The sequence below is a fragment of the Lysinibacillus sp. FSL M8-0134 genome, from assembly GCF_038069745.1.
In the GTDB taxonomy this organism is placed as follows: Bacteria; Bacillota; Bacilli; order Bacillales_A; family Planococcaceae; genus Lysinibacillus; species Lysinibacillus irui.
Window position 1 is genome coordinate 1,557,129 of record NZ_JBBPAJ010000001.1, and the last position, 115,343, is coordinate 1,672,471.

The 115,343-nt window shown below is 38.8% G+C and carries 118 protein-coding genes, 2 pseudogenes and 1 riboswitch (1 of these 121 only partly in view); of the genes and pseudogenes, 78 read left to right on the forward strand and 42 right to left on the reverse strand.

What is annotated here, in order from left to right:
* From MKY49_RS07605 to MKY49_RS07615, 3 genes are all read right to left on the reverse strand, one after another.
* Nucleotides 1–103: the 5' end (the start) of a cytochrome b5 gene (locus MKY49_RS07605; RefSeq protein WP_036118325.1), read on the reverse strand. Its footprint begins 389 nt before the window's first position; 103 of the gene's 492 nt are visible here — the first part of the coding sequence; the start codon lies at nucleotides 101–103; the stop codon falls past the left edge of the window.
* A gap of 24 nt (nucleotides 104–127) precedes the next feature.
* On the reverse strand, nucleotides 128–250 hold the full coding sequence (locus MKY49_RS07610; protein ID WP_009370491.1) for a hypothetical protein: 123 nt from the start codon (nucleotides 248–250) through the stop codon (nucleotides 128–130).
* A 326-nt stretch (nucleotides 251–576) separates the two neighbouring features.
* A complete protein-coding gene (locus tag MKY49_RS07615; RefSeq protein WP_274797293.1) occupies nucleotides 577–1,035 on the reverse strand; it encodes a chemotaxis protein CheX in 459 nt (152 codons plus the stop codon).
* 424 nt (nucleotides 1,036–1,459) lie between these two features.
* Here MKY49_RS07615 and MKY49_RS07620 point away from each other — a divergent pair, with 424 nt between their 5' ends.
* From MKY49_RS07620 to MKY49_RS07635, 4 genes are read left to right on the forward strand one after another with little or no spacing between them, the layout of a single operon-like run.
* A complete protein-coding gene (locus tag MKY49_RS07620; protein ID WP_341385891.1) occupies nucleotides 1,460–2,074 on the forward strand; it encodes a pyroglutamyl-peptidase I in 615 nt (204 codons plus the stop codon).
* Entirely contained in the window at nucleotides 2,058–2,753 is a 696-nt protein-coding gene (gene pxpB / locus MKY49_RS07625; protein ID WP_274796505.1) for a 5-oxoprolinase subunit PxpB, read from the forward strand. The genes MKY49_RS07620 and pxpB overlap by 17 nt, the downstream gene beginning before the upstream one ends.
* A 3-nt stretch (nucleotides 2,754–2,756) precedes the next feature.
* Nucleotides 2,757–3,617: a 5-oxoprolinase subunit C family protein gene (locus MKY49_RS07630; protein WP_322606302.1), complete on the forward strand. Its 861-nt coding sequence runs from the start codon at nucleotides 2,757–2,759 to the stop codon at nucleotides 3,615–3,617.
* Entirely contained in the window at nucleotides 3,614–4,357 is a 744-nt protein-coding gene (locus tag MKY49_RS07635) for a 5-oxoprolinase subunit PxpA (protein ID WP_274796507.1), read from the forward strand. The genes MKY49_RS07630 and MKY49_RS07635 overlap by 4 nt, the downstream gene beginning before the upstream one ends.
* Nucleotides 4,358–4,397: 40 nt before the next feature.
* Here MKY49_RS07635 and MKY49_RS07640 read toward each other — a convergent pair whose 3' ends face one another.
* Nucleotides 4,398–4,718, reverse strand: a complete 321-nt coding sequence (locus tag MKY49_RS07640) for a DUF4183 domain-containing protein (RefSeq protein ID WP_322610485.1) — start codon at nucleotides 4,716–4,718, stop codon at nucleotides 4,398–4,400.
* A gap of 24 nt (nucleotides 4,719–4,742) precedes the next feature.
* The gene (locus MKY49_RS07645) at nucleotides 4,743–5,168 is read right to left on the reverse strand and encodes a DUF4183 domain-containing protein (RefSeq protein ID WP_341385892.1); all 426 of its coding nucleotides are present in this window, start codon (nucleotides 5,166–5,168) and stop codon (nucleotides 4,743–4,745) included.
* Nucleotides 5,169–5,419: 251 nt separating this feature from the next.
* Here MKY49_RS07645 and MKY49_RS07650 point away from each other — a divergent pair, with 251 nt between their 5' ends.
* The 12 genes from MKY49_RS07650 (at nucleotide 5,420) to MKY49_RS07705 (ending at nucleotide 17,319) form a co-directional block, all read left to right on the forward strand.
* Nucleotides 5,420–9,031, forward strand: coding sequence for a dynamin family protein (locus MKY49_RS07650; protein ID WP_341385893.1), 3,612 nt, complete (start codon nucleotides 5,420–5,422; stop codon nucleotides 9,029–9,031).
* Between the two features lie 10 nt (nucleotides 9,032–9,041).
* The gene (locus tag MKY49_RS07655; RefSeq protein ID WP_322606300.1) at nucleotides 9,042–9,851 is read left to right on the forward strand and encodes a sulfurtransferase; all 810 of its coding nucleotides are present in this window, start codon (nucleotides 9,042–9,044) and stop codon (nucleotides 9,849–9,851) included.
* 155 nt (nucleotides 9,852–10,006) lie between these two features.
* Complete coding sequence (locus MKY49_RS07660) at nucleotides 10,007–10,201, forward strand: hypothetical protein (RefSeq protein ID WP_341385894.1); 195 nt, start codon at nucleotides 10,007–10,009, stop codon at nucleotides 10,199–10,201.
* 10 nt (nucleotides 10,202–10,211) lie between these two features.
* Nucleotides 10,212–10,448: a hypothetical protein gene (locus MKY49_RS07665; RefSeq protein WP_341385895.1), complete on the forward strand. Its 237-nt coding sequence runs from the start codon at nucleotides 10,212–10,214 to the stop codon at nucleotides 10,446–10,448.
* The gene (locus MKY49_RS07670; protein WP_341385896.1) at nucleotides 10,441–10,569 is read left to right on the forward strand and encodes a hypothetical protein; all 129 of its coding nucleotides are present in this window, start codon (nucleotides 10,441–10,443) and stop codon (nucleotides 10,567–10,569) included. Before MKY49_RS07665 ends, MKY49_RS07670 begins: the two co-directional genes overlap by 8 nt.
* Nucleotides 10,570–10,604: 35 nt before the next feature.
* Nucleotides 10,605–10,778: a hypothetical protein gene (locus MKY49_RS07675; RefSeq protein WP_341385897.1), complete on the forward strand. Its 174-nt coding sequence runs from the start codon at nucleotides 10,605–10,607 to the stop codon at nucleotides 10,776–10,778.
* Between the two features lie 134 nt (nucleotides 10,779–10,912).
* Nucleotides 10,913–11,272 (forward strand): hypothetical protein, encoded by a 360-nt coding sequence (locus MKY49_RS07680; RefSeq protein WP_341385898.1) that lies wholly within the window; start codon nucleotides 10,913–10,915, stop codon nucleotides 11,270–11,272.
* Nucleotides 11,273–11,424: 152 nt separating this feature from the next.
* Nucleotides 11,425–12,312, forward strand: coding sequence for a hypothetical protein (locus MKY49_RS07685; protein WP_341385899.1), 888 nt, complete (start codon nucleotides 11,425–11,427; stop codon nucleotides 12,310–12,312).
* The gene (locus MKY49_RS07690; protein WP_341385900.1) at nucleotides 12,296–12,856 is read left to right on the forward strand and encodes a hypothetical protein; all 561 of its coding nucleotides are present in this window, start codon (nucleotides 12,296–12,298) and stop codon (nucleotides 12,854–12,856) included. Before MKY49_RS07685 ends, MKY49_RS07690 begins: the two co-directional genes overlap by 17 nt.
* A gap of 45 nt (nucleotides 12,857–12,901) precedes the next feature.
* Entirely contained in the window at nucleotides 12,902–13,732 is an 831-nt protein-coding gene (locus tag MKY49_RS07695; RefSeq protein WP_341385902.1) for an MBL fold metallo-hydrolase, read from the forward strand.
* Nucleotides 13,733–14,130: 398 nt separating this feature from the next.
* Nucleotides 14,131–15,333 carry an NAD(P)-dependent malic enzyme gene (locus MKY49_RS07700; RefSeq protein WP_274796520.1) on the forward strand — a complete coding sequence of 401 codons (1,203 nt, stop codon included), beginning with the start codon at nucleotides 14,131–14,133 and terminating at the stop codon, nucleotides 15,331–15,333.
* A 237-nt stretch (nucleotides 15,334–15,570) separates the two neighbouring features.
* The gene (locus MKY49_RS07705) at nucleotides 15,571–17,319 is read left to right on the forward strand and encodes a methyl-accepting chemotaxis protein (protein WP_312507122.1); all 1,749 of its coding nucleotides are present in this window, start codon (nucleotides 15,571–15,573) and stop codon (nucleotides 17,317–17,319) included.
* Between the two features lie 40 nt (nucleotides 17,320–17,359).
* Here MKY49_RS07705 and MKY49_RS07710 read toward each other — a convergent pair whose 3' ends face one another.
* The 3 genes from MKY49_RS07710 to gdhA form a co-directional block, all read right to left on the reverse strand.
* Nucleotides 17,360–18,013 (reverse strand): Yip1 family protein, encoded by a 654-nt coding sequence (locus MKY49_RS07710; protein WP_274796522.1) that lies wholly within the window; start codon nucleotides 18,011–18,013, stop codon nucleotides 17,360–17,362.
* Nucleotides 18,014–18,156: 143 nt separating this feature from the next.
* On the reverse strand, nucleotides 18,157–18,843 hold the full coding sequence (locus MKY49_RS07715; RefSeq protein ID WP_274796523.1) for a phosphoribosylaminoimidazolesuccinocarboxamide synthase: 687 nt from the start codon (nucleotides 18,841–18,843) through the stop codon (nucleotides 18,157–18,159).
* Between the two features lie 216 nt (nucleotides 18,844–19,059).
* Nucleotides 19,060–20,433, reverse strand: a complete 1,374-nt coding sequence (gdhA, locus tag MKY49_RS07720; protein ID WP_274796524.1) for an NADP-specific glutamate dehydrogenase — start codon at nucleotides 20,431–20,433, stop codon at nucleotides 19,060–19,062.
* Between the two features lie 175 nt (nucleotides 20,434–20,608).
* On the opposite strand from gdhA, the gene MKY49_RS07725 reads away from it, so the two are divergent.
* Nucleotides 20,609–21,082, forward strand: a complete 474-nt coding sequence (locus MKY49_RS07725) for a YaiI/YqxD family protein (RefSeq protein WP_274796525.1) — start codon at nucleotides 20,609–20,611, stop codon at nucleotides 21,080–21,082.
* A complete protein-coding gene (locus tag MKY49_RS07730) occupies nucleotides 21,072–22,394 on the forward strand; it encodes a D-serine ammonia-lyase (RefSeq protein ID WP_341385903.1) in 1,323 nt (440 codons plus the stop codon). The genes MKY49_RS07725 and MKY49_RS07730 overlap by 11 nt, the downstream gene beginning before the upstream one ends.
* A gap of 292 nt (nucleotides 22,395–22,686) precedes the next feature.
* Here MKY49_RS07730 and MKY49_RS07735 read toward each other — a convergent pair whose 3' ends face one another.
* The gene (locus MKY49_RS07735) at nucleotides 22,687–23,856 is read right to left on the reverse strand and encodes a pyridoxal-phosphate-dependent aminotransferase family protein (RefSeq protein ID WP_312507119.1); all 1,170 of its coding nucleotides are present in this window, start codon (nucleotides 23,854–23,856) and stop codon (nucleotides 22,687–22,689) included.
* A gap of 140 nt (nucleotides 23,857–23,996) precedes the next feature.
* Between MKY49_RS07735 and MKY49_RS07740 the strand changes: the two genes are divergently transcribed.
* Nucleotides 23,997–25,058, forward strand: coding sequence for a DUF1835 domain-containing protein (locus MKY49_RS07740; protein WP_322606290.1), 1,062 nt, complete (start codon nucleotides 23,997–23,999; stop codon nucleotides 25,056–25,058).
* 27 nt (nucleotides 25,059–25,085) lie between these two features.
* Here MKY49_RS07740 and MKY49_RS07745 read toward each other — a convergent pair whose 3' ends face one another.
* A complete protein-coding gene (locus MKY49_RS07745; protein ID WP_322606289.1) occupies nucleotides 25,086–25,577 on the reverse strand; it encodes a hypothetical protein in 492 nt (163 codons plus the stop codon).
* A 340-nt stretch (nucleotides 25,578–25,917) separates the two neighbouring features.
* Nucleotides 25,918–26,544, reverse strand: coding sequence for a nitroreductase family protein (locus MKY49_RS07750; protein WP_322606288.1), 627 nt, complete (start codon nucleotides 26,542–26,544; stop codon nucleotides 25,918–25,920).
* Nucleotides 26,545–26,789: 245 nt separating this feature from the next.
* Between MKY49_RS07750 and MKY49_RS07755 the strand changes: the two genes are divergently transcribed.
* On the forward strand, nucleotides 26,790–27,278 hold the full coding sequence (locus MKY49_RS07755) for a metal-dependent hydrolase (protein WP_322610495.1): 489 nt from the start codon (nucleotides 26,790–26,792) through the stop codon (nucleotides 27,276–27,278).
* A 42-nt stretch (nucleotides 27,279–27,320) separates the two neighbouring features.
* Here the strand turns inward: MKY49_RS07755 and MKY49_RS07760 are convergent, their stop codons facing one another.
* Nucleotides 27,321–28,142: a squalene/phytoene synthase family protein gene (locus tag MKY49_RS07760; protein WP_274796536.1), complete on the reverse strand. Its 822-nt coding sequence runs from the start codon at nucleotides 28,140–28,142 to the stop codon at nucleotides 27,321–27,323.
* Between the two features lie 225 nt (nucleotides 28,143–28,367).
* On the opposite strand from MKY49_RS07760, the gene MKY49_RS07765 reads away from it, so the two are divergent.
* The 5 genes from MKY49_RS07765 (at nucleotide 28,368) to MKY49_RS07785 (ending at nucleotide 31,244) form a co-directional block, all read left to right on the forward strand.
* Nucleotides 28,368–29,102, forward strand: a complete 735-nt coding sequence (locus MKY49_RS07765; RefSeq protein WP_274796537.1) for an SDR family NAD(P)-dependent oxidoreductase — start codon at nucleotides 28,368–28,370, stop codon at nucleotides 29,100–29,102.
* Between the two features lie 405 nt (nucleotides 29,103–29,507).
* On the forward strand, nucleotides 29,508–30,344 hold the full coding sequence (coaW, locus tag MKY49_RS07770; RefSeq protein WP_341385905.1) for a type II pantothenate kinase: 837 nt from the start codon (nucleotides 29,508–29,510) through the stop codon (nucleotides 30,342–30,344).
* Between the two features lie 126 nt (nucleotides 30,345–30,470).
* Complete coding sequence (locus tag MKY49_RS07775) at nucleotides 30,471–30,695, forward strand: hypothetical protein (RefSeq protein ID WP_274796539.1); 225 nt, start codon at nucleotides 30,471–30,473, stop codon at nucleotides 30,693–30,695.
* Nucleotides 30,696–30,709: 14 nt separating this feature from the next.
* Nucleotides 30,710–30,841, forward strand: coding sequence for a hypothetical protein (locus MKY49_RS07780; RefSeq protein WP_274796540.1), 132 nt, complete (start codon nucleotides 30,710–30,712; stop codon nucleotides 30,839–30,841).
* A gap of 76 nt (nucleotides 30,842–30,917) precedes the next feature.
* On the forward strand, nucleotides 30,918–31,244 hold the full coding sequence (locus tag MKY49_RS07785; protein WP_312507114.1) for a DUF3889 domain-containing protein: 327 nt from the start codon (nucleotides 30,918–30,920) through the stop codon (nucleotides 31,242–31,244).
* A 34-nt stretch (nucleotides 31,245–31,278) separates the two neighbouring features.
* Here the strand turns inward: MKY49_RS07785 and MKY49_RS07790 are convergent, their stop codons facing one another.
* Entirely contained in the window at nucleotides 31,279–31,833 is a 555-nt protein-coding gene (locus MKY49_RS07790; RefSeq protein ID WP_274796542.1) for a DJ-1/PfpI family protein, read from the reverse strand.
* Between the two features lie 155 nt (nucleotides 31,834–31,988).
* On the opposite strand from MKY49_RS07790, the gene MKY49_RS07795 reads away from it, so the two are divergent.
* Nucleotides 31,989–32,387, forward strand: a complete 399-nt coding sequence (locus tag MKY49_RS07795) for a MarR family winged helix-turn-helix transcriptional regulator (protein ID WP_274796544.1) — start codon at nucleotides 31,989–31,991, stop codon at nucleotides 32,385–32,387.
* Between the two features lie 5 nt (nucleotides 32,388–32,392).
* Nucleotides 32,393–33,583: an MFS transporter gene (locus MKY49_RS07800; RefSeq protein ID WP_313471437.1), complete on the forward strand. Its 1,191-nt coding sequence runs from the start codon at nucleotides 32,393–32,395 to the stop codon at nucleotides 33,581–33,583.
* A gap of 304 nt (nucleotides 33,584–33,887) precedes the next feature.
* Here the strand turns inward: MKY49_RS07800 and MKY49_RS07805 are convergent, their stop codons facing one another.
* The 6 genes from MKY49_RS07805 to MKY49_RS07830 form a co-directional block, all read right to left on the reverse strand.
* On the reverse strand, nucleotides 33,888–34,505 hold the full coding sequence (locus tag MKY49_RS07805) for a C40 family peptidase (RefSeq protein WP_341385906.1): 618 nt from the start codon (nucleotides 34,503–34,505) through the stop codon (nucleotides 33,888–33,890).
* A gap of 306 nt (nucleotides 34,506–34,811) precedes the next feature.
* A complete protein-coding gene (locus MKY49_RS07810) occupies nucleotides 34,812–35,000 on the reverse strand; it encodes a hypothetical protein (protein ID WP_274796548.1) in 189 nt (62 codons plus the stop codon).
* Nucleotides 35,001–35,251: 251 nt separating this feature from the next.
* Nucleotides 35,252–35,998: an amino acid ABC transporter ATP-binding protein gene (locus tag MKY49_RS07815; protein ID WP_341385907.1), complete on the reverse strand. Its 747-nt coding sequence runs from the start codon at nucleotides 35,996–35,998 to the stop codon at nucleotides 35,252–35,254.
* Between the two features lie 11 nt (nucleotides 35,999–36,009).
* Nucleotides 36,010–36,666 carry an amino acid ABC transporter permease gene (locus MKY49_RS07820; RefSeq protein WP_274796551.1) on the reverse strand — a complete coding sequence of 219 codons (657 nt, stop codon included), beginning with the start codon at nucleotides 36,664–36,666 and terminating at the stop codon, nucleotides 36,010–36,012.
* A 67-nt stretch (nucleotides 36,667–36,733) separates the two neighbouring features.
* On the reverse strand, nucleotides 36,734–37,531 hold the full coding sequence (locus MKY49_RS07825) for an amino acid ABC transporter substrate-binding protein (protein ID WP_341385908.1): 798 nt from the start codon (nucleotides 37,529–37,531) through the stop codon (nucleotides 36,734–36,736).
* Nucleotides 37,532–37,774: 243 nt separating this feature from the next.
* Nucleotides 37,775–38,167, reverse strand: a complete 393-nt coding sequence (locus tag MKY49_RS07830) for a ribonuclease HI family protein (RefSeq protein ID WP_274796553.1) — start codon at nucleotides 38,165–38,167, stop codon at nucleotides 37,775–37,777.
* A gap of 160 nt (nucleotides 38,168–38,327) precedes the next feature.
* Between MKY49_RS07830 and MKY49_RS07835 the strand changes: the two genes are divergently transcribed.
* Entirely contained in the window at nucleotides 38,328–38,519 is a 192-nt protein-coding gene (locus MKY49_RS07835) for a zinc-finger domain-containing protein (RefSeq protein WP_274796554.1), read from the forward strand.
* A 72-nt stretch (nucleotides 38,520–38,591) separates the two neighbouring features.
* On the opposite strand, the gene MKY49_RS07840 is transcribed toward MKY49_RS07835, so the two are convergent.
* Together MKY49_RS07840 and pepF are read right to left on the reverse strand one after the other, a co-directional pair.
* Nucleotides 38,592–39,575, reverse strand: coding sequence for an SEC-C domain-containing protein (locus tag MKY49_RS07840; RefSeq protein ID WP_322605701.1), 984 nt, complete (start codon nucleotides 39,573–39,575; stop codon nucleotides 38,592–38,594).
* A 226-nt stretch (nucleotides 39,576–39,801) separates the two neighbouring features.
* Nucleotides 39,802–41,619, reverse strand: a complete 1,818-nt coding sequence (gene pepF, locus MKY49_RS07845) for an oligoendopeptidase F (RefSeq protein ID WP_274796556.1) — start codon at nucleotides 41,617–41,619, stop codon at nucleotides 39,802–39,804.
* A gap of 219 nt (nucleotides 41,620–41,838) precedes the next feature.
* On the opposite strand from pepF, the gene MKY49_RS07850 reads away from it, so the two are divergent.
* Both MKY49_RS07850 and MKY49_RS07855 read left to right on the forward strand, forming a co-directional pair.
* Nucleotides 41,839–42,279, forward strand: coding sequence for a Dps family protein (locus tag MKY49_RS07850; protein WP_274796558.1), 441 nt, complete (start codon nucleotides 41,839–41,841; stop codon nucleotides 42,277–42,279).
* Nucleotides 42,280–42,470: 191 nt separating this feature from the next.
* Nucleotides 42,471–42,908 carry a general stress protein gene (locus MKY49_RS07855; RefSeq protein WP_274796559.1) on the forward strand — a complete coding sequence of 146 codons (438 nt, stop codon included), beginning with the start codon at nucleotides 42,471–42,473 and terminating at the stop codon, nucleotides 42,906–42,908.
* Nucleotides 42,909–43,113: 205 nt separating this feature from the next.
* On the opposite strand, the gene MKY49_RS07860 is transcribed toward MKY49_RS07855, so the two are convergent.
* Nucleotides 43,114–44,013, reverse strand: a complete 900-nt coding sequence (locus MKY49_RS07860; protein WP_274796560.1) for a DMT family transporter — start codon at nucleotides 44,011–44,013, stop codon at nucleotides 43,114–43,116.
* Between the two features lie 134 nt (nucleotides 44,014–44,147).
* Between MKY49_RS07860 and MKY49_RS07865 the strand changes: the two genes are divergently transcribed.
* From MKY49_RS07865 to MKY49_RS07885, 5 genes are all read left to right on the forward strand, one after another.
* The gene (locus tag MKY49_RS07865) at nucleotides 44,148–45,032 is read left to right on the forward strand and encodes a LysR family transcriptional regulator (protein WP_274796561.1); all 885 of its coding nucleotides are present in this window, start codon (nucleotides 44,148–44,150) and stop codon (nucleotides 45,030–45,032) included.
* A gap of 68 nt (nucleotides 45,033–45,100) precedes the next feature.
* On the forward strand, nucleotides 45,101–45,775 hold the full coding sequence (locus tag MKY49_RS07870) for a phosphopantothenoylcysteine decarboxylase domain-containing protein (RefSeq protein WP_274796562.1): 675 nt from the start codon (nucleotides 45,101–45,103) through the stop codon (nucleotides 45,773–45,775).
* Between the two features lie 105 nt (nucleotides 45,776–45,880).
* The gene (locus tag MKY49_RS07875; protein ID WP_313470645.1) at nucleotides 45,881–46,474 is read left to right on the forward strand and encodes a TetR/AcrR family transcriptional regulator; all 594 of its coding nucleotides are present in this window, start codon (nucleotides 45,881–45,883) and stop codon (nucleotides 46,472–46,474) included.
* Nucleotides 46,467–47,561: a DUF418 domain-containing protein gene (locus MKY49_RS07880; protein WP_341385909.1), complete on the forward strand. Its 1,095-nt coding sequence runs from the start codon at nucleotides 46,467–46,469 to the stop codon at nucleotides 47,559–47,561. The genes MKY49_RS07875 and MKY49_RS07880 overlap by 8 nt, the downstream gene beginning before the upstream one ends.
* Nucleotides 47,562–47,731: 170 nt before the next feature.
* A riboswitch (SAM riboswitch) is annotated at nucleotides 47,732–47,828 on the forward strand.
* Nucleotides 47,829–47,897: 69 nt separating this feature from the next.
* Nucleotides 47,898–48,053, forward strand: coding sequence for a YezD family protein (locus MKY49_RS07885; protein WP_004269393.1), 156 nt, complete (start codon nucleotides 47,898–47,900; stop codon nucleotides 48,051–48,053).
* 90 nt (nucleotides 48,054–48,143) lie between these two features.
* On the opposite strand, the gene MKY49_RS07890 is transcribed toward MKY49_RS07885, so the two are convergent.
* Nucleotides 48,144–48,629, reverse strand: coding sequence for a flavin reductase family protein (locus MKY49_RS07890; protein WP_274796565.1), 486 nt, complete (start codon nucleotides 48,627–48,629; stop codon nucleotides 48,144–48,146).
* Between the two features lie 157 nt (nucleotides 48,630–48,786).
* Between MKY49_RS07890 and MKY49_RS07895 the strand changes: the two genes are divergently transcribed.
* A complete protein-coding gene (locus MKY49_RS07895) occupies nucleotides 48,787–49,572 on the forward strand; it encodes a VOC family protein (protein ID WP_341385910.1) in 786 nt (261 codons plus the stop codon).
* Between the two features lie 411 nt (nucleotides 49,573–49,983).
* Here MKY49_RS07895 and MKY49_RS07900 read toward each other — a convergent pair whose 3' ends face one another.
* Nucleotides 49,984–50,184 (reverse strand): cold-shock protein, encoded by a 201-nt coding sequence (locus MKY49_RS07900; RefSeq protein ID WP_004269397.1) that lies wholly within the window; start codon nucleotides 50,182–50,184, stop codon nucleotides 49,984–49,986.
* Nucleotides 50,185–50,397: 213 nt separating this feature from the next.
* Here MKY49_RS07900 and MKY49_RS07905 point away from each other — a divergent pair, with 213 nt between their 5' ends.
* From MKY49_RS07905 to MKY49_RS08000, 20 genes are all read left to right on the forward strand, one after another.
* Nucleotides 50,398–52,077 (forward strand): formate--tetrahydrofolate ligase, encoded by a 1,680-nt coding sequence (locus MKY49_RS07905; protein ID WP_341385911.1) that lies wholly within the window; start codon nucleotides 50,398–50,400, stop codon nucleotides 52,075–52,077.
* A gap of 495 nt (nucleotides 52,078–52,572) precedes the next feature.
* On the forward strand, nucleotides 52,573–54,609 hold the full coding sequence (locus tag MKY49_RS07910; RefSeq protein ID WP_341385912.1) for a hydantoinase/oxoprolinase family protein: 2,037 nt from the start codon (nucleotides 52,573–52,575) through the stop codon (nucleotides 54,607–54,609).
* A 3-nt stretch (nucleotides 54,610–54,612) separates the two neighbouring features.
* Nucleotides 54,613–56,292, forward strand: coding sequence for a hydantoinase B/oxoprolinase family protein (locus tag MKY49_RS07915; protein ID WP_274796569.1), 1,680 nt, complete (start codon nucleotides 54,613–54,615; stop codon nucleotides 56,290–56,292).
* 12 nt (nucleotides 56,293–56,304) lie between these two features.
* Entirely contained in the window at nucleotides 56,305–57,057 is a 753-nt protein-coding gene (locus MKY49_RS07920; protein WP_274796570.1) for an IclR family transcriptional regulator, read from the forward strand.
* Between the two features lie 22 nt (nucleotides 57,058–57,079).
* The gene (locus tag MKY49_RS07925) at nucleotides 57,080–58,654 is read left to right on the forward strand and encodes an OPT/YSL family transporter (RefSeq protein WP_274796571.1); all 1,575 of its coding nucleotides are present in this window, start codon (nucleotides 57,080–57,082) and stop codon (nucleotides 58,652–58,654) included.
* Nucleotides 58,655–58,670: 16 nt separating this feature from the next.
* Nucleotides 58,671–59,714: an S-methyl thiohydantoin desulfurase domain-containing protein gene (locus tag MKY49_RS07930; protein ID WP_341385913.1), complete on the forward strand. Its 1,044-nt coding sequence runs from the start codon at nucleotides 58,671–58,673 to the stop codon at nucleotides 59,712–59,714.
* Nucleotides 59,715–60,396: 682 nt separating this feature from the next.
* The gene (locus tag MKY49_RS07935) at nucleotides 60,397–61,011 is read left to right on the forward strand and encodes an HD domain-containing protein (RefSeq protein WP_312507126.1); all 615 of its coding nucleotides are present in this window, start codon (nucleotides 60,397–60,399) and stop codon (nucleotides 61,009–61,011) included.
* 928 nt (nucleotides 61,012–61,939) lie between these two features.
* Nucleotides 61,940–63,826, forward strand: a complete 1,887-nt coding sequence (locus tag MKY49_RS07940; RefSeq protein ID WP_274796573.1) for an ABC-F family ATP-binding cassette domain-containing protein — start codon at nucleotides 61,940–61,942, stop codon at nucleotides 63,824–63,826.
* Nucleotides 63,827–63,838: 12 nt separating this feature from the next.
* The gene (locus MKY49_RS07945; protein ID WP_312507102.1) at nucleotides 63,839–64,966 is read left to right on the forward strand and encodes a conserved virulence factor C family protein; all 1,128 of its coding nucleotides are present in this window, start codon (nucleotides 63,839–63,841) and stop codon (nucleotides 64,964–64,966) included.
* A gap of 166 nt (nucleotides 64,967–65,132) precedes the next feature.
* The gene (locus MKY49_RS07950) at nucleotides 65,133–65,864 is read left to right on the forward strand and encodes a hypothetical protein (protein ID WP_341385914.1); all 732 of its coding nucleotides are present in this window, start codon (nucleotides 65,133–65,135) and stop codon (nucleotides 65,862–65,864) included.
* A gap of 241 nt (nucleotides 65,865–66,105) precedes the next feature.
* The gene (locus MKY49_RS07955) at nucleotides 66,106–67,338 is read left to right on the forward strand and encodes a M20 family metallopeptidase (protein ID WP_274796576.1); all 1,233 of its coding nucleotides are present in this window, start codon (nucleotides 66,106–66,108) and stop codon (nucleotides 67,336–67,338) included.
* Complete coding sequence (locus MKY49_RS07960) at nucleotides 67,335–68,423, forward strand: tartrate dehydrogenase (RefSeq protein ID WP_341385915.1); 1,089 nt, start codon at nucleotides 67,335–67,337, stop codon at nucleotides 68,421–68,423. The genes MKY49_RS07955 and MKY49_RS07960 overlap by 4 nt, the downstream gene beginning before the upstream one ends.
* 1 nt (nucleotide 68,424) lies before the next feature.
* Nucleotides 68,425–69,171 carry an SDR family NAD(P)-dependent oxidoreductase gene (locus tag MKY49_RS07965; RefSeq protein WP_313471239.1) on the forward strand — a complete coding sequence of 249 codons (747 nt, stop codon included), beginning with the start codon at nucleotides 68,425–68,427 and terminating at the stop codon, nucleotides 69,169–69,171.
* 10 nt (nucleotides 69,172–69,181) lie between these two features.
* Nucleotides 69,182–70,630 (forward strand): aldehyde dehydrogenase family protein, encoded by a 1,449-nt coding sequence (locus MKY49_RS07970; RefSeq protein ID WP_274796579.1) that lies wholly within the window; start codon nucleotides 69,182–69,184, stop codon nucleotides 70,628–70,630.
* 15 nt (nucleotides 70,631–70,645) lie between these two features.
* A complete protein-coding gene (locus MKY49_RS07975; RefSeq protein ID WP_274796580.1) occupies nucleotides 70,646–71,680 on the forward strand; it encodes an ABC transporter ATP-binding protein in 1,035 nt (344 codons plus the stop codon).
* Nucleotides 71,649–72,626, forward strand: coding sequence for an ABC transporter ATP-binding protein (locus MKY49_RS07980; RefSeq protein WP_341385916.1), 978 nt, complete (start codon nucleotides 71,649–71,651; stop codon nucleotides 72,624–72,626). Before MKY49_RS07975 ends, MKY49_RS07980 begins: the two co-directional genes overlap by 32 nt.
* 38 nt (nucleotides 72,627–72,664) lie before the next feature.
* Entirely contained in the window at nucleotides 72,665–73,636 is a 972-nt protein-coding gene (locus MKY49_RS07985; RefSeq protein ID WP_341385917.1) for a P1 family peptidase, read from the forward strand.
* Between the two features lie 17 nt (nucleotides 73,637–73,653).
* Nucleotides 73,654–75,210: an ABC transporter substrate-binding protein gene (locus MKY49_RS07990; RefSeq protein WP_322605715.1), complete on the forward strand. Its 1,557-nt coding sequence runs from the start codon at nucleotides 73,654–73,656 to the stop codon at nucleotides 75,208–75,210.
* A gap of 16 nt (nucleotides 75,211–75,226) precedes the next feature.
* Nucleotides 75,227–76,168, forward strand: a complete 942-nt coding sequence (locus MKY49_RS07995) for an ABC transporter permease (RefSeq protein WP_312507094.1) — start codon at nucleotides 75,227–75,229, stop codon at nucleotides 76,166–76,168.
* A gap of 12 nt (nucleotides 76,169–76,180) precedes the next feature.
* Entirely contained in the window at nucleotides 76,181–77,008 is an 828-nt protein-coding gene (locus MKY49_RS08000) for an ABC transporter permease (RefSeq protein WP_341385918.1), read from the forward strand.
* On the opposite strand, the gene MKY49_RS08005 is transcribed toward MKY49_RS08000, so the two are convergent.
* Nucleotides 76,997–78,634 (reverse strand): PucR family transcriptional regulator, encoded by a 1,638-nt coding sequence (locus MKY49_RS08005; protein ID WP_341385919.1) that lies wholly within the window; start codon nucleotides 78,632–78,634, stop codon nucleotides 76,997–76,999. The genes MKY49_RS08000 and MKY49_RS08005 overlap by 12 nt on opposite strands.
* 140 nt (nucleotides 78,635–78,774) lie before the next feature.
* Between MKY49_RS08005 and MKY49_RS08010 the strand changes: the two genes are divergently transcribed.
* Entirely contained in the window at nucleotides 78,775–80,130 is a 1,356-nt protein-coding gene (locus tag MKY49_RS08010; RefSeq protein WP_341385920.1) for an aspartate aminotransferase family protein, read from the forward strand.
* 42 nt (nucleotides 80,131–80,172) lie between these two features.
* Here the strand turns inward: MKY49_RS08010 and MKY49_RS08015 are convergent, their stop codons facing one another.
* Nucleotides 80,173–80,625, reverse strand: a complete 453-nt coding sequence (locus MKY49_RS08015) for a MarR family winged helix-turn-helix transcriptional regulator (protein WP_274796588.1) — start codon at nucleotides 80,623–80,625, stop codon at nucleotides 80,173–80,175.
* Nucleotides 80,626–80,751: 126 nt separating this feature from the next.
* On the opposite strand from MKY49_RS08015, the gene MKY49_RS08020 reads away from it, so the two are divergent.
* The 3 genes and pseudogenes from MKY49_RS08020 to MKY49_RS23000 all read left to right on the forward strand — a co-directional run.
* Complete coding sequence (locus MKY49_RS08020) at nucleotides 80,752–81,183, forward strand: GNAT family N-acetyltransferase (protein ID WP_341385921.1); 432 nt, start codon at nucleotides 80,752–80,754, stop codon at nucleotides 81,181–81,183.
* A 374-nt stretch (nucleotides 81,184–81,557) separates the two neighbouring features.
* A pseudogene (locus MKY49_RS08025) lies at nucleotides 81,558–81,788 on the forward strand (IS5/IS1182 family transposase); the annotation flags it as partial.
* Nucleotides 81,776–81,901 (forward strand): annotated as a pseudogene (locus MKY49_RS23000) (transposase); the annotation flags it as partial. The pseudogenes MKY49_RS08025 and MKY49_RS23000, both read left to right, overlap by 13 nt.
* Before the next feature lie 143 nt (nucleotides 81,902–82,044).
* On the opposite strand, the gene MKY49_RS08030 reads toward MKY49_RS23000, so the two are convergent.
* The 6 genes from MKY49_RS08030 to MKY49_RS08055 form a co-directional block, all read right to left on the reverse strand.
* Complete coding sequence (locus MKY49_RS08030) at nucleotides 82,045–82,434, reverse strand: RDD family protein (protein ID WP_312507092.1); 390 nt, start codon at nucleotides 82,432–82,434, stop codon at nucleotides 82,045–82,047.
* Between the two features lie 63 nt (nucleotides 82,435–82,497).
* Nucleotides 82,498–83,460: a carbohydrate kinase family protein gene (locus MKY49_RS08035; RefSeq protein ID WP_341385922.1), complete on the reverse strand. Its 963-nt coding sequence runs from the start codon at nucleotides 83,458–83,460 to the stop codon at nucleotides 82,498–82,500.
* Nucleotides 83,460–84,344, reverse strand: a complete 885-nt coding sequence (locus MKY49_RS08040; protein WP_274796592.1) for a DMT family transporter — start codon at nucleotides 84,342–84,344, stop codon at nucleotides 83,460–83,462. Before MKY49_RS08040 ends, MKY49_RS08035 begins: the two co-directional genes overlap by 1 nt.
* 54 nt (nucleotides 84,345–84,398) lie before the next feature.
* Nucleotides 84,399–85,649: a glutamate-5-semialdehyde dehydrogenase gene (locus MKY49_RS08045; RefSeq protein ID WP_341385923.1), complete on the reverse strand. Its 1,251-nt coding sequence runs from the start codon at nucleotides 85,647–85,649 to the stop codon at nucleotides 84,399–84,401.
* 13 nt (nucleotides 85,650–85,662) lie between these two features.
* Nucleotides 85,663–86,757 (reverse strand): glutamate 5-kinase, encoded by a 1,095-nt coding sequence (gene proB, locus MKY49_RS08050; protein WP_341385924.1) that lies wholly within the window; start codon nucleotides 86,755–86,757, stop codon nucleotides 85,663–85,665.
* 421 nt (nucleotides 86,758–87,178) lie between these two features.
* On the reverse strand, nucleotides 87,179–87,562 hold the full coding sequence (locus MKY49_RS08055; RefSeq protein ID WP_274796595.1) for a sodium:proton antiporter: 384 nt from the start codon (nucleotides 87,560–87,562) through the stop codon (nucleotides 87,179–87,181).
* Between the two features lie 212 nt (nucleotides 87,563–87,774).
* On the opposite strand from MKY49_RS08055, the gene MKY49_RS08060 reads away from it, so the two are divergent.
* The gene (locus tag MKY49_RS08060) at nucleotides 87,775–88,398 is read left to right on the forward strand and encodes a LysE family translocator (RefSeq protein ID WP_274796596.1); all 624 of its coding nucleotides are present in this window, start codon (nucleotides 87,775–87,777) and stop codon (nucleotides 88,396–88,398) included.
* 12 nt (nucleotides 88,399–88,410) lie between these two features.
* The gene (locus MKY49_RS08065) at nucleotides 88,411–89,199 is read left to right on the forward strand and encodes a DUF1835 domain-containing protein (RefSeq protein WP_341385925.1); all 789 of its coding nucleotides are present in this window, start codon (nucleotides 88,411–88,413) and stop codon (nucleotides 89,197–89,199) included.
* A gap of 34 nt (nucleotides 89,200–89,233) precedes the next feature.
* Here MKY49_RS08065 and MKY49_RS08070 read toward each other — a convergent pair whose 3' ends face one another.
* The gene (locus MKY49_RS08070) at nucleotides 89,234–90,115 is read right to left on the reverse strand and encodes a LysR family transcriptional regulator (protein ID WP_274796598.1); all 882 of its coding nucleotides are present in this window, start codon (nucleotides 90,113–90,115) and stop codon (nucleotides 89,234–89,236) included.
* Nucleotides 90,116–90,400: 285 nt separating this feature from the next.
* Between MKY49_RS08070 and MKY49_RS08075 the strand changes: the two genes are divergently transcribed.
* Nucleotides 90,401–91,153 (forward strand): alpha/beta hydrolase, encoded by a 753-nt coding sequence (locus MKY49_RS08075; protein ID WP_274796599.1) that lies wholly within the window; start codon nucleotides 90,401–90,403, stop codon nucleotides 91,151–91,153.
* A gap of 186 nt (nucleotides 91,154–91,339) precedes the next feature.
* The gene (gene brnQ, locus MKY49_RS08080; protein ID WP_274796600.1) at nucleotides 91,340–92,680 is read left to right on the forward strand and encodes a branched-chain amino acid transport system II carrier protein; all 1,341 of its coding nucleotides are present in this window, start codon (nucleotides 91,340–91,342) and stop codon (nucleotides 92,678–92,680) included.
* 53 nt (nucleotides 92,681–92,733) lie between these two features.
* Here the strand turns inward: brnQ and MKY49_RS08085 are convergent, their stop codons facing one another.
* Complete coding sequence (locus MKY49_RS08085) at nucleotides 92,734–93,492, reverse strand: SDR family oxidoreductase (protein ID WP_274796601.1); 759 nt, start codon at nucleotides 93,490–93,492, stop codon at nucleotides 92,734–92,736.
* A 152-nt stretch (nucleotides 93,493–93,644) separates the two neighbouring features.
* On the opposite strand from MKY49_RS08085, the gene MKY49_RS08090 reads away from it, so the two are divergent.
* Both MKY49_RS08090 and MKY49_RS08095 read left to right on the forward strand, forming a co-directional pair.
* Nucleotides 93,645–94,226: a TetR/AcrR family transcriptional regulator gene (locus tag MKY49_RS08090; RefSeq protein ID WP_274796602.1), complete on the forward strand. Its 582-nt coding sequence runs from the start codon at nucleotides 93,645–93,647 to the stop codon at nucleotides 94,224–94,226.
* Between the two features lie 73 nt (nucleotides 94,227–94,299).
* Entirely contained in the window at nucleotides 94,300–94,431 is a 132-nt protein-coding gene (locus tag MKY49_RS08095; protein ID WP_274796603.1) for a hypothetical protein, read from the forward strand.
* Nucleotides 94,432–95,061: 630 nt separating this feature from the next.
* On the opposite strand, the gene MKY49_RS08100 is transcribed toward MKY49_RS08095, so the two are convergent.
* Together MKY49_RS08100 and MKY49_RS08105 are read right to left on the reverse strand one after the other, a co-directional pair.
* Nucleotides 95,062–96,237 carry a YhgE/Pip domain-containing protein gene (locus tag MKY49_RS08100; protein ID WP_312507085.1) on the reverse strand — a complete coding sequence of 392 codons (1,176 nt, stop codon included), beginning with the start codon at nucleotides 96,235–96,237 and terminating at the stop codon, nucleotides 95,062–95,064.
* A 56-nt stretch (nucleotides 96,238–96,293) separates the two neighbouring features.
* Complete coding sequence (locus MKY49_RS08105) at nucleotides 96,294–96,881, reverse strand: TetR/AcrR family transcriptional regulator (RefSeq protein ID WP_274797295.1); 588 nt, start codon at nucleotides 96,879–96,881, stop codon at nucleotides 96,294–96,296.
* Between the two features lie 177 nt (nucleotides 96,882–97,058).
* On the opposite strand from MKY49_RS08105, the gene MKY49_RS08110 reads away from it, so the two are divergent.
* From MKY49_RS08110 to rarD, 8 genes are all read left to right on the forward strand, one after another.
* Complete coding sequence (locus MKY49_RS08110) at nucleotides 97,059–97,373, forward strand: PadR family transcriptional regulator (RefSeq protein WP_274796606.1); 315 nt, start codon at nucleotides 97,059–97,061, stop codon at nucleotides 97,371–97,373.
* Between the two features lies 1 nt (nucleotide 97,374).
* A complete protein-coding gene (locus MKY49_RS08115) occupies nucleotides 97,375–97,911 on the forward strand; it encodes a DUF2812 domain-containing protein (RefSeq protein WP_341385926.1) in 537 nt (178 codons plus the stop codon).
* A 72-nt stretch (nucleotides 97,912–97,983) separates the two neighbouring features.
* Nucleotides 97,984–98,496, forward strand: coding sequence for a DUF2812 domain-containing protein (locus MKY49_RS08120; protein WP_312507084.1), 513 nt, complete (start codon nucleotides 97,984–97,986; stop codon nucleotides 98,494–98,496).
* A 14-nt stretch (nucleotides 98,497–98,510) separates the two neighbouring features.
* Entirely contained in the window at nucleotides 98,511–99,416 is a 906-nt protein-coding gene (locus MKY49_RS08125; RefSeq protein WP_341385927.1) for an ABC transporter ATP-binding protein, read from the forward strand.
* Entirely contained in the window at nucleotides 99,394–100,644 is a 1,251-nt protein-coding gene (locus MKY49_RS08130) for an ABC transporter permease (protein WP_322610511.1), read from the forward strand. The genes MKY49_RS08125 and MKY49_RS08130 overlap by 23 nt, the downstream gene beginning before the upstream one ends.
* Nucleotides 100,645–100,867: 223 nt before the next feature.
* On the forward strand, nucleotides 100,868–102,037 hold the full coding sequence (locus tag MKY49_RS08135; protein ID WP_274796611.1) for a toxic anion resistance protein: 1,170 nt from the start codon (nucleotides 100,868–100,870) through the stop codon (nucleotides 102,035–102,037).
* A gap of 203 nt (nucleotides 102,038–102,240) precedes the next feature.
* The gene (locus MKY49_RS08140; RefSeq protein ID WP_274796612.1) at nucleotides 102,241–102,783 is read left to right on the forward strand and encodes a hypothetical protein; all 543 of its coding nucleotides are present in this window, start codon (nucleotides 102,241–102,243) and stop codon (nucleotides 102,781–102,783) included.
* A 129-nt stretch (nucleotides 102,784–102,912) separates the two neighbouring features.
* Nucleotides 102,913–103,824 (forward strand): EamA family transporter RarD, encoded by a 912-nt coding sequence (gene rarD / locus MKY49_RS08145; RefSeq protein WP_274796613.1) that lies wholly within the window; start codon nucleotides 102,913–102,915, stop codon nucleotides 103,822–103,824.
* Between the two features lie 65 nt (nucleotides 103,825–103,889).
* On the opposite strand, the gene MKY49_RS08150 is transcribed toward rarD, so the two are convergent.
* Nucleotides 103,890–104,360 (reverse strand): hypothetical protein, encoded by a 471-nt coding sequence (locus MKY49_RS08150; RefSeq protein WP_274796614.1) that lies wholly within the window; start codon nucleotides 104,358–104,360, stop codon nucleotides 103,890–103,892.
* 469 nt (nucleotides 104,361–104,829) lie between these two features.
* On the opposite strand from MKY49_RS08150, the gene MKY49_RS08155 reads away from it, so the two are divergent.
* A complete protein-coding gene (locus MKY49_RS08155) occupies nucleotides 104,830–106,734 on the forward strand; it encodes an endonuclease MutS2 (protein ID WP_341385929.1) in 1,905 nt (634 codons plus the stop codon).
* A gap of 100 nt (nucleotides 106,735–106,834) precedes the next feature.
* Nucleotides 106,835–107,575, forward strand: a complete 741-nt coding sequence (locus MKY49_RS08160; protein ID WP_341385930.1) for a hypothetical protein — start codon at nucleotides 106,835–106,837, stop codon at nucleotides 107,573–107,575.
* A gap of 68 nt (nucleotides 107,576–107,643) precedes the next feature.
* On the opposite strand, the gene MKY49_RS08165 is transcribed toward MKY49_RS08160, so the two are convergent.
* Nucleotides 107,644–108,894: a helix-turn-helix domain-containing protein gene (locus tag MKY49_RS08165; protein ID WP_341385931.1), complete on the reverse strand. Its 1,251-nt coding sequence runs from the start codon at nucleotides 108,892–108,894 to the stop codon at nucleotides 107,644–107,646.
* Between the two features lie 123 nt (nucleotides 108,895–109,017).
* Between MKY49_RS08165 and MKY49_RS08170 the strand changes: the two genes are divergently transcribed.
* On the forward strand, nucleotides 109,018–110,313 hold the full coding sequence (locus tag MKY49_RS08170) for an MFS transporter (RefSeq protein WP_312507077.1): 1,296 nt from the start codon (nucleotides 109,018–109,020) through the stop codon (nucleotides 110,311–110,313).
* A gap of 37 nt (nucleotides 110,314–110,350) precedes the next feature.
* Here the strand turns inward: MKY49_RS08170 and MKY49_RS08175 are convergent, their stop codons facing one another.
* The 4 genes from MKY49_RS08175 to MKY49_RS08190 all read right to left on the reverse strand — a co-directional run bounded on the left by MKY49_RS08175 (nucleotide 110,351) and on the right by MKY49_RS08190 (nucleotide 114,100).
* Nucleotides 110,351–111,067 (reverse strand): LutC/YkgG family protein, encoded by a 717-nt coding sequence (locus MKY49_RS08175; protein ID WP_274796621.1) that lies wholly within the window; start codon nucleotides 111,065–111,067, stop codon nucleotides 110,351–110,353.
* Nucleotides 111,064–112,494, reverse strand: a complete 1,431-nt coding sequence (locus MKY49_RS08180; RefSeq protein ID WP_341385932.1) for a LutB/LldF family L-lactate oxidation iron-sulfur protein — start codon at nucleotides 112,492–112,494, stop codon at nucleotides 111,064–111,066. Before MKY49_RS08180 ends, MKY49_RS08175 begins: the two co-directional genes overlap by 4 nt.
* A gap of 16 nt (nucleotides 112,495–112,510) precedes the next feature.
* The gene (locus MKY49_RS08185) at nucleotides 112,511–113,227 is read right to left on the reverse strand and encodes a (Fe-S)-binding protein (protein WP_274796626.1); all 717 of its coding nucleotides are present in this window, start codon (nucleotides 113,225–113,227) and stop codon (nucleotides 112,511–112,513) included.
* A 141-nt stretch (nucleotides 113,228–113,368) separates the two neighbouring features.
* The gene (locus MKY49_RS08190) at nucleotides 113,369–114,100 is read right to left on the reverse strand and encodes a FadR/GntR family transcriptional regulator (protein ID WP_322605728.1); all 732 of its coding nucleotides are present in this window, start codon (nucleotides 114,098–114,100) and stop codon (nucleotides 113,369–113,371) included.
* 509 nt (nucleotides 114,101–114,609) lie between these two features.
* On the opposite strand from MKY49_RS08190, the gene MKY49_RS08195 reads away from it, so the two are divergent.
* Nucleotides 114,610–115,320, forward strand: a complete 711-nt coding sequence (locus MKY49_RS08195; RefSeq protein WP_274796629.1) for a cytochrome c biogenesis CcdA family protein — start codon at nucleotides 114,610–114,612, stop codon at nucleotides 115,318–115,320.
* Nucleotides 115,321–115,343: the final 23 nt, after the last annotated feature.

Genomic DNA, 115,343 nt, shown 5'->3' on the forward strand with positions numbered 1-115,343 from the left:
GGGAGCCTTGGTGAAATGCCCCGATACCGAGAATGATGAGGAATGCTACTAAAGTAGCAACTCCGAACACAAGCCAATACTTCTCATACTTATGTATGTGCATATGTTTCTGTCCCTTCTTCGTAAATTAAAACCGTCCAATGAATAAATCGAAGCAGTACACCCAAAGTAAAATGATGATAATGCCTACTCCAAAAACTGCATAGAGTGAACCTTTTAAATTCTCATCTGACTTCTTTTTGTTTGCCATTTTTGCTCCTCCTACGCTTTTTATTGTGGTGTTTCTTACTGACATCATATAAAAATCCATTTGATTTTGATGTGAAAAAAATCACACATCTAGAGGGTTTATGTGAAGAAAGTGTGAAGAATTGGGAAGAGAAAAAGACAAGCCATCTCAAAAGTCATTGAGATGGCTTGTCCGTTTATTGTATTTTGCTTAATTTTAGTAAAAACTATAGATTGGAAGGAGAGTGGGGGATTCCACAGACAAAAAACTAACTTGCAAATAACGAATATACATAAATGCAATAGGCTTCTGCATACAATGTCTTATTTGAAATAGATTCTAAGTTTCTATTCTTCTTCCTCAATCGTTAGTAGAACTGTTAGTGCACCAACACTTGGAACCGAGACTGGGAGAGCAAATGCTTTTTCAAAGCCGTATAATTTTGTGTTGCCCACCATCACCGTTGGCGGAGTGATATCAATTTCTAAGCTTTCTTGCCCAACAGCTGTACATAAATTTCCTGCAATCATGTTACCAAATTCCCCAGTAAAGGATTCTAGCATTTCTCCCTCCAAAGGCATACCGAACATAGTACTACCAATACCGCTAAAGACTTCAGGAGAGGAATCAATAATCACACGCCCCTTTACATCCCCAATTAAGCCAATTAAAACGCCCATTTGTTGCTGTTGAAAGGGTTCAGAAATAATACTAGGCGACTTTACTTCTATGTCCATAGGAAGAATGGATTTTAAAGCGTGAATTGTCCCATTTAAAATAGTTTGAAAGTACTTCGAATTACTCATCATTACCGCATCCTTTTTCCGACTTTTCTACATCTTACCATGTAGAAAGGGTAAGATGAAAGTATGTCTTGACGAATTAACAGGAAATTTATAATATATTATTGAGAATGATTTTCAAATTCAGTGTAATGGTCTGAAAGCCTAATGAAAAAGATATTATTTAATATGAAAAGGAGCGGTCAGCAATGACATTCGTATTGATAGGAGCAGCTGTAGTGATTTATATTGGAGTTGGAAAATACGTCATGAAACAGGCGACTGCGCATTTAAAATAAGATTACTTTTAAAAGAGTATGGAGCAAAAGCGCTTCATACTCTTTTTGCTTTTTTATGGAAGAGAAGAATTTGTTTTTTCTGAATTTTATTGTAAAATGAAGCCAATCCTTTTAGGTTATACATACATAAAGAAATCAGGTGACGAAACATGACAAAACTATTAGTAACAGGGTTTGAGCCATTTCTTGATTATAAGATCAACCCAACAATGCAAATTGTAGAAAATTTAGATGGAGAGAAGATAGGTGACTATACGATTGTTGGACGTATTTTGTCAGTAGATTTTCAGCAATCGGCACAACAATTCAAGCAATATATAGACGAGGTAAAGCCTCAAATTATTATTTCATTAGGTTTAGCGGGGGGCAGGTTTAAAATCACGCCAGAGCGCATTGCTATTAATGTGAAAGATGGGGAGCCTGATAATAACGGCTACACACCCGTTGACGAGAGTATTCAGGAAGAGGGCGCTGATGCTTTTTTAACAAATTTACCGATTCGTAATATGGTAAATCGATTACAAGCAGATGGATATCCAGCCGAAATCTCCAATACAGCAGGTACATATTTATGCAATAACATAATGTATGAAGGGCTTGTTTATGCAAAGTATCATCAAGGTGTTCGCGCTGGCTTTATTCATATTCCTGCCTCCTTTGATTTGGCTATACAACATGGTAAAATTCCGGGGTGGAATAGCCAGGATTTACTTGATGCTGTGAAGCTTTGTATAGAGGAGACTGTACGTGCAGACGATCATTGATTTTCCACATTCGATGTGGATTAGTCAGCAGACCATACGTTTTGCATTCCATGAGGAAATATCACACGCCAACTTTCATGCTGTACAAGCATTCAATCGTTTTCTAACTAAACAATTACGGCACAATCTAATAGAAAGCGTAGCAAGTTATCATACAGTTACAGCCTATGTCAAACAGCAAGTAGATGTGGACCTTTTAAGAAGGCAATGGCTTGAGATGCAAGTGTCCACAGCTATTGCTGATGGGACGAATAGGCTTTTAAAAATACCCGTTTGCTATGATGAGGAATTTGCCTTAGATAGACAGCGCGTTATGGATTATACAGGCTTATCATTTGAGGACATTAAACGGCTACACATGTCCAAAAGCTATTATGTTTATTTAATTGGTTTTTTGCCTGGTTTTCCTTACCTAGGAGAGCTTGATGCAAAACTGTTTGTGCCACGCTTAAAGAATCCAAGGGCATCTGTTTCTGCGAGTTCCGTTGGCGTGGGAGGTGGACAAACAGGAATCTATCCCGTTGATTCACCGGGTGGCTGGAATATTATCGGTAAAACGCCGTTCGATCTATTTGATGCGAATGGGAAGGAACCGTTTCTATTCGAACTAGGTGATGAAGTTCAATTTTATGAAATTACCAAACAACAATTTTGGGAAATGAAAAGCAAAGGAGTGTAGCGATTGAAGCCACTTCTGCTCGTAACAAAACAAGGTGTTTATGGTAGCTTACAAGACAAGGGACGGTATGGCTATCGGGCATTTGGTATTCCGTTATCTGGACCGATGGATAACGTTTCATTTCATGCAGCCCAGTTAATCTTACATCATTTTCATGACCAAACATCTTTTGAAATGTTTGTAGGTGGATTTGAATTTGAGGCACTGGCAGATAGCATCTATGTTTTAACTGGTGGATGTTGCACATGTTTGGTCAATAGTGCGCCAATCGAAATGTGGAAGACATTCCATTTAACAAAGGGTGATCGACTTGCGATTAAGAATGTGAGTCAAGGTTCCATTGTTTACCTGACACCACTCGGAGGATTTCATTCAGAATATGAGCTTGGTAGTAGCTCATACCTACCACTTGGCAACCTAGGTACAGCGATTTCGAAAGGGAGTATTTTGTATGGGCAAGTCGCATCTCCATTAAAAATGAATAGAGGCCTTTATGCCCCATATCGTCCGACTTTTGCCAGCTCCATTACAGTGAGAATGTTTAAAGGACCCCATTTCGAGTTATTTACCGAGGAGAGTCAACGCCTTTTTCTTCAAAATCCTTTTCAATTTATCGGTGGTAATCGTATGGGCTATTACATAAAGGGGCCTACCCTGCAACTTCAAAATATGCAAGATATCCTTTCAGAAGCCACCCAGTTTGGCACCATCCAAGTGCCCCAAAGTGGTAATCCCATTATTTTAATGGCAGATGCTCAAACGGTAGGAGGCTATCCTATTATTGCGACGATCCATGAAGATGATTTACATAAAGTGGCTCAAATGCGTATGTTTAACACAATCAAGTTTGTACTGGAGGAATGATGCCAATGGATTTTAATTGCGATATAGGCGAAAGTTTCGAAGCTTTTATATCAGGAAAAGATGAAGAAATAATTGACTATGTAACCTCTATCAATATTGCATGTGGCTATCATGCAGGAGATCATACAATTATGCATCAAATGATTCGCAGTGCTCTTCGTAAAAATGTCCATATTGGTGCACATCCGGGCTACCCTGATCGTGAGGGATTTGGACGCCGAAATATGGATTTAAGTCCAGCTGAAATATACGATTTGACGGTCTATCAAATTGGCGCATTGCAAGCATTTGTGCAAATTGAAAAAGGGATACTTCATCATGTGAAGCCGCATGGAGCACTTTATAATCAATGTGCAAATGATCGGGAAAAAGCAATAGCCGTTATCGATGCCGTGTACGATTTCAATCCACAACTTATTTTATATTGTTTATCTGGTAGCCAAATGGCGAAAATCGCAAGGGAAAAGGGACTATCAGTATATGAGGAAGTCTTTTCTGATCGTCGTTATAATGATGATGGTACATTAGTAAACAGACAAGAACCAAATGCCTTAATTCAAACAGAAGAAGAAATGCTGGTACATGTAAAAGGTATTTTGACGGCAAATGAAGTTTTATCAGTACAATCAAAAAAAATACAAGTGGCTGCGAATACCTTATGTATTCATGGAGATGGCCCACATGCCCTGAGCTATGCTAAAAAAATTGCTGCGCTCAGAAGGCAATTAGAACAAATGTGAAAAAAGGATGCCTTAATGTTGTTTAAGGCATCCTTTTTATTTAAATCGTTGTTACTAATTCGACTGCTTCAAGCACAATTGGTGTTCCAGCAGAAAGCGAAGCCGTAACAGTATTGAATGTTATTTCAGTTGCAGAAACTGTATACGCATCACCTTCCTGTAGAACGCCATTGATATATAAATTATAGTAACCATTCGCGACTACAGGAAATGCAGTTGCAGCTGTGCCGCTATCATCTAAAAATGTTGTAGCAGCGACTGTTGTGCCGTCTGTAATAGCTAGAGGTGCAGCTAAGACGTTAAAAAATCTTGTAGAAGTACCAGTTACATTGACATGAATATTAATGATGGAAAGTGCCACCTGATTCACCTCCTTTCGTGTTGCTTATTTTGTTGTGAAGCCTAGTGATTCAATGATGATGGGCGTTCCTCTATACAATGTAGTATTGTAGGGATCAATCGTGAGTGAGGCTGGAGTTACCGTATAAATGCCGCCTTCTTGCATAACGGCATTAATATAAAGATTGATATAACCGTTGGGCGAAAAAATTGTAAATTCAGTAATGGGGTCGGCATTGTCATTCCAAAAGAGGGTCGCTGGAAGTGTAGCCCCATTTGTTAAATCAAGATCCGCTGTGACAATATAAAAATATCGATGGATGGTCGGAATAATGGCTCCTTCTGGGACTACTTCAGAAGGAGGAACAACGGGCACTCCGTTTGTTGCTTTTATACGGGGCCAGATAAATCGATTCTCGCAGTTACAAGGACAATCTTTTTCAACGTGCTGATGATTCTTAGGATTCACCATGTGCTATCACACTCTTTTCTAAAAAATAGTCTTGCCCCGAATAGGTTCACTATAAAATATGAAGAAAATATCATTCTATCTAGTTGAGCATCTTTCATTTAACGAGAATTATTTCATACAATCGAAGCGTACTAGCTAGGAGGAAGCGTTGGCATTCATGCCTTTTACCGTAAATTAGTGTTATACTTTGCTAGTTGAATAAGGTAGAATACTAATTATGAATAATTAACGAAAAAGGGGTTACTGGTTTCATGAAAGATTTTGAACAACAATTGGAGGGGCTTTTAAAGCAAGCTTCTTTGCAATACATAATCTATCAGCATAATGGTGATACGGAGCGTATGGATAAAACGTCACTTTTTGCTCGGAAGATTCAACAAAAAGAGTATGTGATTGGCTTTGCAGGCCATTTCTCTGCAGGGAAGTCAAGTATGATTAATGCGCTGTCTGGCGAAAATTTACTAGCTTCTAGTCCGATTCCTACAAGTGCTAACATCGTAAAAGTGCATAAATCTGAGGAAGACTATGCAATCGTCTATATGCGCAATGAAAAGCCTGTTAAATTTGAGGCTGGCTATGATTTTAAAACGGTAAAAGAGCTAAGTAAAAATGGAGACTTAGTGTCACAAATTGAAATTGGCCACAGTACTTCTACACTCCCTGAAGGTGTAACCGTGATGGATACGCCAGGGGTAGACTCAACAGATGATGCACACCGTATGTCAACTGAATCAGCACTCCATATTGCCGATATCGTATTTTATACAATGGACTATAACCATGTGCAGTCAGAGCTGAATTTCCAATTTACAAAGCAGTTAATGAAATATAATCCAAACGTTTATTTAATTGTCAATATGATTGATAAGCATAAAGACAATGAATTAAGCTTTGAGGACTTTAAAGCTACTGTTCATAATTCCTTTGCTGCATGGGGAGTTGTACCGAAAGGTGTATTCTTCACTTCTTTAAGAGAGCCAGAACATCCACATAATGATTTTGAGGCGGTCAAGAAAATTGTTATGGATAGTATGAATGATTGGCAGGAGCAGCTTGTACAAACAGCAACGAATACATTGCGTTTATTGCAAAGTGAGCATGACAATTATTTAATGGAAGAAAAAGAGGATCGTTTAGCTATTGATGAAGACATCTTAAGTGCAGATGACTGGGCACACCATCAAGATATTTTAGAGCAATACAATAAATTAAATCGTCAGGTTGAATTATTCTCAGTAGAAGCTTGGAATGAAACGTTTGAAGAGCAGCGTAAGGAATTACTTGCGAATGCTGCTATTATGCCAGCTGATTTACGTGACCGTTTACGTCTGTATCTAGAAAGTATGCAGGAGGGCTTTAAAGTAGGGGGACTCTTTACTGCCAAGAAAAAAACAGAGGAAGAGCGTAATCGTCGTAAAGAGGATGCATATAGTGCCTATCAAAATGTTGTTCATGCCCAAATCACAGGGCATCTAAAAGGGCTTATGAAAAAGGCCTTGAAGGATGTTGGCGCTTTAAATGAAGAACGGGCTTCAGCGATCGATGGCTATGAATTTGACTTACCTTTCTCATTGATCGAGCAGCAAGTTCAAACAGGCGCACTATTAACAGGTGATGCTGTATTAAACTTTGCTAACCGTGTCGCAGAGGCAACGAAGCGCTATTTCATCCAAGAAACAGATAGCTGGAAAAATGCCCAAGCGACAACGCTTGAAGCAGTGGCAACAGAAACGGCAGCACCTTCAAAACTAAAAATGGCTGCTATGCAGGATAAAGTGGATGCGATTAATGCTGTACTTGAAATCGAAGGCTATCAGCAATATAGTGCAAGCATTATGCATCAAGCAAGCAATGAAATCCGTAAAATTGCGAATCAACAGCTAACAAATTGGGAACATTCATTTAAGCAAGATTTAGCCGATATTCGCTTGTTTGATGAGTCTATGCTGAAGCCGAAAGAAGTAGTGATCCAACAAGAAGAAGTTCAGCAGGCTGTTAGTGCAACGACTTTACCAATTGATGGTGTTATACATCGTGCCCTTCATACGGCCAATGCTGTCAAAGAGGTACAAGGCTTTGCAGAAGTTGCGCACTATCTTGAAAATAAAGTGGAACGATTACAGAAAAAAGATTTTACCATTGCTTTGTTTGGGGCATTTAGTGCGGGGAAATCTTCCTTCTCGAATGCATTAATGGGCGCGAAGGTCTTACCAGTATCACCAAACCCTACAACAGCAGCTATTAATAAAATTCGCCCTGTAACGCCTGAGCATCCACACGAAACGGCAGACGTACAGCTTAAAACAGCCGAGCAAATGTTAGAGGATATTCAAGGCTCTTATAAAGCAATCGGCTTGGCAGTATCTTCATTGGAAGAAGCATTTAACCGTGCGGATGAAGGTCTTGCCGTACAGTTATCGGATGAGCGTTTAAATGTTCATAAATCATTTATTCGTGCTTACAAGGAAGGCTATCCAACTTTTAAATCTGAACTGGGAACAATTATCCGTGTGGACCGTGAAGAATTTGAAAAGTTTGTTGCGCAAGAAAATAAATCTTGCTTTGTTGACAATATTGATTTCTATTATGATAGCCCACTAACACGTATGGGTGTGACGCTAGTAGACACACCAGGGGCAGACTCTATTAACGCGCGTCATACAGGGGTAGCCTTTGAATATATTCGTAATGCAGATGCCATCCTATTTATTACGTATTATAACCATGCCTTTGCCAAAGCTGATCGTGAGTTTTTAATTCAGCTTGGTCGTGTAAAGGATGCATTTGAGCTTGATAAAATGTTCTTTATTGTCAATGCGATTGATTTAGCAACAACTGAAGAAGAGCAAGAAGATGTAAAAGGCTATGTTCGTTCAGAGTTACAACGCTTTGGTATTCGTTTCCCTCGCTTGTACGGGGTTTCCAGCCTATTAGCGTTAAAAGAAAAAGTAGAAGATGCTGATTTAGCATCAGGGATGCCACCGTTTGAAAACGACTTCCATACATTCTTAAATGATGAGTTGAGTGCGCTAGCCGTACAGGCACTTGCAGAAGAAGTTGATAAAACAGAGCAGCGCCTGGCAGATTTAATTGCCCAAACGGAGGAAAACTTAAAACGTAAAGATGAGCGTTTAGAGGAACTAACAACACTTGAACAACATATTCAAACGAAGTTCAGTGCGCTTAATACAAGTATGTTAGAAAGTGAAACGAAGCAAGAGCTTGATGAGCTTTTGTATTATGTTCTACAACGTGTCTATTATCGTTATCCAGAATTCTTTAAGGAAGGATACAATCCGTCGACATTTGCAGCGATGCCAGCACAGCAAGCATTGGAGCATGCATTGAAGGAAGTCATGCAAAGTTTACGTTTTGATTTCACACAGGAAATGCGTGTTACTAATTTCCGTTTATCACAGTTTATTAGTAAAAAAATGCAACAACGCTTTAAAGATGAAGTACGCGAGCTCAAAGAATTAAATCGAAGCTTCTCGTTCTTATCATTCGAATCTTCAGAGCCGAATTTATTGGATTTTGAAGGACCATTCTCGGATATCTCAAAATATGCGAGCGTAAAATCTCACTTCCGCAATCAAAAAGCATTCTTTGAAAAGAATGAAAAAATGAAGTTAAGTGAAGCGCTTGAAACATTAACAAAGCCAGATGCACAAGATTATTTAGATGCACAGAAAGTTTCCCTCATGACATGGGCGATTACGTTTATTGCAGAGGAAGCAGAAAAATTACGTTTATATATTTATCATCAAGCGCTTGAACAAATTGAAACAGAAAGATTGGCACTACAGGAAGAGAGCCGTTTAGCTTCCTGGAAAGCAATTTACGCACAATTACAATACGCATGAGGTGATTGATATGGGAAAAGTATTCAAATCAGTGGATGAAATTCAGTTTGATGGGGTTCGCTTTATAGATGCTCGTTTCGATCTTCAGAATAAAGAGGCAGGGAAAAAAGCATTTGAAGAAGGCCATGCAACAGGGGCGGTTCATATTGATTTAGAACAACAGCTATCAGATATGGACAGTATTGAAGGCCGACACCCAATGCCGAGCAAGGAAAAATTAGCGTCCGTCTTTCAAGAATTAGGCTTAAGCTATGATGATCAAATTGTTGTCTATGATCAAGGAGCAGCTCCATTTGCTCCACGTGCATGGTGGATGCTAACTTATGCAGGTTTCCCAAATGTTGTGATTGTAAACGGCGGTGCACCTGCACTCGAGTCGAAAATTCCGTTCACCAAGGATATTATTAAATACCCACCAACGATCATCGATTTTGTTTGGAAGGATGAGCTTTATGCACCACGCCAAGCCGTAAAGGCTATAGTTGATGGTGAAGTGCAGGCTACTTTGCTCGATGCACGTGCAGCGGAGCGCTACCGAGGAGAAATAGAGCCATTAGATCAAGTAGCAGGACATATTCCCACAGCCAAAAACTTCGATTGGGAGCAGCTGAAGGTAGATGGACAATTAAAAGCGAACGACGCATTACGTCAAAAAGTTGCGCGTGACGAACAAGTGGTTGTCTACTGTGGCAGCGGTGTAACAGCATCCCCACTCTATGCTGTTTTGGCAGATGAAGGTTATGAAAACATCCAATTATACGTAGGCAGCTTTAGTGACTGGATTACACAATACGATGTGGAAAAAGGTACGAATGAATAAAAGGAAACGCTCACCTCGGTGGGCGTTTTTTTTTTATGGATAGAGAAGCTTTTGGTGAATAGCACACTCCAATTGAAGGATAAAACAGAAAAAGTGGAGGAAAGGGCGTCTGGATTAATGGGGGAAGAATAACGGAAGTGGATAGCCAGCACAAATTGAAGGATAAAAAAGAAAAAGTAGTAGATAGGATGCCGGAAGTGGTGGATAGAGCAGAAAAAGTGGAGGATAAGGTACCTGGAGTAATAGGAAAGAATAGAGAAATGGATAGAACATTCAAATTGAAGGATAGAAAAGAAAAAGTGGAGGATAGGGCCCTTGGATTAATAGGAAAAAATAGCGGAAGTGGATAGAACACTCAAATTGAAAGATAGAAAAGAAAAAGTAGTGGATAGGATGCCCGAAGTGGTGGATAGAACAGAAAAAGTGGAGGATAGGGCACCAGGAGTAATAGGAAAGAATAGAGAAATGGATAGAACATTCAAATTGAAGGATAGAAAAGAAAAAGTAGTGGATAGGATTCCGGAAGTGGTGGATAGAGCAGAAAAAGTGGAGGATAAGGCGTCTGGATTAATGGGGAAGAATAACGGAAGTGGATAAAACATTCAAATTGAAGGATAGAAAAGAAAAAGTAGTGGATAGGATGCCCGAAGTGGTGGATAGAGAAGAAAAAGTGGAGGATAAGGCACCCGAATTGATGGATAGAGAAGAAATTGATTGAAAATGAGCCTGGAGTAAGGGGAAAGAATAACGGAAGTGGATAGAACGCTCAAATTGAAGGATAGAAAAGAAAAAGTAGTGGATAGCCAGCACAAATTGAAGGATAAAAAAGAAAAAGTAGTGGATAGGATGCCCGAAGTGGTGGATAGAACAGAAAAAGTGGAGGATAGGGCACCTGGAGTAATAGGAAAGAATAGAGGAAGTGGATAGCCAGCTCAAATTGAAGGATAAAAAAGAAAAAGTAGTGGATAGGATGCCTAAAGTGATGGATAGAACAGAAAAAGTGGAGGATAGGGCACCTGGAGTAATAGGAAAGAATAGAGGAAGTGGATAGCACACTCAAATTGAAGGATAGAAAAGAAAAAGTAGTGGATAGGATGCCCGAAGTGGTGGATAGAAAAGAAAAAGTGGAGGATAAGGCACCTGGAGTAATAGGAAAGAATAGAGAAATGGATAGAACATTCAAATTGAAGGATAGAAAAGAAAAAGTAGTGGATAGGATGCCCGAAGTGGTGGATAGAGAAGAAAAAGTGGAGGATAGGGCACCAGGAGTAATAGGAAAGAATAGAGGAATGGATAGAACATTCAAATTGAAGGATAGAAAAGAAAAAGTAGTGGATAGGATGCCCGAAGTGGTGGATAGAGAAGAAAAAGTGGAGGATAGGGCACCAGGAGTAATAGGAAAGAATAGAGGAAGTGGATAGAAAGCACAAATTGAAGGATAGAATAGAAAAGTAGTGAATCACACCGCACTGAAATGAAGAATAGCAGAGAATATTTTATTACTAAATAAAGTAATTTTTACTATTTTAGGGTTTGATGGTATTATATAGAGTATTTCAGAGGGGGGAATGAATTGGGCTTAAATAGTATGTATTATTGCATTGCTATGCTACTTATAGCCATCACGATTTCAATGATGATAATAGCAATTCGTAAAGGTGTCAGTAAGCTAAGTGTAATAATGTTTGGCTTGATTATGGTTCTGCTGCTTAGTAATAGTGCGGTATATGTGCATAAGCAGTTGGCTAACCCTATGATTGTTCCGCTTGTTTACGATTTTTATAGTGATAATGACACGCATGATTTTGCAATACATTATATAACAAATAAAAGCGATTATCGTAAAGTTGAATATTTACAGGCTGGCGATGTTACATTATGGACAACGAGTACTGGAGACCAGAGAAAGGGTGGCTACTTTTATTATTCTAGTGATGTGGTGAATGAAACTGCCCATCAATTTATGCGTGCCGCTTATTTTAGTGCCAATACAACGGAAATCCAAAAGCTACTTCAAACGAAGAAGGTATACTTAGTCCTAAACGATGGTGAAAAATTAGCTACTTCCTTATCTTTAAAATGGGATGATTCTAATCAAAGAACGGTTCGTTCAATTCGTGTATCTGGTAGTAGCAATGGGGAACATTCGGCATCATTTGAATCTCCGCAGGATACGCAAATTGATGCAGTCAATATACCTGCATGCCTAAAGAGGCATACTAAATTGCTAGAATTGAGAGTGAATGAAGTGGCCTATACAGATAAGGATTTCCCTATTTCCGTGAAGAAAGGGCAAATTGTCTATGTTTCCTTTCAAACCGATGATTCTGGATTAGATATTCATGCCAAAGTAAGTGTAAGTGGATCGGATGCGATATGGCCAGTATGGATCGATAAAAAAGCTGTATTAGATATTCAAAAAATAAAAGAGGAGCGCCAGCGTTATGATTGCGATGGATGAAAAGTACCGACATTTAGAGTTCTTAAAATGGCTTTCGATTGCCCTTTGCTTGAAACTGGTGCTATTGAATATCGTTCCCTTTGCTTTTTACATTCAACAATTTTTGTTTTATAGTGCGTTATTTAAAAGTTTATCTTATTTTAAAGGAAAAACATTGGCGAAAAATTTGATCTTCTTCGATATCGGATTACTCTTTGTTAATCTCTTGCCAATAAATATCGTTTTAAGTACCTGGCAGTTAGTGATAACAGTAATCGTTGAATTATTTATTATTTTAGAGTTTGGTAAGATAGTAGCGGAAATTGAACGACAATATAAAGCACTTCAAACTACATCTCGTATTTTGACGATGTATCAGTGGCTTGTTTTAGGGGTAGCTGCAGGATGGACTTTTATCATGAATGTGGATTACTTCTCCATGATTATATTTGTAAGTATTGGTGCGATCTTGTTATTTATTGCCAATGTACGTTTACTGTTTCATCTTCAACGAATCAGAAAATCCATTAAATTTACCATGAAATCTAGAATTCCCTTAAAATGACTCACCATTCATTTTATGCTACACTCTTGAAAAGGGGGAAAATGGATGTTTACACGTGAGACGAGCATTGAGATTCATCACAATGGTCATGTGCAAAGTGCGCAGGGGAAAGTAGCTATACAAGGGTTCGGGATGAGTGTTTACAGTTTTTTTGTGGATGGATTACTCATTGATACAGGCTCTAATTCATTGGCACAGGAGTTTCAATCTTTTTTTAGTCTTCTATCAATCGAGCAAATCGCATTGACACATTCTCATGAAGATCATGCGGGAAATGTTGCTTGGCTTCAGCAGCAAAAAGATGTACCAATCTATCTTCACCGTGATTCTCTTACTCGTTGTGAAACAGTGGGAGATTATCCTATGTATCGTCAAGCATTATGGGGGGAGCGTCCAGCATTTGTTGCTCAGCCGCTTGGTGCTACATTGCAAACAAAGACAACAGTTTGGGATGTCATTGAAACACCTGGTCACACAACGGATCATGTAGCCTTTTATAATCGTGAAACGGGTGCAATGTTTACGGGTGATTTATATGTTCAAAGCAAAACAAAGGTTGTACTTGACGAGGAAAATATTGTACATACCTTAGCGTCCTTAAAAAAATTATTAAACTATGATTTTAAAGAGGTATTTTGCTGTCATGCAGGGTATCTGCCGAATGGTCGAGAAAAAATAATGGAGAAAATTGCGTATATTGAACAACTAGAAGATAAAGTACGACAACTTTATAAGCAAGGATATTCCGTAGAAGACATGACGAGAAGTATCTTCCCACGAGATTATCCAATTACCAAAGTATCTGGTGAGCAATGGTCGTCCAAGCATATAATCACAGCTTTTATCAATCAATTCATGCATGAGTCCTTACTATAGGGGCTCTTTTTTTGTTGCTTTATATAAAAGAATTGAAGTTATAATAAATAACATTGTGAAAAAATGTGAATAAATTGTGACAAAACCAATTGTAATGATGGATACGCTTACATAAGTTTGTGAAAAATTTCTCTTTTACACAAGAAAAATACTATGTGAAAAGTTGAACAGGCAAAAAGGCTACAGTTGTACATTCTTCAGCGATTACTCTCTAGCTATTATTATTTAAAAATAATTGATTGTGAAATGTGTAATTTGACATAAAAATGTATTCTAAGTAGATAAAACAGCATTTATTAAAGATGAAATTAAATTGACAGAAAATTCGTTGACTATATTTTCACAAAGTATTATGATACTGAAATACAATAAAAACAAAGGGAAAAGGATGGGATGGAATGGACGTAATGAAAAAGGCATTAGAAATGCATGCACATTATAGTGGGAAATTAGAGGTGACTTCAAAGGTTCCAGTACAAGATTCGTATGATCTGAGTTTGGCCTATTCACCTGGGGTGGCAGCGCCTTGTGTGGAAATTGAGAAAAATCCATCACTCGTGTATGACTATACAATGAAAGGGAATATGGTGGCAGTCGTGTCGGACGGTACGGCAGTTTTAGGGTTGGGGGATATCGGACCAAAAGCGGCATTACCAGTTATGGAAGGGAAGGCGATTTTACTAAAGCGTTTTGCCAATGTTGATGCTTTTCCAATATGTTTAGATACGAAGAATACGGATGAAATCGTCAGCATTGTGAAGGCGCTTGCTCCGACATTTGGTGCCGTGAACTTAGAGGATATCTCGGCTCCAAGATGCTTTGAAATTGAAGATCGCCTACGTCAGGAATGCGATATTCCCGTATTTCATGATGATCAGCATGGAACAGCAATCGTGGTAGGCGCAGCGATGATAAATGCGAATCGCATTGTGCAAAAGGATGTAGAAACGATGAAGGTTGTTATTAATGGAGCGGGTGCAGCAGGAATTGCTATTTTACGTATCCTTGTGCAAATGGGCTATAAAAATATTTATATGTGTGACACAAAAGGTATTATTTATGAGGGACGTACGGAAGGCATGAATCCGATAAAAGAAGCGGTTGCACATTTAACGAATCCAGATAAGCTTCATGGTACATTGGATGATGCGCTAATTGGTGCGGATGTCTTTATTGGTGTCTCTGTTGCGAATCTATTAACAGAGGCACATATTGCGTCCATGAATGCAAATCCAGTTGTTTTTGCCTTAGCTAATCCAAATCCTGAAATTACCTATGAAAATGCCAAAGCATGGGGTGTACGTGTTATGGGGACGGGACGTTCGGATTATCCGAATCAAATTAACAATGTGCTTGCATTCCCAGGTATATTCCGTGGTGCCTTAGATGTGCGAGCAACGGATATTAATGAAGCCATGAAGCTTGCGGCTGTGGAAGCAATCGCATCTCTTGTCAGTGACGAGGAGTTAACAGAGGAATACATTGTACCAAAGTCACTAGATGAACGTGTTGTGGCAATCGTCTCGAGGGCTGTGAGCGGTGCAGCTGTAGAATCTGGCGTTTCGGAGCTATTCCAACAAAGTGCAGCATTATCTGTTTAATAAAATAGAATAGGGAAATAGAGCAGATAGGGAAAAGTGAAGTGCTTTTCTCTATCTGTTTTTTATCAAATATGCTCGAAATTTGTTGTTATTTGGTGTTTTATGTAATAAAATGATTAAGTAAAATGGAATGTTTTACATAGTTGATTGAAGAAGAAGAAATACTTATTGATGACAGATTTAGATTGAAAAATAAGTCTTAAGTCCATTTAAAATTGAAAGAAGTGATGAGGGAAAATGAAATCAATCGTACAATTTCGATCTATTAAAACGAAGCTAATCGCTTTTTCATTGCTACTTTTAATGATTCCGTTACTTATCTTAGGTTTTATAAGCTATCAGCAAAGTAAATCAAACCTAGAGACGGTAGGGAAAGAAAATCTAAAAAATAGTGTGGAAATGACGATAGCCATGATTGAGCAATTCAATCAAGAGGTAGAAGAAGGCAATTTATCATTAGAGGAAGCTCAGGAAAAAGTAAAGATTGCTATTTTAGGAGAAAAGGATAGTGAAGGAAAGCGACCGATTAATAAGGACATTAAACTTGGCGACAATGGTTATATTTTTGTCGTTGACCAAAAAGGGATGTCTGTTGCCCATCCAAATATAGAGGGTACGAATGTCTGGGATGAAGAGGATGATAATGGCGTTAAGTACATACAAGGAATCATTGCCAAAGGGAATGAAGGTGGTGGATTTGTTTCTTATTCGTGGCCATTACCTAATTCAGGTCAGTTAGAGGACAAAGGGGTTTATGCGGAAACGGATCCATATTGGGGTTGGGTCATTGGTGCGAGCACTTATTTAATGGACTTCAATAAACCAGCACAAAGTATTCTTAAAATAACACTTATAGTAATTGGCTTGGCCATTATTGTTGGGATATTGATCATTTGGCAATATGCGAGTAGTATGACGAAGCCTATAAACCAAGCGGCTCAAGCGATGGAGCGTTTTGCAGAGGGAGATTTATCTCAAGAAAGTATGGCTATACGTTCAAAAGATGAAATTGGTAAACTGGCAAGCGCCATGAATCAAATGCAAATAAGGTTGAAAGATATGATTCATAATATTGCTCAAGCATCTGACTTAATTAACACTTCTAGTAAAGAGCTAACGCATTCAGCAAATGAAGTTAATATGGGAGCGGAGCAAGTCGCGATTACGATGCATGAATTAGCATCAGGTGCTGAGGGACAAGCCCACCATTCTAGTGAATTAACTTCATTAATGGAGCGCTTTACAGCAGATTTACAGGAAACGAATCAGCATGGTGCACATATTCATCAATCTTCAGTAGAAGTTTTAGCATTAACGAATGAAGGAAGTCAGCTTATGACATCCTCTAATTCTCAAATGGAAAAGATTGATAGCATCGTGCAAAATGCCGTTGAGAAAGTGAAAAAATTAGATGCTCAAGCACAGGAAATTTCTAAATTGGTCGTGGTCATTAAGGATATCGCAGATCAAACGAACCTGTTAGCTTTAAATGCTGCGATTGAAGCGGCAAGAGCAGGAGAGCATGGCAAAGGATTTGCTGTTGTTGCAGATGAAGTACGTAAGCTTGCAGAACAAGTAGCCTTTTCAGTAAACGATATTACATCCATCGTCACGAATATTCAGCAAGATTTTGATGTGGTCACGAACTCTTTAGAGGATGGTTACCAAGAAGTAAAAGAAGGAACGAATCAAATAAAAGCTACTACTGAAACATTTAACACGATTAGCCACTCCATTAATGATGTAGTGGAGAGTGTCCAATTAATTTCAACGAATTTATCGAAAGTTACAGAAGATGGTCATAAAATGAACAACTCTATTCAAGAAATTGCTGCGGTAGCAGAGGAATCTGCTGCAGGTGTCGAGCAAACAACAGCTACGACAGAAGAGACAAGTAGCTCAATGGAGGATATGGCTGGAAAGTCTGCTCAACTATCGGAATTAGCATTACAATTGAAAGCACTCATTGCTCAATTCAAACTATAAAAAAAATCTCCCACTCTCTGAAATGAGAGGGGAGATTTTTTTACATCATGCCAACACCAATAATACCGATGAGGATGATAAAGAAAAGAACAAAGAACACGATGAATAAAATAACAGCTGGAATAAAGATAGTGAAGAAGGCCATCCAGTTAGAAATTTCATGTGCTTCTGCAACGGCGCCAACAGAAATAACAAAAGACCATACACTAACAACAATAGTTGCTAAAACAGTTGGCCAAAAGATCCATGGCACATCTCCGATAAAGTTCGGATCTAATAATGAATCTGGTGATGTAACTAACCAAATAATATAAAGCGGAATGAGGACAATATAAGGTACTGCTGTTAAACTTAATCCTTTAAATAAGTCAGAGTAAGTACCGGTACCTTTAAATAACTTACCAAATAACCAAGTGACCAATGCAGAAATAGCTGTCCCGATAATACCAGCGATTGGAGCGAAAATGATACATAATAATGCTAAAATCCATGGTGATAAATCGGGAAATAACTCCGAATCAATTAGTCCAGACATAAGAGAGCCGATATAGCCAATAGACAAAATCAAAATTGCAAAGCCAATAGATTTTTCATTAATCATATAACGAGTCGTTTGCTTTGGATGTAGCCAAGCTGATAAAAATGGATTTAGTCTTGGCCTTTCTTCTTGCGATGTCTCATTATAGTTTTCCATCAAACTACCTCCAAAATAATAGTATAATTGCTTATTCCATATGTTAATATACGAGTGAAGTGAAGAAAAGTTTCGTAGAAAATTAAAATAACGCCCTAAATAAAAAAGAGTCGTAATGATCGACTCTTTTTTGCAATGGATTTTTATTCAGCTAACATCAATTTTTCTAGCTCAAGCGGTTCGATGTATTGCTCACCTTTGTAAGCACGCATATTACCACCAGAGATTTCATCGATTAATAAAATCTCATTTGTATTTGCATCGCGGCCAAACTCTAGTTTAATGTCATAAAGTGTTAAACCTTTTTTAGCAAGCTCGGCTGCAACAAATTTAGAAATTTCAATTGTACGTTGTTTTAAAATAGCATATTCTTCGTGAGTTAACAGGTTTAACATAGCTAAAGCATCTTCTGAAATAGGAGGATCTAGTCGATCATCATCTTTAATGGTTACTTCTACGAAGGAGTCTAAATCTTGTCCTTCTTTAACATAGGCACCGTAGCGACGTAGGAATGAACCAACAGCTTTGAAGCGGCAAATAACTTCCAAACCGTTCCCGAAAACTGTTGCAGGTTTTACTGTCATCGTTGCATCTTCAAAGTTTGCGTCTACATAATGCGTAGGAACACCTTGTTCATTTAATTTGGAATAGAAATAGGAAGTTAGGCGTAAACCTGCTAAACCAGCGCCATCAATCGTTAATCCAACAGTATTAGCACCTGGGTCAAAAACACCGTTTTCTCCTGTCACATCGTCTTTAAATTTTAATAAATAATGACCATCTTCTAGTTTGAACACATTTTTTGTTTTCCCTGTATACAATAATTCCACAAAAATACCCTCCAATATTTCATAGTACTCTAAAATTATAACACGAATGTTTTAAATATTTAATAATAAAAATGTTCGTTTTAAATGTTTACTTACATGTTTTGTAACAGAATACCTAATAAAAAATAAGGTGATAACGAATATTCGTTATCACCTTATATGAAATTAAGAATATTTTGAATTTGGATTATAGGAAACTATGACAAAGAAATACTATTAATAAACACCTTCCATAAGCATTCCATCAGCTACTTTGATAAAGCCCGCGATGTTTGCGCCCATTACTAAATTACCTGGGAAGCCATATTTTTCAGCTGCTGCTTTGCTGTCCATATAAATATTTTTCATAATTTGATGAAGTTTCGCATCTACTTCTTCAAATGACCAAAATACGCGGCTTGAATCTTGTGCCATTTCAAGAGCAGATACAGCAACACCGCCAGCATTCGCTGCTTTAGCAGGACCGAATAATACACCTGCATTTAGGAATTCATTGATTGCTTCCAGGTCTGATGGCATATTGGCACCTTCACCGATAGCTTTCACACCATTTGAAATTAATGTACGAGCCGATTCACCATTAATTTCGTTTTGAGTAGCACATGGTAGGGCAATATCACAAGGAATTGTCCAGATACCTGTACAACCTTCTGTAAAAGTAGCATTTGGTCGGTAATTAACGTAAGTTGAAATACGGTCACCTTTTACTTCTTTAATTTCTTTAATAGCTGCTAAATCTAAGCCTTCTGGGTCATAAATATAGCCTGAAGAGTCAGAGCAAGCAACCACTTTTGCACCATATTGTTGAGCTTTTTCAATGGCATAAGTAGAAACGTTACCAGAACCAGAAACAACTACTGTTTTTCCTTCGAATGAATCATTTGCATCTTTTAACATTTCGTTGACAAAATAAACTGTACCGTAGCCAGTTGCCTCTTTACGTGCTAAAGAGCCACCATAACCAGGAGTCTTACCAGTTAGTACACCTGATTCATTTGCCTTTGTTAAACGTTTGTATTGGCCCCATAAATAGCCAACTTCACGAGCACCTACACCAATATCACCAGCAGGAACATCGACATCTGGACCAATATGACGGTATAATTCAGTCATGAATGCTTGGCAGAATCGCATGATTTCTGAGTCTGACTTACCTTTCGGATCGAAGTTCGAACCACCTTTACCACCACCGATTGGTTGCCCAGTCAACGCATTTTTAAAGATTTGCTCAAAGCCTAGGAACTTAATGATGGATTCGTTCACGGAAGGGTGGAAGCGAAGGCCGCCTTTATAAGGCCCCATCACATTGCTGTATTGAACACGATAACCGCGATTTACTTGCACTTGATTGTTATCATCTTGCCAAGCTACACGGAAGGAAATAATACGATCAGGCTCAACGATTCGAGATAAAATATTGGCCTGAATATATTCAGGATGTTGTGCGAATACAGGCACTAATGAGATGAAAATTTCTTCAGCCGCTTGTAAAAATTCCGCTTGATGACAGTTCTGTTGTTTTAGCTGCTCAAATACGCCATCAACGTATTCTTTTGCTAATTGTTCATTGCTAACAGTTGTAATTGTCATAATTAAAACCCCCATTTAGTTGATAGGTGTATCGTATATCTATTTTTCAAACTATTCAATAAAATACTTTGTAAGTTTGTGAAGAAATGAGCAAGAGAGGTCTGAAAAACATTATATTAAAATAATTATTTACTAAGTAATTAATCTAATTTCGAGAAAGGAATGATGCTTTATTGTGAAGGTTCTAATAGACGCTGATGCCTGTCCAGTAGTGGATTTGGCGCTATCTATATCATCTGAATATGAGATAGAAACTATCTTATTTTGCGATACATCTCACCGTGTTGAACGTGATAATGTAATAACAATTACTGTTCCAAAAGGTCCGGATTCGGTTGATTTTACGCTTGTGAACGCGCTTTCAAAACATGATATTGTCATTACACAGGATTACGGGTTAGCAGCAATGGTTTTAGCAAGAGGTGGATATCCGATCGATCAAAATGGACGAGAAATGTCTGATGAAAATATCGAACGTTTGCTCGATATGCGTCATGTTGGTCAAAAAATTAGGAGGGCAGGAGGGCGAACAAAGGGACCTAAAAAAAGAACACAAGAAAACAATATTTCGTTTGAAAGGAAATTTCGACAAATTTGTGAACGAGCAATTTTAGCTCATAAAATGGAGGAATCTACAGGTGAAAAATGAACGTAATCACGAACTATTGGAGCAATATCCACAGCTGAAGGAACTAGCAAAGAAGGATACTGTTTTCTGGGAAAATACAAATCGGATGAAAAAACCAAAGACAATGCACTTTACTATGTCTGAAGTAGAGGATGCGGAAGAAACATTGCAGCGTTTTTCATCATATTTAAAAGTAGTCTTTCCTGAGCTTGTAAAAAGTGATGGTCTGATTGAATCCACTATTGAGGAAATGGCAGAGATGAAAAATGCCCTTGAACAACGGTATGAAGTCTCAATACCTGGCCAATTACTGTTAAAATGTGATCATAATTTACCGATTTCTGGATCAATCAAAGCACGTGGAGGAATTTATGAAGTATTAAAACACGCAGAAAGGCTTGCTTTGGCAAGTGGAAAGCTTAAAGTAGAGGATGATTATGCAGTCTTAGCTACAGAGGCATTTCAATCATTTTTCCGACACTATACAATTGCAGTAGGCTCTACAGGAAATTTAGGTTTAAGTATCGGCATTATGGGCAAGAAGCTCGGCTTTAATGTCGTAGTACATATGTCGAGCGACTCCAAGAAATGGAAAAAAGACTTGCTACGAGAAAAGGGAGCGACAGTGATTGAATATGAGGCTGATTACAGTGTGGCGGTAGAACAGGGCCGACAAGAAGCTATACAAGATCCAATGTGCCATTTCATTGATGATGAAAACTCAAAGGATTTATTCGCAGGCTATGCAGTAGCCGCAAAGCGTTTAATAGGTCAATTAGAAAAGGCTAATATAACAGTCAATTCAGCGCATCCTTTGTTTGTTTATTTACCATGTGGTGTAGGTGGAGGGCCAGGTGGGGTTGCCTATGGACTGCGAGAACTATTCGGCGAGCATGTGCATATTTTCTTTGCAGAACCCGTCGCATCTCCTTGTATGACGCTAGGCTTAATGACAGGTTTACATGATGAAATTAGTGTAGAGGATATTGGCTTAGACAATAAGACGGAAGCAGACGGTCTAGCAGTCGGCCGTGCCTCTAAATTCGTTGGAAAAGTAATGGACACGTATATTAGCGGATGTTATACGGTAAAAGATGAGGAATTATTTACTTCACTAGCATTAGCAATGGAGTCTGAGGAGCTATTTTTAGAGCCATCCGCACATGCAGGAATGTTTGGACCGATCCAGTTAATGAAAAACGGGCAAAAATATTTAGAAAAGCATCATTTAACCGACAAAATGGAGCAAGCTACTCATATTGTATGGGCGACAGGTGGAAGTATGGTGCCGAAGGAAATGCGTGAGGACTATTTAAAACAGACAACATTATAACCATTAACTATTTATAGACATTAAAAAGCCTAGAAATTTCTTTCTAGGCTTGATTCTCACTTACTTTAAATGCTCCATGACACACTGCCTCGCTTTCGCATTGTATCTTAAAAATAAGACAACCGTGCTTTAGCTACATTCAGTTTTGTTGGACCTTCAGAGTTTGCAATCCATCCCACTCATCGGGTTAACCCTCCTAGTCATTGGATTTGAAGTGAAATCTTTAATAGTATGGGTCAATACTTATTTTTTATACACATTTTTTTAACTTATGTGTAGAAACCTTTAATAATTATTGCTGTAGCTGTTTTCGCTGAGCACTTAAAAATACTTCATGAGCTGCTCGCACACCAGCACCTGGCTCAAAATCATAGGAAAAGTCTTGAAGTGCTGCTTCCATTAATGAAACTGCCTGTAATACATCGCTAGGGAAACAATAGCCCATATGACCAAATCTGAAAATTTTCCCTTGTAAATGACCAAGCCCTCCAGCGAAATCTAAATGATAATGCTGTTTTAAATGTGTTAAGAAATCATTGAGATCAATCCCTTTTGGAGCCATGATCGCTGTAATTGTCGGGGATGCATACTCATCGTCAGTTAAAAGGTCAATGTTCAGTGCTTTCATCGCATTACGGACCATGTTTTTCATTAATTCATGTCGGGCAACAGTTGTATCAAAGCCACCTTCCTGCTCGATTAGCTTACAAACCTCATGAAGTCCATAGATAAGTGTGATAGTAGGCGTATTTGGCGTCATCCCTTTTTCTGCCCAGCTCCGATAGCTCAATAAATTTAAATAATAGGATGGGGTTTTATTTTCTTCTATGATTTGCCAAGCTCTTTCACTTATGCTAACAAGAGAAAGCCCTGGTGGCAACATCATCGCCTTTTGAGAGCCTGTAACAAGAATATCGACTCCCCAAGCATCCATCTCAGCAGTAGCACCACCAATGCAACTTACACCATCGACGATACATAATGCAGCTGTTTCTTCACGAACGACCTGTGCTAATTCAGCGATCGGGTTTAAAATACCAGTGGAAGTTTCATTGTATGTGATAAAAACAGCCTTAATATCCTTTAATGGCTGTAAGAAATCCCGTAACTCATTAGCCGTGCAAGCTTGACCCCATTCTTTTTCAAGCTTATGTACGTTGAAGCCGTATTTTTCACAAATCGAAACAAAATAGTCACCAAAAGCTCCAACTGTAACAACGACCACATGTTCACCAGCTGAAACCGTATTCACCGCAGCTGCCTCTAGAGCAGCTGTGCCACCTGATGGGAGTAGTAAAATATCTTGCTTTGTCCCAAAAATAGGTTTTACTAATTCGACTGTTTCTCGATATAATTCCACAAATTCAGCGCTTCGATGACTAAAAATATCACGATTCATCGCAAGCTGAACCTTTTTTGGAATAGGTGTTGGCCCAGGATGTCTTAAAATATTTTCATACACAAATATCAGTCCCCTTTGAAAGAAATTCTAAATTTTCTAACTATAATCATAACATAATTATTATATCTGCTAGCTATATTTTTGAAAAATGATGGAAGAGATTGTCATTATGATACAATTTCCTAAAAGGAGTCAAAGCTATGGAGACAATGAGGCATTATCCATTTATCTACTTTTTGTACGAAGCAAATCAGGTCTTGGTTTATAAAATTCAAACATTAAATTATATCACGATAGATGATGTGGTGGAGAGAGGGAAATGGGAGGCATATGAACTTCAACCATTTGAATCATTTGCTGCTTTTCGACATGAACGAAGCAGTCCAAAGGAGGGATGGACTTTGATGGTAGAGCAAGATCATCTAAATCTTTTTGTAGACATCATTAATGATACCATTCAACAACAGAAAGTTTTGACAACAACGACAGCCCCAATGGTACATATTGTCTGTTCCGAATCCGTAGCAGGCTCACTACGAGTAGCACTTGCACCGCCGAAATATGTAATAGGGTTTCCAGATGATTTGTCTATAGGTCCTTTATGGAAGCTTGATGAAAAAAGAGGACAGGCATTTCGCCATGAATGGTTAATGGAAAATATAAATGATGGTATGGATGATTTTGTGAATTATCATCATTTCATGAATACGATAAGAGAAATACAGGATATTCCGCGTCATTTACCAATTTACATATGGTATGGAGACAATATAGAAGAACAATGTGGACTTAGATTTTTCCTTTATTTATTACGTGAAAAAACGAATGAAATCTATCTTATCAATACTGGGGAAGAGCGTGTTAGCAATCGGCATTGGAATGTAGAACAGTATGACAAAATAAGCTTGTCTGCTAATGCACATCTATTATTTCAGCAGCAATGGGAACGTTTAGCGAGGACAAAAGAGGTGTTACGCCTCTGGTTGCATCAACAAATTCAGGCGGTTCCAGTGAACGCCTATGATTCATTGATAATAACAAGGCTAGAACAACTTCATCAGCAGCAAGGAACCATCGATTATATTCAAACAGGGGCACTCATTTCAGAGCTTTTAACTAAAATGGAGGCTCCTCCAAATATCTTCTTTCTTGAATATAGAATTCGTTATTTAGTGTACAGTGGTGTATTTGAATTAAAAGGCATCCCTAAATCTATGCACCATTATCAAGTAAAAATGCGCCAAAAACCTCTTCAGCATTAAGGCATGAAGAGGTTTTTGAACGGTTTATTAGGCAACAAATGGTCTGTTCATACGCATTAAACCATAAATAGCAAAGAATAAGCCGCCTGTTATAATCATTAGAATTGTATAAAGCACGGCTTTCCCTGATTCTCCACACCAACGATAAAATAATCGGTAGGAGAAGTATAATGTAAAGCCTGCTGCACCTAAAGAAGCAAGTATGCCAATAATAGGTATAAACGAAACGATGATCAAGCCCGCATAAATGAGCGTATTTTTTAAAGCTGTGGCACGTACTGTTTCTCGGCTATCGCCACTAGCTGTCAGCAGGAAAAGACTGTATACATTAATAATAGGAATCCAAGCGATATAGGCTACATCTGCAAAACCATTTGTTTTAGACGTCATAAAATAAATTAGTGCACTAATAATATAGGCGATTAAACCTAAAGCAAGAGCTGCTAAAATAAATATAATAAATAAACCACCCATGGCTGCATCAAAATCATTGTAATAATACGAATCATTATAGTTCATCAGTAAAACCTCCTTTCATAAAAAAATACCTCCTAATAATAACAATCCTAAAGTGGTAAATCTACAACAATTTTTATAAGATACTTAGTGAAAATCGCACAAATGTACTAGGACATTCGCTTTTTCTAAAATGTTGATGATGATTTTTTGAGTAGTAAATGCAAAAATGCAAAAAATATCCTTTATGGAAAGAGTATGCTAGTTTTGGAGAATTATTTTTAGCGAATTGTGTTTTTCAATGTTTCCCCTATAGAAAACATTACTATCCTATGATGGAGGGGGTTCATAAAATGCAAAAAAAATCACCTTACGTTAAAGTGAGGTGATTTTTTCGACTGAATTAAATAAATTTAGCAATATGCTCTAGCTCGATACGAGAAGAATTGTAAGCAGGAGCGGAAGCCTTGCCAATGGCGATTAAAATAATAGGTACAATATGATCGGCTAATTCAAAGCGTTTTGCGAAGGCTTCTTTATTAAATCCACCCATCGGAACGGTATCATAACCCATATCTTTTGCTAATAGCATGATTTGCATGGAAATCAGACCTGCATCGAATGTCACGATATTTTTTAAAACTTCTTGTGGAAGCTGAGAATACAAGTTTATAGAGTTATTGATCATTAAATCCCTTGTTGCTTCATTGATATAGCCTAGATCAAAATTTTTTGTATAGATAGCCTCTGCATTCTCGTACATTTTTGTATCACCTAAAACGGCAATAATAGCGGAGGAAGTTTCAACCTGTTCTTGATTGTTGGCAATAGCACGTAGCTCTTTTTTTGTTGCCTCGTCTTGAATGACTAAAAAGCGCCAAGGCTGCATGTTACTAGAGGATGGAGCAGACGTTGCTTCTGTAAGCAATTGTTCTAATTGTTCTTGAGGAATTTTATAATTTTCATCGTATTTGCGAACAGATTTACGGTCATGCATAATTTTATTTAGATAACTTTTAGTCACTGTCATAATTCCTATCTCCTTCGTTTGTGTAATGCATTTTTTACTATACGATAAAGGGATTGATTTTCCAAGTGAATTGCTTGAATTTGAGAATCTTGAATTCAATAACTCTGTGATTTCTTCCCATTGCTATAATTAGCGCTAAAGTTTAAAGTCCTCGATCGTATGTTCGGAATATATGTTCCCTTTTACGAGATAATGTGTTACATTAATAAGGAAAAATAGAGAGAGAGAAGGAGTGGAAGTAATTTATGCAAGGGAATACCCATATTGTTGGGGGCATCACTGCAAGTCTTGCCTTTGCACAGTTTTCAAATGATAACCCACTTGTCTTAGTAGGTGCAGGTGTTATCGGAGCATTACTTCCAGATATATGTCATAGAGGTAGTAAAATTGGTCGAACTTTTCCTATCATAGCGAAACTTGTCAATACTGTGTTTGGGCATCGTTCCTTTACACATAGTTTACTTTTTCTATTGTTAGTGATGTTGGTATTACATACGTTGATTCCTTATAGAGCCATTTCTATTGGAGTTATTGTTGGGATGGCAAGTCATATTGTGCTTGATATGTGCACTAAGAAGGGAGTTAAACTATTTTTCCCCGCGTCTGTATCCATTCGTTTTCCACTGACGACGAAAACTGGTAGTAAGGTGGAGGGGATCGTGCTTATGTTATTGTCAATGCTGTCCATCTATTTGAGCTATGAATTGATTGCAAGATTTATTTATTCTATATAAATAAGGAGAGCCCCAGTATAAATTTACTGGGGCTTCATCATATTAGTCAGCTTGAACCTCTTCCACTGTTTGCTCTACCTCGGCACGTGTCATTTTTTCACGACCTTCTTGCATAGCCTTTAAAGTTTTATGAGCTAGGGCAAGTGGTAAACGACAGAACAATAGAATTGTACGTTTATTAATATCTTTCATATATAGATCTGCTTTAGCTAAATTTTCTTCAGCATAGGCAAATAAATCCTCACGTGTCCAACCTTCGGGAACAAAGCTAACCCCACGTTCATCTAAATCCTCATGTTGATTTCGTAAGATGTTGACGGCCTGAAGCCCTCGACCATAGCCAATCGCTAACTCACGATCCGTTTTAACGTCTGCACCCCACGCCCAAAGCTCAGACAACATCGTCCCTACAAGCCCTGCCACGTAGTATGTATAGTCATCTAAATCCTCACGTGTACGTACTTGCCAATTGGCCTTAGCCCATTTCGCCATACCAAAAGCCATTTCACTTGTAGAAGCTTGGACAATTTTGCGTGATTCTTCCGGGCAAAACGTTAGCCAATCTGCTAAACGCAGTGTTACTTCAGGCAGCTGATCAGCATATGGAGCTAATAATGCTTGATAAGCCTCTTCATTAAATGATTCTTTTAATAATTCACTCGTTGTTGTTAGTAAATCAAATTTCACATCATTTGAAAGCTCTTCATGATCTTCAATTTCATCAATGGCACGCATAGCTAAATAGGCAGCAGCTACTGATACTTTTAAATCATTTTTTAAAAAAGTAATCGGTATATAAAACGTGCGGCTTGTATCTTTTAAAACCTGCATCGCTTCTTTGTAAAGTCTTTTTTGATCTTTCACTCGTATTCCTCCGTTCAAATGGTTCCACATCTATAGTATATCGTATCGTAAAAATAGGGAAAGATAAAACAGATTGTTCATTTTTAAAGCGATATTCTTTGAAAACGTTTACTAAAAATGATATAGTTTAATAGTAAACTATTTAAATCTATACCTTTTATGTGGTCAGAAAGTATAGATTTATGTTAGTACAACATACATGTCAAAGAGAGGAAGTTGAAAGAAATGGGACGTTTAAATAATAAAATTGCTATGATTACTGGTGGAGCTTCTGGTATGGGCGCAGCGATGGCTAAATTGTTTGCACAAGAGGGCGCTACAGTAATTGCAGCTGATATTAATGAAGAAAACCTAGCAAAAATTTCTGAGGTAGACAATGTAGAGGGAATGAAATTAGATGTTTCTTCTGACGAAAACTGGGCAGAAGTAACAAAAGCGATTGTCGACAAATATGGTCGTATTGATATTTTAATTAACAATGCTGGTATTTCATCTGAAAAGGGACCCGATCAAATTACACAATCCGATTGGTCACTTATGCATAATATCAACGCTTTTGGTCCATTCCTCGGTATTAAACATGCTTCTAATTATATGAAGGAAGCGGGAAAAGGCTCCATTGTAAATACATCGTCTTACACAGCGATTATAGGCGCAGGATTCAATGCTTACACAGCTTCTAAAGGATCTTTACGTGCTATTGCTCGTGCAGCTGCGTCAGAACTAGGTGCGTTCAATGTTCGTGTCAATACTGTTTTCCCAGGCGTTATTGAGACACCAATGACGGCTAAATTATCAGAAGCAAAAGAAGCGATGGACATGCTAGTAAGAGCAACACCAATGGGTCGTTTAGGTCAACCTGAAGAAGTGGCGAATGCTATCTTATTTTTAGCATCAGATGAGGCTTCTTATATCACAGGTGCGGAGCTTGTTATTGATGGTGGTTATTCAGCTCGTTAATAAAACATGTATGATGAAAGTGGAAATGCCTGCTCAAGCAGTGCATTTTCACTTTTTTTGTTTTTCTAGTAGAATGATGATAAAGCTATAGAAATTCGTCAAAAAACAGCTGTCCATTAGAAATATTTTGATATTTTTCGTGATTTTTTCATGAAAGTTTACGAAGTTATTGCACAATCATTTCAACAGCGTTAAAGTTTAGAAAGGGCGAAAATGTCATAACACGATTTTGGGGGATTGTACTAAGCATTTAGCTTTTGAATGAACGAATGTATTGGTCAGGATTTTGGCACAAAAAACTCCTTGCAAAATCCATGACACCAAAGAGGCATTATGGTCGTAATTGCCTGAATCATCGCGTAAACCGTCATAGGAAGTTACGTAATAAACACAAAGGAGAATTGTATGCCAAAGGCTATAGGTATTGATGCAGGTGGCACATTAACGAAGGTTGCCTATTTAGATCAAAACAATGAACTTGTTTTAACAACCTTTCCGTCTAATGATTTGCAATCTGTGAAATCTTGGATTATTGATCATCCAGATATTGAGGATATTGGTGTTACGGGGGGACGTACAGAACAATTACTTGATGTCATTAAAACAATGAAATCGATTCATTATATAGTGGAATTTGAAGCAACATTAAAGGGTGTCCGATTTTTATTAAATAAAGAAGGGTACTTTTTTGAGCGTAGTATGATTACGAATATTGGAACAGGTACCTCCATTCATTACATGGAAGACAATACCCATATTCGCGTTGGAGGGACAGGCGTTGGTGGTGGGACATTAATAGGTTTGTCAGCGCTTACAACAGGCATTACAGATTATAATGAAATACGAGAAATGGCTGACAATGGCAATCGTGAAAGTATTGATTTATTGGTGAAGGATATATATCAAGGGATGGATACACCAATTGATGGTCATTTAACTGCTAGTAATTTTGGAAAAGTGGGTATAACTCAGTCAATGAAGCATCCCGCTGAAGATATTATTGCGACCGTACAGGGACTTGTTGGTGAAGTCATCACAACACTCAGTATTCAATATGCAGAAGAGAAAAATGTTCAGCATATTGTTTATATTGGTTCAACACTTAGTAATAATGATCATCTTGCCCGAGTAATTGCCAATTATACACGCACAAAGAAACATACACCTGTCTTTATTAACGATCATGGCTTTTCAGGAGCAGTCGGAGCATTGCTTAATATAACGGAATATACAATTGTCTAGAGACAGATGAGAATGAACATGACTAACGTAGATTAGTCATGTTCATTTTTTTTACAATTAGCGAAGAAACTTACCTACATTAAAACGTCTCTAGCTGAACAAATTACATGTAGGAGGTGAAGTTACGTGGGCAAGCGTAATAATCGAAACAACAGTAAAACAATGAATATGAGAACGCATAATCCATTTGGTACCTACAAAAGCAAAGACCTCGATCGCAGTAATAGCAATAATAACAATCCGAATGACAACTTGAACGAAGAGTTTGCAGCAGAATTTGATGCGAAGGCCAAAAATAAAGATAATAAAACGAATCATGATAAAAACCAACAGTCTAATAAAACAAAATAGCGGGGGTATGGAACATGGCAAAAAAGAGTAAAACAAGCTTTAAAAAGAAAAAGAAGGAAGATACACATAAAAAGAATGATCGTGAGGAATATTCAGCAGAATTTAACCAAGTCATTCATAATAATCCTCAACAGCCAAAACAATAAATCAAGTTGCTCCAAATCATTTGGAGCACTTATTTTTTGCATTATTAGCCTCTTCATACAGTAAGGAGAGATGGAAGTGAAAAAATTTATTGTCATGCTTGGACTTCTTTTTGTAAGTCATTCTCTACCGCTTCCTATGTCGACTGCACATGCACAACAAGAAGTGCCTGCCTATGCAAAATGGGGACAACTAGCCATCAAAGAAGTAAAGTCGAAATATCCTACTGCCCAAATTGTAGATTATTTGCATGAAGGCAAAGAAGTACATGGATTGTCAACAATTGAGAAATTTAAGCTTTGGCTCAAGCAACCTGACAAGGAATTTGGTGTCCATGTAAAAATTAGCTATTTAACCGCAACGCAAGAAGTGGAGAAAATTGAATTTCAAGAAAGTTCTTCATAAAAAGAGGATGCCTAATTTTAGGCATCCTTGTACTTTATCCTTCTAGCTTATGAATAAACTCACGCATTAATCCTGGTAAATCTGGCCATGCATGCCCACTTACTAAATTGCCATCTGTATGGAGGTTGGCATCAATATAAGTTGCTCCTGCTACTTGCACCTCTGGCTTGCAGGCAATATAGGCAGTAAGCTCTCGTCCTTTTAACACTTCAGGAATGGTCGCGAAAATTTGTGCTGCGTGACAAACTGCTGCAATCGGTTTGTTCGTTTCAAAGAAGTGGCTCACTAATGCTGGCACATGCTCATTTAAGCGAATATATTCTGGCGCACGCCCACCTGGAAGTATGAGTCCATCAAATTGTGTTGGATCAACATCTGCAAAAGAAGTATGTGCCTCTAAACCATAGGCAGGACGCTCGATGTATGTATCGACGCCTTCGACGAAATCGTGTAATACAGTTTGTAATTTTTTTGCTGAAGGTGCTGCAATTGTGACATCATAGCCTGCTTCTAGACAACGATAATAAGGATAAAAAACCTCTAAAGCCTCTACTGCATCTCCTGCTAATATTAAAACTTTTTTCCCCATCATTCCATCTCCTTTACATAGTGAATCTACTAGCTTTATTCGACACATGCAAAAAATTTCCTGCTAACCTTTCGAAATGACAGACTTTACAAAGAAAAAAAGGAAGCGTATAGTATTTATTTAGCTAGGTAAATAATTTTTTAGGAGGTAGAATCATGAATCCCATATTCCATGCTTTATTCCAAAAAAGCCGGTATTTAACCAACTGCTTAAATGAAGTGTTGAAGCAGCATCAATTATATAGCTCACAATGGACTATTTTATATTGCCTACATAAAAACGGCCCTATGACGTTAACGCAAATTTGGAAATATTTAAATGTAGAAGCGCCAAGTATCACAAGAGCTATTACACGACTTGAGGCGTTAGGCTGGGTCCAACGATTAGATGGAGTGGATAAGCGAGAAAAAATTGTAACCTTAACTGCACAAGCTGTGGAACGTTTACCAGCAATCACAGCAACCATTTTAGCATTTGAGGAAGAAATGGTGGGCTCACTAACTGCCGAGGAACAGCAACAATTTATTAAGTTACTGGAAAAAATGAAAGGTTGATTAACATGCAGCAAGAAGAAAATACACAAATATGGACGAAGCGCTTCATCAGTCTCTTTTTAACAAATATCTCGGTATTTTTTGTTTTTTATGGACTGGTAACGACTTTGCCACTTTATGCCATAGGTGAGCTCCATCAGACAGATAAGGAAGCGGGACTATTATTGTCAGGCTTTTTATTATCAGCCATTATTGTACGTCCGTTTTCAGGGAAACTACTAGATGTATTTGGTAAGAAGAAATTGCTAGTCCTATCGATCGTGGGCTATTTTATTTGTACTGTCTTATATTTATTCGTACATCCATTTGGACTTTTACTAGGTCTTCGCTTTATTCAAGGGATTTTCTTTAGTATTATTACTACAGCTGCAGGGTCATTAGCAGCAGATATTGTTCCCGCTAAACGAAAAGGTGCAGGCTTAGGCTATTTTACAATGTCTACAAATCTAGCTGTCGTAATAGGGCCATTTATTGGCTTACTATTAATACAATACAGCACGTTTAATGTATTATTCATTGTCATGAGTATTTGTATTTTAGCAGGAGGTATTTTAGCATTAACGGTCAATACCGATGATTTACCGAAACCTGACCATGAAGGGAAATTAACCTTTAAATTTAATGATCTATTTGAACGGAAGGCACTCCCGGTAGCAGCAATTGCTAGCTTAGTGGCATTTTCTTATGCAAGTGTCTTATCTTTTTTATCGGTCTATGCACAGCAAAAGGATTTAATGGCTGTAGCTAGTCTCTTTTATGCTGTGTTTGCGGCAGCCATGCTTATTACACGACCATTTACAGGAAAACTCTATGATACAAAGGGACCGCAATTTGTGATTATTCCAGGTATCATTTCTTTTGCCATCGGACTGGTCATGCTCGCATTTGTAGAAGGTCCCGTGTTATTTTTATGTGCAGCCATTTTTGTAGGCTTTGGCTACGGCTCTGTGACGACAAGCTTGCAGGCATTAGCCGTGCAATCAACAGCTATTCAGCGTAGTGGATACGCAACCGCTACTTACTTTACAATGTTTGACCTTGGTATTGCCCTAGGCTCGTATATTTTAGGAATGGTAGCCGTACAAGCAGGCTATGCATCTGTCTATTTATCAGGCGCATGCTTACTTGGCGTTGTCTTTATTATTTATTTAATCCGTTTAGCTAAAATAAAACCAAAAAAAGTGATCAATCTATAAAAAAACAGTTGGGGGAGTCCCAACTGTTTTTTCATGTTGTTGCAATAAGAAATGTTACTAGCAGTAAAAGAACGTTTAGCGAGGCGAGGGGTTGATTTCCGTTCCGCCAGCGTCCTTTCCAGGGCGCGTCCGATGAGCCGCTTCACTCACTTGCGTTCGCTCCAGGGTCTCATCTGTGACGCTATTCCCCTAGGAGTGGCGCTGGCTCCACTCCAATCAACATGCAGCACAAATGTCAATTATTCTAGAAGAGTGGGCACATTTATTTTAACTGTACAACCTTTGCTAAAATTTTGACTTTTTATTATTTCAAACGTCCATATCCTACGAAATGCTTCTTCCAATACGTGCTATTAATGTTGGCTACACTCACACCACTATTACTCGCATTAATCATTTGATTATTACCAATATAAATACCTGCGTGTGAGATGCCTGCCTTATATGTATTTGCAAAAAACACGATATCTCCGATTTGAGGGGTACTTACTTTTTTAGCTGTCTGATAAAAACCGGCAGCGGTTTTGCGTGGAGTTGAAATACCAGCCTGATTAAAGACATAGGTAATATATCCAGAACAGTCAAAGCCTGTACTTGGCTTTGCTCCACCGAAAGTATATTTAACACCGAGTTGCTGTTTAGCTACCTGTAGTAGCTTGGATGTCGTGTTCGATACTGAGGATAGTTGTTTATTGATTGTCAACTTTTGTCCAACATAAATCGTGGAAGACGATAAATGGTTGGCGTTCATTAATGTTTGATAGGAAATACCGTGTTGCGTGGCAATCTTCCATAAAGAATCGCCGGACTGAACGGTATAGGTTGCAGCTGATGCTGATTCTACTGTTGAAAAAAGTACGGATGAGCTTAATGCCAATGCCGCTAACTTCATGCCCCATCTATACTTTTTATTGCTCTTCATGCTTTAATTCCTCCTATAAAGTTACAATTTGATACGAATTTGATTATAACATTGTAGTATTACAGGTGGATGTCAATTAAATAACAATGTGGAGTCGTTTTTAGAGTGAGGTACTGTTTTTTTCTAATTCTCTAGGGCATTCGTAGGGTAGAATTACCAATTGCATGTATGTTCTATCTTGGCAATTTGAAAAATATGCTATCATCAGATGGAACATTTTTGTTGGTATGAAAAGGGAATTGGTGGTCAAATATGGTATAATAGAGAGGTAACTAGATAGAGGTTTCATGGGCGGTTGGCACAATTTTAACCTATCTCATTCAACTTATTGAAGAGAAAGGAGTTGATGCCAATGACTATTTTTGAAGCAATAATGGTTTCTATAAGTTTCTCAACACTTATAGTTTCGGTCATTGCATTGTCATTTACTTTTACACAAAAAAAGTAAACCGCCCCGGCCTCGCAAGCTGTGAGTAGGTTTACTTCTTTTCTCATTGCAAATCGCCTTTGAAGCGATTCATCTTGTTACAAAGGCCATTTGGTGCTGACACACCGAATGGTCTTATTAAATTTATATACTTCTTCACTAAGAATTATAACATGGGTATATGGTGTTTTTCAAATAGTGTAAAATTTAATTCGTTTGGACTTACATAACAAAATGTATTCTTAGACCAATAACCTAGATAGCGGAATGTTAATAGTGAGAGAAAAGGAGAGCTGCATATACAAGCTCTCCATTCAATTTAATGAAGATTCTTCTGTAAAAACGCTTTTGTGCGGTCGTTTTGTGGGTTGGTAAAGAAGTTGTCTGGGTGACCGGTTTCGATAATGTCTCCACCATCCATAAAGACAACCTTGTTGGCTACTTCTTTGGCAAAGCCCATTTCATGAGTGACGACAATCATTGTCATTTGGTCTTCTGCCAAGCTTTTCATGACTTTTAAGACTTCGCCCGTTAGTTCAGGATCTAAGGCAGAAGTTGGTTCATCAAATAATAGTAATTCAGGATTCAACATCAAGGCACGGGCAATTGCAACACGTTGTTTTTGACCACCGGAAAGATTGGCAGGGTAGGCGTTTGCTTTGTCGGAAAGCCCAATTTTTTTCAGCAAATCTAGACAACGGCTCGTAATGGCTTCAGACGACTCAGTTTTTAATAAGCGCGGGGCCATTTCGAGATTTTGCTGAACTGTTAGATGGGGGAATAGGTTAAAGTGTTGAAAGACCATGCCCATTTTAGCTGTTATCGTTTTAATGTCCTGTGGTTTAGCATATTTTCCATTTCGCACAAGATAATCACCATCAACTAAAATACTCCCTCCCTCAATTTCTTCCAAATAAATTAAGCTCCGAAGCATTGTGCTTTTCCCAGATCCCGATGGACCAATGACAGCAATGACATCGTTTTTCTCAACTGTAAATGTAATTTGTTTTAAAACCTCCACCTGATCGAAGGATTTTTTCAAGTTTGTTACTTCCATCAATGCCATTTGTGTCACCTCTATTCAAATTTAAAGCGTTTTTCTAGCCCTTTAAAGAACATTGTTAAGACAAGAGTCATAACTAAGTAAATAGCGCCAGCGATAAAGAAAGGCATAATTGTGAAATCACGATTCACGGCGGTTTGTGCAAAATGCAGTAATTCTGGAACTGCTACTGCATAGAGCAGGGCTGTATCCTTTATGAGTGTAACTGATTCGTTGGATAAAGCTGGTAAAGCAACGCGGAACATTTGTGGCAAAATGACACGTGTTGTTGTGTGCCATTTAGATAAGCCGAGTACCTGTGCTGCCTCATATTGTCCTTTATCAATAGCTAGTAGACCACCACGGAATATTTCTGCGAAGTAGGCAGCATAATTTAAAATAAAGCCGAGACAAGCGGCTACAAATCGATCGAGCACTAAATATTCACCGATTACTGGTAGCATAGGTAAACCGAAACAAATTAATAATAATTGTAGTAAAAGTGGTGTACCACGCATGATATATATATACGTATGTGCAAGCCATGCGAGTGGTTTAATGCGACTTTTTACCGCAAGAGTTAGTAAAAAGCCTAATGGAATCGATACCACAATAGCGATAATAAACAGTAAAACCGTCATTTTCGCACCTTCTAGCATCGGCCATATCATAGTTTGCCAGTAATCCGCCATAACGATGTCCCTCCAAAAAGAGTAAGAGTTTCACTAAGGAAACTCTTACAGATGTTGTATCATGTCCTTACTTTAATACTTTATCTTCACCAAACCATTTTGTTGAAATGTCAGCTGACGTACCGTCCTCATTCATTTTGTCTAATGCGGCCTGTAGTTTTTCCAACAATGCTTCATTGCCTGGCTTCACACCAATTCCGTATTGTTCAGGTGCCAGTGATTCCTCTAATAATTTGAATGTATCAGGCTCCTGTGTCATGTAATATTCTGCAACAACAGCATCAATGACAACGGCATCAATACGGCCTGTTTTTAAATCGGATAAAGCTAAAACGTTATCTGCAAACTCTGTAATTTGTTTTACTTCTTTGTGAATTGGGTGACCGTTTAATGCATCGGATGCAGAAGAAAGGGATTGAATTCCGACTTCTTGTCCAGCTAGATCACTTAGTTTAGAAATCTTTAAATCTGCTTTTGTCATAACAACTTGAGCGTTTTCGAGATAAGGCTTTGTAAATAATACTTTTTCTTTGCGCTCATCTGTAATGGTATAACCGTTCCAAATTAAATCAATACGTCCACTGAGTAATTCAGCCTCTTTTGTTTTCCAATCGATTGGTTGGAATTCTGCTTCGACACCCATATGATCAGCCGCTGCTCGTGCTAAATCAATATCGAACCCAACGATGTCATTTTTATCATCTCGGAAGCCCATAGGTGCAAATTTATCGTCAATACCAATAATAATCTTTTCTTGATCAGCAGTTGTTTCGTCTTTTCCTGCTTTGTTATCTTTCGATGAACCACATGCTGCTAAAACAATGACTGCTGTTAGCATCATGAATAAAGTTATTATACGTTTCATTCGTGTTTCCCCCTATAATCTATCACTTTCACTTGCTAAACTACTAATGTGTTAAAGGATATCACCGTGTTTAATCAATGTCAATATCGTTTTGGATTAATCAGAAAATTAGCTGCATGTTCTAGCATTTTTTATAAAAAAGTTGACATTCATAAAAAACGTGAATTGGGGGATAGTAATTATTTGAGTAAACGGGAAAAAGAAAAGGGGACTGATCATGAAGGACAGTCCCCTGAAATGGTGTTAGCTATTTTTGCTTTGGATCGCTTTTCGTGCTAATGCATCAGCTGCTTTGTTTTGTGAATCAGGCACCCATTTGATAAAGAATAAATCAAAGTTTGTGGAGAGTGCTAAAGCTTTTTCTAAATAAGGTTTAAATTCCTCATTTTTGACATATTCTTTTTCCATAGAAGCAACTACAATTTTGGAATCGGAGCGTACGGATACAAGGGAAGAGCCTAGTTTTTGCGCTTCTTCAAGTCCGCGTACTAATGCTGTAAATTCGGCGATATGGTTGTTCGTTTCACCGATATATTCACTAATTTGGATATGATGGCCTTCCCCTTTAATAAAAAGTCCAATACCACTTGGACCAGGATTTCCTGCACTGGCAGCATCGATATAAACTTCTAACATAACATCCCTACTTTGCAATGTGTCTTCCCTCTAATTGTACAACAAGGAGGGGAATCATTGCCCGTAAAAAATGGAACAAACAAAATAGTTGCTTGTTCAAATCGAACGCTTCATAATAGTAGGAAGTGAATTTTGGACGTGGAAGGAGCGAGAGTTCAACATGGATAAAGTGACGGTTATGAAGGATATTGACGAACTGCATGATACGTATTGTGCGGATTGCTTAGTCATCAAGCAATTGCGTAAAGAACGTGGTAAACCAGGGGCTCATCGTTTCTGTATTGAGGCCTGTTCAGTTGGAGAAAAGCTACAGTTTTTAGGAGAAGAGCTTCTGAAAGTTTATAGTAAATAAGATTACATGCACATTAGAAAAAGCTACATGTTTTAGCAATACGCTAAACATGTAGCTTCTTTAATTGTACGTTTATTTCGTTTCAGCATAGCTGCTTAAATCTTGGTAATACTTTGTCAGAGAAGAAGCAGAAATATCAAATGTCGCGGCGATTTCTTTAACTGTCATCGAAAGGGACTCGAACAGCTCCTTTTCCTGACCATAGCGAATGGCACCAGCTGCAATAGCTGCTTCTTTGCGTGCAGTTGGTTGACCTTCAATTAGATAGTCCTCTAATAGCTCAAGTATCGGTGCTGTTTCACGATCATTTTGCTCTAAGAAGTCCTTCACTTGTGTTAGGACATTGCTCTCAAAGTTTGTGAATTCCTCACCTTTATAGCCATTGGATACAAGTAACTCCCAGAAGGCAAGATGCTCTTCTTTTAAGAATGTACCAACCTTCTTGTCTGATGCTTCAAATTTTTTCTTGAATTCTTCAAATACTTTCGCATGATCTTCAGGGAAGAAAATCAATGTAGACACAGCTAAATAATGTGTCGATTTATTTGTTCCGTCTGGTAAGATAAAGGCAAATACATGCATACCTTCAGGAATTGGTTTGTCATTTTCACGACGAATATATAGCTCTTCATTTGTAAGGGAATGATTAGCTTTGAAATATTTTTCTTCAACAACAGATACTGTACCGATAAATAAAGTCGGCTGAGACCAGTTTTCAAGTACTTTAACTGTAGAAGGTCTTACAGCCTTTTTCTTTGTTTTCTTTAAGTAGCTTTTCCAAATAGATGGCTCTTGATGGAAGAAAAAGTCGTCTAACGCGATAGCTTCAATCAGCTCACGCTGTAAAACGCTCTCTAATTTAGGCTGCCATGTGCCCACATGCTCGATATAAGCACGAACATCTTTACGATCAGGATATTCTAAGTAAAATGTTTGTAGCACACGCTCTAGTTCTTCGATTTGTACTGTTTCCACTGTTACTTGCTGTTTGCCTTCACAACATTTTTTATATTTTTTGCCGCTACCGCATGGGCATGGATCATTACGTTTTACCATAATTAGAACACTTCCTTTAATCATTGTTAATCGTATATTGCTAAATAATTTGCGTACTATTAATAATAACGGTACTTTTGTATGAAGAAAAATGATTGTCTATTTTGAAATATCTAAAAAATGTAGAGGGACGCCCTGATTCTAGTATATGTATGGATTTTTCTACTTAGAACTAAAAAAGAAAACGATCTGCACTTTTAAAGCGCAGTATCGTTTTCTATTGAATCTATTGCTGTTGTACCGCTTCTATTTCTAGTGTGAGGCGTTCAAGCTCATCAATTAAATGACCAATATAGGCAATGGTATCACGAAGCGGTTGGTCTGTTGTGATATCAACACCTGCCATTTGTGCCAACTCTACGGGAGATTTTGTTCCACCGGCCTGTAACACAGCTAGCCATTCTTGGACTGCTGTATCTCCCTCTTTTAAAATACGTTGAGATACTTGTGTAGATATCGTTAAACCAGCACTATATGTGTATGGGTAAAGGCCCATATAATAGTGAGGCTGACGCATCCATGTAAGTTCAGCACCTTCAGTAATATCGACTGTGTCACCCCAGAAGTCTTCTAAAACTGAGCGTTTTAAGTTATTTAAAATGGTTGCATTGACAGCTTCACCAGCATCCACTAATTCATACACTTTACGTTGATATGCGGCTTCTAGTAAATGTGTAACAAAGTTATGATAATACGTTTTTGAAACAATGTTTGAAATCACCCAGCGCTTAAAGCGTAGATCATCATTATGTGTGAGTAAATAATTGGCTAACAGCATTTCATTCATAGTCGACGGTGCTTCAATAAAATAAAGGGAAGGTCGGCTGTTAAGATAAGATTGGTGTTCATACGTATTTGCGAAATGGCCAGCATGCCCTAGCTCATGAACAAGCGTAAAGACTTCGTTCATGCGTTCATTCCATGACATTAAAATATAGGGGTGGCTACCATACGGACTTGAACAGAATGCTCCTGTTGATTTTCCTTTGTTGGGCGCATAGTCAATCCAGCGCTCATTAAAGGCTCTATCCATTAATTGATTATAATCATCACCCATCACTGCTAATGCTTTATCAACATATTCTTTGGCCTCAGCCATTGATAATTTTGGGTCATAATCTGGATCAAGCGCAATTTTTAAATCCGCAAAGGTCATATGGTCGATGCCACTGGCTTTTTGAATTAATGTGGCATAACGACGCATATGCGGAGCAAGCTCTTTCGTAATCAAATCGATTTGACGATTATAAAGTGAACGGTCCACATCTTGGTCAAATAGTAAATAATCAATGACAGAGTCAAAGCCTCGCAGGTCAGCCATTGTTTTTTCTTGTTGAATATGCGTGTTATACACTTGTGCTGTTGTATGCTGGTAATCACGGAGCTTACTTGAAAAGGCCTTAAAGGCAGCACGGCGTAAATCTGTATTGGCTTCAAATTCCCAGTCATTTTCGTATAAGACAAAACTTAGTGGATGTTTTTCGCCATTTGCTTCAAATTCGCCAAAGTTCATATCCACTAATTTTGTCGTATTGTATGTTTCGTATGGAGCATCAAATGTGGCACTAAATGCTGCAAGTGCTTTTTCGACCTCTGGATGAAGCTGGTGAGGTTTATGCTTTAACAGTTCCTCTAGATAACGTTTGTAAAGAGGGCTTGATGCAGCTGCTTCCTGTAAAATTGCTTCATCCAACGCCAGTAATTCTGAGCGTACGAACGATAGGGCACTGCTGACTTTCCCGATAGCAGTACTAAATTTCGCAGCACGCATTTGTGCTACATCATTTGTACGATCTGTTTCGAGGCTTAAGCTTGCATATGTGCCAATCGGAACAAACCTCTTTTGTAGCTCTTCAAAAGCAGATAACACGTCAATTACTTTTTGTGCATCTGTAATGGTACCTTTATACTGCTGCTCAAAGTGAAGTGCATCGTCAACCAGTTGCGCTAAAGTAGGTTCAAAATCAGCATCATTTTTTAGTAAATCTGTTAAATCCCATGTTTCTTCTACTGCAACATCTTTTCTTAATGGTAAAACTTCCATTTATGAACACCCCTTTACATGTAAGTGATTTCATTATAACGAAACTATTTCGGAAAGTGAAATAATTTAATAGAATAGTTGAAATATTCTTGCGGAAGGTCAATTCTTATGAAGAATGTTTGAAATATTGTCGGGCGGGAACAATGTGTGTATAGCCAACATAAGTTGTAACGCATACTAAGGGCTAGAACAATTGACACATTGGAGGAGAAATACATTATGACACAAAACTTAAACAAACAATTAAATAAGCTAGTGGCTACATGGTCTGTCCTTTATACGAAGCTGCACAATTATCATTGGTATGTTAAAGGGCACGCGTTCTTTACACTGCATGCAAAATTTGAAGAATTGTATAATGAAACAACGCTGAATTTAGATGAAATAGCAGAACGTATTCTTTCAAAGGATGGCAAGCCTGTGGCAACATTAAAAGAACATCTAGAGCTATCCTATGTGGAGGAAGCGACAGGAAATGAGACAACAGAGGAAATGGTAGCAACGACAATTTCGGATTTCCAAAAGCTAATGAAAGCATTAAATTCCGCTATGGAGCTAGCCGCTGAAGAAGGGGACGATCGTACAGAGGATTTACTTAATGCGATGTATCAATCCCTTGAAAAGCATACTTGGATGTTAAAAGCCTTCCTAGACAAATAAATAACGTAGTAAGAAAGAGCATGTTGGAGAATTACTCTCCAGCATGCTTTTTTTGTTTTGAGCCACCACATGACAAATAAATAACAGGGTTTAAAGCATCATAACAATTATTACAGTTTGGTAAAACGTGTTTGTTTGTGTTCTGTACGGGTATTTACCTAGTAAGCCATATAAATTAGGAGGAATTGAACATGATGAATGAACAAAACCCAAAAATTGAGGTGGCCCATACGAGAAATGAAATGCTTCACATTTTAGAAAGTATGCGGTTAGAAGGTTACCAACAAGAGGATATCCATATTATTGCGAAAGATCCGCAACAGTTTGAGGACGTAAAATGGGACGCTGATGTCCAAACGCATGAAGCGGGTAATTGGGTAGACCAATTCAAATCTTGGTTTACAGGTGACTCAGCTGTTACAGAGGGCTTAAAACGATTTAATCTATCCGAGGGACAAATCGCTTATTATTCGCATCTTGTTGAGCAAGGGAGTATTGTCTTGTATGCGGAACATGATGATGATCTGGATACACTACAAACACATCCAGAGACAGCTGCTGAACAAGAGGAGCGCTTAAGAAATCAAGAGCGTATGATCGAGGCCGAGCAATATAGAAGATTTTTATAAAGTGAAAAACAGAGTGATTTCAATTGATCACTCTGTTTTTTTGTTGTAGAAAAAAGAACGAAAAGAGGCGTTGATTTCCATTCGCCTGCTTTCTTTCAAGGGAGCTGATGAGCTACTATCCACTTTCCTTACATACTAGCGGTTGTGAGCAAAAATAGCTGAATGTTCTCCAAAGAAAAAAGAGTGATCACGGGGACCACTCTTTCTATTGTATAACTTTTTCTTGTGCATCCTTTTTGATATAACGCAATACGTGAAAATGCTCTAATTGGGCAACTAAATTACCGATTAGAATAAAGCTACCACCAATGACTAATTTCATCGTTAGGCCCTCACCAATAAACATCATGGCGAACATGGCTGCAAAAATAGGCTCTAAAGAAAAAATGAGACCTGTATGTGTAGCAGATGTGTACTGTTGTGCAACAGTTTGGCCGACAAAACAGAACGCACTACAAATGATTCCAAGACCTAAAATCGCAATCCAAGATGTCGTTGAATCTGGCAACGTTGGTGTTTCTAATATGAATGTTAAAATTAGTGCATAAAGTCCAGCGAAACCTAGTTGGTAAATACCATATGAAATCGATTCGACATTTCGTGTAAAGGAGCTATTTAAAAGTAAATAAATTGAATAACATAATGCTGCAATTGCTACTAATAGGTCACCCTTTTGAAAGGTGAACGAGCCATGTGCTGTTAATACTGTAATACCAATCATCGTGCAAATAACGGCAAAGCTAACCGCTCTCGATGGTAATTTTTTTTCAATGAAACTACTGAAAATCGGCACTAATACAACAGTTAGGCTTAAAATAAAGCCAGCATTTGAAGCGGAGGTAGACTGTAGACCAAATAAACTTAACGCGAACACAATGAATAATAAAAATCCTTGAATAGCCGCATATTTTAATGTTTTACCATTTACCTTGATCATCCGTTTATAAAAAATAAGTCCTGCTACGAAGAATGCGATGATACAACGTAATGCCACCACATTATAAACTGCCAATGTTTCAAGCCCCATGACCATAAAGGTATAAGATAGTCCCCAAAACATTGTGACAATAACCATCAATACATTTGCTTTTCCTTGGATACTCATTATGTTCACCTACCATCTGTGTACTAAAACAGTTTTTATACTAAAAATTACTATATATCTTGTATTGTGATTAGTAAAACGAATGTTTATAATGAATAGGATTAAAAAATTTCATGTACATAGAGGGATGGCGAATGAGCTTAGTAAAATATGAGATTTTAACAAAGGTAGCAGAAGTAGCAAGTTTTACAAAAGCAGCGGATGCACTAGGGTTAACACAGTCTGCAGTGAGTCATGCCGTATCGAGTTTAGAAAAAGAATTTGGCTTTGCCCTTATTCACCGTAGTCGTGTAGGTGTCACACTAACAAGTGAAGGACAGACAATGCTTAGGGCGATGCGACAGGTCTTGGACGCACAGGAGTTATTGCAGCAGGAAGCAGCGCATATTCTCGGCGTTACACGAGGTAAGGTACGTATTGGTGTTATTTCAAGTATTTCTTCGAATTGGATGCCTGAAATTATTCAGATTATGGATCATCAATTTCCTGGGATACAAGTGGAGTTACGTGAAGGGGATTATTACGAAATTGAACAATGGCTTCTAAGTGGTGAAGTCGAGGCAGGATTCCTGAATGGGCAAAAGTCGGAACAGTATCAATTTATGGAATTACAGCAAGACCCTTTATTATGTATTGTTTCTCATAAAAGTCCATTATTTCATAAGACAGAAATTGATATTGTGGACCTAGAGGATATGCCTTTTATCATGACTTCTTACAAAGGGACAAATGATGTAAAAGTGCTGTTAGAACAATATCATGTAAAGCCCAATATACGCTTTGAGCTTTCTGAGGAAGTAGGAATTCTATCTATGATTTCACACCATTTAGGGATTAGTATTTTACCCCAGTTGGTCATTCAAAATTTACCGCCAACATTGAAAGCGATTCCATTAAAGCAAGGTGGCTACCGAACGATTGGTATTGCCATGAAACACCATGCTTCACCCGTGACAAAGAAATTTGCTGAAATATTAAGTGCATGGTTAAAAGAGCAAAACAGCTCCCTTCCATCGTAGCTATTGAAGCAAATCGTACCATTACGTTAAAATAGTATTTGTATATATTTTAGAAACTAGGTGAGTGTATGGGGACATTACTAGGCAAAACCGTACTCATTACAAGTGGGGGAACACTTGAAAAATGGGATCGTGTACGAGGGCACACGAATTTATCGAAGGGGACAATGGGCTGTTATTTAGCAGAGGCAGCACTGGCTGCTGGTGCGACTGTCATATACATGCATGGTTACTTTGCCCAGCTCCCAGAAAACGAAGATAAAATGACATTGGTTAAATTTGAAGGCATTGAGGATTTAGGAGAAAAAGTTCGTCATGCTGTCCAACAACAACAAGTCGATATCGTCATTATGGCTGCTGCTGGCTCCGATTGGGTCATAGACAAAGTGTATGATCAATCAGGGAATTTAATGGAGGAAGCGGGCAAAATGCCTTCTGACGAACCACCGATTATTCATTTTAAAAAGGCACCAAAAGTTTTAGGTCAAATCAAAGGCTGGCAACCAAATGTAACGTTAGTAGGCTTTAAGCTGGAAGCGACGAATGATGAGGAATTTTTGCTTGCTCGTGCAAAACTACGCATGGAAACAGCCAATGCACAATTTATGGTAGCTAACAGCTCACAATCTTTATATGGTGGGGACGAGCCTCATTGGATTGTGCCTGCTGAAGGGCAGCCGATCAAGGTGATGGGTAAGCAACAGACAGCTCAAGCTCTAATGGACTGTTTACAGGGGGATTAAAAGGAGAACTGTGGAGAGGGTTTACTTCTGCACAGTTTTTTTGTTGTGAAAAATTGGATCTTCGTATATTATTTACTTAACGGTCGGTAAAAAAAGGAGGCCCTTATGGGAAATAGAGAACAAACCTTTCAAAAAATTTTAGAAGTTGCCTATGTGATGTTTGCAGAAAAAGGATTTGAGAAAACGAGCTTAGCTATGATTGCAGCAGAGGTCGGCATATCAAAACCAGCTATTTATTACTATTTTCAATCAAAGGATCAATTAATTTCTTTTTTGTTTGAGGAACTTTATAAAGAAATTCAATATGATATCGTTGTTGATTACAAGGAGCTATCTCCAAGCAATTTCATTGAGAAATTACTGAAGATTGGCTATAAGTCAATTGATGAACAGGACAAAGATCCTTATTTTAATAAAATATTTAGTCAGTATTTGTTATTAGCCGCTCGCGACGACCACTACATGCAACAGTTATTAGAGCTTCAATCAGATTATTTAGCAAGATTTTATGATATTTTACAATACGCAGTGCAACTAGAGGTGCTAGATGAAAATGCCAACATAGAAGCGAAAGCCCACATGTTAGCCATGCTCTATGATAATATTGGCAATTTTATGTTAACTGGTAGTCAATTGAACTATAAGGCTATTTGGAGGGAGGCAGTACATAGCGTCATTCAAGGGGGAAAAGATGAATAAGCAACTTGGTCATCGTCGTATTGAGGGCTTAGATTTTGCAAGAGCATTAGCAATGTTAGGTATGTTTATTGTAAACTTTGGCGTTATTTCAGGTTCAACTGCCAATGGTTCACAATGGCTCATTCAATTGCAAAGTCTTTTTGAGGGGCGCGCCTCTGCACTATTTGTCATTCTAGCAGGAATAGGGACTGCGCTGATGACGCGGAAAGCAAGGGAAGCAAAGGACCCAATTCTTATTCGCCAAAGTAAGTTAACTTTATGGAAGCGAGCTCTTTTTTTGTTTGTTGTTGGGATGGTTTTATATGTGGTCGGATGGACGGGAGATATTTTACATTATTACGGTGTTTATATGTTTCTTGCAGCTTTGTTGATAGCAACTTCAAAGAAAACCATGCTTTTTACAATTAGTGCGGTGATAATCGTTTCCCAATGGCTACAAATCCAATTCAATTATCTAGTTGGGTGGCATCCAAAATATATTTTATTAGAGTATATAGATTTTTGGACGGTAGAAGGTTTTATGAGAAATTTACTGTTTAATGGCTACCATCCCGTTTTTCCATGGATATCTTTTTTTCTCATTGGGATGATTGTAGGTACCTTAGATTTAACCAATAGGGCATTAAGAAAGAAATTAGTTACGGTAGGTATCTTGTTAGGAGTGATTATAGAAATTTTTTCAAAGGTGATTATTCACTTCTCGACAAAATATTTCTTAGATCATGATAGTGCGTTGTATTTATTTGATACAGGACCGATTCCACCAAATATAATGTATGTTCTATCAAATTCGGCTTCGGCTATTGTGATAATAGTAGGTTGTATGTATTTTGTAGAAACTTTCAAAAATAAAGTAATAGAAGCAATCATTAAAACGGGTCAATTGTCCTTAACACACTATGTTGGCCATGTCTTTATTGGCATCACTGTGTTAGAAGTTTTCGATTTATCGAATAATCTAACAGTCGTTTTTTCAATGCTCTATGCATGTTGTTATTTTTTAGGCTGTGTGTTTTTTTCGATATGGTGGAGGACTATCCATCAACGAGGTCCACTTGAACTCATTTTGAGAAAATGGTCCAATTAAAAAGTTTGAGAGTAGTCATCTATTTACTACTGATTTGGCATAAAATACATTTATATCGACTCATACAAATGTAGAAGATTGATATTACAAAGTATTCAGCTAGGTTTTCTAATATTTTATATTGACATTCGTATAGTAGAATTATAGAATTATTGTCAAGAAACGCAGTACTCTTATCAAGAGAGGTGGAGGGACTTGGCCCAACGAAGCCTCGGCAACCGAAAAGTTAGGTGCCAAATCCAACAGATGGTATCTGAGAGATAGGAGGGGCTATCAATCAGTTTGATGCGTTGGCCTCTTTTGTACAACAAGAATGAAAAAGAAGGGGTGTATCGTATGGCTCAATCAGTAAAGGTAGATGATAAAAAATTAGAGGCAATTGCCAAGGCAATTCAAAATCTTGAATTTGGTGAAGTGCATATTACGATCCAAGATGGTGTTATTGTGCAAATTAATAGGCTTGAAAAACAGAGATTTCCGCAGAAAAAATAACATTGATTTCAGTTGAACGATGTCAAAAGGCCACCAATAAGCATGAAGGATTTCCTTTGCTTACAAGTGGCCCTTTTTTTGTCTAAAAAATTAACTATAAAAGCTTTTTGGTATTTGCCCAATATGACGGCGATGGTATAGTAACGGTTCTTTTTGCCCGTTTGTAATGTCTTGCACATGCCCAATAAAAATGGTATGGTCGCCAGCATCTATTTGCTGAAACGTTTTACATTGTAAAATAGCTGCTGTATCATGTAAAATCGGTAGACCTAAAGATGAAGTGGACCACTGTGCCTGTGCAAAACGATCAGGGATTTTACTGGCAAATAGTGTACATAAATGTTCTTGGTCGCTTGCTAAAATATTGACCGCGAAATGAGAAGCATTCGTAAAATAAGAATGAAGCTGAGAATTTTTATCGAGTGACCACAAAATAAGGAGCGGGTCGATTGAAACAGATGCAAAGGAATTGACGGTTAAGCCTATAGGTTTTGTTTCATGACTTGTTGTGACAACTGTAACGCCTGTAGGGTAATTACCTAATGCCAATTTAAAAGCAGCTACTTGATCTGTCATTCAAATATCACCTCTTTATTAATATAAATTAGTTCACGGAGTAAGTAGGTAAAATGAACTTTTTTTTCATATCCTACTAGTAACTCCTTTTCTTGAGTAAATTTTAAACCAATTAAACATACAGGTAAAGGTAATGGGGAAAGAAAGGGGAATTGCCATGACTTTATATTTTGATCACCTGGTTCACCAAGTGGAATCACCAGAAAATATAAAGGTTTTCTTCAATAAACGAAATGTCCACACAGTGAATGGTGGGCAGCACACGATGTGGGGGACTTATAATACGTTAAGCTACTTTGGCTTAAGCTATATTGAACAAATTGCTATCTATGATCGTGATTTATTTGAGCAGGCAGCACAATACCCATATTCCTTACATTATACGTTTAAACGTGATCAAGAGCGCCAAGGATTTTCACGAATTGCCTTGCGTACCCAAAAAATTGAGGAAGAGGGTCAACGCTTACGAGCATTAGGTTATGATGTATATGGGCCGGATGCTTGCAGTCGAACAAGACCTGATGGCACTATTGTGAAGTGGAAGCTTCTCCATTTTGGCAAACCAGATCTTCTCATTGATTTTCCATTTTTAATTGAATGGGCAGAGGAAGATGAGGAACGTCTGTCACAATTAGTGACAAGCGGTGCTATTGATACAAAACAAGCGATTACAATGGAATCAATCCAATTGTATGTCAAGGATTTACAGAGAACAGTTCGTTTATGGCAGGAGGTATTGCAGCTACCAGAGCCTGTGCAACATGAGCAGTTCATCTCGTTACAGCTCCCGAATATGCGATTGGATTTTTATGAGGAAGAGGTTGCAGTAGCTATGACACTTGGTCATATAAAAGAAGGGCCATTTGGTGTGACATTAAAAGATCCTCATCGAACAAAGGAAACATTAGTATGTCCTGGCGCTTTTTATTGGATTAATCGATAATTACAAGATCCACTTCATATGCTGAAGTGGATTCAGACTGTAGACAAACTCGATGAATTTTGAGTTTGCCTACAGTCTTTTTTCTTTTACAATGAAATAAAGCTAAGCTATTGATTTCCACAATGGACGGACGCTTTCCGCGGGTGAGGTCGAGCTGCTTCCCTCGCTTCGCTCAGTCCAGGATCTCGACTTTTCCGCTTTTCCCGCAGGAGTGCCGCCCTTCGTTCCGCAGTTTTCTTAGAGCTTTTTTGAAATTATTTCAAGTGTAATTCCCTTTTGTCATGCTATATGCTTCACATACTTAGTATCAAATTTGCAAAGGGCCACCATTGGTAATAAAAAAAGCGGATGAAGGAATATTTCATTCCTGCTCCGCTGTCCATTTGGAACTAAGCTAATAGTCCATTACCGTTATAATTTCACAACATTTGATGCTTGAGGTCCACGATTACCCTCTACCACATCAAATGATACCTTTTGACCTTCTTCAAGTGTACGGAAGCCTTCCTCCTGGATGCCCGTAAAATGTACAAATACATCTTCTCCATCATCACATTCAATAAAGCCATAACCCTTTTCATTATTGAACCACTTTACGATCCCCTGTTGCATAAGCATTCGCCTCCAATGCGCTTGAATGTAAAATAAAGTTAAATAAGTTGTGCTCTCATTGAGAAAATGTGAAAAAATTGCATTTTCTCTTAGAACATACATGAATTGAACAAAGATGTCAATTGATTGTCGAAATGCTTGCATATCTGGCTTTCTTTTTTTTCACAATTAAGACTATAATGGAAATGAACAACATAGAAAGTAGGATGCCAAATGACAACGAAAAATCAACCATTATCAGATTTAGAAATCGCTAGTCAAGCAGTGATCAAACCTATTACGGAAATTGCCAAAGCTGCGGGTATTCCAGAGGATGCTCTTGAGCAGTATGGACGCTACAAAGCAAAGATTGACCCATTAAAAATTACAGCTCAGGGCGAGGATGCAAAAGTAGTATTAGTGTCTGCTATTAGTCCGACCCCAGCAGGTGAAGGAAAGTCGACAGTGACTGTAGGACTAGCAGATGCCCTTCATCAATTAGATAAGAAGGTGATGGTCGCTTTACGAGAACCATCATTAGGTCCAGTAATGGGCGTAAAAGGTGGCGCAACTGGCGGAGGTTACGCACAAGTAATACCAATGGAGGATATTAATTTACATTTCACTGGTGACCTTCATGCGATTACAACAGCCAACAATGCTTTATCCGCATTTATTGATAATCATATCCATCAAGGAAATGCATTAAACATTGATCCACGACGCATTATTTGGAAACGTGTAATGGACTTAAATGATCGTGCTCTACGTAAAGTAGTCGTTGGTTTAGGGGGACCAGTTCAAGGCATGCCTCGTGAGGACGGCTTTGATATTACGGTAGCCTCTGAAATCATGGCAGTGTTCTGTTTAGCAACAAGTATTGAGGATCTACGTGAACGCATCGCTAGTATCGTGATTGGCTACACATTCGAGCGTGAGCCAGTCTTTGTACGAGATTTACAGGTAGAAGGTGCTCTTACTTTATTATTAAAGGATGCCTTCAAGCCAAACTTAGTACAAACATTAGAAGGAACACCTGCCATTATTCATGGTGGTCCATTTGCCAATATCGCTCACGGCTGTAATTCCATTATGGCGACACAAACAGCTCGTAAGCTAGCGGATATCGTGGTGACAGAGGCAGGCTTCGGCTCTGATTTAGGTGCTGAAAAATTCATGAATATTAAAGCACGGAAAGCTGGCTTTAAGCCAAGTGCCGTTGTTATCGTAGCTACGATTCGTGCCTTAAAAATGCATGGTGGGGTTCCGAAAACAGCGCTTGTTGGCGAAAATGTCGAAGCCCTTTTACAAGGTATTGAAAACTTAGCTAAACATGTGGAGACAGTTCGCACATTTGGCGTTGAACCAATTATTGCATTAAATCGTTTTATTACGGACACAGAGGCTGAATTAGAAGCCGTTCTTAACTGGTGTCAAGAAAATGATGTTCGTATCGCACGTACAAATGTCTGGGAAGAAGGCGGTAAAGGTGGTTTAGCTCTAGCTGAACAAGTACTAGCTGTGCTAGAAGAAGATAACAACTTCTCTCCTTTATATGATGTCACAGAGTCTATTGAAGAAAAAGTGCTTACAATCGTGCAAAAAGTTTATGGTGGGAAAGATGTGCAATTTACTGATCAAGCCAAAAAACAAATCGCCCAAATCGAAAAATTTGGCTGGGACTCTCTTCCGATTTGTATGGCAAAAACACAGTATTCCCTATCAGACCAACCAAGTTTACTCGGTCGTCCAGAAGGCTTTACCATTACCATTCGTGAAGTTATTCCAAAGCTTGGTGCTGGCTTCTTAGTTTGTCTAACAGGCGATATTATGACAATGCCAGGTTTACCAAAAACACCGGCTGCGCTACGTATGAATGTTGATAGCGAAGGACATGCGGTGGGATTGTTCTAACAAACATTACTCTCCTTTCAAAAATTTAACTGCCCCGTAGAAGTTAGACCCTAATCTAACTTCTACGGGGTTTTTTACGACCCACAAACCTTTAGGCTTTAAATCATGAATTGGATAGCTTACTAATGGAATCATTTCAATGTCTAAGGTAATCGTCTAGAGATTATTTTTTACTCTGTCATTTATTAGTGTATTCCATCTGCAAATCCATGAATAAAAATTATTTTTTCGAAACATTAAGATTCTAGTAAAAAACTAGGATCTTTTTTTTGCATAAAAAAACAAGAGAAGTTTCCTTATATAAATGTGTTTGGTATTTTTTATCAATAGTTCTATGTTATTGGAAAGAAAGAGCGGATTTTTACAATAGAAGATAATTGTCAAATGAATTTTTATTTAAAAAATACATTGAATTTTCTTTTTCTTTTAAATATAATTTACTTAATTCTAATTCGGAACACTGTTCCGATTATAGGAACACGGAGGGATGAAGTCTTGAAAATCGCAACAGATATTGGCGGTACTTTTACCGACCTAGTTTTCACAGATGAAAAAGGTAATCTTCATTTTGATAAGGGACATACAACACCTGGTCACTTTGAGGATGGCATATTAAATGTATTAGGACGTCATGTTACGGAGGATTCTCTAATTGAATCTTTTATTCATGGTTCAACTGTTATTATTAATACACTGACGGAAAGAAAAGGGGGCGTAGTCGGGTTAATTACAACAAAAGGCTTCCGTGACGTAATAGAAATTGCCCGTGGTAATCGACCAGACTTATATAACTTTAAATATAAAAAGCCAGAACCATTTGTAGAGCGTTACTTACGACAAGAAATAGATGAGCGAATTGATTTTAAAGGAAATGTTATGAAAGCGCTTAATACCGAGGAAGTCGGTGAAATCGTTCGTAAATTTAAGGAATTGGGTGTAGAGGCGATAGCCATTTCATTGATTCATGGCTATAAAAATCCAATTCATGAGCAACAGCTAAAAGAAGAAATCTTAAAAATTTGGCCAGATGTATTTATCACTCTTTCAAGTGAAACGATTAAAGAATACCGTGAGTATGAAAGAACAAATACAACTGTATTAAATTCTTATGTTAAGCCAATTGCACATGCGTATTTAAAAAGCTTAAAGGAGAAATTAAGCACGATTGGTATTACAGATCATTTAAAAATTATGCAATCGAATGGTGGTACAACAAGCTTTGATAAAGCGATGGAGCTACCAATTAACCTAGTTGAATCAGGTCCTGTAGCAGGTATGTTTGGGGCAGCGAAATTAGGCCAACTTTTAAATGAATCGAATATCATCGCTTTTGATGTTGGTGGGACGACAGCTAAATGCTCCCTTATTACAGATGGCAAAGTGAATGTCACAACAGATTACTATATTGAAAGAAATGAAAAATTTGCTGGCTATCCAATTAAAACGCCAGTTGTGGATATTGTAGAAATCGGCAACGGGGGCGGCTCAATTGCCCGTGTAGACCAATTCGGTTCATTAAAAGTTGGTCCAGATTCTGCAGGTGCCAATCCAGGACCAGTGGCATACGGCTTAGGAAATACACAGCCGACCATTACAGATGCGAATGTGTACTTAGGAAGATTGTCATTAGAAAACTTTGATAATCCTGTTTCCATTGACAAAGTGGAGGAAGCTCTTGTTGAAGCAATTGCGAAACCATTTAATGTATCAGCGGAGGAAGCAGCGCAAGGCATTTTAGATATTGCAAATTCTAATATGCTTAATGCACTAAAGTTGATTTCGATTCGTAAAGGCTATGACCCTGAAGATTTTACAATGGTAGCCTTTGGTGGTGGTGGACCACTTCATGCGATTAACTTAGCTGAAGAGCTGGGCATGAAAAAAGTCATTATCCCATATGGTTCGTCTGTCTTTTCTGCATTAGGAATGATGATGACCGAGTACCGACAAGATTATATTCAAACAAGTTTAATGAACTTTGACAAAAACCATCTTGCGGCTATTCAAGAAAACATTGATCAAGCGATTGCCAATGCGTATGCAGATGCACCTTTAGCTAAGGATCATTATTATTTCGAGATTAATTATGATTTACGCTACAAAGGTCAAGAGCATACGGTTAAATTAAACGCATCGACTATTACAATTAATGAAGAAGGGCTTGAAAAATTAGCAGAGGCTTTCCACATTAAACATAAGCAAGAATTTTCATTTGATTTACCAGCTACACCAATTGAGCTAGTGAACTTACATCTTACAATTTATGGAAAAGATGAGGCGGTTCAGTTTAAAGAATTAGACTTCTCTCATATTGATGCTTCGACATGTATTAAAACAAAGCGCAATTTATACGTGAAAGGAACAGGTTGGGTAGAGGTCAATGTTTATGATCAACAAAAATTAGTACCTGGCTATGTTATTGCTGGTCCTGCCATTGTGGAAAATCCAACATCTACAGTCGTGATTAATGACAAGCAATCCATTGAAATTGATCAATACGGCAATCTGATTGTAGAGATGGAGGGAAAATAAAACATGAAAAAAGACGTTTTTGCAGTAGAAATTATTCAAGATTCATTGCTAGCAATAGGAGATGAGATGTTTATTGCGCTAGCACGCTCTTCTATGAGTCCCGTGATTTATGAAGTATTAGACTATGCTTGTGGTTTAACAGATGCCAAGGGTAATTTAATTAGCCAAGGAAATGGTGTAACGAGCTTTATTGGGATGCTAAGTCCAATGGTGCAGCGTGTTATTGAAAAATTTGATAATGGGAAACAGTTACACGAAGGGGATGTCATTATTATTAATGACCCATATGTTGGTGGTGGATCTCATTTATCGGATGTAGGCTTAGTCCTACCAATTTTCTATAATGGTGAAATTATCGCGTATTCAGCCAATAAAGCGCACTGGACAGAAGTAGGGGGCATGGACCCTGGTTCATTCACAAGTAATTCTAATGAAATCTATCAAGAAGGTTTACAGCTTCCAGGTGTTAAACTTTATCATCAAGGTGAGCTGAACGAAGCAGTCTATGAAATCATTTCGACGAATGTCCGTTTACCAGAGCTTTCGATCGGAGATATGTTTGCACAAGTAGCAGCTCTAAAAACAGGAGAAAAACGAATTGCAGAGCTTTGCCAGAAGTTTGGTGCTGAGTCTGTGAAATTGTCCATTCAAAAACTATTGGACAAGGGAGAGAAAATTGTTGAGCTGGAGCTTCAACATTTACCAAAAGGTGAGTTTTATGCGGAAGACTTTATTGAAGGTGACCCATTAAAAGGTGGCCCATACCCAATTAAAGTGAAAGTAACAATTAGTGATGAAGCGTTTATTTGTGACTTTAGAGGCTCCCATCCTGCAGTCAATGTGCCAATGAACTGCTCACAATTTGGTTTAATGGCTAGTGTGCGGGTTATGTTCTTAGCATTACTTGGTGATATTGATGTAATCAACGAAGGTGTCTTTAAACGCTTAACGATTATTACAGATGAAAACTCCATTGTCTCAGCTAAACGTCCTCATCCTGTGTCCATGAACTTCGAGGCACGTATAGGGGCAGCGGATTTAATTTGGAAGGCTCTTGCACCTCATTTACCAGAACGATTATCTGCAGGGCATTTGCAGTCCGTTTGTACGTTTATCTTAACAGGTAAAAACCCTGAAAACGATGAGTCATTCTTAATCGTTGAACCATCCGTTGGTGGTTGGGGAGCGTCCAATGATGAGGATGGTCAAAGCGGACAATACTGTATGGGAGATGGTGAAACATATAATCTCCCGGTTGAAATTGCCGAAACAAAATATGGTATTCACATTGATGAATATAGCTTAAATTGTGACGGGGCAGGTGCTGGTCAATTTAGAGGCGGCTTAGGTGTACGTCGCGTTTATACAGTGAATCATGATGGTCAAAAGGTTTCTGTTAACTTAGGAAGACATCAATTTGCGCCTTTCGGTTTAAATGGCGGAGGAGAGGGCTCTCACAACTATCTGATCATTCATAAAAACGATGGAACGAAGGTTGGACCCGTTGGAGTGCTGGCCAATTATGAATTGCAAAAGGGTGACCGCATTGAGCTTGTGACAGCAACAGGTGGTGGTTATGGTAATCCACTTGAAAGAAGTGCCGAGGCCATTGAACGTGATTTATTAAATGAATATATTTCTATAGAAGTAGCGCAGAAGAAATACGGTTATCAAAACGCTTAAAGGGAGAAATAAATGACTGTCAAGACATTAAAAAACTCATTGGATATACTAGAGTGTTTTGCCACGACAGAAAACGCATTAGGTGTTCGTGAAATTTCACGCATGATGAACTTGCCGACAAGTGTCGTGCAAAGAACCATTAATACATTTACAGAAGCGGGTTATTTAATACAGGATGACAACACAAGAAAATATAAATTAGGTTACAAGATGTTCCTTTTTTATGATGTGCTCTCCAATTCTAAAGACCCACACTCGACCATTTATGAATTGATGCAAAATCTTGCGAATGAAATTAATGAATCAGTATTTCTTACTTATATGGATAATGAATACGGTGTTACCACGAAAATTGCCGAGAGTAATAAAAATGTAAAGTATGCGGTGTCTTTAGGGACGAAGACACCCCTTTACATCGGTGCTTCCTGCAAAGTGATGTTTGCCTATTTAGAAGAGGACAGGCAGCTTGAATTAATCGCTTTTTTTCATAATAAACAATCGAAAGAAGAGCATCTTAAACTGCTTAAGTCATTGAAGGAAGAGCTACAGCAAATTAGACAAAACAACTGGTGTGTTACAGTTGGGGAGTATAATGAACATGCTTTTGGCATTAGCGTACCGTTATTTAACTATAAGAGGGAAATTATCGCATCTCTTACCATTTCTGGACTAGTATATGATTTAGATGATCAAAGGGAGAAATATATGCTTGAACAGTTAGTGAAAGTAGCTCATCAAATACAATCACATATTTCAAAACTATAACAGCAATAGGGGAGCTGACACTATGAATAATAAAGTATTACATCCAAGGGCTTTAGAGCCTGTAACTCTACTAATGATCGTCTTAACATCTGTCGTAGGGGCAATTATCGGGATACAGTTGATTACGACTTTAGGGATTTCTGCTAATACATCAATCGTCGGGGCAATATTTGCGATGATTCTAGGAAGAATTCCAATCGGCAAGCTCATTGAATTTAAATCTGTGCATAGACAAAATATTATCCAAACGGCCATTTCAGCAGCAACGTTCAGTGCTGCAAGTAGTTTAATGTTGCCAATTGGTATTCCATATGTATTAGGCTATGAAAACTTAGTATTACCATTGTTTATCGGTGTTATTTTAGCGATGTTTGTTGATGCTTTATTATTATATAAATTTTTTGATACAAAGATTTTCCCAGCAGCAGGTACTTGGCCACCAGGGATTGCGACTGCTGAAGCCATTAAAGCGGGCGATAAAGGCGGTAAAAATGCCAAGGTATTAATCGGTGGTGTGTTAATAGGTATTGTGGGGTCTGTTCTTAAAATTCCAATGTCAGCTTTTGGGGTAGCGTTCATAGGAAATATTTGGGCACTAACGATGTTTGGGATTGGGCTTCTTCTAAGAGGATATTCTGTTCAATTGTTTAATGTCGATTTAAATGCATATTATATTCCGCATGGCGTGATGATTGGTGCCGGTATTGTGGCACTTTTCCAGGTCGCTTTTGCCTTATTAAATAAAAAGTCGGCTAAAAAGTCAGAAGAGTTGAGCTATTCAAAAGATGCCAAAGAAATTCGCCAAGCCTTTGGTGTAGGGTTTATTGCTTATTTAGCCATTGCCTTATTAATTGCCATTTTAGGTGGTATTATCACGCATATGTCTTTCGGTATGTTAATAGGATTCATCGTCTTTGCAACAATTGCTGCATTTGTTCATGAGCTGATTGTTGGTATTGCGGCGATGCACGCAGGTTGGTTCCCAGCATTTGCTGTCGCATTTATTACGCTGATTGTTGGTATTTTAATCGGTTTCCCAGCACCAGCACTTGCCTTATTAGCAGGTTATAGTGCAGCTACAGGGGTAGCGTTTGCAGATATGGGCTATGACTTAAAAACTGGATTTATTTTACGTGGTAATGGTAGTGATGCTGCGTTAGAAAAAGAAGGCCGTAAGCAACAATTAATAGCAGGAATGTTAGCCTTTGCGATTTCGGCTGTTGTCGTTTTACTATCTTATAAATCTTATTTTGCACAAGATTTAGTAGCACCTGTAAACCATGTGTATGCAGCCACAATCCAATCAGGTGTAACAGGAGATGTAGCAAAACAATTAATGATTTGGGCTATTCCAGGTGCATTGATTCAGCTAATTGGTGGTTCAAAACGTCAAATGGGTATTTTATTTGCAACAGGTTTATTACTTGTTAATCCGATCGCTGGTTGGGCTGTTTTAGTCGGTATCTTACTTCGTGTTATTTTCACATATGTAACGAAAGGTAAGAGAGAATCTGAAATGACGGTCTTTGCAGCAGGTGTTATTGCTGGAGATGCGTTATATAGCTTCTTCTCTTCTATTCTGAAAATAGGAAAATAGAAAGGGGTATGAATGAATGGTAAAAGTATTATCGTATGAGGATGGGATTGCAGCCGTTTATGGAGGGGCAATTCTTGGCGGCGGCGGAGGTGGTCTTCTAGAGGAAGGACTCAAGCTAGTGGAGGAAATCTTTGCTGCGGGAGAACCTCAATTAGTCGATATCACAGAATTGGATCAAGAAGACTTAGTGGCATGCGTTGCCTTGGTAGGTGCACCATCAGCAGTTGATCAATATATTTCTGGTGAGCAGCTTTGTTGGAGCTATCGTCAGATGAATAAGCATTACGAGCAGCGTCTAAAAGGCATCATTACGAATGAAAATGGTGCCAGTACGACGATCAATGGCTGGCTACAGTCAGTACTATTAAATGTACCAGTCGTTGACGCTCCTTGTAATGGACGAGCACATCCAACGGGGATCATGGGCTCTTTAAATCTCCATAAGCAACAAGATTATCAATCCGTGCAATTTTATGCAGGGGGAAAAGATGATTTTGCCGTGCAAGGGTTTGTCGAAGGGAATTTACAAAACACAGCCAAAACAGCTCGACAAGCATCCATTTTAGCAGGTGGGCTAGTGGGGGTTACTCGAAATCCTGTGACGATTGACTATTTACAGAAGCATGGTGCCCCTAATGCAATCACGATGGCTATTGAGCTTGGCTATCGATTCTTAAAGGGACAAACATTTGAAGAGAAATTAGCCAATGTTGTAAAGCATTTGAATGGTACACACATTGTATCGGGGAAAGTTACGAATTATTCTTTAACGAAGGAAAATGGCTTTGATGTTGGAAAATTATCCGTTGGCGATTATCATCTTACTTTCTGGAATGAATATATGACATTATCGAAAGAAGGACAATTACAATCGAAATTCCCGGATTTAATCATGACATTTGATATAGAGAAAATGACTCCTGTACCAAGTGCAAGCATTCAGGAAGGGATGCATGTAGCCGTGATCCATGTAGACCAATCACTTTTGACATTAAGTTCGACGATGCAAAATGAAGCACTTTTGCAGGAAATTGATGAAGTTATTAAAAACGTGTTATAAGTAAATAAAACAGTAAAAGCTGCCATCATCTACTTGAATGTAAGATGGGCAGCTTTTATTTGTCCTTCAGCGGGAGGGTAATACATTTTATCACAATCGTACCTACTTCCTTTATCACACTTAATACATTGGCTTACATGATTTTTCTTCTGATTGCACGACTCATCGAACGTGGTATTCACAAGCTGGAGACAATAATAGTGTATGATTTTCATTAAAGGGAGGAGCTACGTTCATACATAGTAGAAGAAGGTAACAACCAGTAATGAAAAACAATGACACAAATGCAACATCAAGTGAAAGCCTTTAGGTCATGCAACAAACTAACTTGTTGTTCACATTTTCGGCATGTACATAGGGCTATGCGGGTTAAACAAAGAATTTCTAAGGGAAAGTGTTCACTTTTATTTGTTTAGATGATTGGTTTTCAATACGTACGTCATCTTCTAAACAGGTTATTCAATTGTAAGCCCGCTGAAGTTAATGCTAAATCTGTCCTACACATAGCTGGTGTACATTACTGAAAAAATATGAGGTACAGAACAAATGGATTGTTCTGTATGTTTATCATACAATATTCAGAAAAGTTAGTCAATTGAAACGTTATCAATTTTTAATTTCTAGATTACCTTTTGCAGGAATAAATACAGTATAATCTTGTAGGAAAGGAATGAGATTAACGATGAATAATTTATTGGATAAGGTTCGAGACGTATATGCACAATTTGATGCTAGTCATGATTTTCAGCATATTGAACGCGTCTATCAAAATGCGCTAGCTATCCTACAAAGTGAGCCAACAGCAGATGCTGAGGTGGTTAAAATAGCGGTGCTTTTACATGATGTCAGCGACAAAAAATATACTGATAGCAAGGAACAGGAAGAACAACTGATTGCAGAACTACCACTGAGTGAAGATAAAAAGCAACATATCCGAGACTGTATTGCTCAAGTATCGTTTAATGGAGGAAATGAGCTAGAAGCAACATCATTGGAAGCGAAAATCGTACGTGATGCAGATCGTTTAGATGCGATTGGTGCCATTGGCATTGCCCGAACATTTGCTTATGGTGGAGCTAAAGGTCGAAAGCTTTATGATAAAGACGAGGAAGCACGGGCAAACATGTCAGAATCAGAATACCGTCAAAAAAATACCTCATCGGTTACTCATTTTTATGAGAAATTATTACTGCTAAAAGATTTAATGGTGACAGAGAAGGGCAAAAAAATGGCACTGGAACGTCATCAATTTATGGAGAGCTTTTTACAGCAATTACAGCACGAAATCGGTCAATAGGACAACACAAAGAGAACCGCCTTTCATTGGAATGGCGGTTTTTGTGCTTCATTGGGTATTTCTTTCGTAGCACCAAGATTGTGAGAAGTACGTTCAGTATAATAAAATAAAGGACGCCTATCGCAAGTAGAATATTCCTTTTCATATGGATTCTCTCAACAATGTCTTTAGCAAATTGCATTAAGAATTTCCACAAGCCAATGATAGAAGATTGAGCAAAGTAAATATAATATTACCTGTTAGTATTCGATAATGAACGATATTTTTATCTAAAATGAACATAAGGTTGGCTATATATAATATGAAATTAATGACGTCTGCTAACTCAATAAAAAAATCACCCTTTATATCGTTACTATTTTATTCGAAATTTTTTGATGAAATCGGCTGTGCATATTGGGCGATTACTTGCTCTGTAAATCGTTTCGAATCATCTGAACTCTCTTCTATAAAACTATATTCAATAGTAGCTTTTAGTAGTAGCATTTTTCTGAATAATGTAAAAATGTTGTTGAACTCTTCTTCTACATGGCTATTTGTTTGTGTTAAGCTATGGTCCTTAAAATAAATTAAGAGAAATATATTCGTGCATTCGCCCTTATGGTTCGTTTCTCTACAATTGAACCATTTATCACTATGAGGAAGAATCAAAAATAAAACGGTTATTTTCCACTTTTCTTTTTCAGATTCCCATTTTTTATTTTAATCCACGGGGCCCCATAAAATCGGAAGCGCGGCATATGAATAACAGATTATCTAGCTCTGATAGCATTTGCGAATGTATTATTGAACAACAAGCTGTGATAGTTTGTTGTTCTTTGTTTACATGTCAATTGGTGTTATGATGAATAATGGATATCAATAATCGTCTACATACAAATCGTGTGGGCATGAACAATACCTAACATGAAAGAGATGGAATAGTGGAATGAGTCATTTAATCGTACAAAATTTAACAAAAACAGTGGGCGATAAAACGCTTTTTCAAGATATTGAATTTACCATTTATGAAGGAGAGCGAGCAGGTTTAATCGGTATTAATGGAACAGGGAAGTCGACGCTGCTATCTATTTTAGCTGGAGACGTTGAAGCAGACTCGATGACTGTGGACCGTCCGAATAAGTACCGTATCGCCTATTTACCACAGGAGCCGACATTTGAAGCTGGTGAAACAGTTTTACAGGCTGTCTTTGCTGGCGATTCACCTATTTTACAGCTGAATCGTCAGTATGAGGAAACCGTTGCTGCTTTAGCAGTTAATCCAACATCTGATAGTTTACAAAAAACGTTGTTTAGCTTACAACAGCGTATGGATGAAGAGCAGGCATGGGATGTCAATGCGTTAGCAAAGACATCATTAACAAAGCTAGGTATTGAAACATTTGAGAAAGAAGTGCTAACACTTTCAGGAGGTCAGCAGAAACGTGTCGCTTTAGCCAAAGTGTTAATTGAACCAGCAGATCTTTACCTGCTAGACGAGCCTACCAACCATTTAGATGTTCAATCAACAGAGTGGCTTCAGGAAATGGTGCTACGACTAAAGGGTGCCGTAATTTTCATCACCCATGATCGTTACTTCTTAGATGAATTATCGACACATATTTACGAGCTAGCAGATCAAACGCTATATCGACATACAGGGAATTATGGCGATTATTTAGAGGCGCGTGCCATTCGTGAGGAAATGAAAGCAGCCTCTGCTCAAAAGGACCGCAACCGTTATCGTTCAGAGTTAAAATGGATTCGTCGCGGTGCGAAGGCGCGCTCAACTAAGCAGAAGGCTCGTATTCAACGCTTTGAAAAGCTAGAGGAAAACTTAGAGCGAAAATCAGAGGACGTTTCTTTAGAAATGGGACTGGCTACAACACGTCTTGGTCGTAAAGTTCTTGAGGCCGAAAATATTTCGAAAGCCTTTGGACAGCAAAAAATTCTAGAAAACTTCTCATTTTTACTACAGCAGGGTGATCGCATAGGTATTATCGGTGCAAATGGTGTAGGAAAATCAACTTTATTGAACATGCTAGCAGGGGAGCTGACACCCGATCAAGGTGAAATTCTTGTTGGCTCAACAGTAAAGCTAGCGCATTTCAAGCAAACATTGCCGAAAATGAATGAAAATGAGCGTATGATTGAATATATACGTGAGGCTTCTAATGATATTACAGATGCAGAAGGCGTACGCTACTCGGCGGCTCAAATGCTTGAACGCTTTTTATTCCCATTGCATGCGCATGGTACACCGATTGGGAAATTATCAGGCGGTGAGCGCAAGCGTCTCCATTTATTACGTTTATTAATGGAGCAGCCAAACGTCTTATTATTGGACGAACCAACGAATGATTTAGATATTGAAACATTAGGTGTGCTAGAGGATTTCATTGAGCATTTCCCTGGTGTTGTAATTACGATTTCCCATGATCGTTTCTTCTTAGACCGAATTGCTAAAAAGCTTTGGATTTTGGATGGACAGGGGCAAGTAGAGGAATCACTTGATCTTTACAGTGAGTACTTGGAGAAGCGCGAGCAAGCAGCGACTGCTAAAGTAGAGACACCAAAAGTTGAAAAGGCAAAGACTGAAAAGCCCAAATCAGATAAGAAGAAGCTATCGTTTAAAGAGCAAAAAGAATGGGAAACGATTGCAGATGATATTGAAAAAACAGAAACAGCCATCATGGAGACGGAAGAAGGAATTGCTCAAGCTGGTTCAGACTTCACGAAACTACAGGAATTAACGGCTAAGCTTGATGAGCTAAATGCACACTACGAGCACCTGATTGAAAGATGGTCTTATTTAGATGAAATTGTTAACGGATAAGGAGCGATAGACATGAAGATTATTACAATTGAACCGACACCAAGTCCCAATTCTATGAAGATTGTTGTTGATACAGAGCTACCGTTCGGGAAAAGCTATAATTTTACAAAAGATAATAAGGATGAGGCAACTGGCGAAGCTGCAGCCATTTTAGCTATTGAAGGAGTAAAGGGCGTTTACCATGTAGCGGATTTCTTTGCGGTGGAGCGCAATGCTAAATATGCATGGGAAGGCATTCTAGCAAGCATTCGTCAAGTGCTAGGAGAAGATGTACAAACACAGGATGAAACGGTTGTGGCCAATGAGTTTTACGGTGAGGTTTACGTGCATGTACAGTTTTACAAGCAGGTACCACTGCAAGTAAAAGTGTTTGATAATCAACGTGAACATCGTGTAAGCTGTGGTGACCGTTTTGTAGAGGCCTTTAATCAAATCATTGAATCAGCAGTAGACGAGAACTATATCTTCCAACGCAAGTGGATTGATTATGGGGTGCGGTACGGCGAGCTTGAGGAAATTGCTGAAGCAGTCAAACAGGAGATCGATGTCACGTATTCTCCAGAACGCTTAGCAGAAATTGTAGCTGCCATCAATAATGATGACGAAAAAGCTATTGTAAAAACAGACAAGCTAAAAATAACAGTGGAGCAGTTCAATCAACCAGAATGGGAGAAACGCTTCCAATTGCTTGACCAAATGGCCGATCCAGAGCTAGATGATCTACCATTACTTGATTTAGCCTTACGAGATGAACAAATGTCCATTCGCCGACTTGCTACTGTGTACTTAGGCATGATTGAGGATGTGGCTGTTGTTCCTTATTTAGAAAGAGCCCTTCAAGATAAAAGTGCAGCCGTGCGCCGAACTGCAGGTGACTGCATGAGTGACCTTGGCTTTGTTGAATTTGAAGGAGCCATGCAACAAGCCTTACAAGATAAAAACAAACTGGTTCGCTGGCGTGCAGCAATGTACTTATATGAGGTCGGCACGGAGCAATCTTTACCAGCATTACAAGCTGCCGAAAACGATAAAGAATTCGAAGTAAAATTACAAGTCAAAATGGCCATCGCCCGTATCGAACAAGGCGAGGAAGCAAAAGGCTCGGTCTGGAAGCAAATGACCGAATCCCGTCAACAATAAAAAGGAAAAACCAGCTGATGCTGGTTTTTTTCATTGTATGGGGTGGGCTTCGCTCTGGGGATGATAGTTGTTGCTCATAAGTGTTGATAAACGGCTTAATATGGGAGACTTCGCTCGTAAATGGTATGACTCCGCTCATCTGTGTGAGGAACCGCTCGAAGGAGGAGTGAAAACGCTCGAAAATGTGAGGAAACCGCTCGTAAAATTGAAGAAACCGCTCAAAGGATGTGTGAACCCGCTCCTAAAGTTGAGGAAACCGCTCAAAGGAGGGGAGAACCCGCTCCTAAAGTTGAGGAAACCGCTCAAAGGAGAGGAGAACCCGCTCATAAAGTTGAGAAAACCGCTCAAAGGAAGGATGAACCCGCTCATAAGTGTGAGAAAACCGCTCAAAGGAAGGATGACTCCGCTCATAAGTGTGAGGAAACCGCTCAAAGGAGGTGTGAATCCGCTCCTAAAGTTGAGGAAACCGCTCAAAGGAGGGGAGAACCCGCTCGAAAATGTGAGAGATCCGCTCAAAGGAAGGGAGAACCCGCTCATAAGTGTGAGAAAACCGCTCAAAGGAGGTGTGAATCCGCTCATAAAGTTGATGAACCCGCTCAAAGGAGGGGAGAACCCGCTCGAAAATGTGAGAGATCCGCTCAAAGAAGGTGCCACACCACTCATAAAGTTGAGAAAACCGATCAAAGGAAGGATGAACCCGCTCATAAGTGTGAGAAAACCGTTCAAAGGAGGGATGAACCCGCTCATAAGTGTGAGGAAACCGCTCAAAGGAGGGGAGAACCCGCTCATAAGTGTGAGGAAACCGCTCAAAGGAAGGGAGAACCCGCTCGAAAACGAGAGAGATCTGCTCAAAGAAGGTGCCACCCCGCTCAAAGTCAACCTCCAATCGGTGGGATAATCCACTTATTGGTAATATCAATCCCCTAATATCAATTCATGTTCAGGGTAGCTGATAATTTGCGAGAAAACTATAAAATGAGTTTAAAACAGCGGAAAATGTAGTTTTTTAGCGTTTTTTTGCTAAACAAAAAGTTAAGGTCATTCTATGATTCGTTAACATATTGTCTAGTTTCATAGAGAAGGGACAATGTTAAAATAACATAAATTCAGAATATTCCCTAAAATAGGAGGTCCTTTGCATGACAGTAACTAGTTTAAAGACAACGACATCGTATGTGCGCGATCGTGAGGCGGTTATAGCTTTAACACAGAAGCTCGTACGAATTGAAAGCGTTTACCGTGAGAATGATCCGAACGGTAATGAACAAGAGGTTGCGAATTTTGTTGCGGCATATTTACGAGATATTGGTATTGAAACGCATATCGAGGAGGTTGTGCCTGGGCGACCAAATGTTATTGGGATTATTGATTCGGGGAAGCCGGGGAAAACATTGCTTTTTGAGGGGCATACAGATGTAGTTACGGAAGGTAATCGAGAAGCATGGGCCTATGATCCATTCGGGGCAGAGATTGTGGATGGACGCATGTATGGTAGAGGGACGAATGATACAAAGGGAAATCTTGCTTGTATGATTACAGCTTGTCAGTCATTGTTACTGGATCAGGAGGAGTTTACGGGCAAGATTATTTTATGTATTCCTTGTGATGAAGAAGGGTTGATGCTGGGCATTAAACATTTTATTAAAAATGGCTGGGCTGATGGTGTGGATGGAGCGATTATCTGTGAGCCCCAGGAAAATAATGTCTGTATTGCACAGCGTGGGGCTATTCGTTTACAGGTAGATATTTTCGGTAAAATGGCGCATGGAGCAATTTCGTGGAGCGGCATAAATCCGAACTGGCGGATGGCACGTTTGATCGTAGAGCTTGAAAAACTGGAAAAAGAGGAGCAAGCGAGGTTAGGGCGTGATCCAATGTTGAATTGGCCGTCGATTACGCCAACGATTTTACGTGCGCCTGTAAAGGGGGATGCACAGATCAATGTTATTCCGGATCATTGTATGACGACACTTGATATTCGTACGGTTCCAGCGCAAGACCATAATGAACTGCTTGGCAAAATTGAAGCGATCATTAAACGTTTACAAGCGGATGATCCTGATTTTAAAGTCGAGCTAACGGTCCTTGATAATCGACCAGCAACGGCAACAGCAAAGGAAGATCCTGTTGTACAGGCTATTTATGAGGCAGTGGCAGAGGTGACAGAGAAGGAGCCAAAATACAATGGTGTTCCTGGAGCAACAGATGGTACGTTTCTTCATGTGCATGGAATTCCGATTGTGACAGTTGGCGCAGGAGATCGTGAAATTCCACATCAAATCAATGAATATGTAGATATTGAAGAATTGGCAGAAACAACTGCTATTTATCGTTTAGCAGCATTAAAATTTTTGGCTGGTGATGCACAATGACAGTGATCAAAATAGCGGTAATACCTGGAGATGGCATAGGGAAAGAAGTAATGCAGGAAGCGTTAAAAGTGTTAAATTGCTTGCAAGAACAAGATAGCTCCTTACAAATTGAAACAACGATCTTTCCTTGGAGCTCTGATTACTACGTGCAGCATGGCTGTATGATGCCTGATCATGCACTTGAAACACTTCAAGCGTATGATGCGATTTTATTTGGTGCAATTGGCGATGCCCGTGTGCCTGATGATGTAACGGTGTGGGAATTGATTATGCCGATTCGGAAACAGTTCCAGCAATATGTGAATTTCCGTCCTATTAAATCACTGCCTGGGATTACGTCCCCTTTGGCTCGTGGCAATGACATAGATTTTGTCATCTTCCGTGAAAATGCAGAGGGCGAGTATTCAGATAGTGGTGGGCGATTGTATCAACAGCAGCCACAGGAAATGACCATTCAAAATACGATTATGACGCGCATTGGCATCGAAAAAATTGTCCAAGCTGCTTGTGATTATGCGAAGCAACACGAGAAAACCAAACTAACAAGTGCCACAAAATCGAATGCGATTATTCATTCCATGAAATTTTGGGATGAGCATACAAGAAAAACGGTGGCAGAAAGCGCTCCAGCACTACAGCTCGAATCCATTTACATTGATGCATTAGTTGCTTATTTTGTTGAACGACCACAGGACTTTGAGGTGGTTGTAGCATCCAATTTATTCGGTGATATTTTATCTGATTTAGGCTCTGCGATTGTTGGAGGTCTTGGTTTATCTCCGTCGGCCAATCTGAATCCCGAGAAGGATTTTCCTTCCATGTTTGAGCCTGTACATGGTTCGGCACCTGATATTGCTGGAAAGGGCATTGCTAATCCAATCGCTCAAATTTGGTCGCTTGCCTTACTTCTTGGGCATCAAGGGAGAACGGATTTAGAGCAGCTTATAGTCAATGCTATTACAACGGTACTACAACAGGGTCTTGTGAAAACAGCAGATATTGGTGGACAAGCGACAACTGAACAAATGGGCGACGCTATTTGTCAGGAAATCATAAATAGGACGATAACAGCTGGAGGTGTTTAGGATGACAGTTGAGCAACAGGTCATTGTTGTAACAGGCGCAGGTGGCGGTATGGGAAAAGCCATTATTGAAGAACAGCTAAAGCAAGGCAATATTGTGGTAGCGCTCGATTTATCAGTAGAGCCTCTAAAAGAAATTGCACATGATTCTTTGCAATGCTTTGAAGTCAATGTTTTACATGAGGAGGGTGTCCATGCCATCTGCCAGCAGGTTTTTGATAACTATGGTAGGATTGATGGCCTTGTCAATGCGCTTGGGGTTGCACAATCAGCCACACCAATTGAACAGGTAACGATGGATGAGTGGAATCGTTTAATGGATGTCAACGTGAAAAGCTTATTTATCACGACAAAAGCTATTGTCCCTTTTATGAAACAGCAGCAAAAGGGTTCCATTATTACGATTGCCTCTATTTCTGCAGTACGTCCGAGACCGGGCCTCCAGGCTTATATTGCGTCAAAGGGCGCAGCGGAAAGCTTTACGAGAGGCCTTGCTATTGAACTAGCATCAAGTCAAATTCGTGTTAATACGATTCATCCAGGACCAGCTGACACACAAATGCTTGGTCAATTTGCTGCACAGGGAGCAGATATAGAGCAAACAAAGCAAAGTGTATTTGTACAATCTGTCCCACTAGGTCGATTAGTGAAGCCTTCTGATATTGCAGGAGCTGTTAGTTATTTACTATCAGATGCAGCAAGCATGGTTACAGGGACGACACTACATGTAGATGGTGGTCGTGGATTATAGGAGGGGTACAATGAAAAAAATTCCTATGTTAATCAATGGGGAGTGGGTTCATGGTGCGGCATTAGTGGATGTTCGAAATCCATCAACTGGAGAAGTGATTGCGCAAATTAGCAATGCTAGTAAAGCGCAGGTTGATGAAGCAGTACGTGCAGCCCGTGTAGCATTTGAAAGTGACGATTGGCGTCAATGGAAGGCGTATGAACGAGGGCAGTTATTGATTGAACTTGCCCATTATATTCGCATGCATGCAGAGGAATGGAGTTTACTAGAATGTCGCGATGTAGGAAAACCTTTATCACAGGCAAGAGCAGATATTGAAGCCGCCGCTCGCTATTTTGAATTTTACGGCGGGGCTGCAGATAAAGTGATGGGGGATACCATTCCGATTGAGGATGGACTATTAAATGCGGTAGTGCTAGAGCCAGTCGGCATTACGGTACATATTGTGCCATGGAATTATCCGATTCAAATTACAGCGAGAAGTGTTGCAGCGGCTATTGCTACAGGCAATGCCGTTATAGTGAAGAGTGCCGAGGATACACCGCTTACAACGCATGCGATCGCTGAATGGTTGGCCGATAAATTGCCTAAGGGGATTTTTCAGCATATTACCGGTCTGGGACGAGATGTTGGTCCGTATTTAACATCACATCCTGATATTAACCATATTACGTTTACGGGCTCAGTTCCTACTGGTATCGCAGTGATGAAGGCTGCTGCGGAAAATATTATTCCTGTGACATTAGAGCTTGGAGGGAAATCGCCTAATATTGTTTTTGCCGATGCGAATATAGAGCAAGCACTGGAAGGTGTTATGCGTGCCATTATTCAAAATGCAGGTCAAACTTGTTCTGCAGGGGCCCGTTTAATCATTGAAGAAACGGTCAAAGATTCATTCGTTTCGCAATTAGTGGAAAAATTCCAAGCGCTACAAGTAGGACCTGGTGAGGCAGATTTGGATATGGGCCCACTATTAAATGAACGGCAATTTACGAAAATTACTGGATTACTACAGCAAGCAAAGGCAGATGGCTATGTCATCACGGGTGGGGAGCCATTACTAATAGAAGGCTATGACAAAGGGTACTATATACAGCCAACTATACTGGATGGTGTCGATTCAAAGGATCCATTAGCACAGGAAGAAATTTTTGGTCCCGTGTTGACGGTTTTGACATTTTCAAGTGTGGAGGAAGCCATTGCCTTAGCCAATAGCACCGACTATGGCCTAGTGGCTGGCGTTTGGTCACAAAATATTGATACTGCTCATTTTGTGGCAAGCCGCGTGCAGGCTGGACAAGTATTTATCAATAATTACGGGGCAGCCGGTGGGATTCAAATGCCATTTGGAGGCTATAAAAAAAGTGGGATTGGTCGAGAAAAGGGCTTTGTTGCACTGCGAAACTATACGCAAATGAAAAATATCGCTATACGCTATGCACCACCTAATCAACGCTGAGATGGAGGGACGCATATGGAACAGCCAAAAGAAAAAGAAGTCCTTTTAGAGGTCAAGCAATTATCGATTAAATTCCATTTGAAAAATGGTAAAGAGGCTAAAGTTGTTGAAGATGTAAACTTTACTATTCATAAAGGCGAAACGGTTGCACTTGTAGGCGAATCAGGAAGTGGCAAAAGTATTACATCGTTAGCGATTATGCGTTTACTTCCTATACCGCCAGGTGAAATTACAGCAGGTTCCATCGCCTTAAACGGGAGGAATCTACTAGATTATAAAAATAAAGAAATGAGCCGTATTCGTGGCAATGAAATTAGTATGATTTTCCAAGAGCCAATGACCTCTTTAGATCCTGTCTTTACCATTGGAAATCAAATGATAGAAGGCATTCGCAGGCATCAAAAGGTATCCAAAAAAGAAGCGTGGAATCAAGCGTTACATTTATTAAAGGAAGTTGGGATTGCGAATGCAGAAAAGGTGATTGCAGAATACCCCCACCAATTATCAGGGGGGATGCGGCAACGTGTGATGATTGCCATCGCCATGTCCAATCATCCGCAGCTCTTGATTGCGGATGAGCCAACCACTGCACTGGATGTTACAGTGCAGGCACAAATTTTAAAGCTGATGATGAAAATGAAGGAAGAGCATCAATCAGCAATTTTATTTATTACCCATGATATGAGTGTTGTGGCTGAAACGGCTGACCGTGTTATGGTGATGTATGCAGGGCAAATTGTCGAGGAAGCCCCTGTGAGAGAGCTATTTTTAAATCCGCAGCATCCTTATACAACAGCTCTCTTAAAAACGATGCCTAGTCTTGAAACAGATGTGAAAAGGCTACCTTCGATTCCAGGTAGCGTGCCACCTGCATATGCATTACCGAATGGTTGTCGTTTTGCCCCTCGTTGTCCGCATGTAATGGCACATTGTCATCAGGAGCAACCAGCCATCCATCATATTCAGGAGGCACATAAAGTACGCTGTCATTTATTCACAGAGAAAGGAGAGCTGGCTCATGACGGAGAAAGAAGTTTTGCTGGAAATTAACCATTTAAAAGCCTACTTTCCTGTGAAGCGCAAGTCCATGAAGGAGGAAAAAAAGGTCATTAAAGCAGTGGATGATATTTCGATTGAGATTTATAGAGGAGAAACACTTGGGATTGTGGGCGAATCAGGCTCTGGAAAATCAACATTTGGGCGAACGATTTTAAAGCTTGTTGAACCAACTGGTGGAGAAGTTTTGTATAAGGGACAACCGATCCAGCATTTAAAGGGCAACAAGCTGCAAAGCTATCGCAATCAAATGCAAATGATTTTTCAGGATCCCTTCGCTTCCCTTAATCCTCGCAAGCGGATTGGCTCTATTATTGAAGAACCGATGAAGCTGCAATTAACGTTGACAAAGGTACAACGAAAAGAGCGTGTTAAGGAGCTATTGCAAAAGGTAGGTCTACCAGAGGATGCCATGCATAAGTTTCCGCATGAATTTTCTGGTGGTCAGCGCCAACGTATTGGTATTGCAAGGGCACTAGCCATCCATCCAGAGTTTATTATTGCGGATGAGCCTGTGTCGGCACTCGATGTATCGGTTCAGTCACAAGTACTAAACTTAATGATGGATTTACAGGATGAATTTCATTTAACCTATTTATTTATCTCCCATGATTTAAGCGTTGTGAAGCATATTAGTGACCGGGTGGCGGTGTTGTATTTAGGTAGAGTGGTGGAAATAGGCACAAAAAAAGAGCTTTATGCCAATCCATTGCATCCATACACTCAAGCATTGCTCTCTGCCATTCCTGTTGTTAATTTTGATGAGCCAAAACAGGAAATACTTTTACAAGGTGAATTACCAAGTCCAATGAATCCGCCTGTTGGCTGTGTCTTTCATACACGTTGTCCGTTTGTTATGGAAAAGTGTCATCAGGAAAGACCGATGCTTCAGCATGAAAATGCCAATCAGCGAGTTGCCTGCTTTTTATATGATAAATAATCTGAATATTAAAACTATTTAAGGTTGAGGTGTTGGTGATGTTTGGCAATATAACTGATGTTCCTGGAATTAAGGTGGGACATAGGGAAAACAAGGAAGGAATTACTGGCTGCACGGCACTTTTAGTGGAGCACGGAGCAGTATGTGGGGTGGATGTCCGAGGCTCTGCACCAGGTACTCGTGAAACGGATGCATTAGACCCAATCAATGAGATTGACCGTGTACATGGTATTTGTTTATCTGGGGGGAGTGCTTTTGGTTTAGATGCGGCGACAGGAGTTATGCAGTTTCTAGAGGAGCAAGGGATTGGAGTAGATGCAGGTGTGGCGAAAATTCCTATTGTTCCAAGTGCTGTATTGTTCGATTTATTTATTGGAGATCCTCAAGCTCGACCAACTGCACTTATGGGCTATGAAGCAGCAAAAGCAGCACAAGTTGGATCATTTCCAAACGGCAATGTCGGCGCTGGCTATGGCGCAACGGTTGGAAAACTAGCAGGACCTGACTTTGCGATGAAGGGTGGACTTGGTAGTGCTTCCTATGCTGGTAAAGATGGTCTAGTAGCGGGTGCTATCGTAGCTGTCAATGCAGTGGGTGATATCAAGGATCCTGCTACAAGGGAAATTTTAGCAGGAGCAAGAGATGCTCAATCAGGACAGTGGCTAGACTGCTGTACCTATTTAGAGCAGCATGCTCAATCGGAGGCATTAGCTGGCACGAATACAACCATTGGCGTTGTGGCAGTGAATGCGAAGCTTACGAAAGCGGAGGCTAAAAAGATTGCCCAGCTTACACAAAATGCTTTAGCACGAACGATTTATCCTGTCCACACGATGCTCGATGGCGATACAATTTTTGTGCTCGGTACAGGAGATCAATGCTATGGGCTTGATTATTTAGGGCATTTAGCAACAAAGGTCATGGAGGAAGCCATTCTCGCTGGTATTAAAGCTGCAGAAAAATTGGCAGATGTTGAAAGCTATACGAGCATTCAAAATAGAAGCACTTAGGAAAAGGGGGAACGACCATGAAATTGAAAAACAGAGGGTTTATGCTAATAACTTTCATCATGGCATTGGTGATGAGTGCGTGTTCAAGTGATGGAGAGAAAAATGCTGCAAGCACAGGGACTTCAGATGGTCAAACGACTACAGATGTTCCACAGGAAATCGTTGTACGTGTCAATGATGATCCTGATTTTTTAGATCCACATAAAGCAACAGCGTCCATTTCCTATCAAATGATTTTGAATATTTTTGAGGGACTGATGGCACCCGAAACGGATGGCTCGCTAAAAGAAGGGCTGGCAGAGAGCTACGAAATTTCTGAGGATGGTTTAACGTATACGTTTAAAATTCGTCAAGGCGTGAAGTTTCATAATGGCGAGGATGTAACGATGGAGGATATTCAATATTCCTTTGACCGTTTAATGGGGAAAAACGGAGGGGAAAAAATGTCCAATAACTTTGATAATGTAGCATCTACAGAGGCACCAGATGCCAATACATTTGTTATAAAGCTAAAAGAGCCAAATTCAAATTTCCTGTATTCATTAACAGCAAGACAGTCAGCCATTATTCCTAAAAGTAATGATGGGAAGCATAATGAAAATCCAATCGGCACAGGCCCCTTTGCCTTTGTGAAATACGCACCTGGTACCAACTTAGAGCTCAAGAAAAATGAGCACTACTGGCAGGAAGGATTGCCTTACCTAAATAAAGTTACCTTTGCCTTTCAATCGGATGATCAGGCTGCGATTATGAGCTTGATGGCCAATGAAGTAGATTTAACGAGCGTACCTTGGCACCGGGTTAGCGAGGTGGAGGCTAGCTATAATTTATCACATCAAAATAATAACTCCTCCTTAATCGTTACGTTTAATGAAACAAAGGCACCATTTGATAATGTCAAGGTACGTCAAGCAATCAACTACGCGATTAGTAAAGCCGATATCATTGATTCTGTATTTGCAGGCTATGCTGTACCACTTGGCTCTAATATGAGTCCAGCAATGGGCGATTTCCAAAAGAAGGGCTTAGAAAGTATGTATGAACGAGACGTGGAAAAAGCGAAAGCATTATTAGCAGAAGCTGGTTATCCGGATGGCTTTAAAACAAAGATTACGGTATCCTCGCATAATGATATTTACTCCAATATTGCACAAATTGTCGTGGCGAATTTACAAGAAATTGGGATTGATGTCGAAATTGAAGTAGTGGAATGGGGCATTTGGCTAGATCGCGTTTACTTTGGTCGCGATTATGAGATGACAACGATTGATTTAACAGGTCGTGCATCTGCCTACGAAATTTTGAATGATTACATTTCTACCAATGATAGCGAAAACTTTTTCCTATTTAAAAATGAGGAATACGACAAAATTATGGCTGATGTGTTAAAGGAAACAGATCAGGCAAAACAAATAGACTATTATCATCGAGCACAGGAAATTTTAGCAGAGCAAGCTACAGCAGTTTATATTGCTGATTACCAGATCGTTTGGGGTTCTGACAAACAAGTGACGGGGCTTAAGAGCTATCCATTCTGGTTCCACGATATGTCAGAGGTCAAGTTTTCAAACTAGAAAGGGATGAATGCTGATGATGTATATCCTACGTCGAATCATCCTGTTAATAACAACCATCCTTCTAGTATCCATTATTACATTTGGTGTTTTTCAAATATTACCTGGTGATCCGGTTCGTACAATGTTAGGAACAGAGGCGGATTCCACACAAATTGAAAATTTACGATCTGAGCTTGGCTTGGATCGTCCTCTTTATGAACAATATGTGGATTGGATGAAGGGCTTATTGACAGGGCAATTAGGGGATTCCATTCGATTTTCCATGCCTGTAAAAGAGTTATTATTTGATCGGCTTCCTGTCACCATGTCTTTAGCAGGGCTCACGCTCATCATTGTCTTAATCATTTCCTTACCTTTAGGAATGTTTGCTGCAAGAAGACAAAATAAATTAAGTGACGTGTCATTATCGACGGTTACACAAATTGGTATGGCCGTACCATCCTTTTGGCTAGGGATGATGCTTATTCTTTACATTGGCCTACAGTTCAGCTTCTTTAAAATTAGTGGCTATATTCCTTGGACGCAAAGTGTAACAGGGGCGCTAAGTACACTAATCCTGCCAGCTTTAACGATAGCGATCCCACAAATTGCTGTTAATTTCCGTTATGTCCGAACAGCTATTTTGGAGCAGGTCCAGCTCGATTATGTCCGCACCATTCGCAGTAAGGGTATGTCTGAACAAAATGTGATGTATAAGCATGTATTGAAAAATTCAATGATACCGATTTTAACGGTTTTTGGTTTGATAATGGCAGAGGTTGTAGCGGGCACAATTATCGTGGAGCAAGTGTTTTCATTACCAGGAATCGGTCAGCTTCTTATTACGGCTATTAGTAATCGTGATTTCCCTCTTGTACAGGGAATTGTCATGTATATTACAGTAGCTGTCGTTATGATTAATTTTATCGTTGATGTTTTATATTCTGTGTTGGACCCTAGAATTCGATTACGTTAAGAGGTGGCTACAATGAAACAACTACAGCGCTATACTAAAAAAATCAATTTAGTCATTGGTCTCCTCGTGATTGTTGGCTTTCTACTCATCATGATTGTTAGCTTTTTTTATACACCCCATGATGTCAATGCGATGAATATACCAGAAAAATTGCGTGGGCCTGGTGGTGCATATATGTTTGGCACAGATGAGTTCGGGCGTGATATTTTTAGCCGCATTATGAAGGGGACACAAACAGCCTTTGCAGTGGGTCTATTAACCGTAGCAATTGGCACGGTGTTTGGCATCCTGATCGGAGGGATTGCAGGCTATGTTGGGGGCTGGATCGATGAAATTTTTATGCGGACGATGGATGCGTTAATGGCCTTTCCAGGCATTATATTAGCATTAATGCTTGTGGCAGTATTTGGTCCAGGTATTATGAATACCGCTATAGCACTTGGCATTATCGCAATACCTGCTATTGCGAGGATTGCACGAAGTGGCTTTGTGCAGCAACGGGATTCGGAATATGTGCTAGCAGCAAAATTAATTGGTGTTAAGCCTCATAGCATTATGTTCCGTCATATTTTGCCGAACATTTCGTCGCAAATTATTGTTGCAGCAACTGTGACATTTGCAACTGCGATGCTAGCTGAGGCAGCCCTAAGCTATTTAGGGCTTGGGGTACAGCCACCAAACCCTAGCTGGGGCAGAATGTTAAAAGATTCACAAGCTTATCTAATAGGTGCCCCTTGGTATACGTATGCCCCTGGAGGAGCCATTACAATTCTTGTTCTCGGTTTATATATGCTTAGTAACGCTTTACGAGATTTTATGGACCCACGTTCAAAATCGTAATAAATCAGGTGCTGTTTTTTCCAAGAGCGCATATGCCTTAACGGCCATTTCAATATTTAGGCGGTGCGGAGCTTGTAAAAAATCAGCACCTAATATACCTTCTAGCCGTTCGATTCGTTTATAAAGAGTTTGACGAACGATATACAGTTGTTCCGCCGTATCATTTTTAGCCCCATTACATGTTAAATATACTGCCAATGTTTGAAATAAATTATGGCTACTTTTCTGATCTAGCAGCAAAATCTCTTGTAAATAATCTTTCACATATTGCAGGAGGGTAGTTTGATCCTGCTGTAATAATAATCGATAAACACCTAAATCCTTATAATAGATAGAGCTTGTCAATTGATGATGCTGCATTTGGATGACCGATTTAGCCTCCTTATAGCCAAGATGAACACTCTCGATTGCTTGATAGACATGACTTATGCCACAGCTGAGGGTGAGCTGCTCAAAAAACTGTGCAGCTCGTCTAGCAGTAATCTGTGAAATTGCTTGATCGAAGGCATCCCGATTGTCTTTCATATAATCTGCGGCAATGTAAAAGGCTAAAATAATAATTTCATGCTGTCTTACCGATACGGTAGGGAAAAATCCTAGTTTTTTTAAAATAGAACGAACATACATGGCATTTTGCAATTGGATTTCCTGCCACTCTTCTTCAGGTACAACGTTAGCTACATCATGTAGATTGAACACGATGACTCGGTAAAATAAATTACGACTTTCGATAGGTAAATAGCTTTGATAGTACTGAATATCTACTGGCTGACCTTGAATTAAGGCAAGAATAAACTCATCCTCTCGGCTTTGCTGGCGCTCCTGAAGCATACGGTTGCGCATTAAAATATGGGCAATCGACATCGTTGCGCGTTCAAGGTTTAATAGAGTGTAATCACTCGGCTTTGGCAGTCCAGAATGCATACATAAATAGCCCCATACTTGTCCAAGTCCATTGACAGGAATAATGACAAAATGATCCCCGTCAATCGATAAAAGGTGCAAGGGCTTTTGTAGTTCTAACTGCTGACAATGCTCCTCCATAACACGTAAGAATTTTTTAGCCTCGACAGGGTAGTAAAAGCTTTTAGTATCTTCCGAGACAAATAAAAAGGATGCCTCTGTATCTTGATAGAGGACTTGTAAAATTTTTAAAATACCATTCGGCATTAATGATAATTCCATAAAAGTTTTGGATAAGGTATCTAGCTGTGTAAGTGCCTGCTGGTGTTGATTAATTATGTACGTGTGTAAATCTTGCGTAATATCGATAAATCGTACAATTTCTTCAAAGATGATAATAGGGAAATGATGGGCATTCGCCATGGCAATCAATTCTGCGGGGACATGGTCAAAATAGTCTCCAATTTCAATACAAAGACCTGCAGCTTCATTGCGTATCAGATTTTGTAAGTAGGCAATTTGTGTTTCACGTTCTAATTGTAAACCGACACCAGTGGTTAAAATCAGTTCACCACCATTGATTAAAGTGTCAACATTTTTTATTTCTAAAATATGTGTCCATAGAACTTGACGATCAAGACCCTGCTGTCCTGCAATGAGCTTCGCTGATTCAAAATGCTTACGCTTGAGGACATCACGTACGAGTAGAGGATGTTTGGACATAATTTAGCACCTGCCCTTCGAATGTACAATGTCTATTTTATTATGTTAGATAAATCAGAAAATTTCAATATTAACTCGATTAATAGGGAAAATGGTGATAGATCAAAAGACATCAATGATACATGATTGGAGGTCATGATATGGAGCGAAACGATCAGTTCACACATACCTTACAACAAAAGGATCATGAAAACGTTTGGCATCACATGTCTATGCATAATGACAGGGCGCCCATAATCATTGAACAGGGAGAAGGCGCATGGATTACCGATAGTTTAGGCAACCGCTTTTTAGATGGCATGTCAGGCTTATGGGCCGTTAATGTGGGCTATGGACGTGAGCGTCTTGCCAAGGTTGCCTATGAGCAGTTGAAAAAGCTTTGCTATGCTCCTTTAACACAAAGTCATGAACCTGCCATCCGACTTGCTGAAAAAATTAATAGCTTATTAGAAGATGACTATATGATGTTTTATTCCAATAGCGGCTCTGATGCCAATGAGGTGGCATTTAAAATAATACGCCAATACCATCAACAAAATGGGGAGGGGACCCGCTATAAAATCATCGCTCGCTATCGGGGCTATCATGGTAGCTCACTTGGGGCATTAGCTGCCACAGGGCAGGCATTACGAAAATATAAGTATGAGCCGTTAACACCTGGTTTCTTGCATGTTGCCCCACCAGATCATTATCGGCGTCCAAAAGGGCAATCGGTTGAGGCCTACAATATAGCGTGTGCCCGTGAAATGGAGGAAAAGATTATTTGGGAGCAAAAAGAAACGATTGCCGCTGTCATCATGGAGCCACTGATAACAGGTGGTGGTGTTCTTATCCCACACCCTACATATGTCAAGGAAGTCGAGCGCATTTGTAGAAAACATGGCGTATTACTTATTATCGATGAAGTAATATGTGGCTTCGGGCGAACAGGGAAGCTCTTTGGTCATCAACATTTCGATATTCGACCTGATGTCATTACTATGGCAAAAGGATTAACGAGTGCCTATCTACCGTTATCCATTACGGCAGTACGCAAAGATATTTACGAAAAATTTAAAGCGATGGATGGCTATAGCCATTTTCGACATATTAATACGTTCGGAGGTAATCCAGCAGCCTGTGCAGTAGCTTTAGAAAACATTAAAATTTTGGAGGAAGAGTGCCTTGTACAACGAGCAAGAGATTTGGGTATTCAATTCCTACATGATTTGCAAGACTTATTGGAGCTACCTTTTGTTGGAGATGTTCGTGGCCTAGGCTTACTTATTGGCATCGAACTAGTGGAAGATAAACAATCCCAAACACCGGCAAAGCCAGAACTAATCGCAAAAATTATAGCTGATTGTCAAGCAAATGGGTTAATTGTTGGGAAAAATGGCGATACAGTGGAGGGCTTCAATAATATCATTACGTTAAGTCCACCACTTTGCTGTACCGATGAAGATGTTGACTTTATGGTGGCGGTATTAAAAAGAGTATTTGCAGCTAATGCATAGCAGGAGGCGATTCCCGACGTGTGGAAGCACGGGGAATCGCCTTTAGTATTGTCGTTTATGACCTTTTTTCACTTCTTCCCAATCTATTTCTACATTATGCAAAACACGCGTCAAAAGACTGTGGATGCTGTCGATTTCCTCTGACGAGAACCCTTCGAGTGCACGCGCATTAGAGTATTCACCTTCCCGTTTTAAAAAGGGATAAATGTCCAAGCTTTTTGCAGTTGGAAAGAGTAATTTATTTTTCTTATTCCCCTGCTCAATACGTTTTTCAATAAAGCCCTTTGTCTCTAATTTTTTAATAGCCCGTGAAGCAGTAGTGCGATCCACCTTCAAAAGCTCCGCGACCTTTTCCTGAATGATGCCAGGGTTTTCACAAATTCGAATCACATATAAATATTGTCCCTTCGTTAAATCTAACTCCTTAAATTCAATATTACTAATTGAATCTAATGCTCGTGCAATCGCGCCTATTTCACGTAAGATTTCCTTCATTTTTTAATCCTCCTGAGATTTTTGTTGTATTTGCAATAAAAATCGTTCTATACTAATAGTATCATCTTCAACGTGAAATTGCATCTAAGGAAGATGGTGATGCAGAAGAAGCTAGGAGGAATAGTCATGAGTATAAAAAAGGTAACAACTGAAGCAGAATTACAAACAGCGTTTGATTTTCGACGTAACGTTTTTATCGAAGAGCAACAAGTCCCAGCTGAAGAAGAATATGATGAATTTGATGCGCTTGATGCACCATGTGATCATATTCTTGTCTATTACAACGAGCAACCTGTTGGAACAGGTAGACTTCGAGTAGTGGAGGGCTATGGCAAATTAGAGCGTATTTGCGTTTTGGAGGAATACCGCAAATATGGTCTTGGCAAAGAAATTATCGTTGGTTTAGAACAAATCGCACGAGATAAAGGCCTAACAAAAGCAAAGCTAAATGCCCAATCCTATGCAGAGGGCTTTTATGAAAAATTAGGCTATCAGCGTGAAGGTGAAGAATTCATGGATTGTGGCATCCCTCATATTCTAATGAAAAAATACTGGTAGTCATTTTTCAGTAATTTTCCAGACTTAGCGGGGACTAGGTAACCTTTTTTTGCTGTTTAGTTAAAAGGGGAGAAGGCATGGAATAAATGGATATTGCAGTAGTTGGATAGCCCAGACTGTAGACAAATTCAATGGATTTTGAGTTTGTCTACAGTCTTTTTTCTTTTCCAATGAAATAAAGTAAGCCGTTGATTTCTACTACGGGCGGACGCTTTCTGCGGGCGGGGTCGAGCTATTTCCCTCTTCGCTCAGTCCAGGATCTCGACTTTCCAGCTATTCCCGCAGGAGTCGCCGCCCTTCGTTCCAATCAACTTATACATAAAGCACTCCTTATTTACCTATTGATAAAAAGTAAACTATTGAAATGATCAACCATGATGACGAAAAATCAAACCAATGAACGTGAACAATTAGAAATGTTAACAATTGATCAATTAGTTCTCACCAATCATTTAGTGCGAAAACTAGAGGCTGCTATTGATTTTTTCATTTATCTATCCTTTAGTAGAAAACTTCTACTCTGTTTATGGGCGTCCTAGTATTGATCCTGTTGTTCTCTTTAAGTTTTTGGTATTCGGTCCATGCGTCAAACCATCAAAAGCATGGTATGCGATGGACAACCTTAAGAGGTCTTAAAATATTGTCCATGCAGGCGATGCTTACTTTCGCTGCTATGAATTTGAAAAAGCTGGCTACTTGGACATGGCAACAAGCTTAAGAGAGCAAATATGCTCGAAGAGTATGTGTGGTTTGGAAGTAAAAATGAAATAGGAAGAAAAATGACAAAAGCCATCGATAGTGAGCTTCTCGATGGCTTTTGTCTACAGTCTGAGTTATCCAAAGCAGTTGGGCAGTCTTCCTTTAAATTTCTTTCACAATCGTATGGGCAAAGCTATCATGTGGCAGACACTGTCCATGTTGTTGCTCAAAGGCTTGACGATCTTTTAAATAAGCAAACGTACTGATTGTGTCTCGATAAGCCATTCGTTTAATAATTTGAGCGCAAGATAATGGACGACCATCTTCATTTTCAAGTGCTAGTCCCATTGCTTTGTAGCCAATAGTTTGTCCGTTTTTTCGGAGCTGTGCATATTCGAGTGCCCACAACACGACTGTTGGTGTAACTAGTGCATGAACAGCCTCATTTTTAACCTTTTTTCGTAGGAAATATTCAATACCGAACGTAGCAGCCGTTGAAATAGCTGTATCAATTAAAAAAGCTGCTGCTCGTTTTTTTGTCACCGATTCCATGAAAGACCTCCTTAGATTGACTTGTCTCTAATACATACGAAAAAGGGGATGTAAAGTTTCGAGTTAATCTACTTTTAATTCCAGTGGTAGTGCCGGATAAGACGGTATTGCCCCGTGCTTCGTAGTTGATAAGCCTGCATAGCGGTTTGCGAAAGATAGCAGGGACGTCGCCTCCAGTTCACAGTAAGCCACTAACCCCTCTACCTCTAGTTGATGTTGAAGGAATTGACTTAGAATAGCGCCAATAAAAGCATCACCTGCTCCCGTTGTATCAATGGCTTGCACCTTGTCAGCGGGAACTTTAACATGAAGATTTTTCGTATATAATGTGGCCCCGGCAGCACCATGTGTAATAATGATGACAGCTATATATCCATTGAATAATTGAAGGACCGCCCTCTGTTCATCCTCTATGGCGGTTAGAAATAAAAGCTCCTCCGCTGAAAGCTTCACCAGATGCGCTTGAGGTAAGAAGGCTAAAATGGTTTCACGACAAGCTGATTCATCCTGCCATAAAGGTAGGCGCACATTCGGGTCAAAGGAAACGAGGCTACCCACTTGATGTGCCTGTTCAAGAAAAGCAAGGTGGGCTTTCTTCATAGGACTTTCCACAAGATTCACAGAACAAAAATGCACAATATCCTTCGCAGTTAAAAGCTGTGAGGGGAGGTATTCTTGTTTGTATAATAAGTCCGCAGCATGTCGGCGATAAAATTGAAAGTCACGATCCCCTTGTTCATTTAAAGATACAAAAGCAAGGCTTGTTTCTCCCTCCGTTGTTTGACGAATAAATTGAGTATCTACACCTGCTTGCTGTAATGTTTTTATCAGGAAATCACCAAAGGCATCCAGGCCCACCTGTGTTAGCAGAGCAGCCTGCAGGCCCAGTTTGCCACAAACCGCCGCTACATTTGCAGGAGCTCCACCGGCATGTTTCGTAAAGTGCTCGATATCGGTAAGAGAGCCTCGCTGCTGTGTTGGTGTAAAATCAATTAATAATTCTCCTATCGTGAAGAGTTTGCCCATTATGAGACCTCCTGTGGCAGTCGCTTTTTCTTTGGAACATAAATTGTATAAAAAATACCACCGAAAATTAATAAAATGCCCATCGTTTGCACAATGCTTGGCATAAAATCAAGCAGCAGCATATCAAGTAAAATCGCGACAACAGGGTCGACGAATACTAATACAGATACAAGAATGGTAGAAAGACTACGAATACTATCAAAAAATAAATAATAAACAAATCCAGTATGAATAAAGCCTGTGCCTAAAATATAAAACCAATTCGTTGAGGTTAAGCCATCAAAGAGTGCAAAATCAATGAAAGGCAGCAGCATGACGATTCCAACCGTTGTTTGAATATAAGTTAATGCATAGGAGCTTAGCTTGGTAATCGTTTTGCTTGTTAACATGGTGAGGGCATAAAAGACAGCTGAAAGTAAGGCCCACACAAAGCCCGATTGCATAAACTCCGAGAACGACACAAAATTCTGTAAGCCAATAATAAAAATACTACCAATAAAGCAAGTGATGGTTGCCACTAGCGCTTGAATAGTCATCTTTTCCTTTAAAAAAATCGCGCCTAATATTAAAACAAAAATAGGAGCTAAATTATAAATCGAAATTGCAATCGAAATTGACATTTCTTCAAAGGCTTTAAATAAAAATACCCAGTTTAAAACAATAAAGACACCGCAAATAATCGTTTGAAGAATTTCTTTTTTATCCCACACCTCTGATTTATGTCCACCTGTGATCAGCCACATACCTCCTAGAAAGAGGGTTGCGCAAATGCATCTAACAAAGACAAGCTCTGTAGCCGGAACACCAGTATGAACGGTAAAAAAGCCAATGGAGCCAAAAAGAGCCATCGATACAGTTAATTTAATGATTGCTGAAATGTTCATACGAAACCTTCTTTCTATTTTTTATCAATCTATAACTAGGGAAGAGAGTTATAGCTATTCTCGAATTTGACCGTTGCCATGAATAAAATATTTTGTTGATGTTAAGGCAGGTAAGCCCATTGGTCCACGAGCATGTAGCTTTTGCGTACTGATACCAATTTCTGCGCCATAGCCAAATTCAAAGCCGTCTGTGAAGCGGGTAGAGGCATTGTGATAAACCGCTGCTGCATCGACATTGTTTAAAAATGTTTCTGCGACCAATGAATCTTCCGTAATAATAGCTTCAGAATGATTCGTTCCAAATTGATGGATATGCTTAATCGCTTCATAGACGTTTTCGACTAACTTAACACTTAATTTTAAATCAAGGTACTCTGTCGCATAGTCATCTGTCGTAGCTGGAAGAGCGTCCTTAAATGACTGACACACTTGTTCATCACCGATGATTGTCACACCTGCTTCGTACAGAGACGATAAAAGCTGAACACCGTGTGCCTTAAACCAAGTAGGGTGGATCAGTAAGCTTTCTGCTGCATTACAGACAGAGGGCCGCTGTGTTTTAGCATTCAGACAAATGGTTTCCGCTTTTATGTAATCTGCCATTTGATCCACATAAATGTGACAGTTACCTGCACCTGTTTCAAGGACAGGGACAGACGCTTCATTAACAACTAAATCAATAAGCGCTTTGCCGCCACGAGGAATGAGTACATCTAAGTACTCTTTTAAATGAAATAGTTCTTTAGCTGTTTCCCGACGCGTATCCTCAATTAATTGCACCGCATCCGTTGGCATGGCTGTTTTGGCAAGTGCACGATGGATACTTGCGACAAGAGCCATATTTGAACTTTTAGCGGAGGAGCTCCCGCGCAATATGACAGCATTACCCGTTTTCAAAGAAAGTGTTGCTGCATCGACTGTGACATTTGGGCGAGCCTCATAAATCATGCCAATAACGCCGAGTGGCACAATTCGCTTTTCAATGCGTAGCCCATTATCTTTCTCAATACGTTCCACAATGGTACCTACTGGATCGTTTAAGGAGACGAGCAAATGAATGGCATCTGCCATTGCCACTATGCGCTCCTCATTAAGCATAATACGGTCCAATGTAGAAGCGGGCATGCCTTGTTGCTCACCAAGTGCCAAATCCTTAGCATTTTCAGCTAGGATAATAGGCTGATCGATAAGAAGCTGTTCGGCAATTTTTGTCAAAGCCTCATTTTTTTCGCAGGTAGTTTTATTATTTAACGTGTAACTAGCGGCCTTTGCAAGACGACCTTTTTCTTGAATTTCACTTGTCATTTTTCATTCCTCCTTAATTCGTTTGAATTTTCAGCCATTTATCTCTGTGAATGACCTCGTTAGGACAATTCACCAATGTATCTGTCCGTTTTCCCATTGCAACAGCTAGCTCTTGAGATGAGTACAACACCTCACCACGTCCTAATAAACCATTTTCACTATAGACTTCGACCACGTCACCATTGATAAAATCTCCTTCTACACGGTACACCCCGGCAGGTAAAAGGCTTTTGCCATTGTCCATTAACGCTCGCTCAGCACCATTATCTATAAAAATTTTACCAGAAACTTCCGTAAGTGCAATCCACTGTTTATGATTCGTTAGCACTGCAAGCTCATCATGACCGACATAGGTTCCATCGCCATGACCAGCTAAAATATCCACAAGTTTTTGAACACCATGACCGGTTCCAATAAACACCCTAACACCTGCACGTAAAGCAGTTCGAGCTGCTAATAGCTTGGAAGCCATGCCACCCGTGCCAACCTTTGATCCTGTACCATCTGCAAAGCGAAGCAAATCATCTGTAATTGTTGTTAACTTATCAATGCGCTCAGCCTGTGGATTTTTAGCGGGATTAGCGTTATATAAGCCATTAATATCGGTTAAAATAATGAGTTGATCTGCATGGACCAGACCACTTACTAAAGCGGATAGCATATCATTATCACCAAAAGTTAATTCGCTAATAGATACGGTATCGTTTTCATTAATGATAGGTAACATTGAGCGTTCTAATAATTCCTCGAACGTCGCGTAAGCATTTTTATAGCATTCTTTTTTAGAAAAGTCTGTGCGAGTCAGTAAAATCTGTGCAGGCATAATGTCATAGATACTAAATAAAGCACTGTACGTTTGAATAAGTAGACTTTGCCCTACCGCTGCCGCTGCCTGCTTACCTTTCACCGTCACAGGACGAGCTGGGTAGCCAAGTTGTTTAAAACCCGCAGCGACGGCACCTGATGAGACAAGTAAAACTTCATGTCCCTGTTTCTTTAATTCGGCGATTGCCTGTACGTGATCCATTAAGCGAACTTTATCGATTTCACCTTTTGTGTTCGTTAAAGAGCTACTGCCAATTTTAACAACAATTCTTTTTCTCTCCATCACACAACCTCCAGTTGAATACGTTCGTTCCTGCATATTACATCAAGATAAAAAAAAGCCTTTTCATCCTAAAAATTAGGACGAAAAGACTTGCCTTCCGTGGTACCACCTACATTGAATATCATGCGACATTCCACTTTTCTCATAACGCTAGAGACTGCGCCTAGTTTGGCTAGGACGTTTCACGAAGTAGGTTCATCAGTCTTTCTTGTACAATGCCTTGCAGCCAATGGGCATTGCTCTCTTCACAAGAGTTACTAACTACTAGTCTTCATTCGTTTTGTCATCATACTGTTTTCAACTATTGACTAAAGGATGCACTACTTGCAAAGGTCTGTCAAGTTGAATTGACAAATTACTTGAAAGTTTTGAAAAGTTAAGAGGGTGAAGAGCAAAAGTGATAAAAAAGGAACCTAATCGATTATTTAAACCACCAAATAGCGATGAAAAGTGGCAGCATGGCCAAAACAATCACAAAGAAACTCCATACGATTTGTTTCCCGGAGGACATATTTTTTGGCTTGATGCTCATTTGTTCATAGAGCTGGTTAATGGCATACTGCTCCTTCGAATAAAGCATTGCTTGAAATTCTTCGTAATCTTGTATATAGCTAGATGGGGGACGTGGACTGAAACGCAAATTTCGTATGGAATCCGTTATGTCTTTTTCTCCCATCCAATAGGTAATAATGGGAGCTAGTCCTGAGTTTTGTGTAGCCTTAACCTCAATGTCATGTGATGTCATTTTATAATAAACCTGCCCGTGCTCATCCTCGTATTGCGTAACAATATCACTTACTGCCATACAATCACCTCTTATGAAAATTATCTGTAAAATCATGAGTTTCTACTATTATAATGTATTAGGAGAGAAAAGTATTGTCTGAACGAGCATAATTTGTGAAGCTAAAGTTCGTGAAAAAATTTAAATAAAGACATAAACTTATATCTAGTGAAAATAATGTCGTGTAGTATAATGTAAATAGTTTTTCAAAGAAGTTGAAGGAAGTGAAAGTAGTGGAAATTTCAACGTTATTCGCATTTTTAGGTGCAGCGATTATTTTAACGATAATGCCAGGGCCAGATAATTTGTTTGTGCTTGCGCAAAGTATTACACAAGATAAAAAAGCTGGTATTGCCACATCACTTGGATTATGTACGGGACTTCTTGTTCATATTAGTGCAGCGGTACTCGGTATCTCTGCGATTATTTATCAATCGACTATTATTTTCTCTATTGTAAAATTTGCAGGAGCAGCATATTTATTATATCTAGCTTGGCAATCATTTCGTGCAAAAGGAGATCCATTTTCTTTGCAGCAGCAAAATGTACAAGCCTATGTTAAGTTGTATAAAAAAGGGATTTTAATGAATATTTTAAATCCAAAAGTATCGCTATTTTTCCTAGCGCTCCTACCTCAGTTTGTTCATCCTTCACAAGGACATGTTGCGTTGCAAATGCTTATTTTGGGTATAGTATTTTTAGTTCAAGCATTGGTATTATTTATCTTATTTAGTTTGTTTGCAGGGAAGGTTAGAAATGTGATTATTGGTCAGCCTGTGATTGCAAAACGATTAAATATGATTCAAGGTATTCTCTTCACTTTTATTGGGATACAAATAGCTATTAGTAAACAATAGGGAGGAATGATCATGGCTATTTTACATATTACCTTTAGCTTAGCAACTCAGGGTTCCTTGAAGCTTGCCATACGCCAACATCGTTTGCAGCGTGATGAATCAGTTCTAAGTGTCCATGATGACTTCTCGATTGGACCTCTTCAAAGCTTTGAAGAACGCAAACATTGGTTAGAGACGCATATGTTGGACGATGATGACCAGCAATTATACAATGATATCTATGAAAACTGGAAGGGGAAAATCGAAACGTTACCAAGTGATGTGGATGTTTGGGTTTGGTATAGTCATAATGCCCATGAACAAATTGGACTGCGCTATGTGATGAGTGAGTTTGTTCATAAAAGTAGTATGGTCTATGGAATTGATGCCACAGAGGGCATGCAACGTATTCAACCAAATATTACTATTCGTCAGACAGGTGAGCTTTCCTCAGACATGCTTATGAAGCTTCGCACTGTTGCAAAACGATTTTCTACTCAAGAATGTCAACAACTTGCCAAAGAATGGGAAGACATAAAAGGACAGCCAAGTACACTACGACTATGGAAAAATAAACTGGAGCATGTAGAGGAAGAGGCACTGGACGCATACATTATCGCCAGTGCAAAGAATCTGCAGTTACAGCACAAGGAAGAATGGCTGATGCCGACGCAAATTTTAGCTCAGACAGCTGGAACAGTTAATCATTATATAGGGAATGATTTTCTAATGTATCGCTTACGAACACTCGTCGAACAAGGATTATTTGAGATGCAAGGTGATACAACGGATATTTTTTCATATCAGGTAAAATTACGCTAATAAAAAGATCAGGGCAGCCAAAGCCCTGATCTTTTTATTTTTTTTCATAAAAATCGAAGACAAACTGTTTAAATTGGCGTGCTGATGGAGGCAAATAGCGATTGTCAATCCAAGCCATGCCAATAATACGTTCACATACCATATCCTCAACATGGATTTTAACGATCTTCTTCGGATTTAAATCCTCATCATCTGGTAGTAAGGAAACGCCGAGACCAGCCCCAACAAAACCTGCAATGGTAGATACTTCATCGCCTTCATAAGAAATTTTAGGCTTTATGCCGGCCGCGTTTAATAAGCGGTCAGCAGAACGGCGAAGAGCATAGCCCTTTTTCATGAGCACAAAATTTTCATGCTCCAGTTCCTTCATTTTAATGCTTTTGCGATGAGCTAGTGGATGGTCAATAGGCACCATAATAAAGAGCTCATCACGCCACAGCTCTTTCCAGCAAACGGGAGGCTCTGTATCTATGGCAGCCAATAAGCAAAGATCTAACTCACCAGCCAGCAATTGCTTTAATTGTGAATGGGAATAGTTTTGCGTGAAATGAAAACGGATATGGGGGTGTTTCTGACGAAAAGCGCGAATCAAATCTGGTACGATACTCGTTCCTAGCGTATGTAAAAAACCAAGTGATACGTCCCCAAGCTCTGGATTATTCAGCTCTTGTAATTCTAAAACAGCCTTTTCATATTCTTTACGCATGCGTTGTACGCGATATAAAAATAGTTCACCATATCGGTTTAGCATGATTGAGCGCCCTTGTCTGTCGAAAAGCGGTACACCTAATTCTTCTTCCAGCTTTGATATAGAACGACTAAGTGCTGGCTGTGAAATCGCTAATGCCTCGGCAGCTCGTGTCATATGCTCTAACTTTGCAACCGTTACAAAATATTCTAATTGTTGCCACTCCATTTTTTTCACCTCTTTTCTCGTTATTTTTAAGTTATCTGCATTATAACGGGAAACAGTCTGGAAGTATAGGGTTCAAAAAATTTTTAAAAGGACATTGCCTTTAAATAGAAGAATCGGAAAGTTAAATAGTAGAAAGTGTGATAGTACAGCCATTAACCTGACATCATTCATGCACAATACACATTGATTTGATAAAAACTATAAATTGTACATTATGAATAAAGGGTGATAAGATAGACACATAAAATACACAATTATAAATTTCCGTGAAGGGGATATCATAAAATGAAGTTAACAAAGCCACAACCTCTAACAATTGAGGGAGGCAAAAAAGCCGTACTATTACTGCATGGATTCACAGGTAGCACAAAAGATGTGAAAAAACTAGGAGAATTCTTATCTCAACGTGGTTATACCGTTCATGCACCAATCTATAGTGGGCATGGCGTAGAACCAGAAGCTTTATTAGAAACTAAACCAGAAGACTGGTGGAACGATGTCGTGGAAGGTTATAACTTCCTACAAAAGAAAGGCTATGAAGAAATCGCAGTTGTTGGGATTTCACTTGGTGGCGTCTTCTCACTAAAAGTTGCAGAGACATTCCCAGTGAAGGCATGTGTTGCGATGTGTGCACCAATAACACGTGATAACTCAAAAGGCTTATTTACACGTTTGTACCACTATGCTCGATTATATAAACACTTTGAAAATAAATCAAAAGATCAAATTATTTCAGAATTACATGAGTTACGTATTACCCCAAAAGATTCTTTAGATGGCGTAACACGTTTAACGACTGAAACACGTGAGGAATTATCCACTATTAAAGCACCAACACTAGTACTACAAGGTTCATTAGACGATGAGCTTTACCAAGAAAGTGCACCATTCATTTTAAATACCGTAGAAACAGATGATAAAGAAATCATTTGGTATGAAAATTCAGGTCATATTATTACGTTAGATAAAGAACGTGAAAAAGTTTATGAAGATGTCTATAAATTTTTAGATCATATTGAATGGTCAGTTGCAAATTAAGGAGAAGGGCTGTCAGCAGGCAGCTCTTTTTTTGTGGAATTAACTAATTAATGAAGCTTTCATCTAGATCATGAAAAAACTATTGTAATTATAATAAATGCTTGATAACATGATGGAATTGTAGTGAAAAATCATTCGATTAAAATAATTTGCTATAGTCTAAAACATCTAAGGAGTACATCAATTATGCAACAAAAAATACCTTTCTCAACCTATGCAGTCATTGGAACTATGTTATTTGGACTGTATTTCGGTGCAGGGAACCTTATTTTCCCAATTCAAATGGGGCAATTAGCAGGGACCAATTTTTGGTTTGGATTAATCGGGTTTTTAGTCACTGCCATCGGGCTGCCATTCCTCGGAATTTTAGCCATTGGTTTATCAGGAAGTAATGGCTTACGGGATTTAGCGAGCCGTGTCCATCCTGTTTTTGGTATCGTATTTTCTTTGGCGCTCTATTTAACCATTGGGCCATTTTTTGCGATACCACGTACAGCAACCGTACCATTTGTGGTAGGCTTTGAGCCATATATTGAAGCTCAGCATGCAACATTGCTATTAGCCGTATTTAGCTTTCTATTTTTTGCTGTTGTTTACTATTTTTCTTTAAATCCAGCGAAAATTATGGATTATATTGGGAAATATTTAACACCTGCTTTTTTAGTTGTCTTATTTATTTTGATTATTACAAGCATTGTGAAACCGATGGGGCACTTCCAGCAGCCAATCGGTGATTATATAGATAATGCCTTTATGACAGGCTTTAAAGAGGGCTATAATACAATGGATGCCTTAGCATCATTAGCCTTTGGGATTGTTGTCATCAATGCGATTAAAAGTGCAGGAATTACGGATCGAAAGCAGATAGCGAAGGCTACCTGGACTTCAGGAATATTTGCGATGGCTTTAATGATGCTAATTTACGGATTAATCACATTTATGGGCGCTTCCAGCATTGGAGCAGTAGGCACTTTTGAGAATGGCGGTTTAATTTTTGCCGCAGTAGCGGATCACTATTTCGGCTCATTTGGGGCCATTTTATTAGCTGTTATCATTGTTCTTGCATGTTTAAAAACGAGTATTGGTTTAATTACTTCATGTAGTGAATTTTTCCATCAAGTGTTTCCAAAAATCAGCTATAAATGGTTTGTATTTTTATTATGTGTTGTGTCCTTTACGATTGCAAACTTTGGCTTAAACAATATTATTCAATTTGCTATCCCCGTTTTAATGTTCCTGTACCCATTAGCGATTGTCTTAATTTTGCTGGCACTTAGCTCATCATTCTTTAAAAATAAGCAAACGGTATATGCCATTGCGATGATTTTTACATTTTTCATTAGTTTGATTGATGGTTATAAAGCATTAATTGAAAGTGTACCAGGCGCAAAGTTAGGTGTCTTAGATGCTGTAGAAAAGGCCTATTCAACGATTCTACCTTTTTATGATATTGGCTTAGGGTGGATACTACCAGCGATTATTGGTGCTATAATTGGAAGTCTGTTTCCATCAAGAAAAGTACTATAATGAATAAAAGCACGCACAGAAAATAATTTTTACTGTGCGTGCTTTTTGCTTGTTTAGTAAGCTGTCCAGCCACCATCTACTGCAATGACTTGTCCATTCACAAAGCTTGCCTCGTCTGATCCAAGGAAAATAGCTAATTGAGCAATTTCTTCTGGTTGACCAGCACGCGGATTAATCGATAGACCAAGTGCTTGGCGTGCTGCACCAGTTTGGCTCATATTGGTCATTGAAGAGGCGATATTCGTCATGACTGCTCCAGGCGCAATACCATTGCAGCGAATATTTTTATCAGCATACATAAACGCTGTGTTTTTTGTTAATCCAACAACGGCATGTTTTGAAGCTGTATAGGCAGCACCTGCACGTGCCCCATATAAGCCACCCGCAGAAATATTATTGACAAAGACACCGTGTCCTTGCGCAAGGAAAATGTCTGTCGCCATACGCATCGAGCGCATCACAGCTGTTGTATTTACCGCAAATACTTTATCCCATCGTTCATCGGAAATTTCACCAACAGGCTCCATCCCATCCATGATCCCTGCATTGTTTACTAAAATATCTAATTGACCATAGTTTTGTTTCGTTTCATCAAATAAACGCTGTAAGTCTTCTGTTGATGCGACATTTGTTTGAATGGCAAATGCTGTACCTCCAGCCGCTTGAATACCATCCACAACCGCTTGGGCACCGTCTAAATTTAAGTCTGAAACAACAACCTTAGCTCCTTCTTTTGCATACCCTTCAGCGATGGCTTTCCCCATACCTGAAGCTGCACCTGTTACTATAGCTACTTTACCTTCTAATCTCATCTCAAAAACCTCCTCATTGTCTTCCTTAGATATTGAACATCTGTTCATTAAAATCATATAATAAACTTGAAAGCGATTTCAATATGCAAAAAATCATGATGTGTTGAGTAATCAACACTTTTGTAAAAACTGTTTAGTAAGGAGCTGAAAAAATGAGCACAACGGATTTACGAATTATAAAAACAAAGCAAGCCTTGCATGAAGCCTTATTAACATTGCTCAGTCAAAAACCGTTGGAACAAATTTCTATCGCTGAAATATGTAGAGAGGCTAAGGTGAATAGAGGCACCTTCTATTTACATTACGAGCAAAAAGAAGGACTCTTTGAAGAATACTTTCAGGAGATCATGGAGGACTTATATCAATCCTATGAAGAACCATATCGGGCAGTAACCACCTTGGATACCGATCAACTCGATCCAAATACCATTCGAATCTTTCATCATATTGAACGCTTTAAAATGTTTTATCGCATTGTGTTTTCTAAAAATGTCCCGTTAACATACTATTACATGCTTTTTGACGGCATATATTCTCTGCTCAAGCGGGATATTACACATCATCATGAACATCAAATGGCCGATCATATTTCCATTGATTATTATAGCGCCTATCAAGCAAATGCAATCATCGGCCTAATCATCCAGTGGTACCGAGGCGATTTTACAGATAGTGTGACCATGTTAAATCAGCAGCTTGCGGCAATCTTAAGGAATGTAAGAAGTGGTGGGTAGACTGCGCCAATTGATGGATAGAGAGGAAAAGCGGAGGATAGACCACGTAAAGTGATGGATAGAGAGAGAATAAGTGGATAGAAAAGAGAAAGTGGCGGATAAACCGCACAAAGTGATGGATAGAGAAGGAAAAGTGGAGGATAGAGAAGGAAAAGCGGAGGATAGACCACGCAAAGTGAAGGATAGAGAGGAAAGAAGCGGATAGGACAGAGAAAGTGGCGGATAAATCTTGCAAAGTGACGGATAGATCAGGGAAAGTGATGTATAGAACGGTAAAGTGATGGATAGAGAGAAAAGAAATTGATAGAAAAGAGAAAGCGGCGGATAAATCCTACAAAGTGACGGATAGACCATGCAAAGTGATGGATAGAGTGGGGAAAGTGATAGATAGAACGAGTAAAGTGACGGATAGAGAGAGAAGAAGTGGATAGAAAAAGGAAAGTGGCGGATAAATCTTACAAAGTGACGGATAGAGAAGGGAAAGTGGAGGATAGACCGCGCCGAGTGAAGGATAGAGAGAGAAGAAACGGATAGAAAAGAGAAAGCGGTGGATAAATCTTGCAAAGTGACGGATAGACCGCGCCAAGTGAAGGATAGAGAGGAAAGAAGCGAATAGGACAGAGAAAGTGGCGGATAAATCTTGCAAAGTGACGGATAGAGCAGGAAAAGTGACGGTTAGAGCCAGAAAAGTAGTGGATAAACCGCAACAAGCGGCGGATAAACCTTGCTATAGTGCTGGATAGGCACCTCAAAGAGCAGCGTAGAACCCCGAAATCAATAGGCCCGCCATAATAAAACGCTGAACCACAGAGTATCTGGTCCAGCGTGTATTAATTTATTGAGCTGGTGGCGTGGGCTTTAAGGCGACTACTACTGTTGCAAGGGTCATTGTCACAAGGATGATGATGCCTAAGGAGCTGCTGTTTTGTAGTAAATTGTCGGCACTTCCGCCAAATATAATGGTATAGTAGCCATCAGCTCCGTAAGTAGCGGGTAGCATGGCGGCGACATTGTTGTACCAGTCAGAGAGCATATTTTTGGGGACGAGTACGCCTGATGTTACGAGTTGGAGGGAGAGGGCGCAAATATTAAAGACCATCCCAACGTTACCAAAGAGAATAACAAAAACTTGTGCTAGACAAAGGAAAGCTAAATACATGATAGATTGAAAGAAGTAGATAGAGAGAAAGCTTTCGTTGCTAGTAATATCAAAGACCTGCATTAAGGCAATTGTTAGCAATGGTAGGGTAAAGGCTACGGTCACATTGAGTAGCTGTCTTGCTAAAAATAATTGCCATTTGGATAGACTTTCTCGAACAATTTGGGCAGCTTGCTGGTGTTGCATAATCATCACCATAGCACCGACAAAGGATGAAATGATCACCATAAGTGGTACAAAGTTTGCCGCAAAGCCTTTCGCGTTATTGGTTTTAACAATAGTACTCTCGATTGCATGGTCTTTGACAGTCATAACGGTTGTCTTGACGGACGCGGTAATTTGCTGTGCAGTATTTTGCTCAAAAGGAAGCTTTGCAAATTGTTGAGAAAAGACCTCGATTGCCTGATTTTGTTGCATTGGATAAAGGGCTTGATTCATTTCTTCAGTCATTTGCTTTGCTACACCCTCCATCATGTTTTTCGCCACGCTTGCATTGGCTTGGTTAATAGCGTAAATAATTTCCGCTTCTTTTCCTGCTTCAAGTTGCTTCGTAAAATCTACTGGAATGTGCAGTATCATATTAATTTGTCGTTCGTTTAATGCTTGCTCAGCATGCTCCATTGACGAATAGTCCTCTATGGCAAAAGGACTAGACTCTTTGATATTCTGTGCTAGCTGTTGCCCCAAGGCGGTATCCTCTGAGACAATGCCGATGGTTAATTGCTCGGCTCTTTCATTGACACCATCATACGCTGTCATCCAAATAGTAAAGAAAATTAATTGAAAGGCAATAGTAGCGACAATGCCTATATAGGTTTCACGAACGCGCAATAATGTTTGTAAACCTTTCATTTTATTACCCCCTGAATTAAGTAAGTACTTACTTGCATTGATAGGAAAAATTTTTTCTAGGAAACGAGTCCCCTAGAAAAAATCGAAACACTTGTCTGTAAAAGTTCTTCGGTTGGTATGTCAGACACAATAGTGCCAAGTCGAGCACGTGACATAAAATGACCAAAATTTAGGGCAATGAGCGATAATGCAGCTGCTTCAAAATCCAATTCTCTTATTTTCCCTCGCTGATGCATTTCTTGAAAGTAGTGAATAAGCTCCTTCTTAATCAGAAGGGGAATATTCGCAATTTCCTCACTAATTTCAGGGAACTGAATGGACTCCTTAAAGCCAATCATTACAAAGTCTTTAATCGACATTAAAAACTGGAAATGTTTCAGTGAGAAGTTGAATAAATCTTTTTCTAATTCCCATGTGACATTTTGATTAATCTCCTGTTGTAAAAGTGGATAATAAGAAAATTGTTCAATAATGGCTTTTAATAAACCACGCTTGTTGCCGAAATGGCGGAAAAGAGTGACTTCGTTGACACCTGCTAATTCTGCAATGGTTTTGGTAGTTGCAGCTGTATAGCCCTTTTCACTAATCAATTGTAGTGCAGCTTCGATTATTCGTTCTGCCGTTCCCTTCGTTGTCAAAAACATACTTCCTTTCATGCAAGTAATCACTTACATACTAACATAGCGTATGATGTTCTGCAACAAAATGGTTGGACTATAGGAAATAACAGGTAATATAAGCATTGACAATTATATCGACTGCTGATATATTTTTTATATCGACTGGCGATATATTGATGGGCGATATAGAGGGGGATTTGTATGACACAGGAGCATCCGCCATTAACAGAAGGCGTTTATTATATTTTATTAGCTTTATATGAGGTTAGACATGGTTATGGCATTATGCAATTAGTGGAAGAATTGAGCAATGGGCGTGTGCGTTTAGGGGCTGGAACTATTTATGGAGCGATTAAAACATTGCTGGAACGAGGCTGGATAGAGGCTCTTGATGAGGATGGAAGAAAGAAGGAGTATATCATTACTGAAACTGGGAAATCGGTTGTTGACTATGAAATTTTGAGATTAAGGGAACTTTTTGACAATGGTATCCGTATAACGAGAGGAGTTGAATAATATGCATAAATATCGATTGATGATTAATCCCTATGCAATTGAGAAGTGGGTCAATGATATGGCTTGTAAGGGCTGGCATTTGAAAAAATTCACATGGATTCGTTTTACGTTTGAACGTGGAGAGTCAGGTAGCTATATTTATCGCCATGATGAATTAGAAAGATTTGGCACTCACTATGAAGAGGATTATCTCGAATTTCTGAAATCCTCTGGCATTGAGCAAGTAGATCGCTCTGGCAATTTTGTATTTTTTAGAAAAGCGGCACAGGAGGGTCCATTTGAGCTGTATACAGATAAAAAAACGAAACTAGGCACTCTGTCAAAAAAGATGACTGTCTTGCTTTCTCTTATTCTACTTTATTTACTCATCGGCATAACTGGTTTGACTGGGGATTTTTCCGAACGCACAATGGATTGGGTTGGTTTCACGATGAATATGCTAAATCTAATTGTCGTTGTGTTATTCTCTTTTCCATTAATTAAGCTAATACGTTTACGCAATCGATTAAAGAGAGAATTAAATGTGTTTTCGGATTAATGGATTGATCATTATTTTCTGGGAAATCAGAAAATATTGAAAAAGGAAACTTTATTGTAAGGGTGAGGCTAGATGAAAAAAAGAGTGTATCGTTTTTTTATTGATTACGAAAAGGAAGAACGATGGGTTAATGATATGGCAGATCGGGGGTGGAATTTAAAGAAAACAATGGTAGGCTACTTTGTGTTTGAAAAAGGAACGCCAGGTCAATATTTTTATCGAAATGAATTCGTTAATAGGAAATCAAAGGATTATTTTGAGTTTCTAAACATGATGAATATTGAATGTGTAAGCAAATTCGGTGGTTGGGCCTACTATCGAAAGCTACAATCAGAGGGACCCTTTGAAATATTTACTGATGCAACTTCGAAAATTAACTATATCAAATCGATGAATCGCATTTTTATACTATTGTTGCTGTTTAATGTACTGGCGGGAATGTATAATCTTTCGATCGGAAGCGTAATCAACTCTAGTGTAGGTTGCCTGAATGTGATCGTTTCTATAATGGTACTTATATCCGTATCGAAAAATGAAAAACGTAAAAAGGGTTTGAAACAAAACTTACATATATTTGAAGGATAAGGAGGATTTACAACATGACTTTACAGTTACAGCATGTCACGAAGAAATACAAAGAGTTTACTGCTGTGGATGATTTAAATTTTACCATTGAAAAGGGTGAAATTTTTGGTCTTATTGGTCAAAACGGCGCAGGGAAGACGACAACATTCCGAATGATTTTAGATTTACAGGAAACAACGGCAGGGACAATTACTTGGAACGGCAAGCCAGTTAATGCCATTAACCGCGATGTCCTTGGTTATTTACCTGAGGAGCGGGGTATTTTCCCAACGATGAAGGTAGAGGAGCAGCTTTACTTTTTTGGTGAGTTACGAGGCATGAAAAGAGCAGAGCTAAAAAAGGAAATTGATTTTTGGATTCAACGCTTTGAGCTTGGTGAAAAACGCAAAGATAAGGCAGAAACCTTGTCAAAGGGGAATCAACAAAAGGTTCAGCTTATTGCAAGTTTTATCCATAAACCTGAGTTTTTAATTTTAGATGAACCGTTCAGTGGTCTAGATCCAGTCAATAAGGATTTACTAAAGGATGCTATTTTATTTTTAAAAGAGCAGGGTACGACCATTCTGTTCTCCAGTCACCAAATGGATAATGTGGAGGAGCTTTGCGATCATTTGTGCTTATTAAAACGAGGTGTGTCTTTATTTTCTGGTAGCTTACTAGATTTAAAGAAACAATATGGAAAAACAAAGCTTGCTGTTCGCACGGATTGGTCAACGACACAGTTATTGGCACTCGATGGAGTCAAGGATGTACGTGTTGAGAAGGAACAAACAGTCCTAACACTAGTAGACGAAAGCTTTGCCCAAAGTATTTTTGAGCAGTTGTCAGATGGGAAGTATATTGAAAAGTTCAGCTTAGATTATTTATCGTTAGATGAAATATTTAAAGATAAAGTAGGTGGCCATATTGTCGAAGTTTAATTTGTTAATGAAGCAATTATACAAATCAAAAATTAAATCAAAATCATTTATTTTAATGACTTGCTTATATGTTGTTGTCATGTCTGTAGCTGTATTTTGGTCTGATATTAAGGAGCTATTTACAGGTGATGATGAAGCCCAGCAAATTGCCATTGTTAATGAGACATCCGCTGATTTAAGTGGAATCTTTGTTTCCAATGGAGATATGGCCTTTATTCAGGATGAAAAAGATGTATCAGCACTAGAAAAAAGGGTTAAAGATGGTAAGCTAGATGCCATTGTGACAATTAACGATCAAGGTGGCCAACTACATGCAGAAATCGCTACGTTTACACCACTAAAATTAAACGATCAGTCAGCATTATCTTCTTTATTGCAGTATGCTGGTCAGCATTTTGCCGTTCAGCAATTATCTTTATCACCAGAACAAGCGGCACAAATTATGGGTGCACAAACGGCTATTACTACCAAAAATTTAAATGAAGAATCAGCTGGTGGTAAAAGTGAAGAAGAGAAGCAATCTGGGTTAGTAGTTTCCTATGCAGTGGGTATATTAATCTATTTCTTTATTTCTACATTCCTTTCGATGATTACGACGGAAATTGCTTCTGAAAAAGGCTCACGAGCAATGGAAATGCTTTTAGTTAGTGTGAAGCCAGCCACACATTTTAAGGCAAAAATTGCAGGGGTATTATTACTTGCGTTAACGCAAATGGGGATTATTGCAGTAGTGTTTCTGATCTATTCGAAGTTTGTCAAAGACGGAATGGTTTGGGATGCGGCTGCTAGCATCATCAAAGAATTATCTGTTGGCTATGTTATCTATGCCATCGTATTTTTACTGTTAACGGTTATTCTGTATCTAATCATTGGCGCATTATTTGGTTCACTAGTATCGAAGGTAGAGGAAGCGGGTCAAGTGTTAATGCCTGCTATGATTATTACGATGATCGGCTTCTACGTTATGCTTACAGGAATGGGTAATCCAGATACGTTAATTATTAAAATTTTCTCCTATATTCCATTAACTTCTGGAATGATCATGCCGATGCGAATTGGTGCTACAGATATCGGCAGTATTGTACCGCTACTATCATTAGGGATTTTAATTGTAACGATAATTGTCGTGTATCTATTTAGTTTATCCTTCTATAAACGAAGTGTGCTGACATATAGCTCAGGTGGAGTAATTCAAAAAATTAAAACGGTTTTAAAGGTAACAACATAAGTTCAAAGCAGCTACGTGATAGATGTAGCTGCTTTTTTGGTTGTTTGATGCCATTGTTAGTAAACAATGTAAAGGAATTTACGGAATCAGTCGAATTTTGGATCGAAAGAAGCTATAATTTAAAAAAGAGCACGAAAATGAGTTTGTCATGAACCGGAAATGAAACTTTTTTAGATGGTAATCGTAAATAATTAGTAGAGATAAATTGCAGGGGGTAAAACGTATGTCTGAATTTAACAACGATCTTTTAAAATCCAAGGACCCATTCGCTTCAGAAAATCCTTTATTACAACCAAATCCACTTTTGCAACAAGAGCCTGAACAAAAGCCAGTGCTTGTGTCGGAGCAGGAGTTATCGCAAATTGCACAAAATCAGCTGATGCTAAAGAAAGATCCAGAGATTCATGCACTTGCACAAAAAATTGATGTTAAAGATCAAATTGCTATGCTTGAGCTTGGTAAAGAAACAGCCAATGGCATTTCTACTTTTTCAGATAAAATGCTAGCGACGATGAAATCCAGTAAGCTTGAGGAATCAAGTGTACTATTAAATAATCTTAATAAAATTATGGATAAATTTGATCCACAAGATTTTGCTGATGAGAAAAAGGGTGGCTTTATCTCAAAGCTCTTTAATAAAGGGAAAGAGCAATTGGAAAAGTTTTTATCTAAATATGACAGCATGAACAAAGAAGTGGATGTCATTTACCGCGAAATTCAAAAATACGAGGGAGAAATGAAGCGCAATACGATCGACCTTGAAAATTTGTATGAACAAAACTTAAATTACTTCCAATCATTAAGTAAATTTGTTGCAGCGATTGAGGTAAAAATTGAAGAGGTTCGTGCAGCATTACCAGCACTTGAACAAAAAGCTCAAACGGGCGATCAATTAGCAGCGATGGAATACGAAACAATGCTACGTGCTGTGGAATTATTAGAGCAACGTCGCTATGATTTAGAAATGGCACAACAAGTATCATTCCAATCTGCACCTCAAATTCGTTTAATGCAGCAAGGTAATAACCATTTAATTGCCAAAATTAACTCTGCCTTCGTGACGACAATTCCAATTTTTAAACAGGGCTTGATTCACGCAGTCACATTAAAACGACAAAAGCTAATTTCTGACTCCATGAGTGAGCTAGACCGTCGTACGAACGAAATGCTTGTTCGTAATGCTGAAAATATTAGTAAAAACAGTGTAAATATCGCGCGTCAAGCAGGTAGCCCAAGCATTAAAATCGAAACTATCGAAACAACATGGCAAACGATTATGTCTGGTATTCAAGAAACGAAGCAAATCCAAGCAGAAACGGCAAGAAATCGTGAAGAGGGTCGTAAACGTATTGAGCGTTTGCAATTAGAATATGAAAAACTGAAAAAAATGTAAAATCAAAAGCTTCTTGCTCAAGTTGTTGCAAGAAGCTTTTGATTTGGAAAAAAGAGCTCTTGGTAATTGTTCTTTGACAAAAACAGAAATACTGATTATCATAAAAATAAATGAGAATGATTATCAAGTGAAAAAGGAAGCGGATAGATGATACACAAAGCAATACGAATAGATAAATTAGTTCGTGGGGGAGTGAAGAAGTAATGGGGAATAAAATAAAGTCCTCTGCATTTTCGTATGAGCCTAATCAAGATGGAACACTAGCTCTCTACACGACTGAGAATTTAATGATTGTGCCGCAAAGCCGTTATCTGGAGCTGTTGCATATGGAAGAGCTGTACAATGCTATGCATACAGATTTGGATCATAAACAGCATAGTTTAGAACGAGAACGAAAAATGTTAAAAAAACAAAATGCACAGCTTACAGAAGAAATGCAAAAGGTCAAGCAGCAAAACATGGTCCTCCAAAAAAAGGTGACGGAATACAATTGCGTGGTAGAAGAGATGAAGGTGCTCCGTCAACAAAATACAGAGCTGCTAATAGAATTAAGTAAGTATACAGCGCTGTCAAGAGAATCACTGACAGGTCCTCTTAAGTCGATGATTCGAGATATGCGTGAGCAAGGGGTAGGGATTAAAGAAATCCATATTCGCATCAAGCGTCAAATCAATCCAGATATTAGCTATAGTACAGTGCGTAAATATATTTCTGAGCTCGAAGCGGAACAGCAAGGTGAACGGTGATAGCAAGTCACTAGAAATTTGGCATTTACAGTTGCTACTCAAAGTCCTATAATGAGTCTATTCTTTAACTAGTTTAATATTATGTGAGGTCGTCTATCGATTTCAAAAAGAGTAGGAGCGTTAGTGGTCATGTCAAATGAGAAAAAAGGGGTACTGGCAGCCTTTTTAGCCTATGCCTTTTGGGGAGCTTTCCCTCTATATTGGAAACTACTTGAACACGTACCGAGTATGGAGATTTTATTATCACGTGTTATTTGGTCTTTTGTCTTTACGGTACTAGCTGTTATCGTATTTCGAATGCGTAAGGATCTCCTTGCAGATTTAAAATATTTATGGTCCCATCAAAAGCTTTTCTGGCAGCTTGCAGGTGCATCCTTTGTCATTTCAATGAACTGGTATTTGTATATTTGGGCAGTAACCCATAATCATTTAATTGAAACAAGCTTAGGTTATTATATTAATCCACTGTTATCGGTTATTTTTGGGGTAATATTCTTTAAAGAATCGCTAAGTCGTGCACAATGGATAGCGACGGGGATCGCTTTTATTGCTGTCATTATTTTAACAATCAATTACGGATCTGTGCCATGGGTAGCATTGCTGATCGCACTGTCCTTTGCTATTTACGGTGTACTAAAAAAGAAAATCAAATTAGATGCCACAAGGGGCTTAGCCATTGAAACATTGTTGATTTTACCCTTTGCATTAGGCTATTATGTTTATCTGTTTACAACACATCAAGCTTCATTTTTACATGTCGATGTAAAAACAGATATTTTAATGATTTTCAGTGGGTTAGTTACAGCAATACCGCTTATTTTATTTGCCAAGGGTGCACAAAATATACCTTTATATTTACTAGGCTTTATTCAATATGTATCGCCAACCATTGTCTTGGTTTTAGGCATTGTGCTATACAAAGAGCCATTCAGTCAGGTAGAGCTTTTAGCATTTAGTATTATTTGGGCGGCTTTACTGCTATTCTCTGGTTCTAAAATTATTGAAACAAGAAAAGCCCATCATAAATCACTAGACTTGTAGAATTTTCTACAGGTCTTTTTATTTTAGAATAAGGATATCAAGTAATTAATTTTAAAATATTAGTTTTAACTAGGAATGCTGTCAAAAATATATGTGGCTTCTTGAATGGCTAGGTGAAGACCATGTGTTTGGTTGAAAACGATCACTATCGCTATGACGAATAGAATCGCAAATATGAAAGATGCAGGATTTCTCAGCTCATGCTTTTGCCTTCTAAAGAATTGCAAACAAATAACGGCAGCGATAATGATAATAATGAGCGAAATAATCAGGGTGATCAATGTTGAATGTATGTCGTTTACCGCTTCCCTAAACTGTCCTAATATCCCCATATTGTTAGGGCTCTCCACAATGGTTTTTTGACTGTCTTTGTTGGTAATCTCCCACCTAAAGTGATCGTTTTCTTGCAATACCGTATAATGAAAGCCTATTGTGTTTCTTTCTCCAATTAATGATGAAGAGGCAAAGGCTGTAGGAATCCATAAACTGAAGATGAGCATAAAGCTAAAAATGGTATGAATGGTTTTTTTGCGCATTTGGTCACTCCTTCATAGTGATATTCGACAAAAATTAGAAGAATCCCTTTCCTATATGAACACCTTTACTTTTTTGACAACATGTAGTAAGATAATGTCAATAATTAGATAACAATGAAAACTAATGCGAGGTGCTTTTTGTGAGTGCGGTAGGTTCTAACTAGGTAAAATTGAATGAAATAAGGCTATGGCGACAGGGGATTTATGTCATGCACACACCCCTTTTTTAGTCATGGATTTATTTCAAAACCTATGTAGATACCTACAATACTTTATCAAGCGTGGCGTACTATCGATGAACCTTCAAGTAACAAGAGGTTTTATTTGTGGTGCCGTAAAAGCTCGCCTTTTAAAGATTAAGCTGTGGGGATTCCTCACAGCTTTTTATTTTATTAACACATCATTGCTATCTAATATTGGGTAGGTATCTTCATGTATGATCAAACATTACAATGAGGAGCATGAAAAAATGAATTTTACTACTCTAGAAAAGTTACAATACCATGAATTAAAGGATATCGTTAAATCCTACTGTGTTAGCGGTTTAGGAAAACAGCTATTAGATAAATTAATGCCAAGCTCAAGCCTAGCGGTTGTGAAAACTCGTTTGAATGAAACGACAGAGGCGCGCGCAATTTTAGATGCAGAAGGCCATGTACCTTTTTTAGGTGTCTCCAATATTGAGCATATCATGACCAAACTTGCGAAAGGGATGATATTAGATCCAAGTGAGCTAGTTAGTATGTCAGACTTTTTAAGAGGCTGTCGCAATATCAAAAAATTCATGTTGGATAAGGAATTTTTTGCACCAGTTCTTTCATCTTACGCCCATTCAATGGCAGAGTTTAAAAGTGTGGAGGAGGAAATTAATTTTGCGATAAAAGCCAATCGTGTGGATTCAGCTGCTAGTCGAGAATTAAAGCGTATTCGTCATCATATGGACACGACCGAAGAAAAAATTAAAGAACGCTTAACAAAATTTTTGAATAACAGTGCTAACAAACCCTATATTCAGGAATTCTTTATTAGCCAAAAGGATGATCGATATACGATTCCAATAAAGGCTTCCTACAAAAATCATGTACAGGGTACCGTAGTAGAGATTTCCTCAAAAGGTGCAACTGTTTTTATGGAGCCGAGTGTAGTTGCTAAATTGAATGTAGAATTGGCTACCTTAAAGGCAGAGGAAGCGGTGGAGGAGTATCAGATTTTAGCCACTTTATCAGGACTTTTAATGGAACATCTTCATGCCATTCAGATTAACATGGAGTTGATTAGTCAATATGATATGGTCTTTGCCAAAGCAAAATTCAGCAGACAAATTGGTGGTATGGAGCCACGTTTAAATGATTATGGTTATATTAACATAGTAAATGGCAAGCATCCGTTATTACCAGCTAATGCCGTGCCCCTACACTTTACCATCGGTCAAGATTATCGTAGCTTAATTATTACGGGGCCAAATGCTGGTGGGAAAACCGTTGTCTTGAAAACAATTGGCTTATTAACGTTAGCGACCATGTCAGGCTTTCATATCGTAGCAGAGAAGGGAACCGAGATGGCACTATTCGATCATATCTTTGTGGATATTGGTGATAATCAAAGCTTAGAAAATGCTCTTAGTACGTTTTCTTCCCATATGAAAAACCTTTCCGATATTATGAGGGCGGCGAATAATCATACACTTTTACTGTTCGATGAAATTGGCAGTGGTACAGAGCCAAATGAAGGAGCAGCGTTAGCAATAGCTATTTTAGAAGAGTTTTATCAGATGGGCTGTATGACCGTTGCAACAACACATTATGGCGAAATTAAACGATTTTCAGAAATGCACCCTGATTTTATGAATGCAGCGATGCGCTTTAATAGTGAAACACTAGAGCCTTTGTATCAATTAATGATTGGCACATCAGGAGAAAGTAATGCCCTTTGGATTTCTAAAAAAATGAATGTCCGTGAAACAGTTTTACAAAGAGCAAAGGATTATATGAATAACAAGGATTATCAGCTAACACTTGTTCAAGACAGTAAAATCCGTAAGCCAAAGATAGAGAAAGCAAAAGCGACAACAGTATATGCCTATGCAAAAGGGGACCGCGTGAAATTACTGGATTATGATGATATAGGGCTCGTATACGAAGAAATGGATCCTTACAATAATGTCAGCGTCTTCTATAAGGGGCAAATACTAGAGGTAAATGTTAAGCGACTTGCCTTAGAACTACCTGCAACAGAATTATACCCCGAGGGATATGATTTAGAGACATTATTTGTTGATTATCAAGCACGCAAGCTTCAGCACGATATCGAGCGAGGGTCCAAAAAAGCATTACGTAAAATACAAAAGGATATTAGAAAAGATAAATTGAACTAATAACTTAGTTGAGAGACTGGGGCATAAGTGAACTTTCCAATTAGAAAAATGAGAGTCAACGTTATGTCCCAGTTTTTTTAGAATGGGGAGGACAAATAGGTTGAAAAAGGAATTTGGTATGTTGGTATTGTCTAGTATTTTATTGCTTGTGGGTTGTAATGTTCATCAAGAAAGTTCTCAGAAGGATGAGAACTCTTCAACCGAACAATTATCAATGCAGCCGAAACAAGAGGCGAAGGAAAGTATTATTTGGTTTTCAGAGAACAATGAAGTACAGCTCACACCAAAAACAAAAGTTTCAGATGGTTTCAGTGGTGTAACTGTTGCAGTAAATAATATGGAGAAAGAGTTTAATTGGCGTTTTACGACCATTACAGAGCCTCAAGTTTATTATACAGATATTACAGGGGACGGGAAAAAAGAAGCAGTAGTAATTATAAATACAGGAAGAGGGACTGGTTTAACGATTGATGAAGTACATGTGCTGAATAGTGAGAACCTCTCCGAAATAAACGTACAGCCTTTTGAAGAAATTATTTCGGATCACTTCGAATCGAAAATTACTAAAAAAGGAGAGAATCTAAATATTCAAGTAGTAGTGCAAGGTACTGAACAGCATGTGAATGTTGTCGCTCTAGATCCACACGTAGAGCAAGAGCATCTTAATTTTGGAGGGGTCGTTTATTATAAATTAGACAATCAAAAATTAACTGTAGTGCTAGGTGCTAGTGTTGGAGTATCTCCGCAATATGTAGGTGATGTCTATATTACATATCAATTTGATGAGGCTAAAAATGAATTCCTGGCACATCAAATGAAATTTGTTCCTCTAAACAGCTAAATAAAATAATTAAAAATGAGTTCGATATGGGGCAGTAGCACCTTGCATCGAACCCATAATGTTTTATTCTAGAAAGAATTAATTTGTGCTTTAATCGAATGATAGACTTCCTCAATTTTTCGTTTGTAAGGTAAATCCACTAAATTTAATGAATCTGTGTAGGCCATTTTTGCAATGTCGTAGGCTGTTGTTAGCTCCCCAAAATGTGCATAGCACAGGGCTTTATAGGAAAAACACTCATGTAAGCTTAAAATATCATATGGGTGACTAATATAAATCGGTATGTTTTTATATTGTTCAAATGCAGCCTTCGCTTCGTCATAACGACCAAGTAAATAGAGGGATTTTCCTTTTTCAGCATAATAAAAATTAGGATCCAGCTTGTCTATATACTCATGCTTCCTAAGCTCATTAAAACGTTCTATTTCAATCAGAGCCTGCTCATAATTATGGATGTAACTATTATAATAATGTGCCTTCAATACAAAAATAAAGGCGTCCACCTCAACACGTTCCGCAAATGCCTGATATTGCGCTAGCTTCATAAACATATGATCTGTTTGTTCAAAATCATGATCGATCATAGCACAATAGGCACCAATCCTGTACATATTATCAATTTGATAGAACAGTTGGTTTTTATGGGCATTAGTAATTGACTCTTGAATTAATTTTTTCCCTTCCTCATGCTCACCAATTGCGAGCTGGAATATACTCGTATAATAAGTCATTAATAAGGCATCGCGGGAATCGAGCTGATAGTCTTCTTGTTCAATAATTTCCTTTGCCTGTAAGATACGAGCGTAAGCCGATGTATATTGACGCTTTGCTGCTAAAATTGAAATCTCTAGGACAAATGTTTTGAACCAATGGCTGCGTAAATTAATTTCCTTAAAAATAGTACGAGCTTGCTGAAGCGGGGATTCCCAAGTTGTTAATCCAGCTTCATACTGAGCGTATGCGTAAATATACAATAACCGTCCAGCTTCGTAGCTAAGTGGAAGATTCTCTACAGATGGCTTAATGAGATTAACAATTTCTTGATGATGGTCGGCATCACCCCGTTTTACTTCTGCAAATAAAATTTCAACCTGCTCTAAAAGCGGGCGAAGTGAGGATGACGTTACTTCTTCCAGTAATTCACTAGCTTTCACCCCTAAACGTTCAGCAATATAATCAAGGCTTTCCATGGAAGGCTTGGCCTTATCATTTTCTATTTGGCTTAACATGCCCTTTGTTAGACGCTCACCGGCTAGTGCCTCTAATGTTAATTTTTGTTCTTTCCTTAATTTACGAATGCGTGTGCCTAAAGAATCCACTGCCTCGCCTCCTTTTGTTTAATTATATTAAACTTTTTCTTGCGTGAAAAGGGGGAGATATGGTATATTTTGTTTAACATGATTAAACTTTTTAATTTAGTTAAAAAACGGAGGGGTTTTGAGATGAATGAAGCGGAGAAATTAAAGAAGGCTACCTATCATTTATGGACATTTACAGCGAGTAAAATGATTGCCATGCTAGGGGCACATGTGATGGCATTTGGTTTTAGCTTATATATATTAGCCATGACAGGGTCGGCCATGAGCTTTGCAACGAATATGATTTGTTCTGTGTTACCTCGTGCTCTTGTGGCACCTATAGCAGGGTATGTCGCGGATAATTATTCGAAAAAACGAACAATTTTACTGGCGCAGGCAGGGACTATTGTAACCGTTGGGGGGTTACTGTTATATACAGAAACGGTAGGGATGTCAGTTTACGCTATTTACATTGCTACTGTGTTTAACACGATCTGCTCTGCCTTTTCCGGTGTTACATTTTCATCAGCTATTGCTACCCTTGTTAATTCAGAGCGCTTACAGCGTGCGATGTCATTTAATCAAATGTCCATGTCCGTGGCTGCCATTGGGGGGCCAGTCATTGGCGGGATGATGTACGGATTTTTTAATATCGACGTTTTTTTAATGGTCAATATGGTGGCGTACGCTATTGCCTTTTGTTTAGAGGCAACAATGGATTTTAACCTCTATAGTACAAGAGGAAAAGATGTGAAGAAGGAAAAGGTTTGGGAAAGTCTTAAAGGTGGGTTCCATTACATTAAGCAGCGTAAAGTCATTAAAACAATTATGTGGGTAGCATTATGGATTAATTTATTCTTTTCTGCCATATCTGTCGGAGGAACATTCATTATCATTGAATTACTGAAAGTAGAATCTACGCATTTCGGCTTTATTCAGGCTTCAGGAGCAGCGGGTATGCTGGGAGCTTCCGTATACTTTGCATCAAGATCAGAGGTTAAAGTGCCATTACGTTTCTCAAAAATAAGCTTATTGCTATTGTCAGGGAGTGTAGCTTTAGCCGTCATTCCATTAGTTACAGATTTCTCCTACTTAGCAGTCGTTATCTTTTATCTAATCATTTACTTTATTTTTGCTATATTCGAGATGGGCATTAATATGCCAATAGGGGTGTATATGCAAAAAATCATCTCTGAGGAATACCGTGGACGCGTCTTAGGCTTATTAGAGACCATGGCAATGTCCATGATGCCAATAGGTATGGTTATTTACGGTATATTATATGATACTGTACCAGCGACAATTATTTTACCTGTTACAAGCGTCATTATAATTTCAATTTCACTTGTAATGTTGCGACCATCCATCTTAAGAGAAGCACATCCAGAGTATTATGATCAAAAAGCTATAGCAGAAAGTATTCCTAATTCAACAACATAACCAAAAGGCATGCATAAACTTTGCATGCCTTTGTTAATTATTGGTCCTCAATAACAATATACGTTGCTTGAATGGGGCCATGTACCCCAACGATTAAAATCATTTCGATATCTGCTGAGTTACTTGGACCCGTTATAAAGTTGATGCATGAGGCAATTTTTTCACCACGACGGATTTTTTCACTAATCCAACGTGCTGCCTGTGTCATACGAGGAACAATCGTACTTTTCGGAATTAAAATAATCGATTTTTCTGGTAAAAAACTAACACTACGTCCCTTATCCTTGCTACTAAAAAGTACAGCAGTCCCCGATTCTGCCAAGGTCATTTCACTGATTGTAATACCAATATTCGCTTTTTCAGCTTGTCGGATGTTTTCCTCCTGGTGCTGTGCATTCCATTCATAATGCTGAATATTAGCTTGTGGCCATTGTTCGGTCATTAATTGTGATAGTCCATACTTTTGGAATCGTTTATCATGCCATGTAATGATGGACTGACCCCCATAATGGTCAACAACGGATTGTAAATCTTCAGATAGCTTTGCGGTAGTGGAAATGACAATATCAGTATGAATATTAGCACACTGCTTTATTAATACCTCTACTAATTCGTCCTTTGTGGCATCTTTGAGAATGCGGTCTTGTGGCTGATATTGCCACGTTGGGCGTGAAAGTTCTATTTTTGGTGAACGTCCAAGCTGCTTTGCGATGTTGGCTAAGAAGGATTCTCGATTGTGAATGGTACCTGTCACTGGTGTTCGCCTCCTTTTGAACGGTTTTTCAACCAATTTCTAAAGCTATCTTTTGTTGGTGCAGGAAAATCCCTCGCTTCAGTCCATGCTTTTAATGGACCTGGTCCTTTCGAAATGGTGTTGTCTTTCGTAAACGGGGACATTGCTGGTGCCGCCATTTTGGTTGCCATCTTATATAAAGTAGGAGAGGAAGCACCTAAGCCAAATGCCTTCATTAATAGCTTTTCAGAAACAGGTGCTTTGCCTTCATTTTCAACGATGACTTGGCGATGGCGATGAATCAGCTGATGTAAAGGGATTTTGACAGGACATGCGTCTGTGCAAGCCCCACACAATGTAGAAGCATATGGCAATTCTTTATAATCATCATAGCCTCCTAAAAGAGGTGAAAGGACAACGCCAACAGGCCCAGAGTAGATGGAACCATACGTATGGCCACCAACATGACGGTACACAGGGCAAGCATTTACACAAGCAGCACAGCGGATACATTGTAAAATGGGCTGGAATTCACTACCTAAAATAGCCGAGCGTCCATTATCTACAATAACTAGGTGAAATTCCTCTGGTCCATCCGTATCACCCTCTTCTTTGATTCCGGTTAATGTCGTAATATAGCTAGTTAGCTTTTGACCCACCGCACTCCTTGTTAATAGGCTCACAAGAACCTCCATTTCTTCAAAGGTAGGGACAATTCTTTCCATTCCCATAACCGTAATTTGCGTTTTCGGTAAAGCCGTGACTAAATCAGCATTACCTTCATTTGTGACAAGCGTAATGGAGCCACTTTCTGCAATGGCAAAGTTACAGCCTGTTATCCCAATATCTGCGGTTAAATAGTCATTTCGTAATTTTTGTCGCACATAGAGAGCAAGCTCCTCTGGCTTTTCTGTTTGCGTGTAGCCTTGTTTTTCCTTAAAAATATCTCGAATCTGCTCTTTGTTTTTATGTAGGGCAGGCGCCACAATATGGGAGGGAGGCTCATGATCTGCGACCTGCAAAATGTATTCGCCAAGGTCTGTCTCAATCACTTCACAGCCAAGTTTCTCTAAAGCTGCATTTAGGTTAATTTCTTCTGTCACCATCGATTTCGACTTGACAATTTTCGAAGCATCCTTCTTTTTGGCAATGCCTTGAATGTAATCGGTTGCTTCTTGTGCCGTATGAGCAAAGAACACATGTCCGCCTCTTTTGGCAACATTGTCACTTAATTGATATAAGTAATAATCAAGGTTAGCTAAAACATGCTTGCGAATTTCCTCTCCATGCGAGCGCCATTCTTCCCAATGACCGAGCTCGTCAGCTTGTTGTAAGCGGCGAGTTTGAAAGCGTTCTTGCGCACTTGAGACAGCCCCACGCATAAAGTGATTGTTAAGTTCTTTTGTTACACGCTGATGGAATGGCTCATTACTTGTCTTCATTGCCATGATTTATTTCCCCCTTTTATCGGCAGTTTAAAACTTCAGCAATATGCATCACTTGAATTGGTTTCCCTTGGCGCTGAATGCGACCACCGATATTCATTAAACAGCCGGCATCGGCCCCAATTAAAATGTCAGCGCCTGTTTCTTCCACATTTTGTACTTTTTCATTGACCATTTCTCCAGAGATATTGCCCATTTTGACTGAGAAAGTGCCGCCAAATCCACAGCACCGATCTTTACCTGGGAGATCCGTGTAGTGTAGTCCTTTGACATGGCTTAATAATTTTAACGGAGCATCCGTTACACCGAGCAGACGAGTCATATGGCAGGATGTATGGTATGTAGCTTTGCCTTCGAAATGAGCACCAACATCTTCTATTTTTAAGACATGGACAATAAATTCAGTAAATTCATATGTTTTATCCGCTAAAGCCTGTGCTTTTAATGCCCATTGTGGATCGTCCTTCAATATTTCAGGATATTCTTTCAGCATATAAGCACAGGAACCAGAAGGGGAGACCACATATTCAGCTTCCTCAAAAGCAGTGATCATTTTTTTTATGGCACTTTTGGATTCTTTCACATAACCGCTATTGTACGCAGGCTGCCCACAACAAATTTGATTTTCAGGAAAGTCTATTTCACAGCCGAGTCGTTCCAACACTTCAACAACTGCCTTTCCGACATTTCCTTGAAACATATCTACTAGGCAAGTGGCAAATAGTGATACTCTCATTTTCATCGCTCCTTTTCTAAACAACTGGTCATCTGATGACTTTTGATGGATATATCATACAACAATTTGTTAAAAGAATAAAAGTGTTTTTAGAGAATTTTCTGAAAAAAATAAAACTACCTAGTGAAGGGGTAGGTAGTTTTACTCGGAGTTGGATTCCGTTAATTCGAAATACTGTAGGAGCACCTTTTCAACATTGCTTAAATGAGAAGCCATCGCATGTTTGGCCAACTCCTCATTTTGCTGTTTAATCGCGAGGAAAATTTGCATATGTTCATCATATAATTGTTCGCTCGTTGTTTTTTTGGAATACAACCAAATTCGGCGAGTTTCTTTCATTGTTTCAATCATAAGGCCAGAAATTTGATCTAGGATGGTAACGAGTAGGGGGTTTTGAGAGGCAGTAGAAATGGCCGCATGGAATTGATAATCTACTTTTTCACCAAGCTCGCCGTCACCGTTGGCTTGCTTCATATCCTCTAAAATTTGTAGCATGGCTTGTATATCCTGGTCCGTACGATGGATAGCTGCACTTGCTGCTGCTCCTACCTCAATAATCTTGCGCACCTCTAATAAATGAGCAATATCCTGTCTATTCGTTAACATCGCAGTGGACAATGGAAAATCAAGTTGATTGGATGGCACACTTTTAACAAATGTCCCAGAGCCTTGTTTAATCTCAATCAATCCCATCGCTTTTAAAGCGGAGAGCGCCTCACGTACAGCAGATCGGCTAACTTGTAATTGTTCTGCGAGCTGTTCAACAGAGTCAAGACGATCACCTGGTTTTAGGACACCAGCTCTTATTTTTTCATGTAGAATTTCGGACACTTCTTCATAAATTTTTTTAGGTTTAATTTTTCTTAGTTCCAAGGAGCTACACCTCATTTTCTCGATCAAATGCTCATTTGTTATCATCATTATACATGAAAATAAGTCATTTACTCACGGATTCAAATAAACATCTTATGTAAAGAGAGATTTTGTCGAAATGTAAAGGGGGATAATAATAGTATCAACTTATAATAAGGTCATCAGATGATTCGATTTTCTGATATCTTTGTCTTTGTAAATGATTTCTTACAATAGCATTTGGTCAATAGTGTCTATCGAATACAGAAGCCTATTTCAACAGTAACGCCAACTAATCGACAATGTCAAGACTGTGGGAATAAGGGGAGTGATTGCTGCTACGAAAGGGTAGAATATTGGCGCAATTTGTTGACAGAATAATAACGGGAGAGCATAATGCAAAAGTAGCGAAGTGGCACTTCTCAAAAATCTCATACTTTTGCCATGAAACGTTCACAAACTGGAAGGGCGCATTTTATTCTGTTTTTTGGTACGATGGATGCAGTAACTGTAAGGAGCGATTATAAAATATGGGATCTGATATTAACGTATTTTTAGCTTTTGGTGCAGGGTTTTTAAGTTTTATTTCACCATGTACTCTCCCACTGTATCCAGCATTTTTATCGTACATAACGGGTATGACATTAGATGAGCTAAAATCGGAAAAAGGTATGCTACAAAAACGTGCCATTTTCCACACATTATTCTTTTTACTAGGTTTTTCAATTATCTTTATTATTATTGGGCTAAGTGCTTCATTAGCGGCAGAATTTTTCCTGAATTATCAAACATTATTACGACAGGTTGGGGCTATTTTAATCGTAGTATTTGGTTTAATGATTGTAGGATTATTGCAAATAGACTTCTTAATGAAGGATCGTAAGTTTCAATTTAAAAATAGACCATCTGGCTATTTGGGGTCCGTCTTAATAGGGATTGCCTTTGCGGCAGGTTGGACACCCTGTACTGGACCCATCCTAGCGTCCATTATCATGTTAGCTGGTACAAACCCAGGTGCGGGCTTCAGCTATATGTTCGCGTATTATTTAGGATTTGCGATTCCATTCTTCGTGCTATCGTTCTTCATTTCACGTATGACATGGATTCGTACTCATAGCCAAAAAATTGTGAAAATCGGCGGTTATGTAATGATTGCCGTTGGGATCTTATTATTCTTTGATGGATTAACGTATATTACACGCCTTTTACAGCCAATTTTCGGTGGATTTACAGGCTTTTAATTTGTTAAACTAAAGAAGCATAC

Bases quoted from the DNA above. Each gene is read 5' to 3' on its own strand.
- MKY49_RS08135 (WP_274796611.1), top strand. From the start codon at position 100,868: ATGTCTGAATTTAACAACGATCTTTTAAAATCCAAGGACCCATTCGCT.
- MKY49_RS07930 (WP_341385913.1), top strand. From the start codon at position 58,671: ATGGTAAAAGTATTATCGTATGAGGATGGGATTGCAGCCGTTTATGGA.
- MKY49_RS07840 (WP_322605701.1), bottom strand. From the start codon at position 39,575: ATGGTAAAACGTAATGATCCATGCCCATGCGGTAGCGGCAAAAAATAT.
- MKY49_RS08125 (WP_341385927.1), top strand. From the start codon at position 98,511: ATGACTTTACAGTTACAGCATGTCACGAAGAAATACAAAGAGTTTACT.
- MKY49_RS08120 (WP_312507084.1), top strand. From the start codon at position 97,984: ATGAAAAAAAGAGTGTATCGTTTTTTTATTGATTACGAAAAGGAAGAA.
- MKY49_RS07645 (WP_341385892.1), bottom strand. From the start codon at position 5,168: ATGGTGAATCCTAAGAATCATCAGCACGTTGAAAAAGATTGTCCTTGT.
- MKY49_RS07985 (WP_341385917.1), top strand. From the start codon at position 72,665: ATGTTTGGCAATATAACTGATGTTCCTGGAATTAAGGTGGGACATAGG.
- rarD (WP_274796613.1), top strand. From the start codon at position 102,913: ATGTCAAATGAGAAAAAAGGGGTACTGGCAGCCTTTTTAGCCTATGCC.
- brnQ (WP_274796600.1), top strand. From the start codon at position 91,340: ATGCAACAAAAAATACCTTTCTCAACCTATGCAGTCATTGGAACTATG.
- MKY49_RS07970 (WP_274796579.1), top strand. From the start codon at position 69,182: ATGAAAAAAATTCCTATGTTAATCAATGGGGAGTGGGTTCATGGTGCG.
- MKY49_RS07960 (WP_341385915.1), top strand. From the start codon at position 67,335: ATGACAGTGATCAAAATAGCGGTAATACCTGGAGATGGCATAGGGAAA.
- MKY49_RS07965 (WP_313471239.1), top strand. From the start codon at position 68,425: ATGACAGTTGAGCAACAGGTCATTGTTGTAACAGGCGCAGGTGGCGGT.
- MKY49_RS07635 (WP_274796507.1), top strand. From the start codon at position 3,614: ATGATGCCAATGGATTTTAATTGCGATATAGGCGAAAGTTTCGAAGCT.
- MKY49_RS08195 (WP_274796629.1), top strand. From the start codon at position 114,610: ATGGGATCTGATATTAACGTATTTTTAGCTTTTGGTGCAGGGTTTTTA.
- MKY49_RS08020 (WP_341385921.1), top strand. From the start codon at position 80,752: ATGAGTATAAAAAAGGTAACAACTGAAGCAGAATTACAAACAGCGTTT.
- MKY49_RS07955 (WP_274796576.1), top strand. From the start codon at position 66,106: ATGACAGTAACTAGTTTAAAGACAACGACATCGTATGTGCGCGATCGT.
- MKY49_RS07935 (WP_312507126.1), top strand. From the start codon at position 60,397: ATGAATAATTTATTGGATAAGGTTCGAGACGTATATGCACAATTTGAT.
- MKY49_RS07895 (WP_341385910.1), top strand. From the start codon at position 48,787: ATGACTTTATATTTTGATCACCTGGTTCACCAAGTGGAATCACCAGAA.
- MKY49_RS08115 (WP_341385926.1), top strand. From the start codon at position 97,375: ATGCATAAATATCGATTGATGATTAATCCCTATGCAATTGAGAAGTGG.
- MKY49_RS07850 (WP_274796558.1), top strand. From the start codon at position 41,839: ATGACACAAAACTTAAACAAACAATTAAATAAGCTAGTGGCTACATGG.
- MKY49_RS08070 (WP_274796598.1), bottom strand. From the start codon at position 90,115: ATGGAGTGGCAACAATTAGAATATTTTGTAACGGTTGCAAAGTTAGAG.
- MKY49_RS08110 (WP_274796606.1), top strand. From the start codon at position 97,059: ATGACACAGGAGCATCCGCCATTAACAGAAGGCGTTTATTATATTTTA.
- proB (WP_341385924.1), bottom strand. From the start codon at position 86,757: ATGGAGAGAAAAAGAATTGTTGTTAAAATTGGCAGTAGCTCTTTAACG.
- MKY49_RS07705 (WP_312507122.1), top strand. From the start codon at position 15,571: ATGAAATCAATCGTACAATTTCGATCTATTAAAACGAAGCTAATCGCT.
- MKY49_RS07920 (WP_274796570.1), top strand. From the start codon at position 56,305: ATGACTGTCAAGACATTAAAAAACTCATTGGATATACTAGAGTGTTTT.
- MKY49_RS08085 (WP_274796601.1), bottom strand. From the start codon at position 93,492: ATGAGATTAGAAGGTAAAGTAGCTATAGTAACAGGTGCAGCTTCAGGT.
- MKY49_RS08140 (WP_274796612.1), top strand. From the start codon at position 102,241: ATGGGGAATAAAATAAAGTCCTCTGCATTTTCGTATGAGCCTAATCAA.
- MKY49_RS07945 (WP_312507102.1), top strand. From the start codon at position 63,839: ATGAAGATTATTACAATTGAACCGACACCAAGTCCCAATTCTATGAAG.
- MKY49_RS07655 (WP_322606300.1), top strand. From the start codon at position 9,042: ATGGGAAAAGTATTCAAATCAGTGGATGAAATTCAGTTTGATGGGGTT.
- MKY49_RS08075 (WP_274796599.1), top strand. From the start codon at position 90,401: ATGAAGTTAACAAAGCCACAACCTCTAACAATTGAGGGAGGCAAAAAA.
- MKY49_RS08150 (WP_274796614.1), bottom strand. From the start codon at position 104,360: ATGCGCAAAAAAACCATTCATACCATTTTTAGCTTTATGCTCATCTTC.
- MKY49_RS07700 (WP_274796520.1), top strand. From the start codon at position 14,131: ATGGACGTAATGAAAAAGGCATTAGAAATGCATGCACATTATAGTGGG.
- MKY49_RS08180 (WP_341385932.1), bottom strand. From the start codon at position 112,494: ATGGCAATGAAGACAAGTAATGAGCCATTCCATCAGCGTGTAACAAAA.
- MKY49_RS08155 (WP_341385929.1), top strand. From the start codon at position 104,830: ATGAATTTTACTACTCTAGAAAAGTTACAATACCATGAATTAAAGGAT.
- MKY49_RS07865 (WP_274796561.1), top strand. From the start codon at position 44,148: ATGAGCTTAGTAAAATATGAGATTTTAACAAAGGTAGCAGAAGTAGCA.
- gdhA (WP_274796524.1), bottom strand. From the start codon at position 20,433: ATGACAATTACAACTGTTAGCAATGAACAATTAGCAAAAGAATACGTT.
- MKY49_RS07810 (WP_274796548.1), bottom strand. From the start codon at position 35,000: ATGAGAAAAGAAGTAAACCTACTCACAGCTTGCGAGGCCGGGGCGGTT.
- MKY49_RS07830 (WP_274796553.1), bottom strand. From the start codon at position 38,167: ATGTTAGAAGTTTATATCGATGCTGCCAGTGCAGGAAATCCTGGTCCA.
- MKY49_RS08170 (WP_312507077.1), top strand. From the start codon at position 109,018: ATGAATGAAGCGGAGAAATTAAAGAAGGCTACCTATCATTTATGGACA.
- MKY49_RS07765 (WP_274796537.1), top strand. From the start codon at position 28,368: ATGGGACGTTTAAATAATAAAATTGCTATGATTACTGGTGGAGCTTCT.
- MKY49_RS07740 (WP_322606290.1), top strand. From the start codon at position 23,997: ATGGAGACAATGAGGCATTATCCATTTATCTACTTTTTGTACGAAGCA.
- coaW (WP_341385905.1), top strand. From the start codon at position 29,508: ATGCCAAAGGCTATAGGTATTGATGCAGGTGGCACATTAACGAAGGTT.
- MKY49_RS07755 (WP_322610495.1), top strand. From the start codon at position 26,790: ATGCAAGGGAATACCCATATTGTTGGGGGCATCACTGCAAGTCTTGCC.
- MKY49_RS08030 (WP_312507092.1), bottom strand. From the start codon at position 82,434: ATGGAATCGGTGACAAAAAAACGAGCAGCAGCTTTTTTAATTGATACA.
- MKY49_RS08090 (WP_274796602.1), top strand. From the start codon at position 93,645: ATGAGCACAACGGATTTACGAATTATAAAAACAAAGCAAGCCTTGCAT.
- MKY49_RS07805 (WP_341385906.1), bottom strand. From the start codon at position 34,505: ATGAAGAGCAATAAAAAGTATAGATGGGGCATGAAGTTAGCGGCATTG.
- MKY49_RS07795 (WP_274796544.1), top strand. From the start codon at position 31,989: ATGAATCCCATATTCCATGCTTTATTCCAAAAAAGCCGGTATTTAACC.
- MKY49_RS08040 (WP_274796592.1), bottom strand. From the start codon at position 84,344: ATGAACATTTCAGCAATCATTAAATTAACTGTATCGATGGCTCTTTTT.
- MKY49_RS07870 (WP_274796562.1), top strand. From the start codon at position 45,101: ATGGGGACATTACTAGGCAAAACCGTACTCATTACAAGTGGGGGAACA.
- MKY49_RS07975 (WP_274796580.1), top strand. From the start codon at position 70,646: ATGGAACAGCCAAAAGAAAAAGAAGTCCTTTTAGAGGTCAAGCAATTA.
- MKY49_RS07780 (WP_274796540.1), top strand. From the start codon at position 30,710: ATGGCAAAAAAGAGTAAAACAAGCTTTAAAAAGAAAAAGAAGGAAGAT.
- MKY49_RS07615 (WP_274797293.1), bottom strand. From the start codon at position 1,035: ATGAGTAATTCGAAGTACTTTCAAACTATTTTAAATGGGACAATTCAC.
- MKY49_RS08000 (WP_341385918.1), top strand. From the start codon at position 76,181: ATGAAACAACTACAGCGCTATACTAAAAAAATCAATTTAGTCATTGGT.
- MKY49_RS08105 (WP_274797295.1), bottom strand. From the start codon at position 96,881: ATGTTTTTGACAACGAAGGGAACGGCAGAACGAATAATCGAAGCTGCA.
- MKY49_RS07820 (WP_274796551.1), bottom strand. From the start codon at position 36,666: ATGGCGGATTACTGGCAAACTATGATATGGCCGATGCTAGAAGGTGCG.
- MKY49_RS07610 (WP_009370491.1), bottom strand. From the start codon at position 250: ATGGCAAACAAAAAGAAGTCAGATGAGAATTTAAAAGGTTCACTCTAT.
- MKY49_RS07690 (WP_341385900.1), top strand. From the start codon at position 12,296: ATGATTGCGATGGATGAAAAGTACCGACATTTAGAGTTCTTAAAATGG.
- MKY49_RS07940 (WP_274796573.1), top strand. From the start codon at position 61,940: ATGAGTCATTTAATCGTACAAAATTTAACAAAAACAGTGGGCGATAAA.
- MKY49_RS07860 (WP_274796560.1), bottom strand. From the start codon at position 44,013: ATGAGTATCCAAGGAAAAGCAAATGTATTGATGGTTATTGTCACAATG.
- pepF (WP_274796556.1), bottom strand. From the start codon at position 41,619: ATGGAAGTTTTACCATTAAGAAAAGATGTTGCAGTAGAAGAAACATGG.
- MKY49_RS08055 (WP_274796595.1), bottom strand. From the start codon at position 87,562: ATGGCAGTAAGTGATATTGTTACGCAATACGAGGATGAGCACGGGCAG.
- MKY49_RS08185 (WP_274796626.1), bottom strand. From the start codon at position 113,227: ATGAGAGTATCACTATTTGCCACTTGCCTAGTAGATATGTTTCAAGGA.
- MKY49_RS08005 (WP_341385919.1), bottom strand. From the start codon at position 78,634: ATGTCCAAACATCCTCTACTCGTACGTGATGTCCTCAAGCGTAAGCAT.
- MKY49_RS08100 (WP_312507085.1), bottom strand. From the start codon at position 96,237: ATGAAAGGTTTACAAACATTATTGCGCGTTCGTGAAACCTATATAGGC.
- MKY49_RS07790 (WP_274796542.1), bottom strand. From the start codon at position 31,833: ATGGGGAAAAAAGTTTTAATATTAGCAGGAGATGCAGTAGAGGCTTTA.
- MKY49_RS08010 (WP_341385920.1), top strand. From the start codon at position 78,775: ATGGAGCGAAACGATCAGTTCACACATACCTTACAACAAAAGGATCAT.
- MKY49_RS08065 (WP_341385925.1), top strand. From the start codon at position 88,411: ATGGCTATTTTACATATTACCTTTAGCTTAGCAACTCAGGGTTCCTTG.
- MKY49_RS08035 (WP_341385922.1), bottom strand. From the start codon at position 83,460: ATGGGCAAACTCTTCACGATAGGAGAATTATTAATTGATTTTACACCA.
- MKY49_RS07995 (WP_312507094.1), top strand. From the start codon at position 75,227: ATGATGTATATCCTACGTCGAATCATCCTGTTAATAACAACCATCCTT.
- MKY49_RS07825 (WP_341385908.1), bottom strand. From the start codon at position 37,531: ATGAAACGTATAATAACTTTATTCATGATGCTAACAGCAGTCATTGTT.
- MKY49_RS07925 (WP_274796571.1), top strand. From the start codon at position 57,080: ATGAATAATAAAGTATTACATCCAAGGGCTTTAGAGCCTGTAACTCTA.
- MKY49_RS07915 (WP_274796569.1), top strand. From the start codon at position 54,613: ATGAAAAAAGACGTTTTTGCAGTAGAAATTATTCAAGATTCATTGCTA.
- MKY49_RS07905 (WP_341385911.1), top strand. From the start codon at position 50,398: ATGACAACGAAAAATCAACCATTATCAGATTTAGAAATCGCTAGTCAA.
- MKY49_RS07750 (WP_322606288.1), bottom strand. From the start codon at position 26,544: ATGACAGTGACTAAAAGTTATCTAAATAAAATTATGCATGACCGTAAA.
- MKY49_RS07620 (WP_341385891.1), top strand. From the start codon at position 1,460: ATGACAAAACTATTAGTAACAGGGTTTGAGCCATTTCTTGATTATAAG.
- MKY49_RS07800 (WP_313471437.1), top strand. From the start codon at position 32,393: ATGCAGCAAGAAGAAAATACACAAATATGGACGAAGCGCTTCATCAGT.
- MKY49_RS07990 (WP_322605715.1), top strand. From the start codon at position 73,654: ATGAAATTGAAAAACAGAGGGTTTATGCTAATAACTTTCATCATGGCA.
- MKY49_RS07880 (WP_341385909.1), top strand. From the start codon at position 46,467: ATGAATAAGCAACTTGGTCATCGTCGTATTGAGGGCTTAGATTTTGCA.
- MKY49_RS07890 (WP_274796565.1), bottom strand. From the start codon at position 48,629: ATGACAGATCAAGTAGCTGCTTTTAAATTGGCATTAGGTAATTACCCT.
- MKY49_RS07650 (WP_341385893.1), top strand. From the start codon at position 5,420: ATGAAAGATTTTGAACAACAATTGGAGGGGCTTTTAAAGCAAGCTTCT.
- MKY49_RS07815 (WP_341385907.1), bottom strand. From the start codon at position 35,998: ATGGCATTGATGGAAGTAACAAACTTGAAAAAATCCTTCGATCAGGTG.
- MKY49_RS07875 (WP_313470645.1), top strand. From the start codon at position 45,881: ATGGGAAATAGAGAACAAACCTTTCAAAAAATTTTAGAAGTTGCCTAT.
- MKY49_RS08045 (WP_341385923.1), bottom strand. From the start codon at position 85,649: ATGACAAGTGAAATTCAAGAAAAAGGTCGTCTTGCAAAGGCCGCTAGT.
- MKY49_RS08015 (WP_274796588.1), bottom strand. From the start codon at position 80,625: ATGAAGGAAATCTTACGTGAAATAGGCGCGATTGCACGAGCATTAGAT.
- MKY49_RS07710 (WP_274796522.1), bottom strand. From the start codon at position 18,013: ATGGAAAACTATAATGAGACATCGCAAGAAGAAAGGCCAAGACTAAAT.
- MKY49_RS07900 (WP_004269397.1), bottom strand. From the start codon at position 50,184: ATGCAACAGGGGATCGTAAAGTGGTTCAATAATGAAAAGGGTTATGGC.
- MKY49_RS07745 (WP_322606289.1), bottom strand. From the start codon at position 25,577: ATGAACTATAATGATTCGTATTATTACAATGATTTTGATGCAGCCATG.
- MKY49_RS07695 (WP_341385902.1), top strand. From the start codon at position 12,902: ATGTTTACACGTGAGACGAGCATTGAGATTCATCACAATGGTCATGTG.
- MKY49_RS07885 (WP_004269393.1), top strand. From the start codon at position 47,898: ATGGCTCAATCAGTAAAGGTAGATGATAAAAAATTAGAGGCAATTGCC.
- MKY49_RS07855 (WP_274796559.1), top strand. From the start codon at position 42,471: ATGATGAATGAACAAAACCCAAAAATTGAGGTGGCCCATACGAGAAAT.
- MKY49_RS07980 (WP_341385916.1), top strand. From the start codon at position 71,649: ATGACGGAGAAAGAAGTTTTGCTGGAAATTAACCATTTAAAAGCCTAC.
- MKY49_RS07835 (WP_274796554.1), top strand. From the start codon at position 38,328: ATGGATAAAGTGACGGTTATGAAGGATATTGACGAACTGCATGATACG.